This window comes from Vibrio gazogenes (genome assembly GCF_023920225.1).
Classification (GTDB): Bacteria; Pseudomonadota; Gammaproteobacteria; order Enterobacterales; family Vibrionaceae; genus Vibrio; species Vibrio gazogenes.
In genome coordinates, this window is record NZ_CP092587.1 from 3114259 (window position 1) to 3229601 (window position 115343).

Here is a 115343-nt window from a genome sequence, read left to right on the forward strand (position 1 = left end):
CCGGTGCGGCACCATCACCCCTTTGGGTTGTCCGGTTGAGCCGGAGGTATAAATCACATAGGCCAGATGGTCACTACTCAGCGTTGCCACTTCGGGATTGTTCACCGGCTCATCCGCCAGCGACTCACGATTGAGTTCAAGCACCTGTAACTGGGCGGCCTGCTCACCGAATGTCTGCGCAACATCAACGCTGCCGTCGCTAATCAGAACCACCGGACGGCTGTCGGCCACCATGTATTGCAATCGCTCGGACGGGAACAACGGGTCGAGCGGGACGTAGGCACCACCCGCTTTGAGGGTCGCCAGCAAGGTCGTGACCATGGCACAACTGCGCTCAACCATCACGGCGACATAACTGCCCGGTGTGACCCTCAGTGCAATCAGACGATGAGCTAACTGATTGGCTTGCGTATTCAGTGCGGCATAACTCAGCGAGTCATTCCCTGAAACCACAGCGGTGGCATCAGGTGTCTGCGCCGCTTGTGACTCAAATAACTGGTGCAGACATGCTTGCTCGGGATAGAGCATTGCGGTCTGGTTAAAGGTGTCGAGCACGAGATGACGCTCTTCAACAGGCAACAGATCCAATTGGTCAATGGATGTCTCAGGAAGCGATATATCAGACGGTGTCATCAGCGTGTTCACCAACCCATTCAGTGCCGTTACGAGCATTGCGCCAATCCGATCGCCACCGATGCTCCGACTGACATGGATATCTAACGAGAAACCACCGTTGACAATATCGTTAACCGCCACGGTTAATGGGTAATTGGTATTTTCGGCAGCAAAGACCACGGTTCCCAGCGCATCGCTCTCCTCAGTATGCTGTGCGCTGCCACCTTGATAACGATAGTTGAGAAGAGAACTGAATAGCGGTGTCTGATTGCTCAAGCCACTACACTGTTGCGCCAAAGCCAATGACGTATGTTCATGTTCAAGTAACTCACCCAATCGCTGTTGGGTCTGAGCCAGCGCTGATTCTACCGATGCCCCTGCAAAAGAGATCCGTAATGGTAGCGTATTGAGGAACATGCCTAACACGCGATCAGCCCCTTCACCGCCAGCCATCCGGCCGAACAGTACCGTGCCGAAGACGACATCGTCCTGCCCCGTCGCCATGCGCACCACCAGCCCCCAAGCAAGATGGAATAGCGCAGCAGAACTCAAACCTTTCTGACGCGCCAGCACGCGCACCTGATCTGCCAAATGCGGATCAATCGCGACATGTACTCCTTCCGTCAGCTCACTTTGTGTTTGTAGACCGAATGGCACACAAGGCTCATCAAGATCACCCAACAATGCCTGAAAATAGCGCAAATGTTCATCGCGGCCAGATTGGTTCAGAGTGGTTTGCGCGACAAAGTTACGGAACGGTAACGGCTTGGGCAGCATCGCTTCCCGCCCCGTCATGTAAGACTGTACTTCTTCAACCAGTAACTCCAGTGTGGTGTGATCATTACACAGATGATGGAATAAGAAGCATAACAGCCAGCGATCTTGCGCCGGATCTGCGACTTTGTAGATTTCAATCATGGGTGCACGCTGGATATCCATCCGTGTCCGGGCCGGGTCAAAGTGACGACTCAGCGCATCAGCCACATCCCCCGTCGGTTCAACATGCTCAAGTTGCGCTGCCTGAAGTGTTTTCAGCACGACCGGCGCTTCGCGCCACACCACTTGGACGGGGGTCTCCAGTCCATCCCAAACGACGGCAGTCCGTAAAATGTCATGTCGCTGCACCACATGCTGCAGGGCGCTGATAAACGTCTCGATTTCCGTTTCACGTCTGAAACTCTGAATAAATCGGGTAATGTATGGGTCACCTTGTTCGGCCAGTAAGTGGTGGAATAAGATCCCCTCTTGAAGTGGTGCCAGCGGATAAATATCCTGAATATTCGCCGCACCGCCAGCGACGGTCTGACTGATCCGATCAATCTCTGGCTGGCTCAGCGTCACCAACGGTAACATCTCTGGTGTGATATGCTGACAACCTGCGGGAATCAGATTCGGCGGAATTTCGCTTTGTGGGTTCGTGGTATGAGCGACCAAGGTTTCAGCTAATGCTGCCAAAGTTGGCCGGGCGAACAGATCCCGGATCACCATCTGATAGCCCTGTTGACGTAACCGTTCGATCATTTGAACAGCCAGTAACGACTGACCACCGAGCTCAAAGAAGTTATCATCTCGGCCCACTTGTTCAACACCGAGTAACGCAGACCAGATCTCAGCTAAAGTCGATTCAACGACACCTTCTGGTGCAGTAAACGCTTGACGGACAAATGCACTTTCATCCGGCTCCGGCAGCGCCTTGCGGTCAACTTTACCGTTGGCATTCAACGGCATGTGATCCAGTGCAACATAGGCTTTCGGCACCATGTAATCAGGCAATCGCTCAGCTAATCTTGATTTCAGTTCCGCTGCCGTGATCTGCGGATCTTGAGTGGTAAAATAGGCCACTAACCGTTTCGAACCGGCATCTTCACCTTGGGCAAGCACGACCGCACTGTCAGCACCGCTTGAAAGCAATGCCACTTCAATTTCACCCAATTCGATACGAAATCCGCGAATCTTGACCTGAAAATCATTTCTACCGATAAATTCGAGTGTGCCGTCAGGGTGTCTGTAACCCAGATCACCGGTTTTATACATCCGTGCATTCGGCTGTGATGAATACGGGTCAGGAATAAAGCGTTCTGCGGTCAATTCATCTTGGTTGAGATATCCCAACGCGACACCGTCACCACCAATATATAATTCACCGACAACCCCTTGTGGCACCGGTTGTCTCTGATCGTTCAGCAGATATATCTGTGTGTTGCCAATCGGATAGCCAAGCGGAATGTTCACCGCATCCTCATCCACGGCTGTTACTTCATGTGTTGTCGCAAATGTGGTGGTTTCTGTGGGGCCATAACAATGCACCACATGCTGTGGCGCGCCATCGGACAGCATCCGTCGGATCACCATTGGATCAGGCGAATCCCCGCCAAAGAATACATAGCGCAATCCCGGTAACACGGTTTTCAAATCTTGCGCATATTGATTGAATAGACCGATCGTCATCCACAAAACACTGACTCGATGATCAATCAATGCTTGCTCAAGCGCTTGGACGTTCAACAAGGTATCTTGATCAATCACGACCACCGCAGCACCATTGAGCAATGGTGTCCATAATTCAAAGGTGGTTGCATCAAACGCAGGGTTGGCTGAGAACGAAAAACGATCCGCAGGCTGAACGGTTATATAACCATTATTGATCACCAGTCGGGCAATGCCCCGATGAGGGATTACAACGCCTTTCGGCTGACCGGTCGAGCCCGAGGTGTACATCACGTAAGCCGGCGCATCCCCACTGACAGGAACCGACACGGGTTGCTCACGAATCTCATTGACCAATGATGCATCCATCTCCAATACCGTGAGCGTCGGATAATTCGCTGTCGCACCGGGCTCAGCAATCAAAACCGTCGCACCACTATTGTCCAGTATATAATCCAGTCGCTCTGTCGGAGCCGTTGGATCAAGCGGCACATATACCCCGCCGACTTTCAGAATCGCCAGCTCCGCCTGAATCAAAGCTGCTGAGCGCGGCAGCAGAATGGCGACGCGCTGCCCCGGTCGAATACCAAGTGTTTGCAGTCGATAAGCCAGCGCATTGGCGCGCGCCTCCAGTACGGCATAAGTCAGATCACCATCATCAGTCACCACCGCTGTCGCATCGGGCGATGCATTGACCTGCTCAGTAAACAGCGTATGAACGCCCTTATCTGCGGGATAATCATAACGATTCTGATTGTATTGATGGATGACGGTGTGAAATTGCTCGTCATCGAGTATTGGCAATGCCGTCACTGGTAACTCAGGCTGCTCAACCATCCCTTGCAGTAAACGGATCCAATAGCCGAGATAGCGTTCAACCGTCGCTTTTTCAAACAAGGCTGTCGCATAATTCAGATAACCAGACAAAGTGTCGCCCGATTCACTGAGCAGCAGACTCAAATCAAATTTTGCAGTCTTAAATGGTTCTTCTTCCGGAGATAAAGAGATATCGGGGAGACTCAAGGTTGAGTCCGGCAGATTCTGGAGGGCAAAGATCACCTGAAATAACGGTGTATACGCTGGATTACGGTTCGTCAGTACCGCCTCAACCACCTGTTCAAACGGCATATCCTGATTGGACTGCGCAGCCAGTGCCGTGGCTTTTACTTGTGCCAGTAACGCGGACGTATTGGGTTGCTGACTTAAATCAACCCGCAGTGCCTGCGTATTGACAAACATCCCGATCAAACCTTCTAACTCAGCGCGGTTTCGCCCGGCGACAGGGGCACCGATCACCACATCATCCTGACTGGCCAGACGGCTCATTAACGTCGCCCAACTGGCAAACAGGGTCATAAATAGCGTGGTATCATGGCGCTGTCCCAAGGCTTTCAATGCAGCAGTTAACGTCCGGTCCAACGTAAAATTCACACTGGCACCGGCATGGTCCTGCACCGACGGACGTGGAAAATCGGTTTTGAGAGCCAGATACTCCGGTGCATCTTTCAGTTGTCCGACCCAGTAATCCCGTTGACGGGGAATAACGGATTCAGCGAGAGATTGTTGCCAGTGGGCATAATCAGCAAACTGAATCGGTAACGGGGGCAGCGGGTTACTTTGTCCCTGACACAATGCAGCATACAACGTGCCGACTTCGCGGATAAACACACTCATCGACCAACCATCGGCTATGGCATGGTGGAAAGCCACACGTAGCACGAATTCATGGTGTTGAACATGGACCAATTCGGCTCTGACCAATGGCCCTGTCGATAGATCAAAATGAGGCAAATAAGGCTCTGAGAGATCGACTTGATCATAATTGATCTCATCAAGTAAGAACCCTGTATCCGCAGGTATGATCTGCTGAAAAGGTTGCCCATCCCGAGTAATAAAAATGGTTCTGAGGGCTTCATGGCGGGAGACCATGTGATCCAGTGTTTGTCGTAAGATGTCGGTATTCAACTGACCTTTCAGCCGAAATGAACCGTTGATAATATAAGCATCGGATGCACTCTGCTCCATTTCAGACAGAAACCAGATCCGTCGCTGTGCCAGTGCTAAAGGCTCTCCTTCCGGAGAGCGGGCGACAGGTTCAATCGCGGCAGGCTTGTCTTTCTTTTTTCGTTTCAGGCCTCTTGCTTTTGCCAGCTCAAATAATTTGACGACATCATCGCCAGACAAGTTATTCATCGATGCACCCAAATCATCATTTGTACTCATGGTGTATGACTCCCATTATTCTGCTAAATCCATTAAATCGCTGACATCAAACTCAGCAAGACCGATATAAGCCACACGTTGACTGAACGCGGCTAATGTGGGATGAGAGAAAAGCTCGACCAATGGCACTTCCAAATCCAGTTCATTGCGAATTCTTGAAATTAATTGGGCAGCCAGCAATGAATGTCCCCCCAACTCAAAGAAACTGTCCTGACGACCGACGGCTTCTACCGGCAGCAACGCTTGCCAGATCTCAGCAACCATCTCTTCCAGTTCGCCCAGCGGTGCTTCATATTCCCGACGAACCAACGCCGTTTCATCCGGCTCCGGCAGCGCTCTGCGATCAACCTTACCGTTGGCCGTCAACGGCATCTCTGCCAGCGCAACATACGCCGCCGGCACCATGTAACTCGGTAAACATGCCGCCAAACGCGACTTCAGCTCACTCGCGGTCAGTGCTTCATCGCCCTGAGTGAAGTAAGCCACCAGACGTTTTGATGCGGAATCACCCGTAGCGATGACCACCGCTGAAGCCACACCACACGACACTAACGCTGACTCAATCTCGCCCAGCTCGATCCGGAAACCGCGCACCTTGACCTGAAAATCATTGCGACCGACGAACTCAATCGTTCCGTCTGCGCGTAAATACCCCAGGTCTCCCGTCCGGTACATCCGCGCATTCGCTACCGAGGCATACGGATCCGACACAAACCGCTCTGCAGTTAATTCCGCTTGGTTGAGATAACCCAATGCCACCCCGTCACCGCCGATATACAGCTCACCAACCACACCTTGCGGCACCGGCTGACCGTGACTGTTGAGTAAATACACTTGGGTATTGCCAATCGGACGACCCAACGGAATGCTCACTGCATGTTCATCCACCGCGGTGATTTCATGGGTCAGGGCGAATGTCGTGGTTTCCGTCGGGCCGTAACCATTCAGCAGATGCTGCGGGGCACTCTCAGACAGCACCCGACGAATTACCGCCGGGTCAAGCGCATCACCACCGACCAACAGATAACGCAGGTTGGGGAATACCGATTGCAAACCTTGGGCATACTGATTAAACAAGCCGACCGTCAACCACAGAATGCTGACCTGATGCTGTGTTAACGCTTGGGCGAAAGCATGGACGTTCAGGAGCGTTTCTTGCTCAATCACCACCACCGCTGCGCCATTGAGCAGCGGCGCCCACACTTCTAACGTGGTCGCATCAAATGCGGGGTTGGCCGCCAGCGCAATCCGGTCTGAAGGTTGCACCGCCATATAGCCGTTGTTCAGGACTAACCTTGCAATGGCTCGGTGTGGCACGACGACACCTTTTGGCTGACCGGTTGAACCTGAGGTGTACATCACATAGGCAGGAGTATCACCGCTGACCGACACAGAAACCGCTTCATCACGGGTTTCATTGAGCAGCGATGAGGTTATCTCCAAGACTGGCAAAGATGAATCATCATCCGCAGTCCCCGCTTCTGCAAGCATGAGCGTTGCGCCGCTATCGCGTAATACATAATCCAGTCGCTCCGTCGGAGCTGCCGGGTCGAGCGGTACATACACCCCACCACATTTTAAAATCGCCAGCTCTGCCACCACCAACGCGGCTGAACGCGGCAACCGCACTGCAACTCGCTGACCGGGGGTCACACCCAAAGTTTGTAAGCGGTACGCCAGCGCATTGGCACTTCCCTCTAACACGCCATAACACCATTCACTCGCTTCGGTGATGAGCGCGATGGCATCCGGTGAAGTGCTCGCCTGTTGGCTGAACAGCGTATGAACCCCACAATCGGACGGGTAGTTATAGCCGGTTTGATTGAATTGTTGCAGCACATGTTGCTGCTCACTGTCAGTGAGCATCGGCAGTGCACCGACGGGTAACTCAGGCTGACGAACCATCTCTTCTAATACCGTGATCCAATAGCTGAGGTAACGCTGCACGGTTTCCGGCTCAAACAACGCGGTTGCATAATTGAGCGACCCTTCAATGCAATCCGTGGATTCATGGACGATCAAACTTAGATCGAACTGGGCACTACTGGATTCTTCCGCCAATAACGACAAGCTCATCCCATCAAGTTCAATCGTCTCTTCCGGTAAGTTTTGTAATGCAAACAACACCTGAAAAATCGGGCTGTAAGCAAGGCTGCGAGTAGGAGCGACCGCCTCAACCACTTGCTCAAACGGAATATCTTGATGCGCCTGTGCCTGTAACGAAGTCGTTTTGATCTGGTTCAACAGCGCAATACTATTTGGCTGTTCACTCAGGTTGACCCGCAATGCTTGCGTGTTAACAAACATCCCAATCAAGTCTTCCAGTTCGCTTTGCGTTCGTCCGGCGACCGGAGAGCCGATCACAATATCGTCCTGCCCGGAGAGACGCCCCATCACCACGGACCATCCGGCCAACAACGTCATATACAGTGTACTGCGATGCCGCTGGCTGAACTCACGTAAAGACGCAGTGAGTGATGGCGATAAACGAACCGAAACCGCCGCACCGGTGTAATTCTGTGTCGCCGGACGAGGTCGATCCATCGGTAATGTCAGACAATCCGGAATATCACACAGTTGCTCCGTCCAATACTGCTGTTGACGTTGCAACACATCGCCCTGCAAATGTGTCTGCTGCCATGCAGCATAGTCACCGTACTGGATACGCAATGGTGGCAATGGATCAGGTTTCCCCTGACAGAATGCACGATACAACGTCGAGAGTTCACGAGTCAGCACGCCAATTGACCAACCATCAGCAATCATATGGTGCATGGCAATTCGCAACCAATGTTCGTTTTCATGAATGCGGATCAACTGTCCTTGAACCAATGAACCTCGGGTTAACTCGAATTGAGGCTGGAATGGTGACAACTCATCGATTAATGTCTCCCCATCCAGCCAAGACATCGGAAACTCATGCCAAGCTTTACCGACAATCTGAACAGGAACACCGTCGAGATCGACAAAGTGCGTTCGTAACGGTGCATGCCGGGACACAATCTGATTCAGCGCCCGTTGTAATGCATCAATATTTAACTGGCCTTCCAGTCGTAAACCACCGGTAATCACATACGCTGAAACGGCATCAGGATCCATCTGAGATAAGAACCACAACCGTTTTTGTGCCAGAGACAATGGAATAGCTTGCCCTTCTGGCAATGGCGTAATCGCAGGTAAGGTTGAACCTTGTGCATCCTCAAGCAGCGCGGCCACTTCATGTAATATCGAATGAGAGAACAGCGTTGCCAATGATAACTCTCGGCCCAACTGCTCACGCACCCGTGACACCATCCGCACCGCCAGCAAGGAGTGACCGCCCAACTCAAAGAAGTTGTCGGCACGACCCACCTGTTCAACACCCAACAACTCTGACCAAATCGCTGCCAGTTGTTGCTCCGCATCACCCACCGGCGCTTGATATTCATGCCGCACCACCGAGCTGATATCCGGCTCCGGTAATGCCTTACGATTCACTTTACCGTTCGGCGTCAATGGCATCGCATCAATCACCACATACACCGCCGGCACCATGTGCGCCGGTAAGCGCTCAGACAATTCGGCCTTCAGGGCTGCCACATCCGGCACCGCATCTGCCTGTGCCGCCGTGTAGTAACCGACTAACTGTTTATCCGGACTGCCACCAAAGGCTCGCGCAACCACCACGCCATCCTGTACACCGGTACAACCTTGTAGTGCTGAGCTGATTTCACCCAGCTCGATACGGAAACCACGGATTTTGACCTGGTCATCATTACGGCCGCGATACTCAATCGTCCCGTCCGGTAACCAGCAACCCACATCACCGGTACGGTACATCACCGGATAAGCTTCGTTGTATGGGTTGGCAACAAAGCGCTCTGCCGTCAGCTCATCACGGTTGAGATAACCCCGCGCAACCTGAACACCACCAATGTATAACTCCCCTTCAACACCGACCGGTAGCGGATGACCCTCACTGTCGAGCACATACATCTGAGTATTCGCCACCGGACGTCCGATTGAAACCCGGTCACCCGTCAGTTGCCGTGGACAATGCCATGCTGTCACATCCACCGCCGCTTCCGTCGGGCCATACAGGTTATGTAATTCAATCTGGGGTAAACGCGCATAGCTCTTGCGTATCGCTTCCGCCGGTAGCGCTTCACCACTACAGAACACCAAGCGCAGGCTCGGACAATCATTCGGGCTGACCACCTCAAGGAAACTCTGCAACATTGGGGGGACAAAGTGCACAATCGTTACCCCTTGGGTGGTCATGAGGGTTTTTAAGTAATCCGGGTCTTTGTGCCCTTCGGGTTTCGCCATCAGTAATGTCGCCCCCGACCACAGCGGGCAGAAGAATTCCCACACCGACACATCAAAACTGAATGGAGTTTTCTGCAATACCACATCATCCGGACCAAACCCGTAGTCTTGTTGCATCCAGTGCAGACGATTGACGACACCGCGGTGCTCGTTCATCACCCCTTTCGGTAAGCCGGTCGAGCCCGACGTGTAAATGATGTATGCCAGATGACGGTTGGTCAGCGCTGCTACCACCGGATTCGTTTGTGGGCTATCGAGCCATGGTTGCACCGGAGAGGCTAAATCGACCAAACGGGTTGTTGCAGGAATCTCTCCCAGACGTTCAACTAAACTGCCGCAGGTCAACAGGGCCACCGGCGCACTGTCGGATAACATATACGTCAGTCGCTCACTCGGATAACCCGGGTCGAGCGGGACATACGCGCCGCCCGCTTTGAGAATCGCCAGCAGAGATACCACCAGCTCACAGCTTCTTTCCAGACAGACTGCGACCCGGCTATCCGGACGCACGCCTTGTTCAATCAGCCAGTGCGCCAGTTGGTTCGCCTGCGCATTGAGCTCGGCATAACTGAGCGACTGGTCGTCAAACATCACCGCGGTCGCTTCTGGGCTGCGAGCCACCTGTGCTTCAATCAGCGTATGCAGACAGGATTCGTCAGGGAATGACGTTTGGGTCTGGTTAAACTGATTGAGCACAAGGTCGCGTTCACGATCCGCCAAAATGGTGAGTTGGTTTACGGGCGCAGACGGCTGTTCTGAGAGACTGTTCACCAGCCCGGTCAAGGCCGTCATGAACATCTCCCCAAGTCGCTCGCCACTGAGACGCGGATTGACATGGATATCCAATGAAAAACCACCCGTCACAATATCGTTAACAGCGACTGTCAACGGGTAGTTGGTATTTTCTGCGGCAATCTCAAGGGAGCCGAGTATCTCTTGGTCTGCCGAATCGGTCTGAGCACTGCCCCCTTGATAACGATAGTTCAAAAGCGAACTGAACAGTGGGGTGTGATTACTCAAACCGCTGCACTGTTGCGCCAAGGCAAGAGACGTATGTTCATGTTCCAGTAATTCAGCCAAACGCTGTTGAGTCTGTATCAGTGCCGATTCAACCGATGCATCCGTAAAAGAGAGCCGTAATGGTAATGTGTTGAGGAACATCCCCAAGACCCGATCCGCGCCTTCACCACCGGCCATCCGACCAAACAACACCGTACCGAAGACGACATCATCTTGTCCGGTAGCTCGTTGAACAACCACACCCCAAGCAAGATGGAACAATGCTGCAGGACTGATACTGAAATGACGGGACAACTCACGAATCGTTCGTGCGACATCGTCTGTAATCGCCACGTGGGTTGCTTCGACGTGCGCATCGTCACCGGATGCCTGTAACCCGAAGGGATCACAAGGCTCATCGATATCACCAAGCAATTCACGGAAGTAGTGAAGATGTGCATCTTGATTGGCGTTCAACGTTGTTTGTGCGACAAAGTTACGGAACGGTAATGGTCTCGGCAGTGACGCTTCACGACCGGCAATATAGGCCTGTACTTCTTCAATCAGTAACTCCAGCGTGGTGTGATCGTTACACAAATGATGAAGCAGAAAACAAAGTAGCCAGCGCCCTTCCACCGGATCGGCGACTTTATAGGCTTCAATCATCGGTGCCCGCTGGATATCCATCCGAGTATGGGCTGGGTCAAAATGGTGACACAAGCGATCTGCCACACGCTCGACGAGACCATCATCGTCAGAATCAGCATTCTGTAGTTGAGTCGCTTGCAACGTGTGTAAGATAACGGGGGCTTCACGCCACACAACTTGAACGGGAGTATCGAGCCCATCCCAGACAACCGCAGTGCGTAAAATGTCATGCCGTTGCACAACATATTGCAGAGCAGAGATAAAAGTATCGATATCCGCTTCATGTTTAAAGCTTTGAACCACACGCGTCACGTAAGGGTCACCTTGCTGTTCCAACACATGATGGAACAGAATCCCTTCCTGTAGCGGTGCCAGCGGATAGATATCTTGAATATTAGCGGCTCCGCCCTCAACCGTCTGACTGATGACATCGATCGCCTTCTGATCGAGTGTCACCAACGGTAGCATCTCCGGCGTGATATGCTGGCAATTAGCCGGAATGAGATTTGGTGGAATTGCGTTCTCAGAGCTCGCTTCTTGTATTTCTAATGTTTCAGCCAATTCTGCCAGTGTGATACGGGAAAACAGATGACGGATCACTAACTGATAACCGTGTTGTCGCAAACGATCGGCCATCCGCACCGCCAGCAAGGAGTGACCGCCCAACTCAAAGAAGTTGTCGGCACGACCCACCTGTTCAACACCCAACAACTCTGACCAAATCGCTGCCAGTTGTTGCTCCGCATCACCCACCGGCGCTTGATATTCATGCCGTACCACTGAACTGATATCCGGCTCCGGTAATGCCTTACGGTTCACTTTACCGTTCGGCGTCAATGGCATCGCATCAATCAACACATACACCGCCGGCACCATGTGCGCCGGTAAGCGCTCAGACAACTCAGCCTTCAGGGCTGCCACATCCGGCACCGCATCTGCCTGTGCCGCCGTGTAGTAACCGACTAACTGTTTATCAGCGCTGCCACCGAAGGCTCGCGCAACCACCACGCCATCCTGAACACCGGTACAACCTTGTAGCGCTGAGCTGATTTCACCCAGCTCGATACGGAAACCACGGATTTTCACCTGGTCATCATTACGGCCCCGATACTCAATCGTCCCGTCCGGTAACCAGCAACCCACATCGCCGGTACGGTACATCACCGGATAGTGATGCTTGTCGTACGGATTGGCAACAAACCGCTCCGCCGTCAGCTCATCACGGTTGAGATAACCCCGTGCGACCTGAACACCACCAATGTATAACTCCCCTTCTACACCGACCGGTACTGGATGCCCCTCACTATCGAGGACATACATCTGAGTATTGGCAACCGGACGTCCGATTGAAACCCGGTCACCCGTCAGTTGCCGTGGACAATGCCATGCTGTCACATCCACCGCCGCTTCCGTCGGGCCATACAGGTTATGTAATTCAATCTGGGGTAAGCGCGCATAACTCTTGCGTATCGCTTCCGCCGGTAGCGCTTCACCACTACAGAACACCAAGCGCAGGCTCGGACAATCATTCGGGCTGACCACCTCAAGGAAACTCTGCAACATTGGGGGGACAAAGTGCACAATCGTTACCCCTTGGGTGGTCATGAGGGTTTTTAAGTAATCCGGGTCTTTGTGCCCTTCGGGTTTCGCCATCAGTAATGTCGCCCCCGACCACAGCGGGCAGAAGAATTCCCACACCGACACATCAAAACTGAATGGAGTTTTCTGCAATACCACATCATCCGGACCAAACCCGTAGTCTTGTTGCATCCAGTGCAGACGATTGACGACACCGCGGTGCTCGTTCATCACCCCTTTCGGTAAGCCGGTCGAGCCCGACGTGTAAATGATGTATGCCAGATGACGGTTGGTCAGCTCAGCTACCACAGGATTGGTTGTCGGACTATCAAGCCATGGTTGCACCGGAGAGGCCAAATCGACTAAACGGGTTGTCGCCGGAATCTCTCCCAGACGTGCCACTAAACTGTCGCAGGTCAGCAAGGCCACCGGCGCACTGTCGGACAACATATACGTCAGTCGCTCACTCGGATAACCCGGGTCGAGCGGAACATACGCGCCGCCCGCTTTGAGAATCGCCAGCAGAGATACCACCAGCTCACAACTTCTTTCCAGACAAACTGCGACCCGGCTATCCGGACGCACGCCTTGTTCAATCAGCCAGTGCGCCAGTTGGTTTGCCTGCGCATTAAGCTCGGCATAACTGAGCGACTGGTCGTCAAACACCACCGCAGTCGCTTCTGGGCTACGAGCCACCTGCGCTTCAATCAGCGTATGCAGACAGGATGCGTCAGGGAATGACGTTTGCGTCTGGTTGAACTGATTGAGTACGAGGTCGCGTTCCACGTCCGGGAGAATATTCAGTGAGCCAACAGCTTGGGTAGGTACCGAGACCATCTGCTGTAACAAAGCGTGCCAGTATCCGAGATAGCGTTTAACCGTAACAGTATCGAATAATGCAGTGGCGTAGTGTAACGTTGCCTCAAGTTGATCCTCCGACGGATGAACGAAGAGGTTCAAATCAAACTGTACGGTTGAGACTTCAGCTTCAAGCGATGAGATCGACAGTCCCGGTAATTGTAAATCGCCCTCAGGAACATTCTGTAAAGCGAACATCACTTGGAAAATCGGCGAATGAGACATGTTTCTTGTTGGCGCAACCGATTCCACCACCTGCTCAAACGGGATATCCTGATGGGCTTGTGCCGCCAGTGCCGTGTCTTTCACCTGCGCCAGCAGATCAATCGTGTTCGGATTGTCAGATAGATCGACTCGCATCGCCTGCGTATTGACGAACATGCCGATCAAAGGCTCAAGTTCAGTCCGAGTCCGGCCGGCAATCGGCGTGCCAATCACCACATCATCCTGACTGGCAAGGCGTCCCATCAATACCGACCAACTGGCTAATAAGGTCATGTAGAGCGTACAACCATGCGCCCGACTTAATTTTTGCAGCGCTGCGGTTAATTCTTTATCGAGAACAAATTTTATTTCTGATCCGTCAAAAGACTGCTTAGATGGACGGATGCGATCAGAAGGCAATGTCAGACACTCTGGAATGCCGCGTAACTGTTCAGTCCAATATTCACTTTGCTGCTGTAGCAGCGCATCCTGAATATATTGCTGTTGCCATGCTGCAAAATCGCCATACTGAATCGTCAACGGTGACAATGGATTAGGCGTGTTTTCGACCAGAGCACAGTAAAGCTGGCTGACTTCTTTCATCAAGAGATTGATCGACCAACCATCGGTAATGATGTGATGCATTGCCAGACGCAAAATATGTGTTTCTGCATCGATAGCAATCAGTTGTCCCTGAAATAGCGGCCCGGTGGACAAGTCCATATCGGTGGCAAATGAGGCAACCGCTTGAACATCATCGGCATCGATCTGAGTGAGCATCATCCGCTGGCCTTCCGGCAACACTTTCTGCACGGGTTCACCATCGTGGATATCAATGCAAGTCCGTAAGATGTAATGACGGGAGAGCATGTGGTCAAACGCTTGTTGTAAGGCCACGATATCCAATTGACCGCGCAATGTGAAACGCCCGACCATCACGTACGCTGTTGTTGCCACATCATCGATTTGCGATAGCAGCCATAACCGCCGTTGCGCCAAAGATAAAGGCGGCACGACATCAGCGTCTAACGGTTCAATGACTGTTTTCAGTTGCGTCGGTGTGGCTTCATCAATCGCGCTTGCCAGTGCAGATAGCACAGATTGACTGAACACGGTGGCTAATGCCAATTCAACCTGAAATTGTTGACGAATTCGGGAAATCAACTGCATCGCGACCAGCGAATAACCGCCCAGTTCAAAGAAGTCATCATGACGCCCCACCTGACTCACACCCAACAGACCCGACCAAATCTCAGCCAGTTGAACTTCCACATCTCCCTGTGGCGGCTCATAAGCCCGGTGCGGCAAATGACTTGAATCGACCGCCGGTAAAGCCTTCCGGTCAACCTTGCCATTCGGGGTTAACGGGAAAGCATCCAACGCGATATAAATCCCCGGCACCATGTAATCCGGCAAACGACGGCGTAACTCGGCTTTTAATCCTTCCTCAAAACCCTCACCGGATTGTGCAGCGTCTTCCGCCACATAATAACCCACCAGTCGTGGCTCTCCGTCCGCCATCTCAGGTGCTGCAACCACCGCATCTGCAATACCGGCATAACCCTGCATCAGCGACTCGATTTCACCCAACTCGATTCGGAATCCCCGAATCTTGACCTGAAAGTCACTCCGCCCTAAACAGCGAATCCGACCCTCACTATCCCAACGACCCAAGTCACCGGTTTGGTACATCAACGCACCGGATTCAGCAACAAACGGGTCTGCGATAAACCGCTCGGCGGTTAAATCATCGCGGTTGAGATATCCGGCCGTTACCCCGGCTCCGGCAATGTAAATCTCACCACTGGCACCCACCGGAACCGGCTGGTGTCTCTCATCCAGAATATAAATTCGGGTATTCCCAATCGGTTGACCAATCAGGACGCCCGTATCACTGACGCGCAAAGGATGGGTCGCTGACCAGACTGTCGTCTCTGTCGGGCCATACATATTCCACAAACGACCGACGCGACTAAGAATCTCATCCGCCAGCACTTTCGAGAAGGATTCTCCGCCAATCAGTCCGGTTAACCGGGGCGAGCCCTGCCACCCTGCTGCCAGTAAAAGTTTCCATGTCGCCGGGGTTGCCTGAAACAGGGTAATCGCCTGATTATCCAGATAAGCAGCCAATGCTTCACCATCACGAGACAGCGCTTTATCGGCCAAGTGCAGGGCGGCACCACTTAACAGCGGCAGATAAATTTCAAGCACATGAATATCAAAGGATATCGTTGTCACCGCTAATAAACGGTCATCACCACTCACCTGATGTTGCTGCTGCTGACCGGTCAGGAAGTTGACCACCGCCCGGTGCGGCACCATCACCCCTTTGGGTTGTCCGGTTGAGCCGGAGGTATAAATCACATAGGCCAGATGGTCACTACTCAGCGTTGCCACTTCGGGATTGTTCACCGGCTCATCCGCCAGCGACTCACGATTGAGTTCAAGCACCTGTAACTGGGCGGCCTGCTCACCGAATGTCTGCGCAACATCAACGCTGCCGTCGCTAATCAGAACCACCGGACGGCTGTCGGCCACCATGTATTGCAATCGCTCGGACGGGAACAACGGGTCGAGCGGGACGTAGGCACCACCCGCTTTGAGGGTCGCCAGCAAGGTCGTGACCATGGCACAACTGCGCTCAACCATCACGGCGACATAACTGCCCGGTGTGACCCTCAGTGCAATCAGACGATGAGCTAACTGATTGGCTTGCGTATTCAGTGCGGCATAACTCAGCGAATCATCTCCCGAAACCACAGCGGTGGCATCAGGTGTCTGCGCTGCTTGTGACTCAAATAACTGGTGCAGACATGCTTGCTCAGGATAGAGCATTGCGGTCTGGTTAAAGGTGTCGAGCACGAGTTGGCGCTCTTCATGAGACAAAACACTTAAGTGCGCCGGATAAGTCACATCCGATTCAGCACGAACACAGTCTGTCAGAAAGGATTCCAATCGCTTCAAATGACGCTGAATGTCGTGCCTTTCATACAGATCATGGTTGGCATTGAGATAGAGCGTTAATCCCTGCTGCGGCCCGCGGTCATAAAATGTAAACGATAGATCATCAACCGGGCCAATTGCTGTATTGACGACTGTTGCAGAAACATCGCCGAAAAATAGTTCATAATCCGAAGGGACAAAATTAATCACAGTGCTATACCAGACATCTTTCCCAGCTGATCGCGTCGATTCTTGTCGCAGGTCATCACTGTAATAACGAGAATGTCGGGATGTTTTCCCAACATGCAGGGCAACTTGTTCGAGCAGCTCATCGAATGTCATATCCGCATTAATATGAATACCGAGAGGCAAAATATTGACCGCGATACCTGTTGTTTTGCGTAGCGTTCGCCCCATTCGTCCTCGATGGGTAAAACCGAGCATCATTGACGACTCTCCGGTCATCAAATGTAGATAAACCGAAGTCAGCGCGGTAATCAGTGTTGCGAGATTCGTTTTGTAACGCTCGGCTAACTCCAGTAAACGCTGATAAACATCAAGAGGAAGCGGATGCCATTCACTAAGCACTTGAGAACACGCAGCACTTTGCCCAGCCAGACAAACCGGTTGGTACGTTTGCATCTGCGCCATATCGTTCAGCCAGTATTCACGATCACGCACGAAACCCGTAGAATCGCGATAAGCGCTTTCAGCCTCCAACAAGGCTTCAATCCCTAATAATTGACACTCAGGAATCGGCTGATCGGCATGTAATGCAGAATATATTTCGGCAAAACGCGCCAAAACCATCATGAAGCCATATCCGTCAGTTGTAATATGGTCGGCGCTACAGTAGAGATAATATTGTTCGGCATGAACTTTTAGCAAAGCAAACTCGAACAGGAGTGTTCTATCGCCAGCCGAGACAGGATGATCAAGTCGTTTTTCCATCCATGCCATTGCTACCGCATCAGCATCCGTCTCCTGAGATAAATCAATAAAAGGAAACTCCCAATCAACAAAATACTCAACCGTTTGCTGCAATGTCTCTTCGTGGTAACCCGCTTTGATATGAAATGTTTCAGCTTCTCCGACACCTTGTCTCACCGCTGCTTCCATCATTTCAGGGTTAATCTGACCCGGCAGATCCAGATAACCAGCCACTTTGAATACCCGAGGGCCGACATGATTGACGATATGCTGAGCAAACCAGATTCCTTTCTGTGGTGTCGAGAGTGGTAAAGCAGAAGACACATTTGACGGAGTGTGGAGATGCGAATTTTGCTCACTTGCTTCGCGAATATTCGAATTCATATAGCACCAACCTTCATTTGTTACTTTTTTATTATTTGTATTTTACGCATAAGACAAAGAGCATCTGATATGTGTAATACCAGACACAAAAACCTCATATATGTTATGACATGACGCAACCGAAAATGACAATCAATTAATGATAAATGTATTATTATTTATATTTTTTACCCTTAATATTTATATTAAAAAAACCTAACCTAATGGTTAACATTTGCGATCCAAATTACCTCATTCGTTCTCTGACAATCAAGTTATATTATTTTGACATCATCCTGTCACAAGGAAAATTACAGTAGCACCCAAAAAACGAGTAAAATAATAAAATTATAAATATTAAAAACAATTGTAATCATGATTATATAATGACAAACAAATCAAAAATACATCAATTCTCTTAATTTAAACACTCAAAAACTAAATTATTCATAGCGTAATAGTGATAGATTTATATAATAAAATTCAAAAAAAATTTAGCTGAACGCAAGTCACACTTATGGGGTAAAACTTGCACAAAAAATAGAATAATCATTAAAAAACATAGAGATAAATGAAACTAAAAAATGCCAATAACTTGTAAACATAACAGAATCATACTTCAGCTTATGGTCGAACCAGAGAAAAAATAAGAATATTACAAATACAAATCACTTAAAATTAGAATAAAAAACCATTTTAAACCTGAAAATCAATATATTAACCAAACCCATCTCCTTCTTCGTTCTATCTTACATTCTACAATTCTCAACCCAAACCAAGGATATTTTTGAAAAGTTTGATCAAGTTCAACAATAATCATAGAATTTGCACATTTTTTCACAGCAATAAAAAGTTATCGTCTAAATAGAAAACCATCAGTTATATAGGGGTATATTTTCAATTTAAGACATACTTTCATTCATAACATCAAATAAAAATCAGCAATGATAAAAATGACATTAAATAGGTAAAGAACAGAGACACCTCTGTTATTACATTTCTGGGACACATCGATTTCACTCCCCAAAAATTAGTGTAAAAACTCAAATTAACCAACTGAATGAAATTTATCTTATGCGCATTCAGGTAAGAAATTTCACAAAGATTACATATTAGATATGTATAATGATACAAGTGAGGTTATTACCTTATACAATTCAAAAAAATCATCATTAAATTAGAACAAGGTAATAAACAAAAGTTACTTTTATTTAATAGCGAACAATAAAATCCATCCATTCTGAACAGCCCTTATGCTTCATATTCTAGTGATAAACAGATAATGATAAATATTCTCATTTGAGTAATAAAAGACTCAAATCCCTCTCGCAGACCTTGATTCACACATTCACTCAGACATCACTGCACACACAGGGTCTATTGATAATAAGAGAGACTTAAATCACAAATAGGGAGTCTGACACGCCGAATAGCATCAAGGTGGTAACATGATTTTGAAATAAATTGGATCACAAACAAGACTATTGACTGGGATATACGGTATAAAAGAGTGGAGTCAGATAGCTGCGTTTTTCCTCAGGAAGGAAGGGTACATAAAACCATTTGAGAGAATGTTGCTCTACTGACAGGGTGATTGCTGTTACACTAGGAAATATTAGAAAAGTTGAACGATATTACAGCTGAAATAGTATATTATTAAAAAACTCCGGTGGTTATGGTGATGAATTTGGACCACAGTTTAACAAAACAGGTAGAAGAGATATGCGCAGCAAGAGGTGTCAGATTGACTTCTCAACGCAAACAGGTCTTTGAGCTTATCTGTTCCAGTAGGAAAGCATCCAGTGCCTATGAGCTGCTTGAAGCGCTACAGCAAAGCGAACCGCAGGCAAAACCACCAACCGTTTATCGGGCACTCGATTTTCTGATGGGGCAAGGCTTCATTCACCGTGTAGAATCAACAAACAGCTACATTTCATGTTGCTCTTGTAATGCTCATAAACACTTCTCACATCTTTTAATCTGCAAACAGTGCAGTGATGTGACCGAACTTCAGGATGAGACATTAGTCTCATTACTGGAACATAATGCAGAGAAGCACGGATTTAAGATTACAAACCATGTCATTGAATCTCATGGAATTTGCCAAACGTGCTCCTCAGAAACAAAGAGAGATACAGTAAAAGATTATGCGCGCTGAGTTTGTAAATCCGTTTTTAGCGTCCCTGATGAACGTATTAAAAACAATGGCTTCACTTGAATTGAAACCTCAGAAGCCAAGAGTCAAGAAAGATGAAATTGCTCGAGGTGATATTTCGGGTCTGATCGGTATGGTTGGAGATCAAACCCGAGGATCGATGTCGATTACTTTTGATGAGAGTCTCGCATTGGAAATCATGCAGAACATGTTGGGCGAACGCCCGAATGGCTTGAATGAAGAAGTAACCGATATGGTGGGTGAAATCACCAATATGGTAACAGGCGGGGCAAAAAGAATACTTGCTGAGAGTGGCTTTGATTTCAATATGGCAACACCCGTTGTCGTATCTGGCCGCGGCCATACAATTCGCCACAAATGCGAAGGTGCGATCATTATCATGCCTTTTACCTCTACATGGGGAAATGCATTTATCGAAATCTGCTTCGAGTAGCTTTCTGATTTGATTTATACCGATGTAAAAACAGGAGATGGTATTACCATCCCCTGTTTGTTTTTTGCGTTACACTCAATGTTCAGTTTTAACGTAGTGCTTTATACGCATTAATCAGTCCGTTGGTTGAACTGTCATGAGATGTCACTTGCTCATCACTTTCCAGCTCAGGCAAAATCGCATTTGCCAACTGTTTACCCAGCTCAACGCCCCACTGATCAAAAGTGAAAATGTTCCAGATTGCTCCCTGTGTAAAGATTTTATGTTCATAGATCGCAATCAACTGTCCAAGCACCCGCGGTGTAATTTGCTTGACCAAAATTGAGTTGGTCGGACGGTTCCCTTCAAACACTTTAAACGGCACAAGTTCAGCAACTTCCTCTGCTGTTTTACCGGCAGCAATAAACTCAGCTTCTACTTGCTCTTTGGTTTTACCAAACGCTAAAGCTTCTGTCTGTGCAAAGAAGTTGGACAACAGTTTCGGATGATGATCCGATGTCGGATTATGTGAAACCGCCGGCGCAATGAAATCACAAGGAATCATTTTTGTGCCTTGGTGAATCAGCTGATAGAAGGCATGTTGACCATTAGTACCCGGTTCACCCCAGATGATCGGCCCTGTTTGATAATCAACCGGCTGACCATTACGATCAACATACTTACCATTCGATTCCATATTTCCTTGCTGGAAATAAGCCGCAAACCGATGCATGTATTGATCATAAGGCAGGATCGCTTCTGATTCCGCACCATAGAAGTTGTTATACCAAATGCCAATCAAAGCCAACAATACTGGGATATTTTCTTCAAATGGGGTCGAAGCGAACGCCTGATCAACCTCATGAGCACCGGAGAGCAATTCGACAAAATTATCAAAACCAATACCCAAAATGATTGATAGACCGATTGCAGACCACAACGAATAACGGCCACCAACCCAGCTCCAGAATTCAAACATATTATCGGTATCAATACCAAAAGCAGAAACCGCTTCAGCATTGGTTGAAAGCGCTGCAAAATGTTTTGCGACTTGAGATTCATCTTTTGCTTCGGCAAGAAACCAATCGCGCGCAGTATGGGCATTGGTCATTGTTTCCTGCGTGGTAAATGTTTTGGATGCAACGAGGAATAATGTTGTTTCTGGATTAACCTGCTTGAGCACTTCAGCAATATGTGTCCCATCAACATTGGAAACAAAATGCATGTTGAGGTGATTTTTATAAGGCTTCAGAGCTTCCGTCACCATATATGGCCCTAAGTCTGAACCACCGATACCGATATTGACAACGTCAGTGATCGCTTTGCCGGTATACCCTTTCCATTTACCAGAAATGATCCGTTCAGAGAAATCCTTCATTTTCTCCAGTACAGCATTTACCGCTGGCATCACGTCTTCACCATCAGAATAAATCGGTGTATTAGAACGATTCCGCAGCGCCACATGCAAAACAGACCGATCTTCTGTCCGGTTAATTTTTTCACCACTGAACATGGCTTCAATTGCGCTTTTCAGGTCAGTTTCTTCTGCCAGAGCCAACAAGAGTTTCAGTGTCTCTTCATTGATGAGGTTTTTAGAATAATCGACCAGAATATCATCGCCAAAACGTCGAGAAAACGTTTCAAAACGCTGACTGTCTTGACTAAAAAGTGTTTTTAAGTCAACACCTTTCATCGATTCAAAATGAGCAGACAGTGCTTTCCAAGCCTGTGTTTCTGTTGGGTTGATATTTTTTAGCATGGTATCTATCCCGAATTTAATAGGTCCTATTCTGCCGAGCAGCATGAGTGATCGTTACAGAATTCCAGAGACAAAAAAAGCAAATCAATTGCAGCTGATGTACCAATACATCGAACAAGTTCACAGCCATATCCTGATTTGCATCCGATTCGCTGATTATACTTAATTTTCAGAGCGAAATTATGTTTTAGCTCAAATCAAACGAGTCAATTTTTATTTCCATTGGTACAAAAAGTGATTGTACGGTAACTAGAAAGCCTCCACTATACAGACACGAGTGAAATTAACAATCGTTCTAATAGGTGCTTACAATGTGGTCACAAACCATCATCTATCTTCAGGAGAAACAACGCGGATTTCACCTGATCACAGATGAAGTTGTCGAACAACTCCCTCAAATTCAATCGGTTTCCATCGGACTGCTCCATTTATTTATTCAGCATACATCAGCCAGTTTAAGTATAAATGAAAACGCGGACCCGACGGTTCGTCTTGATATGGAGGCTCACTTTAATCGCAGCGTCCCGGAAAAATCGCCCTACTATCAACATACCTACGAAGGTGATGACGATATGCCTGCTCATATTAAATCATCTATGCTTGGGGCAAGCCTATCGATTCCGATTACTCAAGGGAAACTGGCCATGGGAATCTGGCAGGGCATCTATTTGGGGGAACACCGGAATCATGGCGGGCAACGACGGATCGTTGCAACCATTTCAGGAGAGTAACCGCTGACTTTATTTTAACGACAGGTTTGATACGAACAACTAGCTTACTACGAATAACAAGCCTGATGAGTGAAACGATCACTCATCATCAAAATCAAATGCCGGTCCTGCGTAGTTATCAAAACGGGAGTATTGCCCTTGGAACGTTAAGCGCACCGAACCAATCGGACCGTTCCGCTGCTTACCGAGTATAATTTCAGCGGTCCCTTTCATCGCACTATCCGGATGGTAGACTTCATCACGGTAAATAAACATAATCAAATCGGCATCCTGCTCGATAGACCCTGATTCCCTCAGATCCGAGTTAACGGGTCGTTTGTCCGCCCGCTGCTCCAGAGAACGGTTTAACTGAGAAAGGGCAACCACTGGTACATTTAACTCTTTCGCCAACGCCTTCAGGGAGCGCGAAATTTCTGCTATTTCCAGAGTCCGGTTATCGGACAGTGCCGGAACCCGCATTAATTGCAGGTAGTCCACCATGATTAATGATAAACCACCATGCTCTCGGGCAACCCGACGTGCACGTGAGCGAAGTTCTGTGGGTGTCAGCCCCGAGCTGTCATCAATGAACATATTCTTCTTCTCCATGAGAATCCCCATGGTGGAAGAAATTCTGGCCCAATCCTCATCATCCAGATTACCGGTTCGTATTTTGGTTTGATCGACACGAGATAGCGATGCCAGCATCCTCATCATGATCTGCTCAGAAGGCATCTCCAAAGAAAATATCAGCACCGGTTTGTCTTGCTCCATCGCTGCGTTTTCACACAAGTTCATCGCAAACGTCGTTTTCCCCATCGATGGACGAGCAGCAACAATGATTAAGTCTGAAGACTGCAATCCAGCCGTTTTCTTATTCAAATCAGTAAAGCCGGTATTGACCCCAGTGACACCATCCTGAGGACTTTTGTACAAGATTTCGATTCTCTCTAACGTCTTTTCCAAAATCGAATCGACATTTTGTGGACCTTCATTTTCGTTGGTCCGAGACTCAGCAATCGCAAAGACTTTACTTTCCGCAAAGTCCAACAGATCCTCTGAACTGCGCCCCTGCGGATCATAGCCTGCATCGGCAATTTCATTGGCCACACCAATCAGATTACGGACCAAAGCCCGTTCAGCAACAATATCCGCGTAGGCATTGATATTTGCAGCACTTGGCGTATTTTTAGCAAGATCGGTCAGGTAAGCAAAACCACCGACATCATCCAGTTGCTCACGCTGTTCCAGAAACTCAGAAAGTGTAATCAGATCAAGTGGTTTGCCGCCTTCCAGAATTGATTTAATACCATCGAAAATCAAACGGTGTGGTCGGCTGAAAAAATCACTGGTCACAACACGTTCGGCCACGGTGTCCCACCGCTCATTATCCAGCAACAGTCCTCCCAGAACGGATTGCTCCGCTTCTATCGAATGGGGAGGCATTTTAATGCCTTCAACTTGTGCGTCAGTTTGCTTACGATTTCTGTTTTCAAACTTGGGATTAACCATGACTTTTCTCAATAACACGACAAAGTGTGCCCATTATAACGAGAATATCGAATTTGTAATTATCTCATGCAGAATTAACCCAGAACTGACTATTGACGGAGCCATTCACTCTAGTATTGTCTGCAGCTTAATGGTCAGTCTTTAGAGGTTTCGTGTGTTGAGGTGTTGGCTGATGCCCTTCAGTCTTTGTATTATCAGCGTTGTTCATGCAGAAGAAGAATCAACAGAGCAAGAAACGCCTTCTCCGCTTCAGGGTCAGGTCGAACTCGGCTACCAAAGGCATACGGGTAATACAAATACAGAATCGCTCAATGTGAATGTATTGGCTGAATACACCGAAGGAAGGCACCGGACAACAGGCAAGTGGGAATTTTACCGACTAGATAAATATGGTGGTGAATACAAGAGAAAATCGACCTATTCGTTACAGTCCGACTACAAAGTTAGTCCGAAAGGCTATGTGTATGGTAGTTTCAATGGAATTGATTCTAAATATAGCGCTTATTTTAAGGACTATACTTTCTCGGCAGGTTACGGTTATCAATTGACACATACTGATGTGCTCACTATCGAACTTGAACTCGGTCCGGGGTATCGATATCAAAGACCTAACCTCGATGAACTCGACGATGATGATCTGATTTTTCCTGAAACGGTAAGAGAACCGATTGCCCGAGGAAATGCCAGAATCGATTGGAGTCTGACAAAAACAGTAACGCTGGGCGGAGATGTTACCATTGTCTCTGGGGACAGTAACACATTGCTGACCACCAATATCAATCTGACCAATGATATTACTCAAAACCTTGCTTTGAAGCTGGATTACTCTCGTTCATATCACTCACGCGTCCCTGATAGTCTCAAAAAAGCAGACAGTGCCACATCGATCAATGTTGTCTACCATTTCTGAATGCTAAAACAATGTTTTCTATGCTTTGAGGGCATAAAAAAACACCAGCATAAGCTGGTGTTTTTCAATACTGGAGCGGCTGGAAAATTATTCAGCAACAACCTGTAGTTTAACGTCTGCAAACACTTCAGAATGAAGTTGAATGCTGATGTCATACTCACCAACGTTGCGTAGAGCACCTTCAGGAAGACGAACTTCACTTTTGCTCACTTGAACGCCAGCAGCAGTCACTGCATCAGCAATATCGCGAGTACCGATAGAACCGAACAGTTTTCCTTCTTCACCAGCTTTTGAGGCAATCACAACCGCTTCCAGAGCGTTTACTTTATCAGCGCGTGATTGTGCAGCAGCCAGTTGCTCAGCAACTTGAGCTTCTAATTCGGCACGACGGTGCTCAAACATCTCAACGTTTGCTTTAGTTGCCATAACGGCCTTACCTTGAGGGATAAGAAAGTTACGAGCATAACCAGATTTTACGTTGACTGTATCACCAAGACCACCTAGGTTACCGATTTTATCAAGTAGAATAACTTGCATTGTTTAATCCTCTTTCTTAATAAACGGTGCCGATTACTGATGTTTGTCAGTGTATGGCAATAGAGCTAGGTAGCGAGCACGCTTAATAGCACGAGCTAGCTGACGCTGATATTTAGCGCTAGTACCAGTGATACGGCTTGGTACGATTTTACCAGCTTCAGTAATATAGTTTTTAAGAGTTGCTACATCTTTGTAATCAATCTCTTGGACGCCTTCTGCAGTAAAACGGCAGAATTTACGACGACGGAAGAAACGAGCCATGGGCTATCTCCTGATCTAAATTTGAGTAATCTCTTGAGCATGGAGCACCAATTTTCCGACACCATTTCGGTCGGTCTGGTAAGTAACAAAGCCACTTACCTTGATGCTGCTGCCCTGTACTAAGTTGTGAGTGAAAGACTGTGACCGCTGACCACTAACCACGACGGGCATTCGACAATAAACCTGTCTGGATAAATCCGCTTCAACGGCAACCGAACGATGTTCTAACCAAAAGCGACAATGTTCGATACCTGACGGACTCTGGCTTCGAATGGGATGCTTGACAATCGTACCGCTAAGTTCCATCCGATTGGTCATAGAATCAATTACTCAGCAACGTCTGCACTGTTGTTTTCTTCTGATTTCACTTCTTCACGCTTAGTACGCTCTTCACGAGCTTTCAGCATGATTGATGGTTCAGTCACAGCAGACTTAGTACGCATAATCATGTTACGCAGAACTGCATCGTTAAAACGGAAAGCAGTTTCCAGTTCATCAACAACTGACTGCTCAGCTTCTACATTCATCAGAACATAGTGCGCTTTGTGCAGTTTGTTAATTGGGTATGCAAGTTGACGACGTCCCCAATCTTCCAGACGGTGAATAGTACCGCCGGCTTCAGTGATAGAACCAGTGTAACGCTCGATCATGCCAGCAACTTGCTCGCTTTGATCTGGGTGCACCATGAATACGATTTCGTAATGACGCATGTTTGCTCCTTACGGATTATTCAGCTTCCACATTTGGCCCGGTCGTCCAGAGGAAGCAAGGAACGGTAAATAAGTGACCAGGAATTTAAGAGGTCGAATAGTACAGAAAGGAGGCAGTATTAGCAAGAGAAATATGACTGGAGGCACCATAAAATAAAGGACGAACGTCTTGTTCGTCCTTTGTATCAATTACACTAATCTTCATCAACAAATTGAGCCTGAAGATAGTTCTCTAAACCCGTCATTTCAATCAAACCAAGCTGGGTTTCAAGCCAATCTACGTGCTCCTCTTCATCGGCTAAGATGTCTAGAAACAGATCTCTGGAAACATAATCACGAATACCTTCAGCATAGGCAATTGCCTCTTTCAAATCAGGAATGGCAGCCATCTCTAATTTGAGGTCACATTCGAGCATTTCTTTGGTATCTTCACCGATCAAAAGTTTTCCCAAATCCTGCATATTTGGGAGCCCTTCTAAAAACAGTATTCGTTCAATCAAATGGTCAGCGTGTTTCATCTCATCAATTGATTCATGGTACTCTTTGTCCGCCAACTGCTTAAGCCCCCAATCTTTATACATTCGTGCATGTAAAAAATACTGGTTGATTGCAATCAGTTCATTGGCCAGAATTTTGTTCAGATGTTGAATAATTATTGGATCGCCTTTCATGACAAAACCTCCTCTTTGGCTCTATTAACTTTAGAACCCAACAGAGAAGTGTCAAATTTTAATCTGTAAAAACAGATAATTAGTTTCAACTAACTCACTTGTTGATACTGAAATGCAACTGTTTCGTTCAAAATTTCCTTTGCCTGACGGACACACTTTCCGCATTGAGTCCCTAATGCAGTACAGCGCCGAATTCCTTTCATATCGCTGACGCCATCCTCAAGAATGAGCTTACGCAACTTTTTATCAGAAACAGAATGACAGAGACAAACGATCATAATGACTCAATACTATATGACAATACACAATGAAAATATAAACGATAATTGTTATTATTTCTACAATTAAGTATTGCTCTCGTATCACAGTGAGCTAGCCACCTTTGGCAGGATTTGAGGGATGGCAATAAAAAAGGGAAGCCAGTGGCTTCCCTTTTTTTAACTCGTGTTAGCTCAAATCATTATGCAAAGATTTTTGCTACAACACCAGCACCTACTGTACGACCGCCTTCACGGATCGCAAAGCGCAGACCTTCATCCATCGCGATTGGGGCAATCAGCTCGACAATCATTTTCACGTTATCGCCTGGCATCACCATCTCTACGCCTTCTGGAAGCTCGATGCTGCCTGTTACGTCTGTCGTACGGAAGTAGAACTGTGGACGATACCCTTTGAAGAATGGCGTATGACGACCACCTTCATCTTTCGACAACACGTATACTTCTGACTCAAACTTCGTGTGTGGCGTGATTGAACCTGGTTTCGCCAATACTTGACCACGTTCTACTTCATCACGCTTCGTTCCACGCAGCAACACACCTACGTTCTCACCCGCACGACCTTCGTCAAGCAGCTTACGGAACATCTCTACACCTGTACATGTTGTCTTCGTGGTATCTTTTACACCAACGATTTCAACTTCGTCACCAACTCGAATGATGCCTTGCTCTACACGACCTGTAACAACTGTTCCACGGCCCTGGATTGAGAATACGTCTTCGATTGGCAGCAAGAATGCTTGGTCAATCACACGCTCTGGCTCTGGAATGTATTCGTCAAGTGCTGTCGCTAACTCAATGATTTTCTCTTCCCATTGCGCTTCACCGTTCAGTGCACCCAGCGCTGAACCCTGAATCACTGGCAGATCGTCTCCTGGGAAATCGTATTCTGAAAGCAATTCACGAACTTCCATTTCTACCAGCTCAAGCAGCTCTTCATCATCAACCATGTCACATTTGTTCATGAATACGATGATGTAAGGAATACCTACCTGACGGCCTAGCAGGATGTGCTCACGTGTTTGAGGCATTGGACCATCTGTCGCTGCTACAACTAGGATACCACCATCCATCTGCGCCGCACCTGTGATCATGTTTTTAACATAGTCAGCGTGTCCTGGGCAGTCTACGTGTGCGTAGTGACGTGTCGGTGTATCGTACTCTACGTGTGAAGTCGCGATTGTGATACCGCGCTCACGCTCTTCCGGTGCGTTATCGATTGACGCAAAGTCACGTGCTGATCCGCCGTATACTTTAGAAAGTACTGTACAGATTGCTGCTGTTAGTGTTGTTTTACCGTGGTCAACGTGGCCGATAGTACCAACGTTTACGTGCGGTTTCGTACGTTCAAATTTTTCTTTAGACACGATCGTGTTCCTTCCTAGTTATGATTCACTCTAAGTAACGTACACCTAAAGTGCGCCAGAAATTGCTATTTTATGCGTCAACGTTCGTCAACGCAATAGATTCGTTATTAACCAGTACTTGTGTTTTATCAACAAATAAAGGTTAACCACGCTCAGCGACAATTGCATCAGCAATGTTTTTCGGCACTTCTGCGTACTCAGAAAACTCCATTGAATACGAAGCACGGCCTTGCGTCGCAGAACGCAGATCAGTTGCGTAACCAAACATCTCAGAAAGTGGGACTTTAGCATGTATAATCTTCAGCCCTGCCGGACCATCATCCATACCTTCGATAAGGCCGCGGCGACGATTCAAGTCACCCACAACATCACCCATCCAATCTTCCGGAGTAGTTACTTCAACTTTCATCAGCGGTTCAAGAATAACAGGAGTCGCTTGAAGCGCACCTTTCTTGAATGCCATTGAGCCAGCGATCTTAAACGCCATCTCACTTGAATCGACATCGTGGAATGAACCATCAAAGAGTGTCGCCTTGATATCCAAGACAGGATAACCAGCGAGCACACCGTTGTTCATTTGTTCCTCGATACCTTTTGCGACTGGGTTAATGAATTCCTTCGGAATCGTCCCACCCACAATTTCGTCGACAAAAACAAAGCCTTCACCGGGTTCAGAGGGCTCAATTTTTAGCCATACATGACCATATTGACCTCGTCCCCCTGACTGGCGAACAAACTTGCCTTCGACTTCCGCTTGACCACGAATGGTTTCACGATAAGCAACCTGAGGTTTACCCACGTTGCAATCCACGCTAAATTCACGCTTCATCCGATCTACAATGATATCCAAGTGAAGTTCACCCATGCCTGATATCAATGTCTGGCCAGTTTCAGCGTCCGTTTCAACACGGAATGATGGATCTTCAGCTGCCAATTTTCCGAGGGCAATCCCCATTTTTTCCTGATCAGCTTTAGAGCGGGGTTCTACAGCGATTTGAATCACAGGTTGAGGAAACTCCATTCGTTCCAGAATAACCTTATGATTTTGATCGCAAAGCGTGTCCCCAGTTGTCACATCTTTCAAGCCGATCGCAGCAGCGATATCACCGGCACGAACTTCTTTGACTTCTTCACGCTTGTTCGAATGCATCTGAACAATACGTCCGACTCGTTCACGCTTTTCTTTGACCGAGTTATAGACAGCATCCCCGGAGTTTAAAACACCGGAATAGACCCGAACAAAGGTCAGAGTACCAACAAATGGGTCTGTTGCGATCTTAAATGCAAGCGCTGAAAAAGGTTCTGAGTCATCCGCATGACGCTCAACATCATTTTCACGCTCATCAATACCTTTAATCGACGGAACATCGATCGGTGACGGCAAAAATTCAATCACAGCATCCAGTACGGCCTGAACCCCTTTGTTCTTAAATGCACTACCGCAAGTCGCCAGAACAATTTCATTATTCAGAGTGCGAGTTCGCAAACCGAGCTTAATCTCTTCTTCGCTTAATTCACCCTCTTCAAGGTATTTATCCATCAGCTCTTCATTCGCTTCGGCAGCGGATTCCACCATATGGCTACGCCATTCTTCAGCGAGTTCGAGCATATCTGCGGGGATATCTTCATGAGTGAAAGTCATTCCCTGGTCTTCTTCAGTCCAGTTAATTGCTTTCATCTTGAACAGATCAATAACACCTTTAAATTCATCTTCTGCACCGATATTCAATTGAATCGGTACAGGGGTTGCGCCTAGTCGATCTTTAATTTGATTTACCACACGCAAGAAATCTGCACCAGCACGGTCCATCTTATTCACGAAAACGAGTCTCGGAACATGATATTTATCCGCCTGACGCCATACTGTCTCAGACTGAGGTTCAACACCGGAGGAAGCACAAAAAACGACCACTGCACCATCAAGTACACGGAGAGAGCGCTCAACCTCAATGGTGAAGTCAACGTGTCCGGGAGTATCGATAATATTGATACGATGAGCGGGGAATTGCGCCTGCATACCACGCCAGAATGTGGTCGTCGCAGCAGAGGTAATGGTGATACCGCGTTCCTGCTCTTGCTCCATCCAGTCCATGGTTGCTGCACCATCGTGAACTTCGCCAATTTTATGAGACAGGCCGGTGTAGAACAGAATACGCTCAGTAGTGGTTGTCTTTCCTGCGTCTACATGAGCACATATACCGATGTTACGGTAGCGCTCGATAGGAGTTTTACGAGCCACGGTTGTATCCTCTTAACTAAGGTGGACCTTAGAAAATAGAAAAGTACTGCGGGGATACCCGCAGTACAGGAGGTATTACCAACGGTAATGAGCAAACGCTTTGTTTGCATCAGCCATACGGTGAACGTCTTCACGTTTCTTAACCGCAGAGCCTTTGTTTTCAGCAGCATCTAACATTTCAGCAGCCAGACGAGCAGCCATAGATTTCTCACCACGCTTACGCGCAGCTTCAACCAACCAACGCATAGCAAGTGCGTTACGGCGAACCGGACGAACTTCTACAGGAACTTGGTAAGTTGAACCACCCACACGACGAGATTTAACCTCAACCGCTGGGCGAACATTTTCAAGAGCTTCTTCAAATACAGCTAAGTGACCTTTACCAGATTTCTCAGCCATAGTATCTAGTGCAGTATAAACAATCTTTTCTGCAACCGATTTCTTTCCGTCAACCATAAGGATGTTGACGAATTTTGCCAGCAGTTCAGACTTGAACTTTGGATCTGGAAGGATCTTACGCTGACCAATTACGCGACGACGTGGCATGGATATTCTCCGTTGTCTTCTTCAGGTTATCCAAAACTTTTCAGTTTCTTCAAAAATTAATATTTAAATTAGTGTTTGGCCTTACTTAACGCTTATTTCAACAGAGAAACATTAAGATTTAGGACGCTTCACACCGTACTTAGAACGACCTTGTTTACGGTCATTAACACCGGCACAGTCAAGTGCGCCACGAACAGTGTGGTAACGAACACCCGGAAGGTCTTTAACACGACCACCACGGATCAAAACAACACTGTGCTCTTGTAGGTTGTGACCTTCACCACCGATATATGAAGTAACTTCAAAACCGTTAGTTAAACGTACACGACATACTTTACGAAGTGCTGAGTTAGGTTTTTTTGGTGTAGTAGTGTACACACGAGTACATACACCACGTTTTTGTGGGCACGCTTCTAGTGCTGGCACGTTGCTTTTTGCAACTTGCTTCACACGAGGTTTGCGAACCAACTGGTTAATAGTTGCCATTAACTAGCTCCTGATTTACTGAAAGTAAGCTTTGTGAAAAATCTATACCCTATATAAATAGGGACGCAAAATTCTATGCACCGCGGCTAGATGTGTCAAGAAATATACAGTTTTTTTTTAGGGGGGCAGGAAATCTTATTCCCAAGTCATTGTACTGTGGTTGTGTTCCGTCAATTCAACAAACCCCAGATAGTCAGTTATCGTTGTTGAAGGACTGATACGGTGATGAATGCCTCGGGCTTTTGCATCGGCTTCCAAAACAAACACGGTTTTTCCTGCCAACAGTTCAAACGCATAATGTAACGGGTTTGCAGCATAAACCGCGTCTTCGATTAATAAGATGGAATCTTGGTCAGAATAAAAGGGATGAACTCGCTTCAATGCAGCGTCTGTTTTAATTACATGTAGCATAAAATGTCTCAAAAACTCAAAACTTTATCAGCCTGATGCAGAATCTCTATCATGCTTTGATCCTGCACAACGGTCACAGGGATGATCAAATCATCTTGCGTCACTCCCCGCTGCAATAATGCCGTTTGGGAGACAAAAACCTGATCAATATCGTACAGATCGAGTAGTTTAATCATAGGTGCATAATCCTTGCAGAGAATATCGTCTGTTTCTTGCCCCTGCAGGAGTTGTAACACGCCATCCCCCATGAAAACGACCGCAATATTTTCACTATAAGCAGAGGCAGCTAACAGCGCATCAACCCCTTCTCTTCCCGAACTTCGACCGTGAGGTGCGTGATGAAAAACATAAATCAAACGATTCAAAACTGTATGACCCTATCTTGTGTCAACATGGCTTCAGCCAAACTCCCCAGACCTGCCTGCACAAATTCGTCGGCCAGATTATCTTTAAAAACACAATGTTGAGCCGCTTCTTTTTCACTCAAAATCCCTCGTCTCAAAGACGCTGCGACACAAGTTTCAAGACTGACACCATGCTCTTTCGCCAAATTTTGCCAAGCTTTGGCAAGATCGAATTCATCATTGGCAGGTACTGATAATGAAGTCCCATTCGTCACACCGTCCTGATAGAAAAACACACTGACCAGTGTATGACCTTTCTGGAGCAAAGCGCGTGCAAACTGATAAGCACTCCGGGCTGACTGAGTACCGTATAGTGGGCCATTGACCACCAACGTGTAAGTCAGGACACTCATTTTTCATCATCCTCAGTTTTACGCTGACGAATATAAAGATACACCGTATGTTTCGAGATATTCAGACGATCAGCAACGCGATTGATCGCATCTTTAATATCAAAGATGCCTTTATCGAATAACGCCATCACAATCTGTCGGTTCTTCGTATTATTCGATACTGATTTATCTGCATTAATTTCTTCGATGGTTCGCTCGACGGTTTGATCCACTAGCTCTTCAACATCACTGGCAAAATTGACTGATGATGCCGCATCTTGTGCATCTTGATTTGGCATAAATGATTGTAGTATCTGAGAAAATGGTGCATCGAGATTGACATTAATACAGAGTAATCCAATCACCCGATTTTCACCGTTACGGATAGCAATCGTGATGGATTTCATTAATACACCACCTTTTGCTCGGGTAAAATAAGAACGGGAAAAATTCCGTTCAGACCCTTCTATATCTTTCAGCATCTTCAACGCTAAATCCGTAATCGGAGAACCAACCTGGCGCCCGGTATTCTCACCATTGGCAATTCTGATAGCAGAAGTATTCAAGTCTTCCAGTGAATGCAATACGATTTCACAAAAAGGACCGATCAGGCTTGCCAGACCATCTACAATTGCCTCATAAGAACGGAGAATGATTTTATCATGCTCTGTAAACGGTTTTACATGCACAGATTCCATTTCCAGTAACATGTCAGCATTGAGTGTCTCTGTCGTCGCCACGTTGTTCCAGCCTTCGCAAATATCAACAAATGAATGTAAGTTTATCAGAAAATTTTAAAGTATCGCTAAGCTATCGTATCAACAACTGATTTAAAACAAATTTATGACGACAAATAAAAAAAAGAGACCTGATAAATCAGGTCTCTTTTATTACATAGAAATCGCTTGAACGACTATTTCACCGTCACAGCCGATTATTTACTGGTTTTCTTAACCTCATCCGCTTTTTCAACTTTCAACAATTCAACTTCAAATACCAGTGTTGAATCCGCAGGAATTGATGGAGTATCTCTGTCGCCATAAGCCAATTCTGGTGGAATGACAAACTTGTATTTAGCGCCAACTTTCATCAGTTGAACACCCTCTGTCCAACCCGGAATAACACGATCCAGTGGGAATGTCGCAGGTTCACCACGATCATAAGAACTATCGAACTGAGTACCATCGATCAGTGTCCCTTTATAGTGGACTTGAACTGTATCTGTCGCTTTTGGTGACTTGCCAGTTCCTTTCGTGATCACTTGATACAGCAGACCTGACTTCGTTTTCGTCACACCGTCTTGTTTTTCAAACTTGGCACGGAAATCATCACCAGCCTTTTTATTCGCTTCTGCTTTCTCTTTGGCTTTTGTTGTTGCCAATGTATTGAGTCGCTTATCAAAATCTTCCAATGCTTTACGAGCATCTTCATCTGTCATCGCTGATTTATCAGCAAATGCATTTTGAATCCCTTGCAGCACAAGATCTTTGTCCAGCGTAATGCCATACTCTTTTGGTTTTTCAAGACTTGTACTTAGATAATTCGCAAAAGAGACACCAATAGCATAAGCTGCTTTCTCATCATCTGACTTAAACTGAACCGCTGCTGGTTTAGCTGCATCCTGAGTCGCAGCTTGTGTTTCTTGTTTTCCTTCATCTTGACAGCCTGCAGCAAGTAGCACAGCGGCAGCAAGAAACGATACTTTTAACAATGATTTCATTCAATTCTCCAAATACGTGGGCAAACCTTTTGTAATTACTCATAATTTCTTGACTAAAATTGATGAGCAACACATTGTTATACGAATATAACGTGATGTGATCCGAATGTCTTTAACTCTCAATGGAAATTCAGACTGATGCGAATATTTTCCCTTTCTCTATTCATGTTAATTGTCAGTGTGGCGTTAAATGGGTGCTTTTTCTTCACATCTCCTATTCAAAAATGGGAGATCACCCCAGAAGGAGCAACTGCTTTCGGTCTGAGCCGAGACGGTAGATTCGCTCTAACCTATTCTCAAAAAAATCAGCTCCAACTCTGGGATCTTTCTGAAAACAAACGACTCGCACTGCTTGGCTCCCTCGATCAACAAAACAGCACAGTGACCCAAATTAGAATTTCAGACAATGATCGCTATGCCGTGACAGCCGGACAGAATAATTTCGCGGTCTGGGACTTAGCTTGGGCACAGTCGAAAGGGCTCTGGTCTATTTCGGATGGACTCATTAGAGATATTGATCTGTCAAAAGATGGCGAACAAGTTCTTATGGGTCTATCCAACGGTAAAGCGATTTACGTGGACTTAGTCAGCGGAAGACGCATGGAGTTCCTTGCTCATCACGAGAAAGTTAACTCTGTAGCATTATCGCCCAATGGTCGCTTTGCCCTAACCGGTGGCAATGATTACCAGGCCTATCTATGGGACACAAAATCCGGCCAAATACTGAGAAAATTTGAACATGAACAACGCGTTGTTCGGGTGGCATTGCAGAGGGACGGAAATTTTGCATTTACATCTGATGGCGGAAATGAAGCCAGAGTTTGGGATTTACATTCCGGTCAGGAAGTATCCCACCTCCACAGCTTTGCCAGACAACTCATTTTTTCTGCAGTCCGATTTTCTGATGACGGGACGCAACTCATTACCGGAACCCCTTCCGGCTATGTTGCGGTCTGGGATACACAAAGCGGCAAGCAACTTGCTAAATTTTCAACAGAGCCTCCAAAAGTGGATCCACCACCACGTTCTGTCGTGTATGATGTTGCCTTTGATCAACAACATCATGTTATATCAGCAAACTCTGCTGGTATTGCAGAAGCTTGGGAATTGGATGAGTAATAAAATGGCCGCAGAAGAAGTAGAACGATTAGAAACTCGAATCAATGATTTGGAGTGCCAATTAGCATTTCAGGAAGATACCATCGAAGTGCTCAATCAAGCTCTCAGCCAACAACAGCAGACCATTTCCCGGATGCAGGACCAGATGAAGTTCATTGCAGGGAAGCTCAAGAACGTGAACGAGTCACCGATGGCAGATCAATCTCAAGAAACACCACCGCCTCATTATTGATGTGACCAAGAATAAGTCAGGATCTCATCAATCTAATACAGATAAAAATAGACAATCACAATACCGGCAACAACTAAACAGCCACCGATACGTCTTAGCAGAGAATTCGGTTGCTGGCTTAACTGGGAAAGCATTCGACGCCAGCCATTGGGTGTAAGTAATGGGCCAAGTCCTTCAGCAATCAGCAATAAACCGATTGCCAACCATATTGAATGAGACATAAAATTTAATTCCAAAAATAAAGGCTCCGAAAGGAGCCTTTATACTATGCTTGGTACTTATTTAGTACTTTTACCCTTTGAGTTCTTCATATAACGGAAAAACTCGCTGTCCGGATCTAGAACCAAAATATCACTTTTCTGACCGAAAGACTCTTCATAAGCCTTTAAAGAACGCAGGAAAGTAAAGAATTCAGGTGCTTTACTGTATGAGTCCGCATAAATTTTAGCGGCTTTCGCATCTGCTTCACCACGCGTTACACGAGCTGTTTTATCAGCTTCTGCAAGAATCGTGGCCACTTCAAGCTCAGCCTGAGCCTTAATGATTTCAGCCTTCTCACGACCTTGTGAACGGTGTTTACGCGCGACAGACTCACGTTCCGCTCTCATCCGCTTGTAAATCGACTCACTAATCTCATCCGGTAAATTGATTTTTTTCATCCGAAAATCAACAACATAGACACCCAAATCTTTCATTGCACTTTCACGGGTACTTAACAAAACTTCTTCCATAATCTGGTCTCGCTGACCATCTATTTTCAAAGCTTCCTTTGCCGCTTCCGTGGTCACGACTTCCGCATCTTCGCTATCAGGCAGAACATTATCATTCAATGGACCAGATACGATCTGTTTAATCTCCCGAGAACCGATTTCAGAACGTAATACGTCAGTTACCTTTCTTTCCAACAGCGCTTGAGCTGTTAAAGCACTCCCGCCCCCTGTTGCCAAATAATAGGTACCAAAATTCTGAATCCGCCACTTCACATAAGAATCGATGATGACATCTTTTTTCTCTGCGGTCACAAATCGGTCGGAACGACCATCCATTGTCTGGATTCGGGCTTCAAGCACTTTGACTCGGTCAAATAACGGCATTTTAAAATGCAGTCCCGGTTCATAGACACGTGCAATTTCGCCGTCTTTTAAAATTCGTCCAAAACGAACAACGATGCCGCGCTCTCCTTCATGAATGACAAATACAGACATGAGAAAAACAATCAGAAATAGCACCAATACAGGGATTATTAACTTACGCATTCTTAGTATCTCCCTTGTCGTGAACCAGTGCGTGGCTGTGATTCATCTTGCTTACCACTTTTCTGTGATTCAAGTTCGATATGATCATAGAGCGGAGATGATTTCAAATCTCTCTTGGTCTGCGTATCTCCTTGCCCTGATAATTTATCAATTGGCAAATAGAGCAAGTTACCACTCGATTTCGAATCAATCAGAATTTTCGATGAATGAGTATAAACAGCTTGCATCGTATCAAGGTACAAACGGTTTCTTGTCACTTCCGGAGCCGCTTTATATTCAGGAAGCAGTTTGTCAAACTGAGCAACCCGACCGGTGGCTTCATTTAACACCCGTTCACTATACCCTTGAGCTTCTTTTTTCACACGCTCTGCACGTCCAGTCGCTTTAGGAATCACCTCATTTTTATAGGCTTCAGCTTCACGAATGAAGCGTTCTTCATCCTCTCGGGCTGCAATTGCATCATCAAACGCATCTTTAACCTGTTCCGGAGGACGCGCTGACTGGAAGTTCACATCAACAATCATTAAGCCCATATCATATTTCTTAATGATGTCATTCAATGTGTCTTGCGTCGTTTCGCGAATCTTCTGACGGCCACTGGTCAAAATGCTATCCATCAATGAGTCACCAATGACGGCGCGTAATGCAGAGTCAGTCGCTTGACGTAAACTATCATCAGCACTCGTGACTTGATAAAGATACTTATATGGATCCGCCACCCGATACTGAATATCCATACCGACGGTGACCACATTCTCATCTTTTGTCAGCATCAACCCCTGCGCCCGTAATGAACGGATGGCCTGCACATTGACAGGTTCAACTTCATCGATAAAGCGAGCTCGCCAGTTCAGACCTGGATTAACAATGTGATCGAACTTACCCAATCTCAGTAATACGCCTCGCTCAGCTTCACCGATGGTATAAAATCCGGAGAAAAACCAAACTGCAACGGCGATAACAGCAATGATTCCAAATCCAATAGAACCACCACCGGGAAAAGAGGATCCTTTATTACCTCCTCCTTTCTTACCAAATTTACCGCTAATTTTTTGGCTCAGTTTATTGAAGACTTCGTCCAGATCCGGCGGCCCCTGATCACGTCCACCACGGTCACCATGGTCCTTATTGCCCCACGGATCTTTATCACGGTCATTATTATCATTACCGTTGTTATTACCAGGCTCATTCCACGCCATTAGTAATCTCCATCATTTGATATGACGTTATACTGTAGCAGTCCTTTAAGTAACTATAAAGTCACATAAAACTGCGTGTTCTCTTTTTTCTAGTCTAGACCAATCCGTCTGTTGCATACGAATAGAAATTAATAAATTCCCTTGTTGATCATATGATTCCTGCAAAATTGATCGATTCTTGAAGAAGAAGCTGCGCATACGGCCCTGATGTTCAGGTGGAATACACAGTTGATATTGAACGATTTGTCCGGCTAAACGTTCTGTCAGCGCTTGGAAAAGTAGCTCAATACCGAGTCCTTCCATTGCTGAAACCCAAACGATTCGAGGGACACCTTCGTCATCTCGTTCAATTCTGGGTTGCTGACTTTCCATATTGTCGATCTTGTTCATTACCAGCAGAACCGGAACTTCATCTGCTTCAATTTCAGCAAGCACATCATCGACAGCTCTTATATTGTCACGAAAACGCTCATCACTTGCATCTACAACATGTAACAAAATGTCAGCTTCTTGAGTTTCTTGTAATGTTGCCTTAAAAGCCGCCACCAAATCGTGGGGCAAATGACGAATAAATCCCACCGTATCGGCCAAAATTGCATTGCCCACATCTTCGAGTCGAATTCTTCTCAATGTAGGATCTAGTGTTGCAAATAGCTGATCGGCAGCATAAACACCAGCCTCGGTAATGCAGTTAAATAGTGTTGATTTACCAGCATTTGTATAACCAACGAGTGATATCGTCGGTACTTCAGCACGGTTTCGAGCTCTACGCCCTTGTTCTCGTTGTTTCGCAACTTTGTCTAAGCGACGCAGTATCGCTTTAATCCGTTCACGCAATAGACGTCGGTCTGTTTCTAGCTGTGTTTCTCCGGGCCCCCGAAGACCAATCCCGCCTTTCTGGCGTTCAAGGTGTGTCCAACCCCGAACCAATCGAGTTGACAAATGGCGAAGCTGGGCAAGTTCGACTTGTAGCTTCCCTTCATGGGTTCGTGCTCGCTGAGCAAAGATATCAAGGATCAAACCAGTACGATCAATCACTCGACATTGACACAACTTTTCAAGGTTGCGCTCTTGGGCAGGAGAAAGGGCATGATTGAAGATCACGATTTCAGCTTCAGTTTGCATCACAGCGTGTGCGATTTCCTGAGCTTTACCCTCACCGACGTAGTATTTGGGGTGCGGAGCCTGACGACTACCTGTTATCACTTGTAGTGTCGTGACTCCAGCGGAACTAACCAGCATTTCACATTCGCTGAGATCTTCCCACTCCCCTTCTTGCGTAAAGTTGATATGAACAAGTACGGCTCGCTCACCGGCTTCATAACGGTCAAACAAGCTATCAACTCCTTATAAGATATTGTATATGATTAATCGTCTGATTTATCTGATGAACGCTCGTTAGCAGGACGATCACCATGATGGCTTACCGCACGGGCTGGAACAACAGTTGAAATAGCGTGCTTATATACCATCTGATTCACTGTATTTTTCAACAGAATAACAAACTGATCAAACGATTCGATCTGTCCCTGCAATTTAATACCATTGACCAAATAAATGGATACAGGAATACGCTCGCGACGTAATGCATTTAAGAATGGGTCTTGTAGAGATTGCCCCTTAGCCATTTTATTTTCCTTATTTTCTATTTGTATTAATTATTTAGCTAGTGGTACACCAAGCTTTGTGCAGCCTTTGCATCCGAGCTAAACGAATAAAGTAACATCCTGAGACACTCAAGTTATGGCGCTTCTGAACCAAAATTTCAAGTGACATGTCCATAAAGGATGTACGACACAAAAACGATCACATTATACACAGCGTATTCGATAAGAAGCTATCGAATTCGATATAATTTCATACGCTTGGTCAATATTATCGCTATCCAGCCAAGTCAGATCATTCCAGCTACGGAGCCATGTGATCTGGCGTTTGGCTAATTGACGAGTGGCACAAATACCACGATAAATTGCTTCATCAAGCGAACAATTCCCGTCTAAATACTCCCACATCTGTCGGTAACCGACACAACGAATAGAAGGCAAATCAGCATGAAGCTCTTGACGAGCATATAACGCTTTGACCTCATCTTCAAATCCGGCTTTGATCATCTGGTTAAAGCGAATTTCAATTCGCCGGTGAAGCTCGGATCGTTCCTGAGGCGCAATCGCGAACTGTACCACATCAAATGGTAGCACTTCTCCCTTTGTTCGCGTCAATTCCGTCAAAGTTTTTCCAGAAATTCGATAAACTTCTAATGCTCTGGATAACCTTTGCGGATCATTCGGGTGGATCCGCTCCGCCGATTCTGGATCAATCTCAGCAAGTTGTTGGTGAAGAGCCGACCATCCTGAATCGGCAGCTTCTTGTTCAATCTGTTGTCGAATCTCAGCGTTGGCTGCCGGTAAAGGGGACAACCCTTCGAGTAAGGCTTTAAAATACAGCATCGTGCCACCAACCAAGAGTGGAATCTTACCGTTCTGCACAATGTCTTGCATATGTTGAAGCGCATCCCGACGAAAATCAGCCGCTGAATAGGCCATTTCCGGTTCCAGAATATCAATCAACCGATGAGGCGCCTGTGCCAGCTCCGCTGCCGTCGGTTTGGCGGTGCCGATATTCATGCCTCGGTAAATCAATGCTGAATCGACACTAATGATTTCAATAGGAAAATGCTGACAGAGTCGGATTGCTAAATCAGTTTTTCCTGACGCGGTTGGCCCCATTAAAAATAGGGCCAGAGGTCGTTGTTGGCTCATGAGTTAAATGCTGTAATCGTTGCCGAAAAATCCACCGGACGAACAAACGCCCTATCCTCTAAAGGCAGCTGTTCAAAATAAAGCTGCTCAACTTCAGCGATGAGTTGAATCGCTTGTGACAAAGTGTAGTCACTCTGTTCGGTGTTCGCATAATCGGCCAGCCATTCTGTCACACAGGCCAGCACTGCGGATGGATCGTTCAGGTTTAAAGAAGAGACGTAAGATACCAGATCTGGAATTAATTTCTGCAAATTCTGCTGTCGGAGCGGTTGCGGAACACTCATCACCATTAAGGTATCGGAGGAACGCTTTTTCAGCTCAATGCCGAGTCGTAAGAAAACGTCCTGATACGATATCGCGCAAGATAGCAGCTCACGAGCCACCTTCAAAGACAGAGGAACTAAAAGCGGCTGCCCTTTGCGGGATTGTGAGGAGGCATCAAGCTGCCTTTGCAACCGCAAGTGATTGGCTCTCACAAGCGCAACCATACAACAGGAAGTCCCGGAGCTCATTAATAGAAACCTCCCTTGAATCACAGCAACAGCTTTGCCCAGAACCCTGACTTCATCCGTTTCAATGCGATCAAACTCGTTTTGGGTATGGTGTTCATCCGCTATAGATGACGGCTGATCAGGTGAATCATGGGGGACGCTCATTAATTGCTGATAAATTTTTGCTTCTTTCAGGGACGTCGCTTTGCCTTGACTCCGGTTCCCTGGACTGCCTCCACCAGCCGAAGAAGGCGAGCGACTAGGTTGTGACAGCCAAGGCTGGGAAAGCCCGCTTTCCCGGACACCATCACGGGAATCCTCTGAACTCACTCTTCCCGGATAAGATGGCGTTTTATCAATTGCATCGAGTAATTGCGATGAAAGTTTGGTCGGCTCTGACTGATCATTGGTCTCATCTGTCGTCTGATGATGAAATGCGGAACGGCTGACTTCCGGCTCATCAATATGTTGCCCTTGTGCAAGCGCGCTGCTGATGGCCTGATAGATAAAATCGTGAACCAAACGAGCCTGATGAAAACGCACTTCATGTTTCGCCGGATGAACATTGACATCAACCTGTCTCGGATCTAACTCAATATACAGCACATAAGCCGCATACTGGTCAGGACTTAGACTCCTTTCGTAACTCTGACGAATGGCATGATTGATCAGTTTATCTTTCATCATACGGCCGTTGACATAACAATATTGCAAGTCACTTTGTTGTCTCGCCCCTTCGGGAGTCGAGATCCATCCATGCAATATCAGCCCTTGATGCTCAAGTTCAACCTTCAACATATGTCGGACAAATGGCTGGCCACAGACGGCAGCAATGCGTTTTTCTTTTTGCGGTTCAGTCTGCGCTGCACGATACTGACGTACCATTTTGCCATTATGTTTAAGGAAAATTGTGACATCAAAGCGACTCAATGCAATCCGTTTGAGCACTTCTTCGATATGGGTAAATTCAGTTTTCTCTGTCCGTAAAAATTTTCTTCTGGCTGGTGTATTAAAAAACAGATCCAACACTTCAACCGTGGTGCCCACTGGATGAGCGGCTGGCTGGAGTTGCACGGCCATATCTCGGCCTTCACTATAAGCCAGCCATGCTTCATCCTGCGTTGCCGGACGCGATGTTAACGAAAGACGAGAAACAGAACTGATACTTGCCAGTGCTTCCCCGCGAAACCCCAGACTGATAATCGCTTCCAGATCATCGAGAGAATGAATTTTTGAGGTCGCGTGACGACTGAGGGCAAGCGTGAGCTCATCTTTTTCAATCCCATGCCCATTATCTCTGACACGGATCAGCTTCGCGCCCCCTTTCTCAATATCAATATCGATTCGGGTTGCACCGGAATCCAGACTATTTTCAACCAACTCTTTTACGACAGAGGCCGGTCTTTCAACAACTTCTCCGGCCGCAATCTGGTTTGCCAACCGAGCAGGTAAAATTTTTATCGTCATAGGATTTATCTATTGGGAATAATAAGTATCTGTTTAATCGCTAACTGATCTGAATGTAGCTGGTTTGCCTGACGGATACTGTCGATACTTACACCATAGTCTTTTGCAATCTTGCTTAAATATTCACCACGTTTGACTTGGTGTTTTCGTAAGGGCTTATCTTTTAGGCTCACGGTAATTTTCAGCTTCTGCCCGACACGCAGAACAGATGATCGAAGTCGATTTTCTTTACGTATCGCACCAACACTCACTTTATACTTACTGGCAATGGCCCCCAAGTATTCACCGGGTTTAACCGTATGCGTAATCACTTCGGTTTCGACCGGATTTTTGATTTCAGGCACCACAATCGGGTTCGAATGACTGCTTGGAATGATGAGAGCCTGTCCAACCTTCAACATCGATGATTTCAAATGATTCTCACGTATTAATGTCGCAGTGGTCACACCATATCTCTGGGCAATCACAGACAAAGATTCACCAGACTGAACCACATGTTTTCTGGCTTTTTTACGGCTGGCAAACAATGTCCCTTCAGGCGGCCGATCTTCAAAGTAGTTCACAACTGCCTTTGCTATCGCTTTCGAGAGCTTATTCTGATGGCTACTCTGAAATAACAAACGCTCTTCTGTCGGGTTAGAAATAAACCCGGTTTCAACCAGAACAGATGGAATATCCGGAGATTTCAATACTGCAAGACTCGCATTAACCGGTGTTTTTTTATGTAGTCGGGCCACCTTCCCTAACTCTTTCAAGATATCTCTGGCGACTGTATAGCCTTCTTTCTGAGAATGGCTAAATTGTAAATCTAATAAAGTCTGACTAATATTTTTGTCATTATTTCTTTTCGCCAAAACCTGACCGGCCCCACCAAGCAACTCAGATTGTCGTTCATGATCTTCAACCCACTTTGCAATTTCGGTATTGGCACGACGGGTATTCAGCACAAACACAGACGCGCCTCTGGGTTGTGGAGACGTAAACGCATCCGCATGAATGGAGATCAACAGATGCGCTTTATTTTTTCTGGCAATTTCAGAACGTCGGTTGAGATTAACAAAATAATCACCTTTACGAGTCAGTACCGCTTTCATTCCGGGAACAGCATTGAGTTGGGCGGCAAGCTTTTTCGCCACACTTAAGGTTACATTTTTCTCGTATTTGCCCTTTGGCCCGATAGAGCCGGGATCTTCTCCACCGTGTCCAGCATCAATCGCGACGACAATATCGGCATTCCCTTGATACTGAGAGGCATCTTTCGCGACCTGAGCCGCTGAAGAAGAGGAAGCACCAGAATTTGAACTCGATTCATCGTGAGGCAAATCAATTACAAGACGATGCCCATATTCCTGTTTTGGTGTGGGAGCCAGTTTAAATATTTGTGGCGATACCTTTTTCTTGAGTTCGAATACCAGACGATAGGTACCTGACTTTGGGGGAGAACTCTTTCTGATTTTTTTCAGCACATCACTATCGTTGACCGAGATCGGTAGCTTGGTCCGAATACCAGTATCCACCAAATCAATCACCAGTCGATTAGGGTGACTCAACGTAAAATAACTATAATTAGCTTCTTCACTCAGATCGATGACAACACGTGTTTCATCCGGAGAGGGCCAAACTCGAATACCTTGAATCGAATTCGCCTGCGCAAATTGGCTGACAGATAAGGTAATAAACCCCAAAAAAACAAAAATGAAAGAATAAAGGTACTTAACGTTTCTCATAACTCCAACTGACTCAGTAACGTTCGTCCGTATTCACAGTTTGCAGACAGAACAACAATCCGGCTCTCTCCGTCATAGCGAATATCTATTTCTATATCAGCCGAGGGCAATAGACCTGCACCTTTTTCCGGCCACTCAACCAAACAGATTGCATCAGGGGAAAAATAATCTCGGATGCCCATAAACTCGAGCTCTTCTGGATCGGCCAACCGATAGAGGTCAAAATGATAGACTTGCCATTGCTCCAACTGATAAGGCTCGACCAAAGTGTAAGTCGGGCTTTTCACATTCCCCTGATGTCCTAAGGCTTGAATAAAGCCTCGGCACAATGTTGTTTTTCCTGCCCCTAAATCGCCATGCAAGTAGAACGTTGTTTGACGAGAACATATCAAAGCAAGACGACTGCCTAATCTTACGGTTTCAGTCTCATCCTTTAATAACAGCTTCTTCGTCTCCATCAATCCGATCTCTTATATTGTTAACAAATTCATTTACGGACTCCGATAGTAAACTGGGTTGGAATCAAGAGACAAGTATTCTTCTGTAAGGGATTGGAAAAAACATTCCTGACATACCCACCATTCCCTAAGATCACTCACTGGATCTACCCATATGGATCCGTTAAGATCCTTGTCCCATTTTACCGAGTGAGCACCATGGACTATCAAGCATTAGCAGATAAAATCAAAATTTGGGCTCAAGCGCTTGGATTTGAGAAAGTCGGTATCTGTGATGTTGATCTCACCGAACATGAGGCTGAGCTGCAACGCTGGCTAGATGCCGGGTATCACGGTGATATGGACTGGATGGCACGTCACGGTATGTTGCGGGCAAGACCGCAAGAACTTCATTCGGGCACAATACGCGTTATCAGCGTTCGCATGAATTACTTACCGCCACAAGCCCACTTTGCCAGTAATCTGGATACCCCCACTCATGCCTATATTAGTCGCTATGCATTAGGGCGTGATTACCATAAGCTGGTAAGGAAACAGCTGAAAAAACTCGGGGATAAAATCAGACAAGAAGTCGGAGAACTCAATGATCGGCCTTTTGTTGATTCAGCTCCGATTCTAGAACGCCCCCTTGCTCAAAAAGCCGGGCTGGGCTGGACGGGGAAGCATTCACTGATTCTGGATCAAGACGCGGGTTCATGGTTTTTTCTCGGCGAGTTATTGGTCGATATCCCACTGCCGGTTGATCAGCCCAGCCAGAACCAATGTGGCCATTGTCGAGCGTGCGTCACCTCTTGTCCTACCGGTGCAATTGTCGCTGACGGCGTCGTAGATGCGAGACGCTGCATTTCCTATCTCACCATTGAATTTTCGGGAGTCATCCCACTTGAGTTTCGCAAAGCGATTGGCAACCGCATTTATGGATGTGATGATTGTCAGTTGGTTTGCCCGTGGAATCGCTCAGCGTCCCTCACCGAGCAATCGGACTTTCATCGTAGAGATGTTTTTGCTCACCCAGATCTAGTCGAGCTATTTGCGTGGGAGGAAGAAACTTTCTTACAAAACACCGAAGGTTCAGCGATTCGACGTATCGGCCACCAGCAATGGTTAAGAAATATTGCGATCGCCATGGGAAATGCCCCTTATTCAGAACGGATTGTGCTAGCCTTAGAAAAGCGACTGGGAGAAACAGAATTACTGGATGTTCATATCCGTTGGTCGTTAGAGCAGCATCAACAAAAACAGCAGCAAGAACAAAATCGGAAGCATGAGCGGCTGATTCGTATTATTCAGAAAGGATTGCCCAGAGACGCATAGCACGCAATCCCGTCAAGCAAGCAACTCAAGCAAAATTACAACTTATTTTGACATGATGCCCAAATATTTTGATGTGGAAAAAACTTTCACTTTCACTTTTTTTGTTTGTTATCGGAAGAGTTAATCACATGACAAAGATATGACAAGGATCAATGCATATAACACAAATGATCAACCCCAAATACTGATCATCACAACAAAGAATAACCAAATTCATTTAAAAACATATAGTTAATGGAAATAAGCATATCCAACTATAACTCGGTTATTTTACAAGATCTTTTGCTATCCCCTTTTCCCATCTCACCAAAAATAGATTACCCACCGACTTATCCACAAATCAGATTCTGTGGATAACTCTGTTAGCGAAAATTAGACATCGCATGTACAACACTGATTTCATCAGGGTTCGTCAGTGTACAGATTGGATAGAAACAGGAGTATATTGGTCGGCCTGTTTGACTGGATATTTTTGTAAGGAGTTTATGCTTCACAGCATGAAGAAAGAGCGTGACAAAACTTAGTTTTAATATTGAACTGGAGCGACACACGGGGTTCGAACCCGTGACCTCAACCTTGGCAAGGTTGCGCTCTACCAACTGAGCTAGTGTCGCGTGTCATTAAACTAAATTAAAATTGGTTGCGGGAGCCGGATTTGAACCGACGACCTTCGGGTTATGAGCCCGACGAGCTACCAAACTGCTCCATCCCGCGTCCATGATATTATCGCTTAAGCGCTAATATGAAACTTGGAGCGACACACGGGGTTCGAACCCGTGACCTCAACCTTGGCAAGGTTGCGCTCTACCAACTGAGCTAGTGTCGCATGTCATTAACTAAAATTAAAATTGGTTGCGGGAGCCGGATTTGAACCGACGACCTTCGGGTTATGAGCCCGACGAGCTACCAAACTGCTCCATCCCGCGTCCATTCACATTACTACTCAAGTAGCAATATGTATTCTGGAGCGACACACGGGGTTCGAACCCGTGACCTCAACCTTGGCAAGGTTGCGCTCTACCAACTGAGCTAGTGTCGCACAAAACAACGCTTTACGTCGTTTAGGGCTGCGAATTATAAGAGCATTTTTTTCTGATGCAAGCTTTTCATTTAAAAAAACCGAGTTTTTTTTTAGATTGCAGAAAAAGCGAACAATATCGCATTGTAATGCTCTCAAATCATTCAAATCGTCAATATTGTTTTTCGATAATATTGCAGTTCAGCAATCGATTCCCGAATGTCATCCAGTGCTAAATGGCTTCCCTTCTTATGAAATCCATCCAAAATCTCTGGCTGCCAACGTTTTGTCAGTTCTTTCAACGTACTCACATCCAGATATCGATAATGGAAATAAGCTTCCAACGCCGGCATATACTTCACCAGAAAACGACGATCCTGACCAATACTGTTCCCGCAGATTGGTGATTTCCCGTTGGGGACCCACTGCTCTAAAAACTTGATTGTCAATCGGACAGCTTCTGCTTCAGTCACCGCACTTTGCCGCACCCGTTCCACCAAACCACTTTGGGTATGCGTCGTTACACACCATTCATCCATCTTAGCCAACTCTTGCTCTGACTGATGAATCGCGAGTACCGGGCCTTCAGCCAGAATGTTTAATTCGCTATCTGTCACAATCGTGGCAATTTCAATAATCTTGTGTACTTCCGGATCGAGACCTGTCATCTCTAAATCAATCCAAATCAGATTTTGATCATTTAAAGCCATTACACTTACCTGTATAGGTTTGATAATAAAAAATGTACTATACCCAAATTATACGCGGTGAGATAGTTTGAACCGATGAATGCTGTCAGCGACATCAATGGTTCATACCACTCAGCTTTAACACAGTGAAAGTAATATTGTGGGTAAAAAGAAAAAATTAACCAAAGGACAAGTCCGTCGTGTCCGGCATAACCAGACAAAACGCTTGAAACAAGAAACCACGGTAGAATGGGATGAGTCGATGCTGGGTTCAACCAAACCTGGGTTGGTTATCAGTCGTTTTGGTCAACATGCTGATATTGAAGATTTACAAACTCGGGAAATTCATCGCTGTAACCTGCGCCGAGGCATTGAAACATTAGTTTCTGGCGACCGGGTTATCTGGCGTTCAGGGCTAGATATAATGGCCGGTATTTCCGGTGTTGTTGAAGCGGTTGAACCAAGACATTCGATTCTGACGCGCCCTGATTACTACGATGGTTTAAAACCTGTTGCTGCCAATATTGATCAAGTCATTATTGTCTCTTCCGTTCTTCCTGAACTGTCGCTGAATATCATTGATCGCTACTTGATCGTCGCGGAGACACTGAACATTCAACCACTTTTGGTGTTGAATAAGGTCGATTTACTCAGCACAGAGCAGAAGTTGGAGTTCCAAGAGTGGATGACAACTTATGAAGAACTAGGTTACCCGTCTCTTTTCGTCAGCCGAAAAACCGGGGAAGGCCTCGAACAACTTGAGTCCTACTTACAAGATAAAATCAATGTTTTCGTCGGTCAGTCCGGTGTCGGTAAATCCAGTCTGATCAATGCCATTTTGCCAAATCTGGAAACGGTCATTGAAGAAGGGGATGTTTCTGCCAACTCAGGCTTGGGACAACATACCACCACAGCTGCGAGGCTCTATCATATTCCGACAGGCGGTGACTTGATCGATTCTCCCGGGGTCAGAGAGTTCGGATTATGGCATTTGACACCGGAAGAAATTACGCAAGCTTATGTTGAATTTCGCCCCTATTTAGGCGGCTGCAAATTCCGAGACTGTAAACATGATGATGATCCCGGTTGTATCATTCGAGAAGCGGTAGAAAACGGTGACATCAGTGAAATCAGATACGAAAACTATCACCGAATTCTGGAAAGCATGAACGAAAATAAAGCCAATCGGCAGTATTCAAGAAATAAAAAAGCAGATCTGTAAAATTGTGGCTACTGACATCCTGAAGGATATTCAGTAACATTCCGCCGTTTAACTGATATGGAGTCGATGAGACTGAATGAAAACCATGGATAAATTTAAAATTGGATTACAATACTGGTTACCTCAACATGCGCTAACACGACTGATGGGGAAACTTGCTGCCGCAAAAGCCGGGATTCTGACGACTTCGGTTATCCGCTGGTTTATCAAACACTATCAAGTCAACATGCATGAGGCCTTGCATACGGATCCGACTCATTTTAAAACCTTCAATGATTTCTTTGTTCGTGTACTCAAACCGGACGCCAGACCGATAGCAGAAGGAGACGATGTCTTAGTCTACCCTGCTGATGCTTGTATCAGTCAGTTTGGCCCGATCATGGACGGACAACTCATTCAGGCAAAAGGCCATACTTATTCCACACTGGAACTACTTGGCGGAGATCCTGAACTAGCAGAGCAGTTTGCAGGCGGTGGATTCGCAACATTGTATTTATCACCACGAGATTATCACCGCGTTCATATGCCTTGTGATGGTGTCTTGCGACAAATGATTTACATCCCTGGCGATTTATTTTCGGTCAATCCACTCACCGCTGAAAATGTACCAAATCTATTTGCCCGGAATGAACGTGTCGTCTGTATATTTGATACGCCATTCGGTCCTTTGGCTCAGGTTCTGGTTGGTGCAACCATCGTCGGCAGTATTGAGTGTGTCTGGGATGGTTGTATTACACCGCCACGAGGCAATTCGATTTATCGTTGGGATTATCCATCGGAAGGAGATAAAGCGGTTCATCTGAAGAAAGGCCAAGAAATGGGACGCTTCAAACTCGGCTCTACTGTGATTAACTTATTTGCAAAAGATCAAATCCGTTTTGATGATGCAATGGATATAACACTGCCCACGTTAATGGGCGATGTATATGCCCATCGGAAATAGTAATCCCCAGGGTTGCGACATCAATCGCGAGCGCAACCCTCCCCCCAGACATCATTTTTCTCATACCTATGCTCAAAAACATTAACTCTCTCTAAGACCGATTCCCGTCTATAAATTATCCTAATACGTAGATTCTAAATATGGGTGTCGTTTATGAAAAAAATCGATCTCAACCAACTCACCAAACTGCTTTTCTGCTTTCTGCCGCCACTCATTTTGCTCTGGATACCGATTGATGCGATACCCATTCCGGAAATGACGCTGATCCAGCATCGACTACTGGCTATTTTCTTACTGGCAGCCCTCTTGTGGATACTGGAGCCTGTCCCTGTATTCGCAACCTCGATTCTGATCATCACGCTTGAACTGATTATGATTTCAAATAAGGGCTTACATTGGTTTCGCAAGCCACCGGAAGGCCATACATTTGGCGAACTGATCCCTTACACCGACATATTCAGTGCTTTTTCTTCACCGATCATCATATTATTCATGGGAGGGTTTGCACTGGCGATTGCTGCCTCTAAGTATGAGCTAGACAATAACCTGGCACGCGTGCTGCTAAAACCATTCGGAACACAGCCTAAATTCATCATGCTCGGGCTGATGCTCATTACCGCCTGTTTCTCGATGTTTATGTCCAACACAGCGACAACGGTCATGATGCTTGCACTACTGGGACCAATTGTTGCGTCCGCCCAACCGGGAGATAAAGGCATCAAAGCGTTGGTACTCTGTATTCCGATAGCCGCCAATACGGGGGGGATCGCCACACCGATCGGTACACCACCCAACGCAATCGCACTCCAATACCTGACCGGAGAAAATAGCATTAGCTTTCTGTCTTGGCTGCTCATGGGACTACCATTCGTACTGATACAGATGACAATTGCATGGTTTTTACTACAAAAGTTTTTTCCATCTTCTCAAAGCCATCTGACACTGAATCTAGAGGGACGATTTAAAACAACATGGCGTGCAATGACTGTTTATATTACTTTCGCTGTCACCATTCTATTGTGGATGACGACATCACTACACGGCATGAACACCTATGTCGTCGCAATTATCCCACTGGCGGTTTTCACCCTAACCGGAATCATGGGCAAGGAAGAGCTAAAGCAAATTAACTGGGATGTGCTCTGGCTGGTCGCAGGGGGGATCGCGATTGGCATCGGGTTGGAAGAAACAGGACTTGCCAAAGCATTAGCTCACTCAATCAATTATCAAAGTCTATCTCCAATGTCAGTGGTCATTTCGTTATCTCTGGTTTGCTGGCTGATGGCAAACTTCATGTCGAATACCGCGACAGCCAACTTATTAATGCCAATCGCCGCAGCTATCGGTAGTTCAATGACCAGCCTGCAAGCAATCGGTGGATTACAAGGACTGCTCGTGGTGGTTGCATTCTCCGCCTCATTAGGGATGATCCTGCCGGTTTCTACACCACCCAATTCACTGGCTTACTCCACAGGTTTAATCGAAAGTAAAGACATGGCGAAAATCGGAGCACTCATTGGTATCATTGGTTTGCTCATCGTCTATACCACGACTTGGATACTCACCTGACATACAATACGCCCTATTTGGGTATATGATAGTTCTCCTCAGAAACGTGTTACTTTTGCTTGTGAGTAACACGTCAACTGAGTGATGCACCACTATCTCAAGCTCCTTAAAAACGCTTTGAAATAAACCTTATAAACTACTTTGTTTTCATATCCGCTTCAGGCATATTGATGCGCTGTTTTTGCGACTTTCGATATAGAGATACATCTATGGGTTACGAGTGGTTAGCACTTGCTGCAGCTTTTTTATGGGCTATCGCCAGTATATTGTCTGTGACTCCGGCACGACACCTGGGCACATTTTCCTATAGTCGTTGGCGCATGGGTTGTACATCCCTCATGTTGGGATTGTTTGCTTGGTTCACCCAAGGGTGGGCCACGGTCGAATCCATACACATCATCCCGATGATGTTATCCGGGTTAATCGGTATCTTCATCGGCGATACTGCGCTGTTCGCTTGCATGAACCGCATGGGCCCGAGGCAAGCAGGGCTACTCTTCTCTTGCCATGCGGTGTTCTCTGCCATTCTCGGCTATTTCCTGTTTCAGGAAACTATGACCACCGGAGAGTTTCTTGGTTCAGTGCTCGTCTTTAGTGGTGTTGTAATCGCCATATTTTTCCGTAAAGCTCAACCCGGCACACTTGAAATGATTCATGGCAAGGTATGGATTGCAATCGCATTGGGACTACTCGCAGCACTGTGTCAGGCTCTCGGCGGTATTTTAGCCAAACCGGTAATGCAGACATCGGTTGATCCAATTGCCGCTTCTGCACTACGTATGATTTCAGCCTTTATTGCACACAGTGTTTTATTTCTATCCGGTGCCCGGATCGCAAGACCAACTCAGGCGATGAATCGTAAAATATTTTCTACAACTTTACTCAATGCTTTCCTTGCGATGGCGCTGGGAATGACACTGATTTTATACGCGCTCCGAGACGGAAACGTGGGCATGGTTGCATTACTTTCATCAACCACTCCGATTATGTTGCTACCGATCTTATGGTTTTATACCAAACAACGCCCGAACCGATTTGCTTGGGGTGGCGCCATCATTGCCGTTCTCGGAACGGGTATGTTGGTGTACTAATTCTGGTGCACTCAGGCGGTACAAAGACAGCAAAATAAAATAGTGTGATTTATTATCTGTAAGGTACTATGGATGGAATTGATAGGGAGAATCATTGATCTTAACCCTCATCACACCGTGTAAAATGTAGTAAAATTACGTTAGTTTTTCATTTAGATATTTGAATTTGACGAGGTATCACTATGTCATCAAAGCAGCCAATGGCTCTGGTCATTCTTGACGGTTGGGGTTACCGTGAAGACAACGCAAGTAACGCTATCAACAACGCGAAAACCCCTGTACTGGATAATCTGGTTGCCAACAATCCTCATACATTAATCTCGGCTTCCGGTCTGGATGTGGGCCTGCCCGATGGTCAAATGGGGAATTCAGAAGTTGGTCATACCAATATTGGTGCCGGACGGGTTGTTTACCAAGATTTGACTCGGATTACTAAAGCGATTGCCGACGGTGAATTCCAAACCAATGAAACATTAGTTGCTGCAATTGATAAAGCCGTTGCGGCAGGAAAAGCAGTTCATCTGATGGGATTGATGTCTCCGGGTGGTGTTCACTCTCACGAAGATCATATCTATGCTGCTGTTGAACTGGCAGCGGAACGCGGTGCAGAAAAAATCTATCTGCACTGTTTCCTCGATGGACGAGATACACCGCCACGCAGTGCTGAAGATTCACTAAAACGTTTTGACGAACTATTCGCGAAGCTCGGTAAAGGCCGGATCGCTTCCTTAGTCGGACGCTATTATGCAATGGATCGTGACAACAACTGGGATCGAGTACAAAAAGCCTATGACCTGCTAACGCAGGCAAAAAGCGAGTTCACTTACGACAGCGCAGTGGCTGGTCTCGAAGCTGCCTATGCCCGTGAAGAAAATGATGAGTTTGTTCAGGCAACGGTCATTCAAGCTGACGGAGAAGCATCGGCTGCAGTCGAAGACGGTGACACGATTATCTTTATGAACTATCGCGCTGACCGTGCCCGTGAAATCACACGGACGTTTGTTGCTGACTTCGCCGGTTTTGAACGGGAAAAATTCCCGGCGGCTGAGCTTGTGATGCTGACACAATACGCAGCGGATATCCCGCTCAACTGTGCTTATCCACCAGAGTCGTTGAACAATACCTACGGTGAGTGGCTGTCGAAATCAGGAAAAACTCAACTCCGGATTTCTGAAACAGAGAAATACGCACACGTGACCTTCTTCTTCAATGGTGGTATCGAAAACGAATTTGAAGGTGAAGAGCGTCAACTCGTTGCCTCACCAAAAGTTGCGACTTACGATCTACAGCCAGAAATGAGTTCTGAAGAGCTAACCGACAAGCTGGTTGCAGCAATCCGCTCTGGTAAATATGACGCCATTATTTGTAATTATCCGAACGGCGATATGGTTGGTCATACCGGCGTTTACGATGCAGCAGTTCAAGCTTGTGAAGCTGTCGATAAATGTATCGGTCGTGTTGTTGAAGCGATCAAAGAAGTCAATGGCCAACTGCTTATTACTGCAGACCATGGTAATGCTGAGATGATGGTTAACCCAGAAACCGGTGGGACACATACAGCACATACCAACCTGCCTGTACCGCTGATCTATGTGGGTAATCAGGCAATCCAATTCAAAGACGACGGCAAACTTTCTGATCTGGCACCAACCATGCTTGCTCTGACAGAGATGGAAATTCCTGACGAAATGTCCGGAAAAGTCTTGTTTTAAGATTTGACGATCTGATTACTCAAATCAAACATAATAAAAACAGCAGCCCTATATACAACATATAGGGCTGTTTATTTTTAGAGCCAGAGAAAGTTTTTTACATTTCAGTGTCGAGGCACTTCATTGTTTCTGTATACTGAGAGGCATCTTCTTCAATTAAGCATGATACAAGAGCATGGTGCCGTTTTTGACGATTCGATCTTTCACACTTTCGCGTTATTTAAAACCGCGTCATATTAGTATTTTACTCCTTACCCTGTTATTCCACCTTGACAGTTATGCAGCATCGAAACAAGAGTTGCAGGGAGTTAAGAATGAAATATCTCGCCAGCAACAGTCGCTTGATTCTCAAACAAAACAGCTGGATAACTTACAAAACACGCTCAAGAGCCAAGAACTGGAGATAAGTTCATTAGAGAAACAAATCTCCCAGACCCAAAGTCAGCTCAATCGTTCAACTCACAACCTGTCCCAGTTAAAAGAACGCATCAAAGCACTGGCACAACAAAAAGAAGATCAGTCAGAACGATTAAAGCGGCTGCTACATACCTATTACATCACGCGACAATCGAATCATTTGTCCGGTCTCCTGAAAGATGATGCCGATGAAGATCGTATCAGCCAATATTATCAGCATCTAGCACAAGCACGTTCAGAGACAATTAATGAACTAGAGCAAACAAAGCAGCAGTTAGCTCAACATGAACGACAACTCACGCAAGAACAGGAACAGATCCAATCTCTCCTTTCCCAGCAGACCCAAAAGCGTAATCAGCTTCAGCAAACCCAGCGAAAGCGCAAAAATACAGTCAATAAAATCCGCTCTCAAATATCCGGTGATAAAAATTACCTGGCAGAATTACAGCGCAATGAATCAAGGCTCAAAGCAGAAATTGCTAAAGCCGCGAAGCGCAGCCAAGTACCGATGGATGGTTTTGCCCGACAAAGAGGAAAACTCCCTTGGCCAATCAAAGGGAAATTATTACACCGTTTCGGCACACACCAAACAGGCCAGATTAAGTGGAAAGGGATTGTCATCAATGCTGCATACGGGCAACCCGTCAAAGCAGTTTACTCCGGGAGTGTCGTTTTCTCTGATTATCTACGTGGGTATGGGCTCGTCGTCTTAATCGACCACGGTAAAGGCGATATGACATTGTATGGTTTCAACCAAACGCTACTCAAAAAAGAAGGCGATAAAGTGAGAGCCGGAGAAACCATCGCCCTAGCAGGCGATACGGGGGGCCAACCGGTTTCCTCACTCTACTTTGAAGTCCGTAGAAATAGTAAGGCTTCGAATCCACTCCGCTGGTTGCAATAGAACACGTTTGCCACACAATAAAAAATCCCCGGCACTGACTTTTGCACCAATGCTGGGGATTCTAAACTATCAGATGATATTTATTCAGGATGCATCGCTCTGACGCCTTCTTCTAGTATCTGCAACTGTTCTGCACCACCGATTGTCGCTCTCGGCTTAACGACAGCAATCACATGTAACATGCCTTGATGAATGACTTCTTCAGTCACCTGAGCTTTTTGTGACATCGCGGCACGATAACTCAACCAATTCGCTGTAATCATATGGAGCGTCGTGACAAAAGATTCCATCTCAGACTCCGGTATCTCAATCAACTCGATCTCGATGAACCGACTGACAATACTCACCAAATTATGTCTTAGTTTTTCCTGAACACGAATATAAGAACTATGTAATACCTCATCTCTTTGGAGAATTTCCGGTAAATTCGCGTAAAAAAAACGGTATTTCCACATCAGTGTGAAAATGGAATCTAAATAATGTTTCAGAAGCGACAGACTCTCTTTATGCCCATGAGGCGGCGCAAAGCGTTCGAGCAATTCACTGGAGTAAAGCTCAAAAATTGCTCTGATAATCTCTTGCTTATTCCGAAAATGATAATATAAATTCCCTGGGCTGATTTGGATATGAGCGGAAATATGGTTTGTTGTAACCGTACGTTCCCCCCGTTCGTTAAAAAGCTCCAGCGCTGCAAAAATAATTCGATCTTTCGTTTTCATATCAGGCATTATCTGACCAAGTTCTACACGTTTTTATCATGGTCTCAAAAGAAGCAGACCCATAATGAGTTGAGACTATTTGTGGTAAGGGGCTGACAACTCATGAACGGCATTCACAAAAACATCAACATTGTCAGGCGGCACATCTAAGTGAATACCATGCCCCAAATTGAAGACATGTCCACTTCCCTCACCAAATCCTGCCAGTATTTGTGCAACTTCATCACGAATTTGCGGTGCTGGCGCATACAACATTGAAGGATCCATATTGCCCTGTAAAGCAACTTGCCCACCGACACGGGCTTTTGCATCTTCAATATTGATTGTCCAATCAAGTCCAATCGCATCACAACCAGTTGCAGCAATCTGTTCCAACCACATGCCACCATTTTTGGTGAACAGCGTGACCGGTACTTTATAACCATCATGTTCTTTGATCAAACCATCGACAATTTTATGCATATATTGAAGCGAAAAATCACGATAATCCCGTGGCGTCAGTACGCCTCCCCACGTATCAAACACCATCACTGACTGAGCACCTGCTTTAATTTGGGCGTTCAGATATAAAATAACGCTGTCAGCAAGTTTATCGAGTAGCGCATGTAACGTCTCTGGCTCTGCGTACATCATCTTCTTAATTTTGGTAAACGCCTTCGAACTACCGCCTTCTACCATATAAGTCGCGAGGGTCCACGGGCTACCGGAGAAGCCGATTAACGGAACTGAGCCTTGTAAATCATGGCGAATTTGTCGCACAGCATTCATTACATACTGTAATTCACTCTCTGGATCAGGAATGCCGATTTTATTCACGTCAGCCCGAGATTGGATTGGATGGGTAAATTTGGGACCTTCTCCCGCTTCAAAATAGAGCCCGAGTCCCATTGCATCAGGAATTGTCAAAATATCAGAAAACAGAATCGCGGCATCAAGAGGAAAGCGACGTAGCGGTTGCAACGTGACTTCTGAAGCCAATTCAGGATTTTTACATAAAGTCATAAAATCCCCGGCCTGAGCTCTCACTTCACGGTACTCCGGGAGATAACGCCCTGCCTGGCGCATCATCCATATCGGCGTTCTATCAACAGATTGCTTCAACAGCGCACGCAGATAACGATCATTCTTTAATTCAGTCATTTTTTATCTTCCAAATCAGGGCTTTTATCACTGCTTATATCAGTGCAATTTTTTAATTCTTTGCAAGCGAGATCATGTTCCAGACGAAAAGAAAATCAGATTGTTTGCAACAACTCAGCTTAAGTGTTAAAAATTTGTTCAATAATGAAAATTATTAATAATAATAAACAGAGTACTTGCTACTCAACATCTCATAACGACATCTTACTTACCCCTCCGTTTATGCGGAGGTTTTTTTTATCATAGTGACAAAACACTGCCCGTACGAATATCCGCTAACGTCTGCTCTATCAATGCTCTGGCAATCGTCCCTTCCGGCGCAACCTCCGGCATATTTTGCGGAGAAAACCAGCTCGCATGACTGATTTCATGTTCATCGATCAAGATATCTCCTGATGCATAATCAGCTAGAAAAGCGACCATCATACTTGAAGGGAAAGCCCAGGGTTGACTACCGAAATATCGGATATTCTTTACTTGGATACCCGTCTCTTCAAAAATTTCCCGAGCCACGGTCTGCTCCAATGTTTCTCCGGCCTCAACAAATCCGGCGATGACAGTATACATCCCCCCCTGATGACGGGCATGTTGTGCCAAAAGAATTTCATTATCACGACGTACAGCAACAATAATACAAGGAAAGATACGGGGATAATGAATTGTCCGGCACTCATGGCACTGCATTGCTAGCTCGCGATGATGAAAATAATTCCGCCCGCCACATTGTGCGCAGAAACGCTGTGTCTGAGTCATATGACCATACTGGACAGCCTTACTTGCAGCAAGGAACAGTGATTCAGAAACATTCAGCAATGTTCTCAGTGATGACATTGGCAGACGTTGGTCCAAATCTGCTTCATTCAACCAAAAAACTGGGTGTCCGTCACATTCTGCTATCTTGACTGCTTTATCTTCAGGAAGAGACCAATGCTCTGCCGTTCCAAAGGGGAGCATATGATTCACAGTCCAGAGTTCACTTCCGGAAACAACACACCAGTAAGCGTTTCTGACTTCACTATTTTCTAACATGATCGCTCCTATATCCTTGCAGTCTGACGATTTTACTGGCAATCTAGTTTCATACCAGAGTGGGAAGTGTACCATGTTATAACCCTCTCGTATGAATAAGATATTGTGTCTCTAGACACAACTGCCAAAGCAGGATCTCCCTATGGGGAGCAGATCATGAGGGCATGACCATGCTTAAAAAATTCAAGAGAATACAAGAGCAATGGGGAGGTTCCAGTGATGTCATTGATCAATGGTTAGACTCCCGACAAACTTTATTGGTTAAATATTGTAAACTTGCCTCATTGCAGCCCTGTACTTCCAAAGCGGCTCTCAGTGAACTCCCATCAGCCAATGATATTCATGAGTTTTGCCAAAAACTGGTCGATTACATTTCCACAGGGCACTTCAAGATCTACGATACAGTTAAAGCCAAATGGGAATCAACCGGATTTACTGCTACGGACGAGATCAACCAAACTTATTTTTCAATTGTTGAGACAACCGATCCCCTACTCAACTTTGCAGATAAATACCTGGATATCAGAGATGATGAACACTTGGAAAGTTTTGACCGAGATTTATCTCACTTGGGGGAAACATTAGAGGCACGATTTGAACTTGAAGATGAACTGATACAAATGATTGCTGACAGTTTATCTGTCCCTCCTGGTGCATAAGTTCTCACTCAATTGTATTGTTCATCTCAAAGCACATGAAATGAGATCAGACGGATATATAAAAAAGGCGCCCTACGGCGCCTTTTTACATATTTAGCAATGATTACTCATCAGACGAAAAACCAGCATTCAGCAATGCAGCCAAGTTGTCCGTTGCCTGTTCAGCGGATGGACCTTCTTTCTGCGAATCACGTCTTGCATGACGTTCTTGATGGTAGGCAAAACCAGTACCAGCAGGAATCAATCGACCAACGATAACGTTCTCTTTCAGGCCACGTAAGTCATCACGCTTACCAGAAACCGCAGCTTCTGTCAGTACGCGAGTCGTTTCCTGGAACGATGCAGCAGAGATGAATGATTCTGTTGCCAAAGATGCTTTAGTAATACCTAACAGTTCACGTTCGTAACGTGCAGGTTCTTTGCCTTCAGCAACCAATTGGCGGTTGGCAATTTTCACCTGAGAATATTCTACCTGCTCACCTGCTAGGAACTCAGAGTCACCAGCAAAAGTAATGGTACACTTACGTAACATCTGACGAACAATCGTCTCAATGTGCTTATCATTAATCTTAACGCCTTGTAAGCGATAAACATCCTGAACTTCATTCGCAATGTACTGTGTAACCGCATGGATACCACGCAGACGCAAGATATCGTGCGGAGACTCTGGACCGTCGGCAATCACGTCACCACGCTCGACTTTCTCACCTTCAAACACGTTTAACTGACGATGCTTAGGAATCATTTCCTCATAAGTATCACCACCTTCACGCGAGATAATCAAACGGCGCTTACCTTTCGTTTCTTTACCGAATGACACTGTACCAGTATGCTCAGCCAGAATCGCAGGTTCTTTCGGTTTACGTGCTTCAAACAGATCCGCAACGCGAGGCAGACCACCGGTAATGTCCCGGTTACCGCCAGATTTCTGAGGAATACGAGCCAGCGTATCACCGACACCAACTTCCGCACCATCTTCCAAGTTCACAATTGCTTTACCCGGTAAGAAGTACTGTGCTGGCATATCGGTACCAGGAATCATCACATCACGGCCTTGCTCATCAACCAGCTTGATAGCAGGACGCATATCTTTACCGGCAGAAGGACGCGCCGCAGCTTCTGTTACTTCACTTGAAGACAGGCCGGTTAAGTCATCCATTTGACGAGAAACCGTCACGCCATCAATCATGTCAACATATTGAACACGACCTGATACTTCAGTAATGATTGGCAGGGTGTGCGCTTCCCAGTTCGCAACAACTTCACCAGTGTCAACTAAGTCACCGTCAGCTTTGCTCAACAAGGAACCATAAGGCAATTTGTGTTTCTCTTTCGTCCGACCGAACTCATCGATGATCGTCAGTTCAGTTGCACGAGAGGTAATGACAAGCTTACCGTTCTTATTGGTTACGAATTTCGCATTATTCAGTTTCACAGAACCTTTGTTCTTCGCCTGAATACTGTTCTCTGCCGCTGCTGTCGATGCTGCACCACCGATGTGGAACGTACGCATCGTTAACTGAGTACCCGGTTCACCGATAGATTGTGCTGCGATAACCCCAACAGATTCACCTTGGTTCACCAGATGACCACGCGCTAGATCACGACCATAACATTGAGCACAACAGCCGAAGTCAGCATCACAGGTTACAACGGAACGAACTCTCAATTGGTCAACTGAGTTTTCATCGATGATCTGACACCATTTCTCGTCGATCAATGTGTTACGAGGAATCAGAATTTCTTCAGTTCCAGGCTTGAGAATATCGTCTGCAACCACACGACCCAAAGCAAGTTCAGTCAAAGCAACTTTAACATCACCACCTTCGATATGCGGCATCATTTCGACACCTTCGTGCGTACCACAGTCATGCTCAGTGACAACAACGTCTTGTGCAACGTCAACCAGACGACGAGTCAGATAACCTGAGTTCGCAGTTTTCAGTGCCGTATCCGCCAGACCCTTACGAGCACCGTGCGTTGAAATAAAGTACTGAAGAACGTTCAGGCCTTCTTTAAAGTTCGCTGTGATCGGTGTTTCGATGATCGAACCATCCGGACGAGCCATCAGACCACGCATACCGGCCAACTGACGAATCTGAGCTGCAGAACCCCGAGCACCGGAGTCAGCCATCATGTAAATACTATTGAATGACTCTTGCTTCTCTTCATCACCCTGACGGTTGATAACAATTTCAGAAGACAGGTTTTCCATCATGGCTTTAGCAACACGATCATTGGTTGAAGCCCAGATATCAATTACCTTGTTATAACGTTCACCTGCAGTCACAAGACCAGATTGGAATTGCTCCTGAATTTCGCGAACTTCTTCTTCTGCTTCAGAGATCTCCGTATATTTCGCTGGCGGTACAACCATATCGTCGATACCGACAGAAACGCCAGACAATGCTGCATAAGCAAAACCTGTATACATGATCTGGTCAGCGAAGATAACAGTGTCTTTCAAACCCAGTTTACGATAAGCCTCGTTTAACAGATTAGAAATCTGCTTCTTACCCAGCTTTTGGTTGACCAGGCTATACGGCAGACCTCTCGGCACGATTTGCCACAACATTGCACGACCGACGGTTGTATCAACCATTTTCGTTTCTGTTGTTTCACGGCCATCTTCATCACGAATGGTTTCAGTGATGCGGACTTTCACACGTGCATGGAGTGAAGCAGACTTAGTACGATATGCTTTCTCTGCTTCCTCAGGACCAGCAAGGTACATTCCCTCGCCCGGTGCATTAATCTTTTCACGTGTCATATAGTAGAGACCCAAAACAACGTCCTGTGACGGTACGATGATTGGATCACCAGATGCTGGCGACAGAATATTGTTGGTTGACATCATCAGCGTACGCGCTTCAAGCTGTGCTTCGAGTGTCAACGGTACGTGAACCGCCATTTGGTCACCATCGAAGTCCGCGTTATAAGCCGCACACACAAGTGGGTGTAGCTGAATCGCTTTACCTTCGATCAAAACAGGTTCAAAAGCCTGAATCCCCAAACGGTGCAGTGTTGGCGCACGGTTCAGCAGCACAGGGTGTTCACGAATGACTTCATCCAGAATATCCCATACGACCGGCTCTTCACGCTCAACCATTTTCTTCGCAGCTTTGATCGTTGTCGCCAGACCACGAGTTTCTAACTTGCTGTAGATAAATGGTTTAAACAGTTCCAAAGCCATTTTCTTTGGCAGACCACACTGATGTAAACGCAGGTATGGACCTACGGTGATAACAGAACGACCGGAGTAGTCAACACGTTTACCCAGCAGGTTTTGACGGAAACGACCTTGTTTACCTTTGATCATATCCGCAAGTGATTTCAGTGGGCGCTTGTTCGAGCCAGTAATCGCACGTCCACGACGTCCGTTATCCAACAATGCATCAACTGATTCCTGTAGCATCCGTTTTTCGTTACGGACAATAATATCCGGAGCAGCAAGCTCAAGCAGACGCTTCAAACGGTTGTTACGGTTAATCACACGACGATATAAATCATTCAGATCAGAGGTCGCAAAACGACCGCCATCCAAAGGCACCAAAGGACGCAAATCCGGTGGCAAAACAGGAAGCACGGTTAGAATCATCCACTCAGGGTTGTTTCCTGAAGCAAGAAAGGCTTCAACCAGCTTCAAACGCTTCGTCACTTTTTTACGCTTTGTTTCAGAGTTTGTTGTATTTAACTCTTCACGCATGACTTCAGTTTCATGGTGCATATCCATTGAACCCAACAGGTCCTTAATGGCTTCTGCGCCCATTTTCGCTGTAAATTCGTCGCCCCATTCTTCCAGACGATCCAGATATTCTTCTTCAGTCAGCAGTTGACCTTTTTCCAGATCGGTCATCCCTGGTTCGGTAACGACATACATTTCGAAATAAAGCACACGCTCAATATCACGTAGCGGCATATCCATTAACAGGCCGATACGAGACGGAAGCGATTTCAGAAACCAGATGTGAGCAACTGGAGACGCCAGCTCAATGTGTCCCATACGGTCACGGCGAACTTTAGTCTGAGTGACTTCAACGCCACATTTTTCACAAATCACACCACGGTGTTTCAAACGCTTGTACTTTCCGCAAAGACACTCATAGTCTTTTACCGGACCAAAAATACGCGCACAAAACAAACCGTCACGCTCCGGTTTGAACGTCCGGTAGTTGATAGTTTCAGGTTTTTTCACTTCACCAAATGACCATGAACGGATCATATCAGGTGAAGAAAGGCCGATTTTGATTGCATCAAATTCTTCGGTCTTGTGCTGTGCTTTCAGAAAGTTTAATAAGTCTTTCACAATCAGCTCCTGTAAGGAGTTAAAAGGCGCGAGGTCGCGCCTTTCCACCAGATAACCCTATTCTATAACTCAAGAATAGGATTACTCTTCGTCTTCTAGCTCAATGTTGATACCCAGTGAGCGAATCTCTTTCAACAACACGTTGAACGATTCAGGCATACCCGGTTCCATGCTGTGATTGCCGTCTACGATGTTTTTATACATCTTCGTACGACCATTCACGTCATCCGATTTCACCGTCAGCATTTCTTGAAGTGTATAAGCAGCACCATAAGCTTCAAGTGCCCACACTTCCATCTCACCGAATCGCTGGCCACCGAACTGAGCTTTACCACCAAGTGGTTGCTGAGTTACAAGGCTATAAGATCCCGTAGAACGAGCATGCATCTTATCGTCAACCAAGTGGTTCAGTTTCAGCATATACATGTAGCCAACAGTAACCGGACGCTCAAAAGCATCACCGGTACGGCCATCAAACAATGTCAACTGACCGGATTCAGGCAGATCTGCTAATTTCAGCAGTTGCTTGATTTCAGGCTCTGTTGCACCGTCGAATACAGGCGTAGCGACTGGAAGACCGTTGCGTAAGTTATTCGCTAGCGTACGAATATCTTCATCTGAAAGGGCAGAAATATCCACTTTCTGACGAATGTCATTACCCAACGAATAAACTTCCTGCAAGAATTCACGTAGTTTCGCAATTTCTTGCTGCTCTTTAACCATCTGGTTGACTTTGTCACCAATCCCCTTCGCAGCTGCACCTAAGTGAACTTCAAGGATCTGACCGATGTTCATCCGTGATGGTACACCCAGTGGGTTAAGTACGATATCAACAGGACGACCGTTTTCGTCATATGGCATATCTTCTACAGGGTTAATCTTGGAGATAACACCTTTGTTACCATGACGACCGGCCATTTTATCACCCGGCTGGATACGACGTTTGACAGCTAAATAAACTTTGACGATTTTCAGAACACCTGGGGCAAGGTCATCACCTTGAGTGATCTTACGGCGCTTCGCTTCAAATTTCTTATCGAAATCGGCTTTCAGTTCATCCCATTGCTCAGCAAGCTGCTCAAGTTGTGACTGAAGCTCATCATCTTCCAGCGTTTGTTCTAGCCATTTCTTGCGTTCAATCGAATGAAGTTTCGCTTCAGAATAACCGCCAGACAGCAGTACCGCTTTCACACGAGCAAGCAAACCACCTTCCAGAATTTGGAACTCTTCTGTCAGGTCTTTTTTCGCTTCTTTTAACTGCATCTGTTCGATTTCAAGTGCACGTTTATCTTTCTCGACGCCATCACGCGTGAAGACTTGAACATCGATAATCGTTCCTGAAACTGAATTTGGTACGCGCAGTGAGGTATCTTTAACGTCTGAAGCTTTCTCACCAAAGATCGCTCGGAGTAGTTTTTCTTCCGGTGTCAGTTGTGTTTCGCCTTTTGGCGTTACTTTACCAACCAGAATGTCGCCACCTTTAACTTCAGCACCAATGTAGACAATTCCAGACTCATCCAATTTGGACAGAGCGGCTTCACCAACATTTGGAATATCCGCAGTGATCTCTTCAGCACCTAGCTTGGTATCACGAGCAACACAAGAAAGCTCCTGAATGTGAATGGTGGTAAACCGATCTTCCTGAACAACACGCTCAGAAACAAGGATCGAGTCCTCGAAGTTATAACCATTCCAAGGCATGAATGCGATACGCATGTTCTGCCCAAGCGCAAGTTCACCTAAATCTGTTGAAGGACCATCAGCAAGCACATCACCACGCGCAACGGGTTCACCAGGCATCACGCAAGGACGCTGGTTAATACATGTGTTTTGGTTAGAACGCGTGTATTTGGTGAGGTTATAGATATCAATCCCTGCTTCACCCGGAATCAACTCATCTTCATTGACTTTGATAACAATGCGAGAAGCATCTACAGACTGAACATGACCACCACGTTTAGCAACCGCAGTTACACCCGAGTCGACAGCAACATTACGTTCAATACCGGTACCGACCAACGGCTTATCAGCACGAAGGGTTGGTACAGCCTGACGTTGCATGTTCGCCCCCATCAAGGCACGGTTCGCATCATCGTGCTCAAGGAATGGGATTAACGATGCTGCAATTGATACAACTTGGTTTGTCGCAACGTCCATATAGTTGACGTGTTCACGAGGGTGCAGACCTGATTCACCTTTCTGACGAGCAGTGATCAATTCATCGGCAAAAGTCCCTTCGTCAGTCAGTTTAGCGTTTGCCTGAGCAATAACGAACTGGCCTTCTTCGATCGCAGATAAGTATTCCACGTCATCTGTAACAATCCCATCAACAACACGACGGTATGGTGTTTCAAGGAAACCATATTCATTACAACGTGCAAATGCAGACAAAGAGTTGATCAGACCGATGTTTGGTCCTTCAGGTGTTTCAATCGGACATAAACGTCCATAGTGAGTCACGTGAACGTCACGGACCTCAAAACCTGCACGCTCACGCGTCAGACCACCAGGACCTAAAGCAGAAATACGACGCTTATGCGTTACTTCTGACAGTGGGTTGTTCTGGTCCATAAACTGAGATAGCTGAGAAGAACCGAAGAACTCTTTCACTGCTGCCGAAATTGGCTTGGCATTGATCAGATCTTGTGGCATCACGTTGTCCAGATCACCCAGACTTAAACGTTCTTTTACCGCACGCTCAACACGAACAAGACCAACACGGAATTGGTTTTCAGCCATTTCACCGACGCTACGAATACGACGGTTACCCAAGTGGTCTATATCATCAACTTCACCGATACCATTACGGATCGCGATCAGTTTTCTCATTACCTCGATGATATCGAATTCATCAAGTGTCCCGAGATTTTCAGCATCATTCCGCTCAATAGAACTATTGAACTTCATCCGTCCAACGGTTGAAAGATCATAACGATCTTCAGAGAAGAACAGACTGTCAAACAGTGTTTCTGCAGCTTCTTTTGTTGGTGGCTCACCAGGGCGCATCATTCGATAGATTTCAACCAGTGCTGAAATACGATCAGTCGTGCTGTCGATACGCAATGTATCTGACATAAATGAACCATGATCAAGGTCATTGGTATATAGAACCTCAATCTTCTTGTAACCCGCTTGAGAAAGATTTGCTAGCGCTTCAAGACTCAGCTCTTGGTTTGCTGCAATAATCAGCTCTCCCGTCGCTTCATTCACGTAATCTTTCGCTGTGACCTTGCCGACAATATATTCGACGGGTACTTCGATAAATTCAACGGCGTCTTTTTCCAACTGACGAATGTGACGAGCAGTAACGCGACGTCCTTTTTCGATATAAACCTTTCCGTTTGCTTCAATATCGAAGCTGGCAGTTTCGCCACGTAAACGTTCAGGAATCAAAGCCATCATCAGCGTTTGATCTTTCACTTCGAAATGTATTTTTTCGAAGAAAATATCCAAAATTTCTTCTGTTGTTTTTCCTAACGCACGCAGAATAATAGAAGCTGGTAGTTTGCGACGACGGTCGATACGAACATACAAGTTATCTTTCGGATCGAATTCGAAATCAAGCCACGAACCACGGTAAGGAATGATACGTGCGTTATAAAGGACTTTTCCAGATGAGTGGGTCTTACCCTTATCGCTATCGAAGAATACGCCGGGGCTTCGGTGCAGCTGGGATACGATAACCCTCTCAGTACCATTAATTACAAAAGTACCATTATCTGTCATGAGTGGGATTTCACCCATGTAGACTTCTTGTTCTTTAATATCTTTGACAGTACCCGCTGGTGCGTCTTTATCAAAAATAACCAAGCGTAGTTTTACACGCAGAGGTTTTGAATAAGTTACACCACGAATTTGACATTCTTTAACATCAAAAACTGGCTCACCAAGACGGTAGCTAACGTATTGCAGCTCAGAGTTGCCATTATAGCTCTGGATAGGAAACACAGAACGAAAAGCAGCCTCTAGACCATATTGTCCTTCAGGATCCTGTTCGATAAATTTGTCGAACGAATCGAGCTGGATCGATAGCAGGTATGGAATGTCCAACACTTGTGGACGAGTACCAAAGTCCTTGCGGATGCGCTTTTTCTCGGTATAGGAGTAAACCATGGGGTTCCTCAGCTCGCTGATAAGTGACCCAAACTGCCCACCTTTGCATTAAAGGGGAAACGGCAGTGACTAACTAACTGTTTACTGTAGTGACGTTTAACCACGTTGAGATAAACGTTTTTTGCACGGATGTCGAATGACTAAACAGTAGGAAAATTCATCGACACCCTACAGCGCAAAAAGGCCGGTGGTCAATAAACCACCAGCCATTAGCCTTTCGGCTAAGCGATTAAGTAAGAATTACTTAAGCTCAACAGTTGCACCAGCTTCTTCAAGTTGTGCTTTAAGAGCTTCAGCTTCTGCTTTCTCAATACCTTCTTTGATCGCTGCTGGAGCGCCGTCAACAAGAGCTTTCGCTTCTTTCAGACCCAGACCTGTAGCGCCACGAACTGCTTTAATTACAGAAACTTTGTTCGCGCCAGCAGAAGCTAGGACAACGTCAAATTCAGTTTGTTCAGCAGCAGCTTCACCACCAGCAGCAGCGCCACCAGCAACAACAGCAGCGGCAGCAGAAACACCAAATTTCTCTTCCATTGCTTCGATCAGTTCAACAACTTGCATTACAGACATTTCTGCAATAGCGTCTAGGATTTGCTCGTTAGTAATAGACATAACAATTCTCTTCTAAGTCAACAATTAGTTTAATAAGCAACCAGTAAAAAGCAAGCCTTATGCAGCTTCTTGTTTTTGGTCGCGGATAGCAGCGATAGTACGTGCCAACTTGCCAGCAGAAGCTTCTTTCATACACATCATCAGACGTGCAATAGCTTCGTCGTAAGTTGGTAGAGTTGCTAGTACTTCGACATCAGCGATAGAACCTTCGAATGCAGCTGCTTTGATCTCAAAATCTTTATTCTCTTTCGCAAAGTCTTTAAAAAGACGCGCTGCAGCACCTGGGTGCTCATTAGAGAAACCAATCAAAGTAGGACCTACGAATACCTCTTTCAGACATTCGTAGTCTGTGCCTTCAACTGCGCGGCGTGCTAGTGTGTTACGAACCACTCTCACGTAAACACCAGCTTCACGAGCCTGTTTACGCAAAGAAGTCATCGCACTTACTTCAACACCACGAGAATCAGCAACAACTGCAGAAAGTGCACCACTGGCTGCTTCGTTGACTTCAGCAACAATTGCTTTTTTGTCTTGAAGATTTAAAGCCATCTTGGATTTACTCCTGGTTGTCGTTACACCACTCACTATTTTCATCAACAGTGAGAGCTTTTTAGGTGCAGTCCCAGAAGAAAGTTATAAAAATAGAGCTTTCGTCAGTTCGGGCACCATCTACGTAGGTTTGATTAAGCCGTCAGAGACGACGCCTACGGTCTTGGACGGAGACTGGATTATAGTTCAAAGAACCAAGGTTCAGCCCCAACCACAAATATTAGGCGCAAAATTATACATAAATTTCACGCCTAAGCAAATAAATTAAGCTTGAGTGCTTAAAGTTGCCTGATCAATTGCAACACCAGCGCCCATCGTTGTAGAAAGACTTACTTTCTTCACATAAGCCCCTTTCGATGTAGATGGTTTTGCTTTTTTCAGTGCAACAAGCAGTGCTTCTAAGTTTTCTTTCAACTGTTCAACATCGAAAGAAACTTTACCGATTGTTGTATGGATGATCCCATTTTTGTCATTACGGTAACGAACCTGACCAGCCTTCGCGTTCTTAACCGCTTCAGCAACGTTTGGTGTTACAGTACCAACTTTAGGGTTTGGCATCAGACCACGAGGACCAAGGATAGTACCTAACTGACCAACAACACGCATTGCATCTGGAGATGCAACAACAACGTCAAAGTTCAGTTCGCCTTTCTTCACTTGCTCAGCAAGATCTTCCATACCAACTAGGTCAGCACCAGCTTCTTTTGCTGCATCAGCGTTTGCACCCTGAGTGAAAACAGCAACACGGACTTCACGACCAGTACCATGAGGCAGTACAGTTGCACCACGAACGTTCTGATCAGATTTACGTGCATCAATACCTAAGTTCACAGCAACATCAACAGATTCAACAAATTTTGCAGTTGCCAGCTCTTTCAGCAATGCAACAGCTTCGTTGATCTCATACTCTTTAGTAACATCCACTTTTTCGCGGATAGTACGCATACGCTTAGTTAGTTTTGCCATGATATTAACCCTCTACCACTAGACCCATTGAACGAGCAGTACCCGCGATAGAACGCTTCATTGCTTCGATATCTGCACCAGTCATATCTGCAGCTTTAGTTTCTGCGATTTCCTGAATTTGCGCGTCAGTTACTGTACCCACTTTTTCTGTATTAGGACGACCAGAGCCAGATTTGACGCCTGCAGCTTTCTTCAGAAGCACAGCCGCTGGTGGTGTCTTAGTTTCAAAAGTGAAAGAACGGTCACTGTATACAGTGATAACAACTGGAATCGGAAGACCTTTCTCTACAGATTCTGTTTTTGCGTTAAACGCTTTACAGAATTCCATGATGTTAACACCACGCTGACCCAGTGCTGGACCAACTGGTGGACTTGGGTTTGCCATACCTGCTGCAACTTGCAGCTTGATATAAGCTTCAACTTTCTTAGCCATGATATTTCCTACATAATGGGTACTAACGCTAATCCACTGATCAGCTCCCCGTTTCTAGTGAAGACCTGTAAAAAGGCGCGAAATTATAGTCAAATTTCGCGCCTTAAACAAGTCTAAAAAGATGATTTTTTAATCTAGTTTTTCAACCTGACCAAATTCAAGCTCGACTGGTGTTGCACGACCAAATATTGAGACAGAGACTTTTAAACGACTCTTCTCGTAATCAACCTCTTCAACAGTACCGTTGAAGTCAGCAAATGGTCCATCGTTAACCCGAACGACTTCACCAGCTTCAAACATCGTTTTCGGCCGCGGAGCTTCGCTCGCTTTCTCCAGCCGATTCAATATTGCATCGGCTTCTTTATCGGTAATCGGTGCCGGACGATCAGATGTCCCACCGATAAATCCCATCACTCGGGGAACACTACGCACCAAATGCCAAGATTCATCATTCATGATCATCTGGACGAGTACATAGCCAGGGAAGAATTTTCTTTCACTTTTACGGCGTTGCCCGGCACGCATTTCAACAACTTCTTCCGTTGGTACTAATACTTCACCAAACAACTCTTCCATTCCATGCATTTTGATATGTTCACGTAGTGACTGCGCCACTCGACCTTCGAATCCAGAGAAGGCTTGAACAACATACCAGCGTTTTTTGGGAGCTTCACTCATGAATTAAACCCTCTATACTCCAGTCGCAAATGCAACAAGGCGAACCATAATACCGTCAATACCCCATAATGCCAGAGCCATCACAACACAGACGGCCAGAACAATTAATGTGGTTTGCACAGTTTCCTGACGTGTAGGCCATATTACTTTACGAATTTCCATACGCGCTTCTCGCGCGAAGCTCACCGCTTCTTTACCTTTCACAGTAATTGCTGCAAGACCTAATGCGGCGGCAATTAACACAATAACACCAGCAGAACGAATAACGACAGAAACCGTTTCACCATAAAAGGAGTTACCCACAACAGCGGCAGCCAATAGAACAATAGCAATCAACCACTTCAGTTTATCTGCTGCATTTGAGCTCTCAGGAGTTTCAGCATGATTTGCTTTCATAACCCAACCTGTCACAAATCTAAATATAGACGACAATAAACCCCACTGTTGCAGGGCAAACTAACAAAAATAAGCGTTCGATGCTCATTTTCAGAAACAAAGATACCTTCTCTGTCTCAAACCTTTTACTTTTGACTAACAAATCGTCAAAATAAATCTTCAACGCAGAAAAAGGGCATCAAATGATGCCCTTTTTACTAGTGCTGAGTCAAATCATTATGCAAAGATTTTTGCTACAACACCAGCACCTACTGTACGACCGCCTTCACGGATCGCAAAGCGCAGACCTTCATCCATCGCGATTGGGGCAATCAGCTCGACAATCATTTTCACGTTATCGCCTGGCATCACCATCTCTACGCCTTCTGGAAGCTCGATGCTGCCTGTTACGTCTGTTGTACGGAAGTAGAACTGTGGACGATACCCTTTGAAGAATGGTGTGTGACGACCACCTTCATCTTTCGACAACACGTATACTTCTGACTCAAACTTCGTGTGTGGCGTGATTGAACCTGGTTTCGCCAAGACTTGACCACGTTCTACTTCATCACGCTTCGTTCCACGCAGCAACACACCTACGTTCTCACCCGCACGACCTTCGTCAAGCAGCTTACGGAACATCTCTACACCTGTACATGTTGTCTTCGTGGTATCTTTTACACCAACGATTTCAACTTCGTCGCCAACTCGAATGATGCCTTGCTCTACACGACCTGTAACAACTGTTCCACGGCCCTGAATTGAAAATACGTCTTCGATTGGCAGCAAGAATGCCTGGTCAATCACACGCTCTGGCTCTGGAATGTATTCGTCAAGTGCTGTCGCTAACTCAATGATTTTCTCTTCCCATTGCGCTTCACCGTTCAGTGCGCCCAGCGCTGAACCCTGAATCACTGGCAGATCGTCTCCTGGGAAATCGTATTCTGAAAGCAATTCACGAACTTCCATTTCTACCAGCTCAAGCAGCTCTTCATCATCAACCATGTCACATTTGTTCATGAATACGATGATGTAAGGAATACCTACCTGACGGCCTAGCAGGATGTGCTCACGTGTTTGAGGCATTGGACCATCTGTCGCTGCTACAACTAGGATACCACCATCCATCTGCGCCGCACCTGTGATCATGTTTTTAACATAGTCAGCGTGTCCTGGGCAGTCTACGTGTGCGTAGTGACGTGTCGGTGTATCGTACTCTACGTGTGAAGTCGCGATTGTGATACCGCGCTCACGCTCTTCCGGTGCGTTATCGATTGACGCAAAGTCACGTGCTGATCCGCCGTATACTTTAGAAAGCACTGTACAGATCGCTGCTGTTAGTGTTGTTTTACCGTGGTCAACGTGGCCGATAGTACCAACGTTTACGTGCGGTTTCGTACGTTCAAATTTTTCTTTAGACATCAGTTGTCCCTCTAGGTACGGATTAAGGTGGCTTTCATGACCACGCAACCAAAATTTACTGGTAGTAAAGTATATAACAAAAGGAAATATTTGCTTAGAGTGGTGCTGATACCCAGATTTGAACTGGGGACCTCACCCTTACCAAGGGTGCGCTCTACCGACTGAGCTATATCAGCACTCGGAAAGGTTGGAGCGGGCAGCGGGAATCGAACCCGCATCATCAGCTTGGAAGGCTGAGGTAATAGCCATTATACGATGCCCGCACACGTATTTAATCCTAAGAGCTATTTCCTTAAGAATATGGTGGAGGGGGACGGATTCGAACCATCGAAGGCAGTGCCGGCAGATTTACAGTCTGCTCCCTTTGGCCACTCGGGAACCCCTCCAAATTTTTAAATTTTCTCTTTATATAACAAAGAGAAAATGGTGCCGACTGCCGGAATCGAACTGGCGACCTACTGATTACAAGTCAGTTGCTCTACCTACTGAGCTAAGTCGGCGCATAAGTGGGGCGAATTCTATTGAATGATTTCTTTGCTTGCAAGTGTTTCAAGGAAAAAAAATACAATTTTATTTTGTTTTTATCTATTTGTTGTTTTTTCAAACAGTTTTCGTAGGAACTGATGAAATATATAGCCATTCTTTGTTGCTTTATCTTCTTCTTGAGGTATGTTGCTCTTTTATCCGATTTCTACCGTTGGAAAGATTATGGATCCTTATCTCTCATTCGACAGACGCCAGTGGTCGGATCTTCGTAATTCCGTTCCCATGACTTTGTCAGAAGATGATTTAGTTGAACTACAAGGCATCAACGAATCACTAAGTATGAAAGAAGCTGTTGAAATCTACTTACCATTAGCGCGGCTACTGAACCTGTATGTCGCAGCCAGACAGAGCCGTAATACCGTCTTAAACCAATTTCTCGGCCATGCCAACATCGCCCCTCCCTTTATTATTGGTATATCAGGTAGTGTCGCGGTCGGGAAAAGCACAACAGCAAGGCTGCTCAAAGCATTATTGTCTCGCTGGGACAACCACCCCAAAGTTGAACTGATTACCACGGACGGATTTCTTTATCCCAATGAAGTGCTGTTAGAAAAAGGCATCATGCAGAAAAAAGGATTTCCAGAATCGTACGATATTAAACGTCTGGTACAGTTTGTTTCTGATGTCAAAGCAGGAAAGAAAAACATCTCTGCCCCCATTTATTCTCATCTGACTTATGACATTACCGATGAAGTAAAAATGGTTCATGCACCCGATATTTTGTTGATTGAAGGGCTTAACGTCTTACAAAGTGGAATGGATTATCCCCATGCCCCACACCGCGTTTTCATTTCAGATTTTCTGGATTTTTCCATCTATGTCGATGCTGAATCGTCTCTCATTGAAAAGTGGTATATCGAACGTTTTATGAAGTTCCGCCATAGTGCCTTTAAAAGGCCGGGATCCTATTTTAGTCACTACACGAAACTAAGTGAGTCGGAAGCTTCCTCTATCGCGAGGAATATCTGGAAAGCGATCAATGGGAAAAACTTGCAGGAAAATATTTTACCAACGCGGGAAAGAGCGCAGCTGATACTTCGTAAGGGCGTCAACCACACTGTTGAAGAAATTTTGCTACGGCAGTAGTTTTACTGCAAACATAGTTTTATTGAGAACACAGTTTTGAATGGGGCTCACACGTCACCCTGAGTCAACCGATGCCCCATTCCTCAATCATCTCAATCTCTACATAACTCAAGACGCTGCAGGATCATGACCTCGCAGAGAAATCTCCCCGCCGACATAACTTTCAATCCCCCGCTCGGTTTCCAATAACACCGCACCGTGAGCATCGATACCCCGTTCAATTCCCGTGATCACACGCTCCCCCATTAATAACTTAACGGGACGATCAATGAAGTTATCGACTTTGTTCCATCTTTCGACAAAGTTCTTCATTCCTTCTCTTTCGTATGTTTCCATCGTCCGGGACCAAGATTGAATCAAGGCCACGGCAAGTGTATTACGATCAATGTTATCTTTGCCGATCACCTGAGCCAGACTACTCCAAGGTTGATCAATCTGTTGCGTCTGCGGTGCCATCGATAAATTCATACCCATACCAATAACGAGATGCGCAGCTTCACCGGCTTGCCCTGACATTTCAACTAAAATACCGGCCAATTTCTTATCTTGATAGTACAAATCATTGGGCCATTTCAGTTTAATTTCATCAACACCGAGCGTCTTCAGGGCATCAACAACAGCAACACCAACGACTAAACTCAGCCCCATGGCCGCTGCCATGCCTGCATCCAATCGCCAGTACATTGAGAAATATAAGTTTGCTCCAAATGGTGAAACCCAGTGCCTCCCCCGCCGTCCCCGACCTTTTTGCTGATATTCAGCAAGACAAACGGTCCCGGAGGTTAATGAACCGACACGATCCAATAAATACTGATTGGTCGAATCAATGATCGGGTGCAAATAAACAGGCGTCGATACTTGATGCTGAATATAATCTTGATCCAATAACCGCATAGGCTGAGCCAGTTGATATCCCTTCCCTTGCACGCGAAAGATATCAACGCCCCAATCCTGAATTCCCCGGATATGTTTACTGATAGCCGCTCTGGAGATCCCTAAAGCGGCCCCCAATGCTTCACCGGAATGAAAACCACCATCGGCTAAGGTCGACAGAATCGTCAGCTTGGCATGATGTTCTTTCATGATCGTTGCTCCTTCAGCCACATATCCAAATAAACTTCGCTACTGCGACCGATAAATCTCACTTCGTGTTCCAAAGCCACACCATATTTTTCGTAGACACAGCGATATACATGAGCGGCAAGCTGAATCACATCCGATGCCGTCGCGTGCTGATGATTAATCAGAACTAACGCCTGTTGCTCGTGAATGGCTGCACCACCGATTTGAAACCCTTTCAAACCACATTGATCGATTAGCCAGCCGGCTGCGACTTTCATTCCCGATGGCGCCGGATAACTGACAACCTCCGGATAATTCATCGCCAAAGACTGAAACTGCGCCTCAGTTAAAACAGGATTCTTAAAAAAGCTACCGGCGTTACCGATGACTGTCGGATCTGGCAGTTTACGGGTACGGATATCACAGATACAGTCAAATACTTCAGCGGGTGAGCAATTGCTCGCTAACTGCTGCAATGGCCCATACTTCAGACGAGGTTGCCATACTTTAGCAAGCTTAAGTCCGACACCGACAACAACTGCCTGCTGGTAAAGCCGATGCTTGAAAATCGAATCACGATATCCAAATAAGCATTCCGCACGATTCAAACGAACGACTTGAAACGTCTTAAGGCAGAGATAATCAACATAGTCACATATATCCTGAAATTCGAGACCATAAGCACCGATATTCTGGATTGGCGCACTGCCGGCACATCCGGGAATCATGGCTAAATTCTCCAATCCGGGAATCTGCTGCGATACACTCCACCTCACCAATTCAGGCCAATCTTCACCGCCCTGAACATGAAGAAAATAGTGACTTTCATCTTCCTGAACATCAATCCCCTGCAATTGATTAATAATCACGACCCCTTCATAGAACTCGGTAAACAACACATTACTGCCTTTGCCGAGCACTATTTTTGGCAACGATTGCCATTCCGGGTGACGATAAACATCAATTAATTCTGCAACAGTATTGACGGTCACCAACACCCGACAAGACTGCTCAATACCGAACGTATGATAAGCACTGAGATTTTCGTTGAGATATATTTGCATGGTTTTCTTTAAATCACATAGACTACGGCTATTCTATATCAGATGAGGCCCATTCAGACATCCTATGGATCATTTATCTTTCGAAATGTTAGATCCACTCAAACTTCCTTTGGTGCAACGCTTTTATAAACAGCACTACCCGACAGCAAAACCGAAACGCAATGAACGCATTTATACTGCGAGCGCTGCCAATCAACTCTGTGCCGTGGTTCGCTTTCGCCATATTGGTACTTCTCATCTGCTTCTAACGGGAATGGCCGTCGCCAAAGAATTACGCACTCAAGGCATTGGTCATCAACTACTGAATTACTGTGAAACACATGTTCTCAATCAGCATGTCTTTTGTTTTTCTTATCGTCATTTAGAGAACTTTTATCATCAACATCATTTTGCAGTTCAGTCACCACAAGCACTGCCGGCAGAAATTAACCATCTCTATCAACGTTATCGTCATCAAGGCAAAGATATCATTCCGATGCAATATTCCCCGCCACTTCAAGATTAGAACGCCGTCATTTTCTGTCCATTTTTTGCTGACAAACGGAAATGATCGATCTGAAGTGACTTAGATATAGCAATTCATTCATCGAATTTGATAGTATCGGGGCTTTGCTATATCGCATCCACTTGAATTGAAGGTACCGCATCCACGATGATTGCTCGTAGAAATCTATTCGAACAGCTACCCACTATTGCGTTAGAGCCAAAAGATTTTCAAGTCCTGTACTCCGCAGAACAATTTCGGCATCACTTGATTCAGGCAATTAGACAAGCCAATCACAGAATTTATATTGTTGCACTCTACCTCGAAGCTGATGATGCCGGTCAGGAAATTCTGTCTGAACTTTATGCAGCGAAACAAAGAAATCCCCAACTGGATATTGTGATCTGTGTGGACTGGCACCGCGCTCAACGAGGCCTGATCGGTGCGAAACAGTCTCAGGGTAATGCTGTGATGTATGAATCATTTGCCCAAGACAATGAACACCCCATCGCGGTTTATGGTATCCCCGTCCGAGGGCGGGAAGTCTTCGGGGTGCTACATCTTAAAGGTTTCATTGTCGATGATGAAGTGATCTACAGTGGTGCCAGCCTGAATAACATCTATCTGCATTATCAGAATCGTTACCGTTTTGACCGCTATCATTCATTTCACAACCGCGATCTTGCCAACTCGATGGGCGAATTTATTCGTGAGCACTTATTGTCTCATCCGGCTGTCAACAATCTGGCCAATCCCTCACGTCCTGCAACGAAGGATTTAAAAACCATTATTCGCCAGTTCCGGACCCAGTTGGCACAAGCAACCTATCAGGTGCCTGATCAGCCAGTCTCGCAGGACCAAATCGGTCTGACGCCATTAGTGGGCGTTGGTAAGCGAGGTAATCGGCTGAATCAATATATCAGTTACCTGATTGCTCAAGCGAAAGAAGAAATTATTATTTGTACGCCTTATTTTAATTTCCCGAATAATATTGCCAGTCAGGTCAAAAAAGCCCTCAAGCGCGGCGTAAAGATTCATATTATTGTGGGCGATAAAACCGCGAATGATTTTTATATTCCACCGGAAGAAACATTTAAAACTATCGGTGGGTTACCTTATTTGTATGAATTAAATCTGCGTCGTTTTGCTAAATCGAATGAAGCCAGAATTGCCAGCCGGCAATTATCAATTCATCTGTGGAAGCACGATGACAACAGTTTTCACTTAAAAGGGGTGTGGATTGATAAACGTTATATGCTTATCACCGGCAATAACCTCAATCCCAGAGCATGGAAACTTGATCTGGAAAATGGCATTTTAATTCAGGATGACCATGCTCATCTTCAGACTCAATTTGAACAAGAATTTGACAACATTCTTCAGCACACACAGTTAGTCTGTACTTATAAACAGTTAGATGATTTCGAAAATTATCCGGCCGAGGTTCAGCGCTTACTGAAAAGGATTCGTCGGGTAAAAGCTGACCGGATTTTAAAACAAATACTTTAGATGGTTCCAAACAGCTATTTCACGCATTAAAAAAGCCTCCGATCGGAGGCTTTTTCGTGTATATCATGACAGTTCGAATCAAATAAATGCAAATGCATCACCATAAATACGTTCACTTCTCGCGTGCTTATTTTGAGTAAACTGTTCCCGAGCGGCTCCTGCCATATCAAATCGACCCGCAATATAGATATCAAATTCTTCCAACGATTCAAAATCAGCACAGACTGCTTGCAACACATTGCCTACTTTGCCGTCCCAAAGCGGATCGGTTGATATCTCTACAACTGGTGTAAATGTGAGTCTGGCATGTTGAGCCGCTAAATCACGTAATTCGTTAAATGCATAGAGCTGGAGCACATCTTTTGCTCCCCAATAAAGAAAGATATCACGTTGAATATTCTGGTTCAGGCAATGATCCAGAATCGAGCGTACATAACTGAATCCCGTACCTCCGGCAATCAGTAATAAAGGACGCGCCGTATCTTCTTTCAGCCAAGCATTCCCATGCGGAGCATCAATGGTGATCTCACCATCGTGCTGCAATGCTGTATTCATAGCATCAACAACTTCACCGGCATAGGCATTATGTTCAGCAGCACCAATATGTAATTCAAGTTCGCCACCTTGCCGACATGGGCTACTGGCAATCGAAAACGGACGTTTATCTCCCTCTGCCATCACCACCAACAGGTACTGACCCGCATGGAAATCAACGGGTGATTCAGGTTGAAGAAGAATACGGTATGTATTGCTGGCTAAAGGCCGAACTGAGTTTACTTTACATGTTATGATCATTCTGATTCCTCTTCCTTACTCATCCCAAGTAAGGACTAAATGAGTTTGAGCATAGGCCTGACAGGAAAATATCCATCCCTGAGACTGCTCTTCTTCCGTCAGCATTGGTTCTAGTTGATAGGAAACTTCTCCCGAAAGCTTTTTGCACAAACACATCCCACACGCACCGACCCGGCAACGGTGTGGGAAAGGGATTTGCTGACGAATTGCCGCATCTAACACGGTTTGCCCGCGTTCTACGGTGAATTCAATATTTTCGGGCAGCAAGCGTACCGTAAAGGTCATAAGATGCCTAACTCATCCCAGATCGCATCGATCTTGCGCACAACTTCCGGATCTTTACGGATCTCCTTACCCCACTCTCTAGCGGTCTCGCCTTCCCATTTATTGGTTGCATCCAGTCCCATTTTAGAGCCAAGCCCCGAAACCGGTGATGCAAAATCCAGAGAATCGATTGGCGTATTTTCAACCATCGTCGTATCCCGGGCAGGATCCATCCGCGTAGTAATCGCCCAGATAACATCTTTCCAATCTCGAGCATTGATATCATCATCACAGACAATCACAAACTTGGTATACATAAATTGACGTAAGAAAGACCAAACTCCCATCATGACTCGCTTGGCATGACCGGGATATTGCTTCTTGATCGTGACGACAGCCATCCGATAGGAACATCCTTCGGGAGGAAGATAAAAGTCGACAATTTCCGGAAATTGCTTTTGTAAAATAGGGACAAAAACTTCATTCAATGCTTCCCCGAGAACAGCTGGCTCATCCGGTGGCCTTCCCGTATAGGTACTATGATAAATCGGCTGCTTTCTCATTGTCACATGAGTCACAGTAAAGACATGATGACGCTCAACTTCATTAAAATAGCCGGTATGATCGCCATAAGGTCCTTCGTCTGCATACTCATTCGGATCAATATACCCTTCGAGCACAATTTCTGCGCTGGCCGGCACTTCCAGATCATTACTGATTGATTGGACAACTTCGGTCTTACTGCCTCTCAATAATCCGGCAAATGCATATTCAGAAAGTGTATCCGGCACTGGCGTCACGGCCCCCAAAATTGTGGCCGGGTCAGCGCCGAAAGCCACAGAAACCGGAAAAGGTTCCCCAGGATGCTCAACCTGCCAATCCCTGAAATCTAATGCTCCGCCACGATGTTGAAACCAACGCATGATGACTTTGTTTTTACTGAGTTTTTGTTGTCGGTAGATCCCTAAATTTTGTCGTTTTTTCGTCGGTCCCTTGGTGATTGTCAGCCCCCAAGTCAACAGCGGAGCTACATCACCCGGCCAACAACGCATCACCGGTATTCTATCTAAATCAACATCATCGCCTTGCCAGATAATGTCCTGACAAGGTGCTTTTTTCAAACGTTTCACCGGCATATTTAAGACCTGCTTAAAGACCGGGAGTTTATCGATTGCATCCTTAAAGCCTTTGGGCGGCTCAGGTTCTTTAAGGTAAGCAAGCAACTGACCGATTTCACGAAGCTCACTGACATCCACTCGACCCATCCCCATCGCGACGCGTTGCGGCGTACCAAATAGATTTGCCAGTACCGGTATGTCATAACCAACTGGATTTTCAAATAAAAGTGCAGGCCCGCCCGCTCTTAAGGTCCGATCACAGATCTCAGTCATTTCATATTGAGGGTCAATCGGATGCTGAATGCGTTTCAATTGACCATGCTTTTCCAAATAATCGATAAAATCGCGTAAATCCTTAAAAATCATAAGACTTCTGCCTGAATGTGATATCGAAGGCAGTATAACAAAAACGAAACAACTCTGAATTTTCTTTTTTCTATTGTGTTAGCGTTCCTGAACTCTTCAATGGTGCTGCCATAAAGGAGCAAATAAAACAGTGGTAATACACAGAGTGTGACTATCTCAATACCTGACTCAGTACACGAAGCTTCATTTGACGGTTTGCTTTTAGCAATTCATCCAACCAATTCCCGTATCCGGCATTCACCAATACCTGAGCAACATAGGGAGCCTCTTCCTGACTCAGCTCCTGAACCAAATACGTTTTGACCGGTTCAGGCATTGGATTAAGTTGAACTAAAGCTTCAATCGCCTGTGCTCTCAAACTCGGGTTTTTGCTCGCCGCCATCACTTGCTGCACCGAAAAATCGTCTGTCAAACCAGACAGCCGAGTCAATTCAGCGACAGAGTGATCATCTGATTTCATCAACCACAATAACCGGTAAACATCTTGATTCTGACTTGTCCGAGCCAATGCAACCATGACTCGTGTCGAAGGTAACCAGCTACGAATACTGGCATCAATCACCTGCTTTGCCAAATAATCCAATCCCGACTCCGATAAGCTGTCCAACTCCTGAATCAACAAAGATTCCCGAGCATGGCTCTGACGTTTATCTTCGGATAACCATTGTTGTAACGACAATTCATGCTGTTCAACTTTTAACACAAAATCGAGGATACTTTTCTCCTGTTGCCAGGTTTTGACTAAGCGATTGGCAACCGCAGGGTAATCAAATGCTGGCGTGGAAAATTCGAATCCTTCAGCCTGATTGGTGAGATAATAAACCGGTGAAATCAAGCGCTGTTGTTCGATAAAGCGCTCCGCTTGTGCAGAAAAGATGGTCTTTTCTTGTTCAAGAGCCCGGAGTAGTAAAAAACGAACAGCCTCTTGCTGAGGTAAGGCCAACCGCTGTAAGGCAAAAGTTAAAGAATCAATTTTATCATCAGCAATCAGCTGTTTGAACGCTTCAACTTGGTGCTGAATGGTGGGGGCTTGTAACAGTTGATTACGGCTTTGTGCGTCCAATGATTGCGCAGCAGCCGAAAAGCAAATGAAACAAAAACAGAGCAGGAGTTGCGATACCCACGTTCCTTGTGGCATGTGTTAACCTCCATGTAACATCTAATTTTTATTTTCGGTGCATCTTTTATGAAATGCAAGAAAAAGCGCCACCGTTTCCGGTGGCGCTTTCATGATTAGAACCATCTAGATTTTACTGGCGTCTCATCGCATCAAAGAACTCATCATTCGTCTTTGTCATCGCCAGTTTATCAATGAGGAATTCCATCGCATCGCTTTCTCCCATCGGGTGAACGATTTTGCGCAAAATCCACATTTTCTGTAACTCGTCGGTTTTGGTCAGTAACTCTTCACGACGCGTGCCTGAACGGTTGAAGTCGATCGCAGGGAATACACGTTTTTCCGCAATCTTACGGTTCAGGTGTAATTCCATATTCCCTGTCCCTTTAAACTCTTCGTAGATAACTTCGTCCATCTTCGAACCGGTATCAACCAAGGCTGTCGCGATAATCGTCAAACTACCGCCTTCTTCAACATTACGAGCAGCTCCGAAGAAACGCTTAGGTCGATGGAGCGCATTCGCGTCCACACCACCAGTCAGGACTTTGCCCGAAGAAGGAACAACCGTGTTATATGCACGCGCCAAACGTGTAATTGAATCCAATAAGATCACAACATCTTTCTTGTGTTCAACCAGACGTTTCGCCTTCTCAATGACCATCTCGGCCACTTGAACGTGCCGAGATGCCGGTTCATCAAAGGTAGAAGCAATGACTTCACCTTTAACCAAACGTTGCATTTCTGTCACTTCTTCCGGACGTTCGTCAATCAGCAGCACCATCAAAATACACTCGGGATGATTGTGAGCAATGCTCTGAGCGATATTTTGCAACAGCATTGTTTTACCAGCCTTCGGTGGTGCAACAATCAAGCCACGCTGACCTTTTCCGATTGGTGATGCTAAATCCAAAACGCGAGCAGTAATATCTTCAGTCGAACCGTTGCCGCGTTCCATCACCATCCGTTCATTGGCATGTAGCGGTGTCAGGTTTTCAAACAAAATCTTATTTCTGGCGTTATCCGGTTTATCAGCATTGACTGTATTGACTTTCAGTAACGCAAAGTAGCGTTCACCTTCTTTTGGTGGCCGAATCTTTCCAGCAATCGAATCACCTGTACGCAGGTTGAAACGACGAATCTGGCTCGGTGACACATAAATATCGTCAGGTCCAGCCAGATAAGAGCTGTCTGCACTACGCAAAAAACCAAAGCCGTCCTGGAGAATTTCTAATACGCCATCACCAAAGATGTCTTCACCACTTTTTGCGTGAGCTTTTAAAATAGAGAAGATAATGTCTTGTTTTCTTAACCGCGCGAGGTTTTCAAGCCCCAGGCTCTCACCCAGCTGCACGAGCTCAGACACAGGTTTGTTCTTTAATTCTGTTAAATTCATTGTGGTGGATACTTGTTTAGTCAAAATTAGGATCTGTTTAGTAGTGTTAAGATGGATTTGGCCTCAGGATTGACCAAGAAGTGAACATATGATTCATTAGTGTGCAATAACCTAGCACTATTTATTAGCCTAGTCTAGATTTTGTTTTATTTCTATGTGCAAAACCGTACATATCTCTATGTACGGTTTTCAGCCATCATAAATTGGCGTCTAAAAACTCTTTAAGCTGAGTCTTTGACAACGCACCAACTTTTGTTGCTGCAACACTACCATTTTTAAATAAAAGTAATGTTGGAATACCACGAATACCGAATTTCGGTGGTGTAGCCGCGTTTTGATCGATATTTAATTTACCGATCGTGATTTTACCTTCGTACTCATTCGCAATTTCATCTAAAATTGGTGCAATCATTTTGCATGGACCACACCATTCTGCCCAGAAATCAACAAGTACAGGGACTTTAGCATCGGTTACACTACTTTCAAACGTGTCATCGGTGAGCTGCAAAATCTTATCACTCATCTTTAACTCCAATGTATTTTCTTGGACCAGTTGCATAACAACCAGTAATTTGATGCTCTATTGGAATGTATTTACTTCCGTATTGCAAGCTTAAGCTGATATTCTATAGTGATGAAAAAGACGCATATCACAGAGCAAAAATTCGCCGACTTGGGATTAGACCCTCAAGTTACAGCAGGTTTGGAACAAAAAGGGTTTGCTTATTGCACCCCAATCCAAGCCTTGGCGCTGCCGGTAGTGCTCTCCGGCCATGACATTGCAGGCCAGGCCCAAACTGGGACTGGTAAAACGCTTGCGTTTCTTGCTGCAACCTTTAATCATCTGCTAACGACACCTGCTCAAGAAGAGCGGGAGCCAACTCAGCCACGAGCAATCATTATGGCACCAACTCGTGAGTTAGCGATACAAATTTTTAACGATGCAGAACCACTGGTTCAAAGTACCGGCTTAAAAGTCGCACTGGCTTATGGTGGTGAAAGTTACGATAAACAGCAGTCCAAGTTACAGCAAGGTGTTGATATTCTTATCGGAACAACCGGTCGGATTATCGATTTCTATAAACAAAAAGTCTTCAATCTGAACCATATTCAGGTGGTCGTTCTCGATGAAGCAGACCGAATGTTTGATCTCGGTTTTATCAAAGATATTCGTTTTCTGTTCCGCCGGATGCCGCCACCGAAGAATCGGCTGAACATGTTATTCTCCGCCACCCTCTCTTATCGGGTTCAGGAATTAGCATTTGAGCACATGAACAGCCCGGAGCATGTCGTCGTCGAACCGGCGCAAAAAACCGGACATCGAATTAAGGAAGAACTGTTTTACCCATCGAATGAACACAAAATGGCTTTGTTGCAAACCCTCATTGAAGAAGAGTGGCCGGACAGAGCAATCATATTTGCCAATACCAAACATAAGTGTGAACGAGTCTGGGGGCATCTGGCTGCCGATGGTCATCGTGTCGGACTGCTGACCGGTGATGTGCCGCAGAAAAAACGGGAACGCATTCTGGAACAATTTACTCAGGGTCAGTTGGATATTTTAGTCGCGACCGATGTTGCTGCACGAGGACTACATATCCCTCAGGTCACTCACGTCTTTAACTACGATTTACCAGATGACAGTGAAGACTACGTACACCGGATTGGTCGGACGGGCAGAGCCGGAGAAAGTGGTCATTCGATTAGCTTCGCCTGCGAAGAATACGCTATCAATGTGCCGGGAATAGAAACGTATATCGAACATTCAATTCCGGTTTCTGATTATGATCCATCAGCCCTATTAACTGACTTACCCAGTCCGTTAAAGCTTGCTTCATCAAAAACATCAAGAAGAACCAATACTGGTGGTTCTCGATCTGGACGTCAGAATGGACGTGGTAATAATTCATCCAGAAAACGTCCGCGACCAAACAACCACCAGAATAAAAATAGCTGAGTGAATCTATGAGCCAAGCCGTATCTTCACCCCTCTATGCTGCCATCGACCTGGGTTCAAACAGCTTTCATATGCTGATTGTTCGTCATGTTGAAGGCAGTATACAGACGATGGCCAAAATTAAACGTAAAGTGAGACTTGCAGCCGGACTGGATGAGAACAATGCACTCAGTCAGGAGGCGATGCAGCGGGGTTGGGATTGTCTGAGTCTGTTTGCAGAACGATTACAGGATATTCCCAAGGAAAATATCCGCATCGTCGGAACCGCAACCCTTCGAACGGCCATCAATGTCGATGTATTTTTGCGTCAGGCCAATCAGATACTCGGACATCCCATCGAAACCATTCCAGGTGAAGAAGAAGCGGCGACCATTTATAAAGGGGTTGCCCATACCTCCGGTGGCAGCGGACGTCGGTTCGTCGTTGACATCGGTGGCGCAAGTACCGAACTGATTATTGGTGAAGGTTTCGAGGCCAAAGCCTTAACCAGTTTAAAAATGGGCTGTGTCACTTGGCTCGAAAAACACTTCAGAGATCGTCAGCTCTCTCAAGAAAACTTCGAACATGCGATCGAAGACGCGAAAAAGATGCTAACGCCGATTCTGCAACAATATCGCACAATCGGCTGGGACATCTGTGTCGGTGCCAGCGGTACAGTTCAAGCGTTACAGGAAATCATGCTGGCTCAGGGGATGGACGAAGTCATTACGCTGAGCAAGCTGAAACGCCTTCAAAATCAGGCAATGCGAGCCGATCATCTCGAAGAGCTCGAAATCGAAGGACTAACGTTGGAAAGAGCGCTGGTTTTCCCAAGCGGTCTGTCGATCCTGATTGCCATATTTGAGGAATTCCAGATCGAAGCCATGACACTGGCAGGCGGAGCTCTTCGGGAAGGTCTGGTTTATGAAATGATTGAAGGATTACGTCAGGATAACATCCGAGAGCGAACCATCCACAGTATCCAGAGTCGCTATCAAATCGATACGGTATACGCGGGTCAGGTCTCAGACCTCGCTAGTAAACTGTTTAACCAGTGCGGTGGCACAGCATGGATCGTCGAACCACAGGCAGAAATGCTGCTCAGAGCAGCCGCACAGTTACACGAAATCGGTTTAGCTGTGGATTATAAAAAAGGCGGGGAGCACAGTGCTTATTTGATCCAGCATTCGGAATTGCCCGGTTTTACCCGCGCACAGCGTTATTGTCTTGGTGAATTGGTCCGTCGCTATCGCGATAATATCACTTCCATGCCAGAACAATACGCCCTTTCAGGCGCCAGTAGTAAACGCTTACTCAGGCTCTTACGTCTTGCGGTATTACTAAGCCACCGGCGCAATTCAGCACTCGAACCTCATGTGAAACTGGATTGCTCGGAAGACACGCTCCAATTATCGCTGAATGCCCAGTGGCTCGATGCGAACCCATTAACCAAAGCTGAACTGGAAATTGAAGCCAACCGACAAACCGATATGGGATGGCCATTGGAAGTCATTGCCCAACCCTAACCCATCAGTTGGTTAGAGCGCTCGCTGAATGACCCGACCAAATCGGTCGGGTTACTTCTGCGCCACACTCATCGACACAAAATCTGACATGCAACATCAACCGTCCGTCTGCGTCCTCAATCCTCGTTTGTCGTATCGTAACCTTGACGAGCACGGGTTTGCTGTCGCACACGATTGAGTACCGCTCGTAATTTCAAAGGCTTGACCGGTTTCGGTAAAAAACTAAATCCGTTTGATTGAATCGCATCCATCATCTCTTGCGTCCGATCGGCACTGATAATAATCCCTTCAAACTGATTTCCCAGACGTAAACGGCACTGTTGCAAAACTTCCAGTCCTGTCCGCCCCAGCTCTAACCGATAATCGGACAAAATGACATCCGGTATCCACCCACCATCCAGTGCTCTCAAGCTCTCGACCAGATTAGTTGAGGTGCGAATATCACACCCCCAACGCGATAACAGATCAGACATCCCAATCAAAATATCGACTTCATTATCCACACATAGCACTTTAATTTGCGACAAATCCGTCACGTCATTCACGGCTGGAGCAACTTTATCGGCAACGTCCCGGGGATGAGAACGTTGTAGTGATAACGAAAACACACTGCCATGACCGGGCCAGGAACGCATTGAGATTTCATGCTCCAACACATAGGCAATCCCTTTTGATATGGCCAACCCAAGCCCAAGCCCCTGCTCAGAACGAACTTGCCCGCCACGATTAAACTCTTCAAAAATTTCATGCTGCTTATCTGGCTCAATCCCGATCCCGTTGTCCCAGACTTCAATCCGGATTTGCGCGCCAACATGACGAATACCAAGCACGACTTTCCCATGAGGGGCATAGCGAAACGCATTGGTCAGGAAATTCTGAACAATCCGTCGGAGTAACTTCGGATCTGACTTGACCACCACCGACGAAGGCACCAGCGTAAAATCGATCCCTTGTTGTTTGGCAATTGCATGAAATTCAGCATTCAAATTCACCAACACATCATGAATGGCGAAGCTGTGGATATTGATATCCAACTTCCCGGATTCGAGTCGGGAAATATCCAGCAAATCCCCGATCAATTCCTCTGCTGCCCCCAATGCGCTTTCTATATGTGCAGAGAGGCGTTGCACTTCCGCTTCTTGGGCGATTTCCGACAGCGATGACGCAAATAGCCGAGCGGCATTGAGCGGCTGCATCAAATCATGGCTCACCGCTGCCAGAAAACGAGATTTTGAACGGGATTCCCGTTCCGCCCGTTGCGTCTCCTGTACCAACTGACGATTGAGTTTTTCCAACTCCTGAGTTCGTTGATGCACTCGCTCTTCCAGCGACTCATTGGCCTGTTTGAGCGCATCTTCAGCCTTACGGAACGCGGTGATATCGGTAAAACTCATGACAAACCCACCACCGGGCATCGGATTACCTTGAACTTCAATCACTCTCCCGTCCGGTCGGACGCGCGAGGAGGTGTGCCGGGTGCCCTTCTCTAAATGATCGACCCGCTTGCGAACATGTGTTTCAACATCACCCGGCCCACACAACCCCTGTCGTGCATTATGGCGAATAATATCGGCAATCGGTCGACCAACCTGAATCAACCCCGAAGGGTAAGAGAACAGCTCCAGATAACGTTGATTCCAAGCCACCAAACGCAACTGTCTATCAACCACCGTCAATCCTTGCCCGATGTGTTCGATGGCCCCCTGAAGCAGGCTCCGGCTGAAGTCATACAGTTCTGATGCTTCATCCACAATTGCAGCGACTTCTTCAAGGTGCATATTTTTACCCTGCAATGCAGAAGCAAGTACTAACTTCGCTGAAGATGCACCAAAAACACCAGCCAATACCCGCTCTGAATGACGGATCAGTACCGCTGGGGCCTGCTGATTAGGTAAATAGCGCTTCTGCTGCTGCGCCCAGAATTGCTCGAACGCCGCCTTCATTCTGCCTCGCCCGACAAAACGGGCGACCAGCATTTCCAGTTCCGCAACAGACACCCGACTCTGGTATAGCGTCATATTTTCGTTATCAGGGAATGGCGTGCCGACGAATGTGGCTGACTGTAAGCGCTCACTCAGGCTCGGACGAGTAATGATGGAAACATTCCAATAACAGAACGTATTGAGCACAACACTGAGGATCATCCCCCAGTCAGACCTTGATATGCCTAAACCGGCAATCGCTTCCGGAGGGCTAATCAGCCAAATGAGCGGGTTAGACTGCGCATCTCCGGCCAATAAGTGCGTCTGAACCATTAAGGTAATCAACCAAAGTGAAAACCCAACCGCCAAACCGACATAAACACCTTTTTTATTGCCGTCACGCCAGTAAATCCCGCCAATCAATGCAGGTGCAAACTGGGCAATCGCCGCGAAAGAGAGAAAACCAATCGCAGAAAGCGACGGCACCGCATCCAGTACGCGATAGAATCCCCAAGCACAAGCCAGTAACACTAAGATCAATCCGCGGCGGATTCTGAGTAACAAGCGGGAAAAGTGACGATGCCCCTGATGAGAAAAGCGCATCCGGCGGAGTAAGAAAGGCACCACCAGATCATTGGAAACCATAATGGTTAGCGCAATCGTCGAAACAATGACCATCCCGGTCGCAGCCGACGTTCCTCCCAGAAACGCAATCATCGCTATTACATCCGCGTCAACGGCCTTGGGGATACTAATCACGAAAGTTTCTGACAAACTGGCATCCATCATCCCCGAACCGACCCATGATATCGGCAGAACAAACAGCCCCATCAGAATCAGGTAAACCGGAAATATCCGACGGGCAATATGGAGATCCTGTGGTTTTTCATTCTCGACAACCATGGTATGAAACTGACGAGGCAGACAAATAATGGCCAGAATGGTCAACACGAGGTGAATGAACAGTGTCGGCCAATGCGGTGCCACCATCGATTCACGCACAACATCTCCCAGATCGAATGATGTCTGATGCCAACCGATATAGACGATGAACAGACCGACCCATAGAAAAGCCACCAGCTTAACCAAAGACTCAAAAGCAATCGCCATCATCATACCGCGGTGATGCTCAGTATTATCGATATGCCGGGTGCCAAATAAAATGGTAAACACGGCGAGCGCCAACACGACAACCCAAGAAATGTGACTTTCGGTCAACTGCTCAGGGAAAGGAAAATCTGACGTCACGACATGGATGCCCATCGTCACACCGCGAAGTTGCAAGGCGATATAAGGCAGAATACCAACGACCGCAATCAGCGTTGCAACCACAGCAAGTCCTTGAGATTTGCCATAACGTGCTGCGATAAAATCAGCAATAGATGTAATATGTTCGCGCTTCGCAATGAGCATCAGACGGGCTAATATCCGCCAGCCAAAGACAAAGACAAGTATCGGTGCGAGATAAATCGGTAAGAATGACCAAGCATGATTGGTGGCCTGTCCAACCGTGCCGTAAAACGTCCACGAAGTACAATACACACCGATAGATAAGCTATAAATCCAAGGCCGGAAGCGTGCCAGCCAATTCAGGTTTTTGTCACCGTACCAAGCAATAAAGAACAGCAGCCCTAAATAAAGAAACAGAACCGGAATGACAATCCATGACGGCATGAAGTGCTCCTTATCGCCAAGACAGAAAATAAGTCAGAAAAGAAGACAGAAAGTAAAGAATAGATGGCTTCATTGTCTGACTCACTGAAATCAAAACAATTTTATATCGAAAATGATTCACATTGCAGTGCAGCGGTAAGCCAATGAGATCCCATACGCATAGATTTGTTGCTCACCGGGTTCTCCGGAAATAATAGGTGGACTGATAATGGTGAATATTTTCAGTCGTAATGGAAAAGTCGAGTATGGTTCCGTCAGGCGCATTACTGATTGAAGTGACTTGCATTGTCGGCGTGCCTTCTTCGACCTTCAGGTAAGCGGCAATCGAGGCCGGTGTTAAAATCGGCAAAAAGGTAAAATAGTTCCCCTCAATGATGAATCCTGCCTCTTTCTCAATATAATCGAATTTTGATTTTTCCAGATGAGCAACAGACAAGGTGGGATAGAGCTTAACCGGGAGATAAGACTCTTCATAATGCACCGGCCGCTCATCAAGATAACGGACACGAATAATGTAATAGACCAATTCACCATGTTGAATCTTGAGTCGCTGAGCGACGCTTACCGGAGCCGGAGTCATCGAAAAGCTGAGTACCTGACTCGCTATCGATTTATTATTTTTCTGACTCAGTTCAGTCAGGCTGTTCAGCCCTTTATTCTCATGAGCGATCTCTTTATCAATGACAAAATTTCCGCTACCGTGACGGCGCTCAATCAATCCATCCTCAACCAAACAATCAATTGCACGCCGGAGTGTCATCCGGGAAACCTGATATTCTTCGGCCAGCATCACTTCTCTCGGTAATGGCTGATTCAAACAAAATTCATCAGAATTAATTCGTTTCCTCAAGTCATTGGCGATTAATATATAGATCACTTTTATACCTATTATTGTTTGGTTGTCTATTTCACAGAAACAAATAAAAATATTATATATCAATAAATTAAAATAAATTTCCTATTTTAAAAATAAGTAAAAACTAAATAGGTCTAATAAATAGAGTTTACTTATACAAAACATCCACAGACTTATAAGTGATAAATATCACATTCCAATTCTCTGAACAGATAATTCTCAACTATTAATTTCTATTCTGAACTCGCCGGCAAACAAAAAACAATCTAAATCAACGTGAAAATATATTCCCGGAACATTGATGTTTCAGCGGGATGACCAACCAGTCTCCCGATGCACATCGCTTCACCACTCGTTCGGTGAAGACTGAAACTTCAAATTCAGAGGATATAAAGGGAACCAATACTTCACTTTACAGCGATAGCATACTGGAAGGGTAAACCATGTTAAGTCAAATACAGCGATTCGGTGGAGCGATGTTTACACCGGTCCTCCTCTTCCCTTTTGCAGGGATTATTGTGGGGCTGTCCATCGTACTCAAAAATCCTGATTTTATGGGATCACTTGCCGATACCAACAGCACTTTTTTTCAATTGATGAACATACTGGAAGAAGGTGGATGGACCATCTTCCGTAACATGCCACTGATTTTTGCCATTGCCCTGCCGATAGGTCTGGCGCAAAAAGCCCATGCCCGGGCCTGCCTCGTGGTATTTCTCTCCTATCTGACCTACAACTACTTTATTGCAGCCATGGCAGCGGTTTGGGGCAGTTACTTTGGTGTTGATTTTTCTCAGGCTCCCGGAGGGGTCAGCGGCCTGACCCTGATCGGCGGCATCAAAACACTCGATACCAGTATTGTCGGTGCCATATTTATCGCCGGTCTGGTGACATATCTGCATAACCGTTTCTTTGACACTCAGTTGCCGGATTATCTCGGTATTTTTCAAGGAACCGCATTCATTGCCATTCTTGCGTTCTTTACCATGCTCCCCTGTGCGTGGGCCACATTAATCATCTGGCCAAAAATTCAGGCAGCTATCAGTTCTCTGCAAGGACTGATGCTGGCATCCGGTACACTGGGCGTCTGGCTATATACATTTTTAGAACGTCTCCTGATCCCGACCGGATTACACCACTTTATCTACGGTCCGTTCATCTTCGGCCCGGTTGCCGTAGAAAACGGTATCATGATGAACTGGGCACAACACATTCAGGAATTCAGCCAATCAACATTACCGTTGAAAACGCTATTCCCCGCCGGTGGTTTTGCTCTGCACGGTAATTCAAAACTGTTCGGTTCAATCGGGATTGCCCTTGCCATTTACATGACGGCCGATGCAAAGAATAAAAGCAAAATCGCCGGATTACTGATTCCTGCCACCTTAACATCCATTCTGGTCGGTATTACCGAACCGCTTGAGTTTACTTTCCTATTCATTGCGCCGTTTCTGTTCGTCATTCATGCCATTCTGGCCGCCACCATGTCAGCCATCATGTACAGCCTCGGTGTTGTCGGCAATATGAGCGGCGGGCTGATCGAAATCGTCTCACAAAATTGGCTCCCGATGTACAACCATCATGCTTACGTCATGTTGACCCAGATATCGGTCGGGCTCTGTTTTACCGTTATCTATTTCTTCCTGTTCAAAATGCTGATCATCCGGTTCGACCTGAAAACGCCCGGCAGAAACAGTGAAGTGAAGCTGTACAAAAAATCGGATTACAAAGCGAAAACCAGTGGCGAAACACATCCGGCCGACAGCCTTGCCAGTCGCCTTATCGAGGCACTGGGCGGGCAAACAAATATCGAACAACTCAATAACTGTGCCACACGTCTGCGGGTGACGGTCATCGATCCGATGCGGCTTGTCGACGATCAAATCTTCAAAGATATGGGAGCACACGGTGTCGTCCGCAACGGCAAAGCCATACAAATTATTATCGGGCTCAGCGTGCCCCAAGTCAGAGAAGAGTGTGAGGGGCTACTTCATATCTGAAACACGCAGCTTGCAAAAATCGCCGCTTCAACAAGACATGAACAAACACATTTAAAGCCCATAAAAATATGACCCAAAGGAGATCAACATGAAACAGTTTTCAATCGTCATTGCCGGTGGCGGAAGCACCTTTACTCCCGGCATCGTACTGATGCTTCTGGAGAACATCGACCGCTTCCCGATTCGTCGTCTGGCCTTTTATGACAATGACGGAGCCCGACAAGAAGCCGTTGCTGAAGCCTGTAAAATTTTATTGAAAGAGAAAGCACCGCAAATCGACTTTTCCTATACCACAGATCCACAAACCGCATTTACCGACGTTGACTTTGTCATGGCACATATTCGCGTCGGCAAATATCCGATGCGTGAACTGGATGAGAAAATTCCGCTGCGACATGGCGTACTCGGTCAAGAGACCTGCGGACCGGGTGGCATCGCTTATGGCATGCGTTCTATCGGGGGCGTGCTCGAACTGGTCAAATATATGGAACAATACTCACCGGATGCATGGATGCTGAACTACTCCAATCCGGCGGCGATTGTGGCGGAAGCAACCCGGGCACTCTGCCCTCAGAGTAAAATTCTTAATATCTGTGATATGCCGATCGGCATCGAGAATCGGATGGCCAATATTCTGGGTTACTCGTCCCGTAAAGATTTCGATGTGATGTACTACGGGCTCAATCACTTCGGCTGGTGGAAAACGATTACCAATAAGCAAGGGGAAGACTTAATGCCGCAGCTCAAAGCTTATGTCGCCCAGCATGGTTATGTGCCACCGACACCGGAGGCCGGTCAACATGTTGAAGCCAGTTGGAATGATACCTTTGCCAAGGCCAAAGATGTGTATGCACTCGACACGGAAACGTTGCCGAACACTTACCTGAAATATTATCTATTCCCGGATGAGGTTGTTGCTCATTCCGATCCAACACACACCCGGGCCAATGAAGTGATGGAAGGCAGAGAAAAACATGTCTTCGGCGAATGTCGTAAGGTGATTGAGCAAAAAACTGGCGCAGGATGTGCGTTAGAAGTCGATGAGCACGCATCTTATATTGTTGACTTGGCAAGGGCGATAGCCTTTAACACCAAAGAACGGATGTTATTGATCGTCGAAAACCAAGGTTCAATTGAAAACTTCAATACCGATGCGATGGTTGAAATTCCTTGTCTGGTCGGCAGTAACGGACCGGAACCGTTGCGGGTCGGGGCAATACCAACATTCCAACACGGCATGATGAGCCAACAGGTTGCCGTCGAAAAACTGGTCGTTGAAGCTTGGATCGAAAAATCCTATCAGAAACTGTGGCAAGCCATTACGCTCTCGAAAACCGTCCCGAGTGCTTCCGTTGCCAAGGCCATTTTAGACGACCTGATTGAAGCCAATAAAAACTTCTGGCCGACACTAAAATAACCCCGGTGCAACGTGGTGAATGGCTTTTTAGGTTAGAAATTCTCTAGGCTAGAACTATGCCAGAACGTTGCCCGTCTCACGGGCAGTTCAAAGTCTCTTTACATGACGTAAAGAGACTTTCCTTACCCCTGCCCGGGCGCAGAATTTAAATGATGCTCCCGCACAGAATAACGTGGCTCCAGCCGCACAAAAAGCGCCGCAACGCCCATCAGCGCCATTCCCCAGAAAATGTTAGCGCCCCAGCTTTCAAATCCCCAGCCACTGATTGCCGTCATCGTTGCAATCACCGCCCCCAGAGGAATTGCATTGTACAGTGACTGTAATGCAACCATTCTCTCCGGTACAGCTTGTTGGATATAACGAATGGTCGCCAGATGTGCGACCGCAAATGTCAGGCTGTGGAGTAATTGAATAAATACCAATGCGGCAAGCTCAGTGGTGAAAGCCGTCAAACTCCAACGCACCACAACCGCACAGGAAGAAAGCAAAAACATCCCCCGGATCGACCACGAACCGAACAGGCGGCGACTGAGCGCAAAAATACAGATCTCCGCAATGACACCCAAACTCCACAGATAACCAATGATTTCTTCTGAATGTCCGACCGATTTCCAATACACGGAACTGAAACTGTAATAAGCCGCGTGACTCCCCTGAATCAGAGAAACCAGCACTAAAAACTTAATCACTTGCTTGTCTTTCAGCATGTCGATCAGTTTAGGGCGCACCACTTGTGTTTCGGTGTGCGTCACCGGATTGGGATTTGGCGCGCGCAGACTGATTAAAAATGTCACACTCATGCCCAATAACGCTGTATACAGAATCCAGTCATTCCCCCAATGCGCAACAATCCAGCCAACTACCAGCGAACCGACAATGAATGCAACCGACCCCCACAACCGAGTCCGGCCGTAATCGAGCATTTTCATCTTGGTGTAGTAGTTTGCCAGCGTGTCCGAAAGCGGAATAATCGGCCCAAAGCAGGAATTAAACAGGATGGTTGCCAGCGCAATCCAGATCAGATGCGCCACGGCAAAAATATGCACGGCAATGAACCCAATCGCCAGCAGAGTCAACACTCTCAGCATCGGCACATACCATTCAGCGCGGTGGACTCTCGGCGTCACCAGTAAATTCGCCAGACAGCGGGTACCGAACGCGAGTCCCATAATCAGTCCGATATCGGTTGATGCGACGCCTTCACTTTTGAGCCACAACGCCCAAAATGGCGTATAGATGCCATAGACAAAGAAAAAACCGAAATAATACTGAGAGATCCAACGGAACGGAGAAATACTGAGCATAACAACCTACTGATGCAAAAAGCGACGGATGACGGATGTATTATGCTTTGAATGCCATATCAGGAAAAGGGAATATTACTCAACACAATGTTTCCTCTATCTCTTATGTTTTCCCGATAATGACTCATCCTGACACTGATGCGTTGCAAACGTTATATTTCTTCTCTTTGAATTCATACCACTTGAGCCATCGTTGCTGGCATTAGACCAAAGTCGTCTGGAGGCAAATCAGATTTCAGCCAAAATTAAATCAGATGCCCTCGACCAGAAAGGTTGCTATGCCAGATAAATTCAATCTTCAGTCACCCCCATTTGATCGCCTGACCGCAGCACAACAGCAGCAGCTTCTCTCCGCGCTGGATGTCGCTTATTTTCGGTCGAGGGACACATTGTTGCATCGCGGTGAGAGTGGACAATATCTGCACATTCTCATCAAAGGTGTGGTTGAAGAACGCTCAGAAGATGGTCAGGAAGTCTTTGCTCACTATGCGAGCGAAGATATTTTCGATGTTCGTTCCCTGCTTGACGGAACGGTCAAACATCAATATGTCGCACTGGAAGATACGCTGGCCTATCAATTGCCCAAATCGGTTTTTCTGGATTTTTATCATCAGAACGGACAATTTGCGGCTTATTTTGATAGTAACCTCGCCACCCGTCAGGCGCTGCTCGAAAATGCACAACAGCAGCAGAACCTCGCAGAGTTCATTCTGACCAAAGTGGATCGGGAGATTTATCATCCACCAATCATCGTCACCCCGGAGCAAACTATCGCGGATGTCACAGGGTTGCTGAAAGACAACAACTGCGATGCCGCATTGGTACAGTTATCGGCAAACGACGCACGATTCACGCAGACAACGCATCCGTATGCCATTGTTACCCGAACGGACATGCTCCATGCTTTGGCATTAGATATGCGACCGGTCAACACACCGGTCGGTCAAATCGCCACCTTCCCGGTCTTTCAGGTGAATGATGGTGAGTTTCTATTTAATGCGATGGTGATGATGATCCGTAACCGGATCAAACGGATCATGGTATGTGACGGCAACCAAGCCGTTGGCATGTTGGATATGACCCAAATTCTCAGTACCTTTTCCACCCACTCCCACGTACTGACACTGAGCATTGCCAGAGCATCCAGCATTGAAGAGCTGACCATTGCTTCCAATCAACAACACAAATTAGTCGAAAACCTCGTCGGCAACGGCATCAGAACCCGTTTTATGATGGAGCTGATTGCCGCAGTCAATGAACAGATCATCGAGAAAGCCTTTGAACTCATCGTACCGCCGGTGATGCAACAGCAATGCTGCCTGCTGGTCTTAGGCTCAGAAGGACGCGGAGAACAAATTCTCAAAACGGATCAGGACAATGCATTAATCATCAAAGATGGGACAGCCTGGCCGGATTGCCAGCATGTGATGGATAAACTGACACATACCCTGATACAACTCGGTTATCCGGTCTGCCCGGGCAAAGTGATGGTCAACAATCCACACTGGGTGAGATCCCAGCGAAACTGGCAAACAACACTCTCACAATGGGTCGAGCAAGCCAAACCAGAACAAATCATGAATATCGCCATTATGGCGGATGCTCACGCCGTCGCTGGTAATCGGTCGCTGTTATATTCCGTGCGAGACCACCTCTCCGGGCTGATGGCTGATCAAGAGTTGATCCTGTCAGCTTTCACTCGCCCTGCACTGAATTTCTCCCTGCCGCTGACATTATTCGGTAATGTGAAATCCTCCAAATCAGGGCTGGATATCAAACAAGGCGGTATTTTCCCGATTGTCCATGGTATCCGGGCGCTGAGTCTGGAATACCGGATAACAGAACAAAACACGTTCAAGCGTATCGAAGCACTCACTCAAAAACGCGTGCTGGAACAACAAACCGCAGACAATCTGAGTGAAGCGCTCAAACTCTTCTTTAAGCTCCGGCTCATACAACAGCTGCAACAACCGGAACGCCATAATCATTTGGACATTAAATTACTCGACAGCACGGAACGGGACTTATTGCGTCATAGCTTGCATATCGTCAAAAAATTCAAGCAATGGTTATCATATCACTACCAGATTAGAGACTAAGCCCATGAACCGAATCTCACGCCGATACTGGTACTACAAACTCAAAGATTCCGCTTATCGGTGCCTGTTCTTACCACCGGAGCATCAGGAAGTCGTCTCACTGGATTGCGAAACAACCAGCCTCAATCCGCAACAGGCAGAGCTGGTTTCAATTGCCGCCACAAAAATTATCGGCAATCGGATTCTGACCAGTCAGTCATTTGAAGTGAAGCTGTGCGCCCCCAGAACATTGAATGCAGATTCAGTTCGCATTCACCAGATCCGCCATCAGGATCTCAGTGATGGCCTCACTGAAGCCGAAGCTCTGATCCAGTTATTGGATTTTATCGGTAACCGGCCGCTGGTGGGTTATCACATTCGCTATGATAAAACCATTCTCGATATCGCCTGCCGTAAACATCTGGGCTTTCCGCTACCGAACCGCCTGATTGAAGTGAGCCAACTCTACCATGAACAACTGGAAAGAATGCTACCGAATGCCTATTGCGATCTCAGTCTGGAAGCCATTTGCCGTCATTTGGATCTGCCGTTGCAAAACAAACATGATGCTTTACAAGATGCGCTCTCTGCGGCGTTGGTATTTGTGCGTTTGACTCAAGGCGATCTGCCCACCTTCTCTTCAGCTTGAACGCGGTCATTTTCTGCGAGGAACCACTCACAACAAACCGTGTTCCCGACACTTGTGACACCTTGAATCACAATGATTTTTTTACTCACAGATCTCATTTAGCCTAAAGTCTAATTGTGCAATTCCCCTATCTGAACAAGAGTTATTACACCTAGGTAACCTCAAAGCACGCCAATCGGGTGAGTTCGAGTTCATTTGGGTACAAGAATTTCAGATCCTCCGGAAATATTTATTACAAGTCCAAATCAATCATGATGAACCGGAGCGGTCCCTGCATTCAAAAGGAGAAGAAGCTATGAGTGATGTTCATGTTTATCCGGTTAAGAACAATATTAAAGAACATACCCACGCGGATAACGACACTTACTTATCAATGTACCAACGCTCAGTTAGCGACCCAGAGGGATTTTGGAAAGAACACGGGCAAATCGTCGACTGGATAACCCCTTACACCAAAGTAAAGCAAACCTCATTTGATACCGGCCACGTGGACATCCGCTGGTTTGAAGATGGGACGCTGAACGTTTCTGCCAACTGTATTGACCGCCACCTCGCGGCGCACGGTGATGACGTGGCAATTATCTGGGAAGGTGATAACCCGAATGAAGATAAAACGTTAACCTTCAACCAACTCCATCAAGACGTCTGCCGCTTTGCCAATGTTCTGAAAGATCAGGGGGTGCGGAAGGGCGACGTTGTTTGTCTTTATATGCCAATGGTGCCGGAAGCCGCGGTTGCCATGCTGGCTTGTACCCGGATCGGTGCAGTCCATACCGTGGTTTTCGGGGGTTTCTCCCCGGAAGCACTCGCAGGACGCATCATCGACTCCGACGCCAAAATAGTCATTACCGCAGATGAGGGTGTCCGGGGCGGACGAGCAGTACCACTGAAGAAAAATGTCGATGAAGCCCTGACCAATCCTGAAATCAAAACTATCAGTAAAGTGGTAGTACTAAAACGCACGGGTGGCAGTATCGACTGGCATGATCACCGGGATGTCTGGTGGCACGAGTCGACGTCTAAAGCATCGGATCACTGCCCGGCAGAACCTATGAAAGCAGAAGATCCACTGTTCATCCTGTACACGTCCGGTTCCACAGGTAAACCCAAAGGTGTTTTACATACAACCGGGGGTTATCTGGTTTATGCCGCCATGACCTTCAAGTATGTTTTCGACTACCAGCCCGGAGAAGTCTTCTGGTGTACCGCGGATGTCGGCTGGATCACCGGTCACACCTATCTGGTTTACAGCCCGCTTGCCAATGGCGCGAAAACCATTCTGTTTGAAGGTGTCCCGAACTATCCGAATACCAACCGAATGAGTCAGGTAGTCGATAAGCATCAAGTGAATATTCTCTATACTGCACCGACGGCAATCCGGGCACTGATGGCAAAAGGCAATGAAGCCATCGACGGTACCTCACGAGACAGTTTACGCATCATGGGATCGGTCGGTGAACCGATCAATCCGGAAGCGTGGGAATGGTATTACCGGACGATTGGTAATGAAAAATCCCCGATTGTCGATACATGGTGGCAAACAGAAACGGGCGGTATTCTGATCACACCGCTTCCCGGAGCAACTGCGTTGAAACCCGGCTCAGCCACGCGGCCATTCTTCGGTGTCCAACCCGCCTTGGTCGATAACGTGGGCAATCTCATTGACGGGGCAGCAGAAGGGAATCTGGTGATTCTCGACTCTTGGCCCGGCCAAATGCGTACGGTATACGGAGATCATGAACGGTTTGAACAGACCTATTTCTCCACTTTCAAAGGCATGTACTTTACCGGTGACGGTGCCCGCCGCGATGAAGACGACTATTACTGGATTACCGGTCGTGTCGATGACGTCCTCAATGTTTCCGGTCACCGTATGGGAACCGCAGAAGTCGAATCCGCGCTGGTGGCATTCGATAAGATTGCAGAAGCCGCTGTCGTCGGGATTCCACACGATATAAAAGGTCAGGCAATTTATGCCTACATCACTCTTAATGATGGTATCTATCCATCTTCTGAACTGCATAAAGAAGTCAAAGAGTGGGTGCGTAAAGAGATTGGCCCAATCGCCACACCGGATGTATTGCACTGGACCGATGCGCTGCCTAAAACTCGCTCCGGAAAAATCATGCGCCGAATTCTGCGCAAGATTGCCAACGGAGACACCAGCAATCTGGGCGATACATCAACACTCGCAGACCCAAGTGTGGTTGATAAGCTGATCGCAGAGAAAGCAGCTCTCAGTTAAAACGACCTGAAATTCAAATAAATGATCCTGAACTGTGAAGCCATCTCTCCGATGGCTTCATTTTTTAAGGCCAACTCAAACAGTACAGATCGGGTTGCACTATATTCTTCCCAGTCTTGTTCTACCCTGCTTTGCTCTTTCCCCCAGTCTCACTTATTTGAACGAATGTCACAATTTCTGAATTCAACACCTTTTTGCCGTCAAATCACCATTCCGTCTGCATTGAAAATCAAGTGGGATAGCTTCTTCTAACGGTCATCCCTTTCTGTACTGCGCTTCGCTGGACCATACCGCTGGACCAAGTTTATTGTGATTTCCACAAAACCATTTCTGATCTTTATGGTCATAAGACGATAAAGATATAGTTATCAATTTTCCGCAGAGCACGTAGAACTTGGGATCCCCTCCCTCTCTCATTACCCGAAATGGTGATTAGACCAGTAATTTGCTGCCATTTGTGTTGAATTAGCTATAATCAGGAGCAATTCACCGTTTTTTGATTTTCTTGAAAAAAAATTGTGTGAAAAAACCTAAAATATGGGAACATGTAAACAAGACCTCATTATTGAGTAAGATGACGACACAATGACGACAAAATTACGTATTCTTGTGCTAAACGGTCCTAACCTGAATTTACTGGGCCTACGTGAACCGGCACATTACGGATCTCAAACGCTCCCCCAGATTATTGACCGACTCCGTTACCAAGCCGATCAAGCTGGTGTTGAGCTAGAGCATCTGCAATCGAATCGTGAGTATGAACTGATCGAAGCGATTCATCAGGCATACGAAAACATTGACTTCATCATTATCAACCCTGCCGCATTTACCCATACCAGTGTTGCACTGCGGGATGCGCTTTTGGGGGTCAATATTCCTTTTATTGAGGTACACCTTTCTAATGTTCATGCCCGAGAACCTTTCCGCCACCATTCTTATTTATCAGATAAGGCACACGGTGTTATTTGCGGTTTAGGTGCTCAGGGCTATGAATTTGCGTTGTCGGCAGCCATTACCAAACTGCAGGCAAAATAACACTCGACATCCCGCAGCTGTTGTTCGGGTTGTCTTATTCACAAGATCAAAGAGAAAAGACAATGGATATTCGTAAAATAAAAAAACTTATCGAATTAGTTGAAGAGTCGGGCATTGCTGAGTTGGAAATTTCTGAAGGTGAAGAGTCAGTACGCATCAACCGTTACGGCGCGCCAGCTTCATCACCCATCCAGTATGCGCCAGCCCAATATGCACCTGCGCCAGTCGCAGCCCCTGCGGCACCCGCAGCAGAAGCTGTCAGCGCACCGGCAGAAGCACCACAACCAACCGGTCATCAAGTGCTTTCTCCAATGGTCGGTACTTTCTATAGCTCTCCGAGCCCAGATGCAGCACCATTCGTAAAAGTTGGTCAGAAAGTGAGTGTCGGCGATCCACTATGTATTGTTGAAGCCATGAAAATGATGAACCAAATCGAATCTGACAAATCAGGTGTCGTCAAAGCAATTCTCGCTGAAAACGGTCAGCCAGTTGAGTTCGATCAGCCTCTTGTTATCATCGAATAATTGAGGTCAAATTGATGCTAGATAAAATTGTCATCGCGAACCGGGGTGAAATTGCACTCCGTATTCTTCGCGCCTGTAAAGAGCTAGGGATCAAAACGGTCGCTGTCCATTCCACAGCAGACCGAGACCTCAAACATGTCTTACTTGCTGATGAATCCATCTGTATTGGACCTGCACGTAGTATTGATAGCTACTTAAATATTCCACGCATTATCTCAGCAGCAGAAATCACGGGAGCAGTTGCGATTCACCCGGGCTACGGCTTCCTGTCTGAAAATGCAGATTTTGCTGAGCAAGTTGAAAAATCAGGCTTCATTTTCGTCGGTCCGAAAGCAGAAACCATCCGCCTGATGGGGGATAAAGTTTCCGCGATCGCCTCGATGAAGAAAGCTGGCGTGCCTTGTGTACCGGGTTCAGACGGCCCGCTCGGAGACGATGTCGAGAAAAATAAATCTATCGCGAAGCGTATCGGTTATCCGGTAATTATTAAGGCATCCGGTGGCGGTGGCGGTCGTGGTATGCGTGTAGTTCGCAGTGAAGCAGAACTCATTCAGTCCATCATCATGACTCGTACCGAATCCAAAGCAGCATTCAACAACGATATGGTTTACATGGAGAAATTCCTGGAGAACCCACGTCACGTTGAAGTTCAGGTTATTGCCGACGGTCAGGGTGGTGCGATCCACTTGGGCGAGCGTGACTGTTCAATGCAACGTCGTCACCAGAAAGTTGTTGAAGAAGCACCGGCACCGGGTATTACCGAAGAAATGCGTAAATACATCGGTGAACGCTGTACACGCGCCTGTGTTGAAATCGGCTACCGGGGTGCGGGTACATTTGAATTCCTCTATGAAAACGGCGAGTTCTATTTCATTGAAATGAACACCCGGATTCAGGTCGAACACCCGGTTACAGAAATGGTCACCGGTGTGGATCTGATCAAAGAGCAACTTCGCGTTGCGGCAGGTCAGCCGCTGTCATTCACACAGGATGATATCAAACTGCGCGGCCATGCGATTGAGTGTCGTATCAATGCCGAGGATCCGGAGCGTTTTCTCCCGTCACCGGGTAAAATTGAACGCTTCCACGCTGCCGGTGGGATGGGCATTCGTTGGGAATCTCATATCTACTCCGGTTATACCGTGCCAGCGTACTATGATTCGATGATTGGTAAACTGATCGCCTACGGTGAAAACCGTGATGTTGCAATCGCGCGGATGAAGAATGCCCTCAACGAAATGATTGTTGAAGGGATCAAAACCAACATCCCGCTCCAGTTGAAAATCATGAACGATGAAAACTTCCAGCATGGTGGTGCCAACATCCACTATCTGGAGAAAAAACTCGGTATCGACCAATAATCCGCAGTAGCTGAACAAAATGTTAAGCCTCCCTTCGGGGAGGTTTTTTTGTTCAACTTTTTTGTTCAAGACAAGCCCTATTCAAAAAATGAATATCTGCTACACTCTCGGCCATTCAACCCACGGAAAGAGTCAATCACATGCCTTGGATTCAAATTAAACTCAATGCCAACAACGATAATGCCGAAACAATCGGTGATATGTTGATGGAAGACACAGGCGCGTTATCCGTCACATTTCTTGACGCGAAAGACACACCAGTCTTTGAACCCCTTCCGGGAGAAACTCGCCTTTGGGGAGATACCGATGTGCTCGCGTTATATGACGCAGAAGCAGATACCGATACCATCGTTGCACAAATCAAGGCCAGCCAACTTCTGCCTGCGGACTTCTCTTATAAAGTCGAACAGATTGAAGATAAAGACTGGGAACGGGAATGGATGGATAATTTCCACCCGATGAAATTTGGCAATCGCCTGTGGATTTGTCCTAGCTGGAAAGAGATTCCCGACCCGGACGCTGTCAATGTGATGCTGGATCCCGGCTTGGCATTCGGCACCGGCACACATCCGACAACAGCCTTATGTTTAGAATGGCTCGAAGGGCTGGATCTCAGCGGCAAAACCGTAATTGATTTCGGGTGCGGCTCTGGCATTCTGGCGATTGCAGCAATTAAGTTGGGTGCCAAGCAAGTGATTGGTGTCGATATTGATCCACAAGCCTTACTCGCTTCCAAAGACAACGCCCAGCGCAATGGCGTAGAAAACCAGCTCGCGGTTTACCTGCCGCAAAATCAGCCCGACAACCTCAGTGCCGATATTGTAGTGGCAAACATTCTGGCCGGCCCGCTCAAAGAGCTTGCTCCGGTCATTCAGTCTCTGGTTCGTCCCGGTGGACAACTGGCAATGTCAGGCGTGTTAGAGACCCAGGCTGAAGAAGTTGCCAGTTTCTATCGCAACCAGTTTGATATCGAGCCCATTATTGAAAACAACGAATGGTGTCGGATTTCTGGTCAAAAGAAATAACCACAACGAATGTGACTGACTAATTGACTGAAAAATCGGCAATTTATAAAAACAAATTGTAAATGCTCAAATATTAGTCTTTTCACACCGCGAAAAAATGCGTAAAATGCGCGCCCTTGCTGCCTTATAACTGTAATGACGTGTTAAAAATCGGAAACCACCAACTCAAGAACAGTCTGATCGTTGCCCCGATGGCTGGTGTCACCGACAGACCTTTTCGTGAGTTATGTCTTCGCTATGGTGCTGGCATGGCTGTCAGTGAAATGATGTCATCCAATCCGGCATTGTGGAAAACGTCAAAGTCGAAACAGCGGATGGTCCATGAGGGCGAGTCAGGGATTCGTTCGGTTCAGATCGCAGGTTCCGATCCGCAGTTAATGGCAGAAGCTGCGCAATTCAGCGTTGAGAACGGTGCGCAAATCATCGATATCAACATGGGTTGCCCGGCAAAGAAAGTGAATAAGAAGTTGGCAGGTTCCGCCCTGTTACGCTACCCAGATCTCATTGAGGATATCCTCACAACGGTAGTTCAGGCTGTTCGTGTGCCTGTGACGCTAAAAACACGAACCGGTTGGGATACAGCGCATAAGAACTGTATTCACATCGCAAAGCTGGCCGAAGACTGCGGCATTCAGGCACTCGCGCTTCACGGAAGAACCAGAGCCTGCCTTTATCGCGGTATGGCAGAATATGACAGCATTAGAGCGGTCAAACAGGCCATCTCGATTCCGGTGATTGCCAATGGTGACATCGATAGTCCGGAAAAGGCCAAATATGTACTGGAATACACCGGCGCTGACGCATTAATGATTGGTCGCCCGGCACAAGGACGACCATGGATTTTTCAGGAAATCCAACATTTTTTGGAAACCGGCACAACAATGCCCGCGCTTCCGGTTCAGGAAGTCAAAAGCATTTTGCTTGGTCATGTACAAGCGCTCCATCAATTTTACGGAGCGTATCTGGGGCCACGTATCGCACGTAAACATGTGGGGTGGTATCTCAAAGAACATGAACAGGCAAGTGGGTTTCGACGGACCTTCAATGCCATAGAAGCAGCCCCGCTGCAACTGGAAGCACTCGAAGGTTATTTTGATAACGTTGCATCATAAAATTAAGAGAAGAGCTAGACCGAATATGTTCGAACAAAATCTGACTTCAGAAGCTTTAACCGTTACTACCGTTACTTCACAAGACCAAATCACCCAGAAGCCTCTGCGTGATTCCGTTAAAGCATCTCTTAAAAACTATCTTTCCCAGTTAAATGGCCAAGAAGTAAGTGAATTATACGAATTAGTTCTAGCTGAAGTTGAGCAGCCGCTGCTCGATACGATCATGCAGTACACTCGCGGTAACCAAACTCGCGCAGCAACCATGATGGGTATCAACCGCGGAACACTTCGCAAGAAACTGAAAAAGTACGGCATGAACTAATAGCTCTCATATAAGCTATTGAATTTAAAAGCCTAAACAATAAAAATTGCTTAGGCTTTTTTCTTTTTTGCTACACACAATCATTTTTATCTTTTCTCCTGTAGATATGAGAAGTCATATTGTGTTATAGCTACAAGTGCACTAGTAAATTAACAGCTAAAATAACATAGAGTATTAAATCGGGTTCGTTATGAGACTCAAAGACGCAGCAAGAATTTTTAGTAGTGGTTATCTTCGCAAACTAGCTGACGGAGATTACTCATTAATTTGCAGAGTAATCGATGAATTAGATTTACCTAATAACTCACTTACAACTTTAAAAGACGTCTATGAGAATGTTTATCAACTGTTAAACTTGCATTATCGCTTTGAATACTATTACAAAAATACCATTGTTAACAAAGTATTATTAGGTCGTCACTCTTTAAATACTGCTGTTATGTTATCTGAACTTCGAATTGGTCGAAACATTGCTGATTGTGTAATTTTAAACGGTCAATCTACTTGTTATGAAATAAAAACAGAGTATGACTCTTTAGATAGATTGTCCGAACAGCTATCCTCTTATTACTCAATATTTGATAACGTGTACGTTGTATGCGGTGAAAAACATTTAGACAAAATACTAAAACAATCTCCAGATGAAGTAGGTGTAATTCAACTAACAAAACGAAATACACTATCTACAGTAAGACAAGCTAAAGATCTTAGTAAAAATGATATAGATAAGAATCTTATGCTAAATACTTTAAGATCAGAAGAATATAAACACCTCGCCAAATTAATATCAGGATCTATTCCTTCTGTTAGCAACATAAAAATGTATTCAGCATGTTTTGATATTATATCAACTACTGATGCTAAAATTCTGAGAGAACATTTTAAAACAGTTCTCAAATACCATAGAAAAAATAATGGGAATTTTATCAGGTCGCTACCTAAATCCTTAAAAAATGCAGGAGTAAGCTATAAGTTACCTATTAGAACACAACAACAACTTGTTGATATTCTTAATAGTAACTTGAGTAAGGATAACATATGTATTACCCCGTACTCCGAGGCAAACAGTTTGAACTGATATGTTTAAGAGAATTAAGTCCCATTATCAAATGTGACCTTTGGTGTCCAATCATCGAACCAGTAAGACAAAAGCTACAAGGATTGACAAAAACGATTGAATACTTAAATCAGAATCAAATCACACCTATTGTTATTACCAACCCTAGTTTAGGTGATTTTGATGGAAATTTACACTCTATCGAAGAAAAGTTACTAGAAATCAACACGGAACTACAATTCAAGCCTTGTTTTTCAACAAAGAACCGATCATCTAACGAACTCAAAGAATTTACCGAGTCACACCAAAACACAGAATTTGCCATTTTTATCGAAGATGGTGTCAATAAAAACTCTATACATCTTATTGAAAAAGCATCTTTAGTTATTTCAAAAAAATACCAAAGGGGTGCTTTTCGTAATCTATCTAATGTCGTAATTGTTGAAGATAACTTTCCAGTAGTAAAAAATAACTCATCATATCCTGATAAATCATATTTTTCAGATAGGCATACCGACTACAAAGAAGGAACAAATGTCGTTGGATATGGTGATTACACAATTACAGGTAGTGACTATCTAGAAAGTGGTGGCCCTGCATATGTAGTAGCAATACATCTCTCATACATAGATCCAGATGAATACCATTCTATGTTCATTAAACATTTTAAATCTTACGATGATAACTCTCCAACTAGGCCGGGTGAAAAATTTGGAGATGCATTACAAAAATTAATTCAATTTTGTGATGCACACCCAATGCTAGTACAAGAAACTCTTGGACTAAAAGGCTTTAGAGAATTAAAAACTAGGGACCACTTTCCGGGACTAGGGCAAGCTAAAAAACTGTCAATACAACACCACATCCATACGTTATGTATGTATGGAGAAAAGTAGATGGCTAACTGTTGTATAAATTGTTTCAACGATAGGGAGCTGAAAACATTCATCCATACAAATGGAGAGTTAGGACGGTGCCCTCGTTGTGGTTCTTCAGAAGTACCGATCTGCGATGGGAGCTTATTGTATGTAATGTTTGAGTTTTTAACGTATGTCTTAGAAGAAGATGAAAATGGGGATTATGCATACAAAATCATAGATGACACATTTCAGCTTTTTAATAATGATATTACGAATAAGCAAGCACTTTTCGAAGAGGTAACTAAAGAAAGTTTCAATGGTAAAAAATATAAATTGGCAATTTCTTTTGACCACTACAAAGAAAGCTGGAAAGAGTTATGCGAAGAACTTAAACACTCAAACCGTTTTTTCCCAACAGGTGTCATATATTCAAAAATATTCAAGCAAAGCAACGATAAAGATTTACCTGTATTCTCATCAATATTAGAGCAATTGGAATCAACCGCTTACATAACAGACTGCTTTTACAGGGCTAGAATTAGCGATGAACCATTAACAGCTAATGACATGGGAGCACCACCTCAAGATAAAACTTCAGCAGGTAGAGCCAACCCCAAAGGCATTGCATATATGTATTTAGCCGACAATATAGATACCTGTGTTTCTGAGGTTCGACCATACAATGGAGCAGAAATTTATGTTTCTGAGTTTAAATTAAAGCAAACAAAGACTCTCATCGATCTAACTGATCCAAGGAAAAAATTTTCAATCATCCCTTTTCAAGAGTCGGACTACGGGGAATCTTTAGCCATAATTGAACTTCTCGAAGCATTTGCATTAGCCTTATCTATACCAGTAAAACCTCATCTATCAGAGCTAGATTATATTCCAACTCAATTTCTATGTGAGTATTTCAAATCATTAGGGCCTTATGATGGTATCATTTTTAATAGTTCATTTAGTAAAGGTAAAAATTATGTGTTTTTTAATACCGATGAGTTCAATATCGATGAACCCGCACCATTCAGGCTAAACTCTATTAACTTTGAATATTCATAAAATACTCTGATTCACAAAACTCCAAGTTAAAAGAAGGCGCTAAGCCGGACTCTATCCGCCACGCAAATACACGGGTGATTAATTCACGTCCGGCAGTCATCACCCCTTTTAAAGCCCTGACCAGTTCGTTGTCACAGTATAGGCTGGTTTTCACCGCACCGGTGTCTTGGTCGATGGAAAGCTCATAGTAAGGTTTGAATACCTGAGCTTGGCTCTTTCCGGTAAATCCATGATGTCTTTTAATCTGCGCAACTCTCGCCAGACCGTGACCGAACAGCCGCCAGTTGCTGAAACTGATAAATACCCCAACAAGCCGCCCAAGCAAATACGCATGCAAATGCTCTGGTTACCATCGCAGAAGAAGCGCGAGATAAAGCGATACGCAGGGCTAATGCGGCAGAAGCAGAGTTACAACAACGACGAAATAGTACTGACAGATAATTGAAACAATGGAATAGGCGGGTATCGAGGCGTTCTCTACAGAATGAATCGTTGAAGTATTCGGTAGCGAAATAACGTCACTCATCTCAACAGGGTTTCAACTCAAAGCCACCTTGATGGTTTGTTCATTAGTAAAAGGGAACGGGCCATCATCTCAACCGTCCATTATTTCAGATTATAAAAACCTTGAGTGATGGTGATCATCTTGCTCTTCAGAGCATAATCCAATATCTTTTTTAAGATGATCATTCATAGCGATAATTTTATGGCTATCCTTATCAGGAAAAATATCAAAATATATAAATTTCAATATTTTAATAATAAATTTTTTATTATAAGGTGCTGTTAATCGCATCGTATTACTCTTGATTACTGATTAGATGCAGCTATTATCGATGTAAATAACTTCCCCTACGAACAACGATTCATTACAGGAACTATAAGTACAACTTATGGACAATCGACTACGTTATCTTTCAGCGCTGCGTTTTTTCGAATCGGCTTCTCGTCTTAAAAGTTATAGTAAAGCGGCTGAAGAACTGTGTGTCACTCAGGCAGCCATAAGCCAAAAGCTACGACAACTTGAAGATCGTTTGGGATGTAAATTATTTATCCGTCGTGGACGTGAAATGCATCTGACAGATAAGGGACAGATACTTCACAAGCATGTCAATGACGGTTTTAAACACATCATCACTGGATTAAACAGAATTCAGAATGAGCCACTCGAAGGAATGCTGAACGTCAGTGCCCCTCGTTCATTCTCCACACGTTGGTTAATGCCTAGACTGTGGAAGTTCACGATGGCGTACCCACATGTCCCGATTCGGGTACAGACGGTGAAGGAGATCGATATTCGCCATACCGAAACTGATGTATTGATCTGGCAAGGCAATGACAGCGTAAAACATCTGGATTTAGATCAAGAGACACTATTTGAAGAAGACATCTATCCTTATTGCTCTCCGCAACTCGCGAAATCAATGAAGTTCGATAGTCCAGAGCAACTCCTGAACTGTTGGTTAATTGATTTTCACACAGCGTCTTTTAGTTGGGAGCAATGGTTTCGCAGTGCAAATGTCAGTGCCAAAAGAGGAGGTATTCAATGGATGGAAGTAAGTAGCTTTGATATGGCGATCAATGCAGTAGTCGCCGGACATGGCGCATGTCTGGCGACTGAAAGTATTTCGGCAGACTTTGTTGAACGAGGTCTGTTAGTTAAGCCATTCAATATCGGACTCACCCCCGGAATTCGCTATTCTGTCATTAGTGACCCTTCTTCTTCACGGGTTCTAAGAGTCAATGTATTTAAATCGTGGTTACAAAAAGAACTAAACGTCCAATCGGGAAGTTAACACTGAGTCAGTTGCGCCACGTATCAAACAATGTGACGAACGATGTGATACGGTTTGGGAAATTACAGCGCGCTATCGGTCCAATCACCCAAAAGGAATTAACCAAGCAACTGAGGTCGTTTGAAAAGCGAGGGCTGGTGATGAGAACTGTCTATCCGGAAATGCCCCCCAGAGTCGAATATTGTGTTACCGACTTGGGAAGAACCCTGAAGCCAACTTTAGATTCCTTAGCGCACTGGATGACCGAACATCGAGAACAACTGATTCAAGAATCAACGTCATCAACTGAGTCGGCTGAGTCTTCGCTTAAAATGATATCAGCATCAGGCAGCCGCACGCTCACCGGAAACGACAAATAAGAATCTCTGTGTTCATGTCCGGTCTCTCACCGTCCACACCCCATTATCGAAGAAAGCGAGTTGGTGTTGCTCAAACCGGGCAAGATAAAGCCACTGATTATCGACCAACTGTTTGACCATCGAATGGCGGCTCATCACCGACTCAATTGCAGCCTCAGGCGCATCAATGACCACCGTTAGGCGCAGTGGTTCGTGCCGCCATTGCTGACCATCGTGCAGCGACTGACGGGAAAGCCCGATACGCAAGTCACCCCCGTTACCTTCAAACACACCCAGTCGCCCACCAACAACGTTATGCAAGGTTTTATTGCCGGAACCATAGCGATGATGATCAACCGTCGAGGCGTAATACTGCATGTTAATCCAGTTGGTGACGATCATCGGTGCAGTCATGATTTTTGCTAACCCACTGGCATCGACATCTTGCTCATGTCGGTATTCGTGGAGGAAGGTTCGACCGTCCAGCTTGAGACCGCGAGTTCTTGCTCTTGGCGCAATAATAAAAGCCGCGTTATTGACCAGCCCCCACTCCGGACGAGTTTGCGCCCAATCGTGGGCGCGGTGTTTGATTCGCTTTTGAACGGAATGCTGCGATTGATGGGTCAGCCCTAATTGTGGTGCACGTTCCATCCGCGCCCCAAGAGATGCCGCATCCAGTTGAGCACGCCATGCATTCAGTGAGTGCTGGATTGGCTCATCCAAATCATCCGTGTCGTACAGTGACAACGCTTCTGTGGTGGTATTGTGCAATCCGGCAACAAAATATGTGGTATCAGGGATTTGAATATCACGTTGCGCTAAACCTTCCCGGACGACAGGTCGATTGAGCAGTTGTGCCAAAGCCCGGACATTCACTTCTCCGCTTTGACCACAACAAGCACCGCAATCCAGACCGGCACGATGGGGGTTATTGGCACTCTCGCTGCCATGACCGATGAGTAGCACAAACGGTGCAAATTCGTGAGTCAGCCCCATCCCTTTCAGGACATTTTCAGCCAACGTCACTTGCTGTTCTGCATCAGTGCGTAGTGTCGGACGAAGCCGCTGAGCACTCGCAGCCGACAACCCCGGAGCTTGGGTTGAATGCCCATTAAGCGGTAAAACCCGTTTGATCAACTTTCCGACGTAGCTTAACCCCAATGCTTCGACCAGCGTAAAGGTTGACGCAGGCATGGTATTGAACCATGACCATCCCGACTCGCGCTGCAATGCTGCCTGCCTTTTCTTCGCCAGCGCTGCATCGTGTTCGTGGCAACCGACGCTATCACACACCGTGAGTGATGGTGCCAACAGCCCGGGAAGCTGTGGGCGCTGAATCTGCGTACCGAGCGGCGTATAACTGACCGGCAGACCGAAAAACCCAGCGAACCCAAGGGTGTGAATCTCATCCCCTTGCGCTTCAAGATGGCGTCGGATCACTTCAGAACGGACATCAATACAAAATGCAGCCTGAATTTTCGGGGCGTGTTGAATATCCGGCACTGGCTGGGCTAACACTTGACTGAGTTGACGCTGATAACTGATTTCATGGGCGCGTTGCCAGATCAAGCGCATGTTGATCGTCTGCGGCCGATACTCAAGGAAATGTTGCTGCCAGCGATGTTGCCAGCGCTGCCAGACAGATCCGGAATGACGATTCTGGTCATCCACCAGCCACTCCCAACTGAGGCGAATTGCCAGTAAATCAATCAACGTCTCGTCATCTTGTTGCGATAACTCCGCCTGCCACTTGAGATAAGCGCCCCATGCAGCCCAACCACTGATCCGATAAATCACCGCTTGCAGGTAGTCTTGCCAATGCTCGGGAGCGATGTCCAATCGGTTTAACACCTGCCTGATCTGCTCACGCGGCGTCATTGCCATCTCCGTCGCCCGCCGCGGAATATGTGCGGCTTTCATTAGTAAGGCAACGCTGTGATCGTGGCACATCGCGTTACGCCAGCTTTGATACAAACGCACGTCACTGTACGGATGCCAGTCCGCCTGATCCTGATCGAAATAGGCGGCGCAAAACTGGGCAATTTGATGGGTGATGGTATCGCACCACGCAGGATCTTGATTCAGATGACGCTGACTATCAAGCATATCGCACAACAAAGGCGCCGGTGTCGGGGAAACATCATCTTCTTGCAATGCAGCGATGACAGCCGCAATCTCCGGCGCTTCTGCCATAGGTAATCGTGTCAGCGCTTGCGCCAGATCGGCCTCGGTTATTGTGCTGTTTTCCCAACGTTCACGGTAATAATCCAGCGGCATTGCCATCGGCGAACCCGCAAACTGAGCGAGCTGATGCGCGA

90 protein-coding genes and 9 tRNA genes (2 of these 99 only partly in view) are annotated in these 115343 nt (G+C 46.1%); 35 read left to right on the plus strand and 64 right to left on the minus strand.

The genetic code is table 11. The features are described 5' to 3' along the window. Both MKS89_RS13850 and MKS89_RS13855 read right to left on the minus strand, forming a co-directional pair. Window positions 1-5265 carry the 5' end (the start) of a non-ribosomal peptide synthetase gene (locus tag MKS89_RS13850; RefSeq protein ID WP_252518333.1) on the minus strand. Its footprint begins 7608 nt before the window's first position, so only the first 5265 of its 12873 coding nucleotides appear in the window; it begins with the start codon at window positions 5263-5265; its stop codon lies beyond the left edge, outside the window. 15 nt (window positions 5266-5280) lie between these two features. After that, window positions 5281-18117 carry a non-ribosomal peptide synthetase gene (locus tag MKS89_RS13855; RefSeq protein WP_252518334.1) on the minus strand — a complete coding sequence of 4279 codons (12837 nt, stop codon included), beginning with the start codon at window positions 18115-18117 and terminating at the stop codon, window positions 5281-5283. A 1654-nt stretch (window positions 18118-19771) separates the two neighbouring features. On the opposite strand from MKS89_RS13855, the gene zur reads away from it, so the two are divergent. Together zur and MKS89_RS13865 are read left to right on the plus strand one after the other, a co-directional pair. Continuing rightward, on the plus strand, window positions 19772-20254 hold the full coding sequence (zur, locus tag MKS89_RS13860; protein WP_106407006.1) for a zinc uptake transcriptional repressor Zur: 483 nt from the start codon (window positions 19772-19774) through the stop codon (window positions 20252-20254). Then, on the plus strand, window positions 20244-20705 hold the full coding sequence (locus MKS89_RS13865; protein ID WP_038186035.1) for a chemotaxis protein CheX: 462 nt from the start codon (window positions 20244-20246) through the stop codon (window positions 20703-20705). The genes zur and MKS89_RS13865 overlap by 11 nt, the downstream gene beginning before the upstream one ends. Before the next feature lie 88 nt (window positions 20706-20793). Here MKS89_RS13865 and pgi read toward each other — a convergent pair whose 3' ends face one another. Continuing rightward, entirely contained in the window at window positions 20794-22443 is a 1650-nt protein-coding gene (pgi, locus tag MKS89_RS13870; protein ID WP_072963734.1) for a glucose-6-phosphate isomerase, read from the minus strand. A gap of 311 nt (window positions 22444-22754) precedes the next feature. Here pgi and MKS89_RS13875 point away from each other — a divergent pair, with 311 nt between their 5' ends. Then, on the plus strand, window positions 22755-23174 hold the full coding sequence (locus MKS89_RS13875) for a secondary thiamine-phosphate synthase enzyme YjbQ (RefSeq protein ID WP_072963732.1): 420 nt from the start codon (window positions 22755-22757) through the stop codon (window positions 23172-23174). 78 nt (window positions 23175-23252) lie between these two features. Here the strand turns inward: MKS89_RS13875 and MKS89_RS13880 are convergent, their stop codons facing one another. Then, window positions 23253-24665 carry a replicative DNA helicase gene (locus tag MKS89_RS13880; protein ID WP_072963730.1) on the minus strand — a complete coding sequence of 471 codons (1413 nt, stop codon included), beginning with the start codon at window positions 24663-24665 and terminating at the stop codon, window positions 23253-23255. 172 nt (window positions 24666-24837) lie between these two features. On the opposite strand from MKS89_RS13880, the gene MKS89_RS13885 reads away from it, so the two are divergent. Then, a complete protein-coding gene (locus tag MKS89_RS13885) occupies window positions 24838-25575 on the plus strand; it encodes a DUF481 domain-containing protein (RefSeq protein WP_072963727.1) in 738 nt (245 codons plus the stop codon). Between the two features lie 87 nt (window positions 25576-25662). Here MKS89_RS13885 and rplI read toward each other — a convergent pair whose 3' ends face one another. From rplI to fkpA, 15 genes are all read right to left on the minus strand, one after another. Then, entirely contained in the window at window positions 25663-26112 is a 450-nt protein-coding gene (rplI, locus tag MKS89_RS13890) for a 50S ribosomal protein L9 (protein ID WP_072963724.1), read from the minus strand. A 33-nt stretch (window positions 26113-26145) separates the two neighbouring features. Next, window positions 26146-26373, minus strand: coding sequence for a 30S ribosomal protein S18 (gene rpsR, locus MKS89_RS13895; protein WP_000090471.1), 228 nt, complete (start codon window positions 26371-26373; stop codon window positions 26146-26148). Window positions 26374-26388: 15 nt separating this feature from the next. Next, window positions 26389-26691, minus strand: a complete 303-nt coding sequence (priB, locus tag MKS89_RS13900) for a primosomal replication protein N (RefSeq protein ID WP_072963721.1) — start codon at window positions 26689-26691, stop codon at window positions 26389-26391. 8 nt (window positions 26692-26699) lie between these two features. After that, entirely contained in the window at window positions 26700-27083 is a 384-nt protein-coding gene (gene rpsF / locus MKS89_RS13905) for a 30S ribosomal protein S6 (protein ID WP_072963718.1), read from the minus strand. Window positions 27084-27277: 194 nt separating this feature from the next. Continuing rightward, window positions 27278-27754, minus strand: coding sequence for a bacterioferritin (gene bfr / locus MKS89_RS13910; protein WP_072963715.1), 477 nt, complete (start codon window positions 27752-27754; stop codon window positions 27278-27280). Between the two features lie 89 nt (window positions 27755-27843). Then, window positions 27844-28032, minus strand: a complete 189-nt coding sequence (locus MKS89_RS13915) for a (2Fe-2S)-binding protein (RefSeq protein ID WP_072963712.1) — start codon at window positions 28030-28032, stop codon at window positions 27844-27846. Window positions 28033-28214: 182 nt separating this feature from the next. Next, window positions 28215-29399 (minus strand): elongation factor Tu, encoded by a 1185-nt coding sequence (tuf, locus tag MKS89_RS13920; protein ID WP_252518335.1) that lies wholly within the window; start codon window positions 29397-29399, stop codon window positions 28215-28217. Window positions 29400-29541: 142 nt separating this feature from the next. Then, on the minus strand, window positions 29542-31638 hold the full coding sequence (gene fusA, locus MKS89_RS13925) for an elongation factor G (protein WP_072963324.1): 2097 nt from the start codon (window positions 31636-31638) through the stop codon (window positions 29542-29544). A 75-nt stretch (window positions 31639-31713) separates the two neighbouring features. Beyond that, window positions 31714-32184, minus strand: a complete 471-nt coding sequence (gene rpsG, locus MKS89_RS13930; RefSeq protein ID WP_072963327.1) for a 30S ribosomal protein S7 — start codon at window positions 32182-32184, stop codon at window positions 31714-31716. Window positions 32185-32295: 111 nt separating this feature from the next. Further along, a complete protein-coding gene (gene rpsL / locus MKS89_RS13935) occupies window positions 32296-32670 on the minus strand; it encodes a 30S ribosomal protein S12 (RefSeq protein ID WP_038181303.1) in 375 nt (124 codons plus the stop codon). 135 nt (window positions 32671-32805) lie between these two features. Next, window positions 32806-33081: a sulfurtransferase complex subunit TusB gene (gene tusB / locus MKS89_RS13940; protein WP_072963329.1), complete on the minus strand. Its 276-nt coding sequence runs from the start codon at window positions 33079-33081 to the stop codon at window positions 32806-32808. 8 nt (window positions 33082-33089) lie between these two features. After that, window positions 33090-33446 (minus strand): sulfurtransferase complex subunit TusC, encoded by a 357-nt coding sequence (tusC, locus tag MKS89_RS13945; protein ID WP_072963331.1) that lies wholly within the window; start codon window positions 33444-33446, stop codon window positions 33090-33092. Continuing rightward, window positions 33443-33838: a sulfurtransferase complex subunit TusD gene (tusD, locus tag MKS89_RS13950; RefSeq protein WP_072963334.1), complete on the minus strand. Its 396-nt coding sequence runs from the start codon at window positions 33836-33838 to the stop codon at window positions 33443-33445. Before tusD ends, tusC begins: the two co-directional genes overlap by 4 nt. Next, entirely contained in the window at window positions 33835-34557 is a 723-nt protein-coding gene (locus tag MKS89_RS13955; RefSeq protein ID WP_072963337.1) for a helix-turn-helix transcriptional regulator, read from the minus strand. Before MKS89_RS13955 ends, tusD begins: the two co-directional genes overlap by 4 nt. A 194-nt stretch (window positions 34558-34751) precedes the next feature. Beyond that, window positions 34752-35537 carry an FKBP-type peptidyl-prolyl cis-trans isomerase gene (gene fkpA, locus MKS89_RS13960; RefSeq protein WP_072963339.1) on the minus strand — a complete coding sequence of 262 codons (786 nt, stop codon included), beginning with the start codon at window positions 35535-35537 and terminating at the stop codon, window positions 34752-34754. 138 nt (window positions 35538-35675) lie between these two features. Between fkpA and MKS89_RS13965 the strand changes: the two genes are divergently transcribed. Together MKS89_RS13965 and MKS89_RS13970 are read left to right on the plus strand one after the other, a co-directional pair. After that, on the plus strand, window positions 35676-36656 hold the full coding sequence (locus MKS89_RS13965; RefSeq protein ID WP_072963341.1) for a WD40 repeat domain-containing protein: 981 nt from the start codon (window positions 35676-35678) through the stop codon (window positions 36654-36656). A gap of 4 nt (window positions 36657-36660) precedes the next feature. Beyond that, on the plus strand, window positions 36661-36888 hold the full coding sequence (locus MKS89_RS13970) for a SlyX family protein (RefSeq protein ID WP_072963344.1): 228 nt from the start codon (window positions 36661-36663) through the stop codon (window positions 36886-36888). 32 nt (window positions 36889-36920) lie between these two features. On the opposite strand, the gene MKS89_RS13975 is transcribed toward MKS89_RS13970, so the two are convergent. From MKS89_RS13975 to tsaE, 9 genes are all read right to left on the minus strand, one after another. Beyond that, window positions 36921-37109 carry a DUF2065 domain-containing protein gene (locus tag MKS89_RS13975; protein WP_072963347.1) on the minus strand — a complete coding sequence of 63 codons (189 nt, stop codon included), beginning with the start codon at window positions 37107-37109 and terminating at the stop codon, window positions 36921-36923. Window positions 37110-37166: 57 nt separating this feature from the next. Next, the gene (gene hflC, locus MKS89_RS13980; protein ID WP_072963348.1) at window positions 37167-38144 is read right to left on the minus strand and encodes a protease modulator HflC; all 978 of its coding nucleotides are present in this window, start codon (window positions 38142-38144) and stop codon (window positions 37167-37169) included. 2 nt (window positions 38145-38146) lie between these two features. Continuing rightward, window positions 38147-39343 (minus strand): FtsH protease activity modulator HflK, encoded by a 1197-nt coding sequence (gene hflK, locus MKS89_RS13985; RefSeq protein ID WP_072963351.1) that lies wholly within the window; start codon window positions 39341-39343, stop codon window positions 38147-38149. A 45-nt stretch (window positions 39344-39388) separates the two neighbouring features. Then, window positions 39389-40678, minus strand: coding sequence for a ribosome rescue GTPase HflX (gene hflX / locus MKS89_RS13990; RefSeq protein WP_072963353.1), 1290 nt, complete (start codon window positions 40676-40678; stop codon window positions 39389-39391). Between the two features lie 32 nt (window positions 40679-40710). Further along, the gene (gene hfq, locus MKS89_RS13995; RefSeq protein WP_021021730.1) at window positions 40711-40971 is read right to left on the minus strand and encodes an RNA chaperone Hfq; all 261 of its coding nucleotides are present in this window, start codon (window positions 40969-40971) and stop codon (window positions 40711-40713) included. Between the two features lie 183 nt (window positions 40972-41154). Further along, window positions 41155-42102, minus strand: coding sequence for a tRNA (adenosine(37)-N6)-dimethylallyltransferase MiaA (gene miaA, locus MKS89_RS14000; protein ID WP_072963356.1), 948 nt, complete (start codon window positions 42100-42102; stop codon window positions 41155-41157). Continuing rightward, window positions 42099-44060: a DNA mismatch repair endonuclease MutL gene (mutL, locus tag MKS89_RS14005; RefSeq protein ID WP_072963359.1), complete on the minus strand. Its 1962-nt coding sequence runs from the start codon at window positions 44058-44060 to the stop codon at window positions 42099-42101. Before mutL ends, miaA begins: the two co-directional genes overlap by 4 nt. Before the next feature lie 5 nt (window positions 44061-44065). Next, window positions 44066-45787: an N-acetylmuramoyl-L-alanine amidase gene (locus MKS89_RS14010; RefSeq protein WP_072963362.1), complete on the minus strand. Its 1722-nt coding sequence runs from the start codon at window positions 45785-45787 to the stop codon at window positions 44066-44068. Then, complete coding sequence (gene tsaE / locus MKS89_RS14015; protein ID WP_072963363.1) at window positions 45784-46245, minus strand: tRNA (adenosine(37)-N6)-threonylcarbamoyltransferase complex ATPase subunit type 1 TsaE; 462 nt, start codon at window positions 46243-46245, stop codon at window positions 45784-45786. The genes MKS89_RS14010 and tsaE overlap by 4 nt, the downstream gene beginning before the upstream one ends. A gap of 198 nt (window positions 46246-46443) precedes the next feature. On the opposite strand from tsaE, the gene queG reads away from it, so the two are divergent. Further along, window positions 46444-47559 (plus strand): tRNA epoxyqueuosine(34) reductase QueG, encoded by a 1116-nt coding sequence (gene queG, locus MKS89_RS14020; protein WP_072963366.1) that lies wholly within the window; start codon window positions 46444-46446, stop codon window positions 47557-47559. Between the two features lie 538 nt (window positions 47560-48097). Here queG and MKS89_RS14025 read toward each other — a convergent pair. The 6 genes from MKS89_RS14025 to orn form a co-directional block, all read right to left on the minus strand. Next, window positions 48098-48173, minus strand: a tRNA-Gly gene (locus tag MKS89_RS14025). A 23-nt stretch (window positions 48174-48196) separates the two neighbouring features. Then, window positions 48197-48273: transfer RNA gene (locus MKS89_RS14030), tRNA-Met, on the minus strand. Between the two features lie 36 nt (window positions 48274-48309). Beyond that, window positions 48310-48385, minus strand: a tRNA-Gly gene (locus tag MKS89_RS14035). A 23-nt stretch (window positions 48386-48408) separates the two neighbouring features. Next, a tRNA-Met gene (locus MKS89_RS14040) sits at window positions 48409-48485 on the minus strand. A gap of 37 nt (window positions 48486-48522) precedes the next feature. After that, window positions 48523-48598: transfer RNA gene (locus MKS89_RS14045), tRNA-Gly, on the minus strand. A 143-nt stretch (window positions 48599-48741) separates the two neighbouring features. Continuing rightward, window positions 48742-49287, minus strand: coding sequence for an oligoribonuclease (gene orn, locus MKS89_RS14050; RefSeq protein ID WP_072963369.1), 546 nt, complete (start codon window positions 49285-49287; stop codon window positions 48742-48744). A 139-nt stretch (window positions 49288-49426) separates the two neighbouring features. Between orn and rsgA the strand changes: the two genes are divergently transcribed. The 6 genes from rsgA (at window position 49427) to MKS89_RS14080 (ending at window position 57124) form a co-directional block, all read left to right on the plus strand. Further along, on the plus strand, window positions 49427-50488 hold the full coding sequence (rsgA, locus tag MKS89_RS14055) for a small ribosomal subunit biogenesis GTPase RsgA (RefSeq protein ID WP_072963372.1): 1062 nt from the start codon (window positions 49427-49429) through the stop codon (window positions 50486-50488). Window positions 50489-50573: 85 nt separating this feature from the next. Continuing rightward, window positions 50574-51431, plus strand: coding sequence for an archaetidylserine decarboxylase (asd, locus tag MKS89_RS14060; RefSeq protein WP_072963405.1), 858 nt, complete (start codon window positions 50574-50576; stop codon window positions 51429-51431). 153 nt (window positions 51432-51584) lie between these two features. Beyond that, window positions 51585-53000 (plus strand): SLC13 family permease, encoded by a 1416-nt coding sequence (locus tag MKS89_RS14065; RefSeq protein ID WP_072963375.1) that lies wholly within the window; start codon window positions 51585-51587, stop codon window positions 52998-53000. A 209-nt stretch (window positions 53001-53209) separates the two neighbouring features. Next, window positions 53210-54091, plus strand: a complete 882-nt coding sequence (locus MKS89_RS14070) for a DMT family transporter (RefSeq protein WP_072963378.1) — start codon at window positions 53210-53212, stop codon at window positions 54089-54091. Window positions 54092-54273: 182 nt separating this feature from the next. Beyond that, window positions 54274-55803 (plus strand): 2,3-bisphosphoglycerate-independent phosphoglycerate mutase, encoded by a 1530-nt coding sequence (gene gpmM, locus MKS89_RS14075; protein WP_072963380.1) that lies wholly within the window; start codon window positions 54274-54276, stop codon window positions 55801-55803. Between the two features lie 175 nt (window positions 55804-55978). Continuing rightward, a complete protein-coding gene (locus MKS89_RS14080; RefSeq protein ID WP_083571276.1) occupies window positions 55979-57124 on the plus strand; it encodes a murein hydrolase activator EnvC family protein in 1146 nt (381 codons plus the stop codon). A gap of 80 nt (window positions 57125-57204) precedes the next feature. On the opposite strand, the gene MKS89_RS14085 is transcribed toward MKS89_RS14080, so the two are convergent. The 3 genes from MKS89_RS14085 to nudC all read right to left on the minus strand — a co-directional run bounded on the left by MKS89_RS14085 (window position 57205) and on the right by nudC (window position 60012). Then, window positions 57205-57843 (minus strand): TetR/AcrR family transcriptional regulator, encoded by a 639-nt coding sequence (locus MKS89_RS14085; protein WP_072963411.1) that lies wholly within the window; start codon window positions 57841-57843, stop codon window positions 57205-57207. Window positions 57844-57918: 75 nt separating this feature from the next. Further along, a complete protein-coding gene (gene hemE, locus MKS89_RS14090) occupies window positions 57919-58983 on the minus strand; it encodes a uroporphyrinogen decarboxylase (RefSeq protein WP_072963383.1) in 1065 nt (354 codons plus the stop codon). Between the two features lie 240 nt (window positions 58984-59223). Further along, entirely contained in the window at window positions 59224-60012 is a 789-nt protein-coding gene (gene nudC / locus MKS89_RS14095; RefSeq protein WP_072963386.1) for an NAD(+) diphosphatase, read from the minus strand. 164 nt (window positions 60013-60176) lie between these two features. On the opposite strand from nudC, the gene MKS89_RS14100 reads away from it, so the two are divergent. After that, window positions 60177-60671, plus strand: coding sequence for an Rsd/AlgQ family anti-sigma factor (locus MKS89_RS14100; RefSeq protein WP_072963388.1), 495 nt, complete (start codon window positions 60177-60179; stop codon window positions 60669-60671). A 103-nt stretch (window positions 60672-60774) separates the two neighbouring features. On the opposite strand, the gene rpoC is transcribed toward MKS89_RS14100, so the two are convergent. From rpoC to MKS89_RS14165, 13 genes are all read right to left on the minus strand, one after another. After that, on the minus strand, window positions 60775-64977 hold the full coding sequence (gene rpoC / locus MKS89_RS14105) for a DNA-directed RNA polymerase subunit beta' (RefSeq protein WP_072963391.1): 4203 nt from the start codon (window positions 64975-64977) through the stop codon (window positions 60775-60777). 81 nt (window positions 64978-65058) lie between these two features. Continuing rightward, entirely contained in the window at window positions 65059-69090 is a 4032-nt protein-coding gene (gene rpoB, locus MKS89_RS14110; RefSeq protein WP_072963394.1) for a DNA-directed RNA polymerase subunit beta, read from the minus strand. Between the two features lie 240 nt (window positions 69091-69330). Beyond that, window positions 69331-69702, minus strand: a complete 372-nt coding sequence (rplL, locus tag MKS89_RS14115; protein WP_021021751.1) for a 50S ribosomal protein L7/L12 — start codon at window positions 69700-69702, stop codon at window positions 69331-69333. Window positions 69703-69759: 57 nt separating this feature from the next. After that, window positions 69760-70251, minus strand: a complete 492-nt coding sequence (gene rplJ, locus MKS89_RS14120) for a 50S ribosomal protein L10 (RefSeq protein ID WP_021021752.1) — start codon at window positions 70249-70251, stop codon at window positions 69760-69762. A 264-nt stretch (window positions 70252-70515) separates the two neighbouring features. After that, on the minus strand, window positions 70516-71217 hold the full coding sequence (rplA, locus tag MKS89_RS14125; RefSeq protein ID WP_072963399.1) for a 50S ribosomal protein L1: 702 nt from the start codon (window positions 71215-71217) through the stop codon (window positions 70516-70518). 4 nt (window positions 71218-71221) lie between these two features. Beyond that, window positions 71222-71650, minus strand: coding sequence for a 50S ribosomal protein L11 (gene rplK, locus MKS89_RS14130; RefSeq protein WP_021021755.1), 429 nt, complete (start codon window positions 71648-71650; stop codon window positions 71222-71224). 129 nt (window positions 71651-71779) lie between these two features. Then, window positions 71780-72328 (minus strand): transcription termination/antitermination protein NusG, encoded by a 549-nt coding sequence (gene nusG / locus MKS89_RS14135; RefSeq protein WP_001287510.1) that lies wholly within the window; start codon window positions 72326-72328, stop codon window positions 71780-71782. Between the two features lie 12 nt (window positions 72329-72340). Next, complete coding sequence (secE, locus tag MKS89_RS14140) at window positions 72341-72724, minus strand: preprotein translocase subunit SecE (protein WP_072963402.1); 384 nt, start codon at window positions 72722-72724, stop codon at window positions 72341-72343. A gap of 216 nt (window positions 72725-72940) precedes the next feature. Next, the gene (tuf, locus tag MKS89_RS14145; RefSeq protein WP_252518335.1) at window positions 72941-74125 is read right to left on the minus strand and encodes an elongation factor Tu; all 1185 of its coding nucleotides are present in this window, start codon (window positions 74123-74125) and stop codon (window positions 72941-72943) included. A gap of 100 nt (window positions 74126-74225) precedes the next feature. Next, window positions 74226-74301: transfer RNA gene (locus MKS89_RS14150), tRNA-Thr, on the minus strand. Between the two features lie 12 nt (window positions 74302-74313). After that, window positions 74314-74388 (minus strand) — tRNA-Gly (locus tag MKS89_RS14155). A 38-nt stretch (window positions 74389-74426) separates the two neighbouring features. After that, a tRNA-Tyr gene (locus MKS89_RS14160) sits at window positions 74427-74511 on the minus strand. A gap of 38 nt (window positions 74512-74549) precedes the next feature. Next, window positions 74550-74625, minus strand: a tRNA-Thr gene (locus MKS89_RS14165). Window positions 74626-74833: 208 nt separating this feature from the next. Between MKS89_RS14165 and coaA the strand changes: the two genes are divergently transcribed. After that, window positions 74834-75757 carry a type I pantothenate kinase gene (gene coaA, locus MKS89_RS14170; RefSeq protein ID WP_072962435.1) on the plus strand — a complete coding sequence of 308 codons (924 nt, stop codon included), beginning with the start codon at window positions 74834-74836 and terminating at the stop codon, window positions 75755-75757. 108 nt (window positions 75758-75865) lie between these two features. Here coaA and birA read toward each other — a convergent pair whose 3' ends face one another. Then, window positions 75866-76840, minus strand: coding sequence for a bifunctional biotin--[acetyl-CoA-carboxylase] ligase/biotin operon repressor BirA (gene birA / locus MKS89_RS14175; protein WP_072962433.1), 975 nt, complete (start codon window positions 76838-76840; stop codon window positions 75866-75868). Next, the gene (murB, locus tag MKS89_RS14180) at window positions 76837-77883 is read right to left on the minus strand and encodes a UDP-N-acetylmuramate dehydrogenase (RefSeq protein ID WP_072962430.1); all 1047 of its coding nucleotides are present in this window, start codon (window positions 77881-77883) and stop codon (window positions 76837-76839) included. The genes birA and murB overlap by 4 nt, the downstream gene beginning before the upstream one ends. A 64-nt stretch (window positions 77884-77947) precedes the next feature. Between murB and MKS89_RS14185 the strand changes: the two genes are divergently transcribed. Together MKS89_RS14185 and pssA are read left to right on the plus strand one after the other, a co-directional pair. Next, on the plus strand, window positions 77948-78388 hold the full coding sequence (locus MKS89_RS14185) for a GNAT family N-acetyltransferase (protein WP_072962429.1): 441 nt from the start codon (window positions 77948-77950) through the stop codon (window positions 78386-78388). Window positions 78389-78535: 147 nt separating this feature from the next. Continuing rightward, the gene (pssA, locus tag MKS89_RS14190) at window positions 78536-79876 is read left to right on the plus strand and encodes a CDP-diacylglycerol--serine O-phosphatidyltransferase (protein WP_072962426.1); all 1341 of its coding nucleotides are present in this window, start codon (window positions 78536-78538) and stop codon (window positions 79874-79876) included. Between the two features lie 78 nt (window positions 79877-79954). On the opposite strand, the gene fre is transcribed toward pssA, so the two are convergent. The 6 genes from fre to trxA form a co-directional block, all read right to left on the minus strand. Next, on the minus strand, window positions 79955-80671 hold the full coding sequence (gene fre, locus MKS89_RS14195) for an NAD(P)H-flavin reductase (protein WP_072962424.1): 717 nt from the start codon (window positions 80669-80671) through the stop codon (window positions 79955-79957). A 15-nt stretch (window positions 80672-80686) separates the two neighbouring features. Further along, complete coding sequence (locus MKS89_RS14200) at window positions 80687-80956, minus strand: 2Fe-2S iron-sulfur cluster-binding protein (protein ID WP_072962422.1); 270 nt, start codon at window positions 80954-80956, stop codon at window positions 80687-80689. After that, window positions 80953-82419, minus strand: a complete 1467-nt coding sequence (gene ubiD / locus MKS89_RS14205; protein WP_072962420.1) for a 4-hydroxy-3-polyprenylbenzoate decarboxylase — start codon at window positions 82417-82419, stop codon at window positions 80953-80955. The genes MKS89_RS14200 and ubiD overlap by 4 nt, the downstream gene beginning before the upstream one ends. 151 nt (window positions 82420-82570) lie before the next feature. After that, the gene (locus MKS89_RS14210) at window positions 82571-83557 is read right to left on the minus strand and encodes a hypothetical protein (RefSeq protein WP_072962417.1); all 987 of its coding nucleotides are present in this window, start codon (window positions 83555-83557) and stop codon (window positions 82571-82573) included. A gap of 112 nt (window positions 83558-83669) precedes the next feature. Next, window positions 83670-84929: a transcription termination factor Rho gene (gene rho / locus MKS89_RS14215; RefSeq protein ID WP_072962415.1), complete on the minus strand. Its 1260-nt coding sequence runs from the start codon at window positions 84927-84929 to the stop codon at window positions 83670-83672. Between the two features lie 196 nt (window positions 84930-85125). Continuing rightward, on the minus strand, window positions 85126-85452 hold the full coding sequence (gene trxA, locus MKS89_RS14220; protein WP_072962444.1) for a thioredoxin TrxA: 327 nt from the start codon (window positions 85450-85452) through the stop codon (window positions 85126-85128). 111 nt (window positions 85453-85563) lie between these two features. Between trxA and rhlB the strand changes: the two genes are divergently transcribed. Together rhlB and gppA are read left to right on the plus strand one after the other, a co-directional pair. Continuing rightward, window positions 85564-86886 carry an ATP-dependent RNA helicase RhlB gene (gene rhlB / locus MKS89_RS14225; RefSeq protein WP_072962414.1) on the plus strand — a complete coding sequence of 441 codons (1323 nt, stop codon included), beginning with the start codon at window positions 85564-85566 and terminating at the stop codon, window positions 86884-86886. A gap of 8 nt (window positions 86887-86894) precedes the next feature. Beyond that, entirely contained in the window at window positions 86895-88391 is a 1497-nt protein-coding gene (gene gppA / locus MKS89_RS14230; RefSeq protein WP_072962412.1) for a guanosine-5'-triphosphate,3'-diphosphate diphosphatase, read from the plus strand. A 116-nt stretch (window positions 88392-88507) separates the two neighbouring features. Here the strand turns inward: gppA and MKS89_RS14235 are convergent, their stop codons facing one another. Together MKS89_RS14235 and MKS89_RS14240 are read right to left on the minus strand one after the other, a co-directional pair. Then, window positions 88508-91987: a PAS-domain containing protein gene (locus MKS89_RS14235; protein ID WP_072962410.1), complete on the minus strand. Its 3480-nt coding sequence runs from the start codon at window positions 91985-91987 to the stop codon at window positions 88508-88510. Window positions 91988-92159: 172 nt separating this feature from the next. Continuing rightward, the gene (locus tag MKS89_RS14240) at window positions 92160-92804 is read right to left on the minus strand and encodes a GntR family transcriptional regulator (protein ID WP_131814941.1); all 645 of its coding nucleotides are present in this window, start codon (window positions 92802-92804) and stop codon (window positions 92160-92162) included. Between the two features lie 482 nt (window positions 92805-93286). Between MKS89_RS14240 and MKS89_RS14245 the strand changes: the two genes are divergently transcribed. Continuing rightward, on the plus strand, window positions 93287-94843 hold the full coding sequence (locus MKS89_RS14245) for an alpha-glucoside-specific PTS transporter subunit IIBC (RefSeq protein ID WP_072962405.1): 1557 nt from the start codon (window positions 93287-93289) through the stop codon (window positions 94841-94843). A gap of 88 nt (window positions 94844-94931) precedes the next feature. Beyond that, window positions 94932-96260: a 6-phospho-alpha-glucosidase gene (locus MKS89_RS14250; RefSeq protein ID WP_072962403.1), complete on the plus strand. Its 1329-nt coding sequence runs from the start codon at window positions 94932-94934 to the stop codon at window positions 96258-96260. Between the two features lie 122 nt (window positions 96261-96382). Here MKS89_RS14250 and MKS89_RS14255 read toward each other — a convergent pair whose 3' ends face one another. Continuing rightward, window positions 96383-97564, minus strand: coding sequence for a 3-phenylpropionate MFS transporter (locus MKS89_RS14255; protein ID WP_072962401.1), 1182 nt, complete (start codon window positions 97562-97564; stop codon window positions 96383-96385). Window positions 97565-97842: 278 nt separating this feature from the next. Between MKS89_RS14255 and MKS89_RS14260 the strand changes: the two genes are divergently transcribed. The 12 genes from MKS89_RS14260 (at window position 97843) to MKS89_RS14315 (ending at window position 110891) form a co-directional block, all read left to right on the plus strand. Then, complete coding sequence (locus tag MKS89_RS14260; protein ID WP_072962398.1) at window positions 97843-99663, plus strand: DUF294 nucleotidyltransferase-like domain-containing protein; 1821 nt, start codon at window positions 97843-97845, stop codon at window positions 99661-99663. 4 nt (window positions 99664-99667) lie between these two features. Next, complete coding sequence (locus tag MKS89_RS14265) at window positions 99668-100291, plus strand: 3'-5' exonuclease (protein ID WP_072962396.1); 624 nt, start codon at window positions 99668-99670, stop codon at window positions 100289-100291. Window positions 100292-100586: 295 nt separating this feature from the next. Then, window positions 100587-102536, plus strand: a complete 1950-nt coding sequence (gene acs / locus MKS89_RS14270; RefSeq protein ID WP_072962394.1) for an acetate--CoA ligase — start codon at window positions 100587-100589, stop codon at window positions 102534-102536. Window positions 102537-103121: 585 nt separating this feature from the next. Then, on the plus strand, window positions 103122-103571 hold the full coding sequence (gene aroQ, locus MKS89_RS14275) for a type II 3-dehydroquinate dehydratase (RefSeq protein ID WP_072962392.1): 450 nt from the start codon (window positions 103122-103124) through the stop codon (window positions 103569-103571). A 62-nt stretch (window positions 103572-103633) separates the two neighbouring features. Continuing rightward, a complete protein-coding gene (gene accB / locus MKS89_RS14280; RefSeq protein WP_072962390.1) occupies window positions 103634-104095 on the plus strand; it encodes an acetyl-CoA carboxylase biotin carboxyl carrier protein in 462 nt (153 codons plus the stop codon). A 14-nt stretch (window positions 104096-104109) separates the two neighbouring features. Beyond that, entirely contained in the window at window positions 104110-105456 is a 1347-nt protein-coding gene (gene accC, locus MKS89_RS14285; RefSeq protein ID WP_072962387.1) for an acetyl-CoA carboxylase biotin carboxylase subunit, read from the plus strand. 140 nt (window positions 105457-105596) lie between these two features. Further along, complete coding sequence (prmA, locus tag MKS89_RS14290; RefSeq protein ID WP_072962386.1) at window positions 105597-106481, plus strand: 50S ribosomal protein L11 methyltransferase; 885 nt, start codon at window positions 105597-105599, stop codon at window positions 106479-106481. Between the two features lie 191 nt (window positions 106482-106672). Continuing rightward, on the plus strand, window positions 106673-107593 hold the full coding sequence (gene dusB, locus MKS89_RS14295; protein WP_205409116.1) for a tRNA dihydrouridine synthase DusB: 921 nt from the start codon (window positions 106673-106675) through the stop codon (window positions 107591-107593). A gap of 25 nt (window positions 107594-107618) precedes the next feature. After that, window positions 107619-107915 carry a DNA-binding transcriptional regulator Fis gene (fis, locus tag MKS89_RS14300; protein ID WP_021021668.1) on the plus strand — a complete coding sequence of 99 codons (297 nt, stop codon included), beginning with the start codon at window positions 107619-107621 and terminating at the stop codon, window positions 107913-107915. A 190-nt stretch (window positions 107916-108105) separates the two neighbouring features. Next, entirely contained in the window at window positions 108106-108993 is an 888-nt protein-coding gene (locus MKS89_RS14305; RefSeq protein ID WP_072962382.1) for a sce7726 family protein, read from the plus strand. Continuing rightward, window positions 108954-109868 carry a sce7725 family protein gene (locus MKS89_RS14310; protein ID WP_072962380.1) on the plus strand — a complete coding sequence of 305 codons (915 nt, stop codon included), beginning with the start codon at window positions 108954-108956 and terminating at the stop codon, window positions 109866-109868. The genes MKS89_RS14305 and MKS89_RS14310 overlap by 40 nt, the downstream gene beginning before the upstream one ends. A 135-nt stretch (window positions 109869-110003) precedes the next feature. Beyond that, window positions 110004-110891 carry an RES family NAD+ phosphorylase gene (locus tag MKS89_RS14315; protein WP_235862473.1) on the plus strand — a complete coding sequence of 296 codons (888 nt, stop codon included), beginning with the start codon at window positions 110004-110006 and terminating at the stop codon, window positions 110889-110891. Here the strand turns inward: MKS89_RS14315 and MKS89_RS14320 are convergent. Both MKS89_RS14320 and MKS89_RS14325 read right to left on the minus strand, forming a co-directional pair. After that, the gene (locus tag MKS89_RS14320) at window positions 110872-111228 is read right to left on the minus strand and encodes a hypothetical protein (protein WP_072962375.1); all 357 of its coding nucleotides are present in this window, start codon (window positions 111226-111228) and stop codon (window positions 110872-110874) included. The genes MKS89_RS14315 and MKS89_RS14320 overlap by 20 nt on opposite strands. A gap of 279 nt (window positions 111229-111507) precedes the next feature. Then, window positions 111508-111687 carry a hypothetical protein gene (locus MKS89_RS14325; RefSeq protein ID WP_072962373.1) on the minus strand — a complete coding sequence of 60 codons (180 nt, stop codon included), beginning with the start codon at window positions 111685-111687 and terminating at the stop codon, window positions 111508-111510. A gap of 97 nt (window positions 111688-111784) precedes the next feature. Between MKS89_RS14325 and MKS89_RS14330 the strand changes: the two genes are divergently transcribed. Together MKS89_RS14330 and MKS89_RS14335 are read left to right on the plus strand one after the other, a co-directional pair. Continuing rightward, on the plus strand, window positions 111785-112687 hold the full coding sequence (locus tag MKS89_RS14330; protein WP_072962371.1) for a LysR substrate-binding domain-containing protein: 903 nt from the start codon (window positions 111785-111787) through the stop codon (window positions 112685-112687). 44 nt (window positions 112688-112731) lie between these two features. Beyond that, entirely contained in the window at window positions 112732-113046 is a 315-nt protein-coding gene (locus tag MKS89_RS14335; protein ID WP_252518341.1) for a winged helix-turn-helix transcriptional regulator, read from the plus strand. Window positions 113047-113058: 12 nt separating this feature from the next. On the opposite strand, the gene MKS89_RS14340 is transcribed toward MKS89_RS14335, so the two are convergent. Beyond that, window positions 113059-115343, minus strand: the 3' portion of a protein-coding gene (locus tag MKS89_RS14340; RefSeq protein ID WP_072962368.1) for a YbcC family protein. The gene runs 154 nt beyond the window's last position; the window shows 2285 of its 2439 coding nt (coding positions 155-2439); the start codon falls outside the window, past its right edge; it ends in the stop codon at window positions 113059-113061.

Excerpts from the sequence above, each read along its gene's own strand:
- tusD (WP_072963334.1), bottom strand. The coding sequence starts at position 33,838 with ATGAGTGTCCTGACTTACACGTTGGTGGTCAATGGCCCACTATACGGT.
- hflC (WP_072963348.1), bottom strand. The coding sequence starts at position 38,144 with ATGCGTAAGTTAATAATCCCTGTATTGGTGCTATTTCTGATTGTTTTT.
- MKS89_RS13875 (WP_072963732.1), top strand. The coding sequence starts at position 22,755 with ATGTGGTCACAAACCATCATCTATCTTCAGGAGAAACAACGCGGATTT.
- MKS89_RS14100 (WP_072963388.1), top strand. The coding sequence starts at position 60,177 with ATGACCATGCTTAAAAAATTCAAGAGAATACAAGAGCAATGGGGAGGT.
- MKS89_RS14260 (WP_072962398.1), top strand. The coding sequence starts at position 97,843 with ATGCCAGATAAATTCAATCTTCAGTCACCCCCATTTGATCGCCTGACC.
- MKS89_RS14250 (WP_072962403.1), top strand. The coding sequence starts at position 94,932 with ATGAAACAGTTTTCAATCGTCATTGCCGGTGGCGGAAGCACCTTTACT.
- MKS89_RS14085 (WP_072963411.1), bottom strand. The coding sequence starts at position 57,843 with ATGAAAACGAAAGATCGAATTATTTTTGCAGCGCTGGAGCTTTTTAAC.
- MKS89_RS13915 (WP_072963712.1), bottom strand. The coding sequence starts at position 28,032 with ATGATCGTTTGTCTCTGTCATTCTGTTTCTGATAAAAAGTTGCGTAAG.
- MKS89_RS14010 (WP_072963362.1), bottom strand. The coding sequence starts at position 45,787 with ATGAGAAACGTTAAGTACCTTTATTCTTTCATTTTTGTTTTTTTGGGG.
- secE (WP_072963402.1), bottom strand. The coding sequence starts at position 72,724 with ATGAAAGCAAATCATGCTGAAACTCCTGAGAGCTCAAATGCAGCAGAT.
- MKS89_RS14315 (WP_235862473.1), top strand. The coding sequence starts at position 110,004 with ATGTTTGAGTTTTTAACGTATGTCTTAGAAGAAGATGAAAATGGGGAT.
- rplA (WP_072963399.1), bottom strand. The coding sequence starts at position 71,217 with ATGGCAAAACTAACTAAGCGTATGCGTACTATCCGCGAAAAAGTGGAT.
- MKS89_RS14325 (WP_072962373.1), bottom strand. The coding sequence starts at position 111,687 with ATGCGATTAACAGCACCTTATAATAAAAAATTTATTATTAAAATATTG.
- acs (WP_072962394.1), top strand. The coding sequence starts at position 100,587 with ATGAGTGATGTTCATGTTTATCCGGTTAAGAACAATATTAAAGAACAT.
- MKS89_RS14210 (WP_072962417.1), bottom strand. The coding sequence starts at position 83,557 with ATGCCACAAGGAACGTGGGTATCGCAACTCCTGCTCTGTTTTTGTTTC.
- bfr (WP_072963715.1), bottom strand. The coding sequence starts at position 27,754 with ATGAAAGGCGATCCAATAATTATTCAACATCTGAACAAAATTCTGGCC.
- rplK (WP_021021755.1), bottom strand. The coding sequence starts at position 71,650 with ATGGCTAAGAAAGTTGAAGCTTATATCAAGCTGCAAGTTGCAGCAGGT.
- MKS89_RS14070 (WP_072963378.1), top strand. The coding sequence starts at position 53,210 with ATGGGTTACGAGTGGTTAGCACTTGCTGCAGCTTTTTTATGGGCTATC.
- fkpA (WP_072963339.1), bottom strand. The coding sequence starts at position 35,537 with ATGAAATCATTGTTAAAAGTATCGTTTCTTGCTGCCGCTGTGCTACTT.
- murB (WP_072962430.1), bottom strand. The coding sequence starts at position 77,883 with ATGCAAATATATCTCAACGAAAATCTCAGTGCTTATCATACGTTCGGT.
- orn (WP_072963369.1), bottom strand. The coding sequence starts at position 49,287 with ATGGCTTTAAATGATCAAAATCTGATTTGGATTGATTTAGAGATGACA.
- MKS89_RS14255 (WP_072962401.1), bottom strand. The coding sequence starts at position 97,564 with ATGCTCAGTATTTCTCCGTTCCGTTGGATCTCTCAGTATTATTTCGGT.
- nusG (WP_001287510.1), bottom strand. The coding sequence starts at position 72,328 with ATGAGTGAAGCTCCCAAAAAACGCTGGTATGTTGTTCAAGCCTTCTCT.
- rho (WP_072962415.1), bottom strand. The coding sequence starts at position 84,929 with ATGAATTTAACAGAATTAAAGAACAAACCTGTGTCTGAGCTCGTGCAG.
- MKS89_RS14245 (WP_072962405.1), top strand. The coding sequence starts at position 93,287 with ATGTTAAGTCAAATACAGCGATTCGGTGGAGCGATGTTTACACCGGTC.
- dusB (WP_205409116.1), top strand. The coding sequence starts at position 106,673 with ATGGCTGGTGTCACCGACAGACCTTTTCGTGAGTTATGTCTTCGCTAT.
- prmA (WP_072962386.1), top strand. The coding sequence starts at position 105,597 with ATGCCTTGGATTCAAATTAAACTCAATGCCAACAACGATAATGCCGAA.
- MKS89_RS14185 (WP_072962429.1), top strand. The coding sequence starts at position 77,948 with ATGGATCATTTATCTTTCGAAATGTTAGATCCACTCAAACTTCCTTTG.
- MKS89_RS14080 (WP_083571276.1), top strand. The coding sequence starts at position 55,979 with ATGGTGCCGTTTTTGACGATTCGATCTTTCACACTTTCGCGTTATTTA.
- rpsR (WP_000090471.1), bottom strand. The coding sequence starts at position 26,373 with ATGGCTCGTTTCTTCCGTCGTCGTAAATTCTGCCGTTTTACTGCAGAA.
- rpsL (WP_038181303.1), bottom strand. The coding sequence starts at position 32,670 with ATGGCAACTATTAACCAGTTGGTTCGCAAACCTCGTGTGAAGCAAGTT.
- rplL (WP_021021751.1), bottom strand. The coding sequence starts at position 69,702 with ATGTCTATTACTAACGAGCAAATCCTAGACGCTATTGCAGAAATGTCT.
- birA (WP_072962433.1), bottom strand. The coding sequence starts at position 76,840 with ATGAAAGAACATCATGCCAAGCTGACGATTCTGTCGACCTTAGCCGAT.
- MKS89_RS13865 (WP_038186035.1), top strand. The coding sequence starts at position 20,244 with ATGCGCGCTGAGTTTGTAAATCCGTTTTTAGCGTCCCTGATGAACGTA.
- queG (WP_072963366.1), top strand. The coding sequence starts at position 46,444 with ATGGACTATCAAGCATTAGCAGATAAAATCAAAATTTGGGCTCAAGCG.
- miaA (WP_072963356.1), bottom strand. The coding sequence starts at position 42,102 with ATGAGCCAACAACGACCTCTGGCCCTATTTTTAATGGGGCCAACCGCG.
- asd (WP_072963405.1), top strand. The coding sequence starts at position 50,574 with ATGGATAAATTTAAAATTGGATTACAATACTGGTTACCTCAACATGCG.
- tuf (WP_252518335.1), bottom strand. The coding sequence starts at position 74,125 with ATGTCTAAAGAAAAATTTGAACGTACGAAACCGCACGTAAACGTTGGT.
- zur (WP_106407006.1), top strand. The coding sequence starts at position 19,772 with ATGGTGATGAATTTGGACCACAGTTTAACAAAACAGGTAGAAGAGATA.
- mutL (WP_072963359.1), bottom strand. The coding sequence starts at position 44,060 with ATGACGATAAAAATTTTACCTGCTCGGTTGGCAAACCAGATTGCGGCC.
- hfq (WP_021021730.1), bottom strand. The coding sequence starts at position 40,971 with ATGGCTAAGGGGCAATCTCTACAAGACCCATTCTTAAATGCATTACGT.
- rpsG (WP_072963327.1), bottom strand. The coding sequence starts at position 32,184 with ATGCCACGTCGTCGCGTAATTGGTCAGCGTAAGATCCTTCCAGATCCA.
- MKS89_RS14200 (WP_072962422.1), bottom strand. The coding sequence starts at position 80,956 with ATGACCTTTACGGTACGCTTGCTGCCCGAAAATATTGAATTCACCGTA.
- hflK (WP_072963351.1), bottom strand. The coding sequence starts at position 39,343 with ATGGCGTGGAATGAGCCTGGTAATAACAACGGTAATGATAATAATGAC.
- MKS89_RS14065 (WP_072963375.1), top strand. The coding sequence starts at position 51,585 with ATGAAAAAAATCGATCTCAACCAACTCACCAAACTGCTTTTCTGCTTT.
- rplI (WP_072963724.1), bottom strand. The coding sequence starts at position 26,112 with ATGCAAGTTATTCTACTTGATAAAATCGGTAACCTAGGTGGTCTTGGT.
- aroQ (WP_072962392.1), top strand. The coding sequence starts at position 103,122 with ATGACGACAAAATTACGTATTCTTGTGCTAAACGGTCCTAACCTGAAT.
- rplJ (WP_021021752.1), bottom strand. The coding sequence starts at position 70,251 with ATGGCTTTAAATCTTCAAGACAAAAAAGCAATTGTTGCTGAAGTCAAC.
- trxA (WP_072962444.1), bottom strand. The coding sequence starts at position 85,452 with ATGAGTGATAAGATTTTGCAGCTCACCGATGACACGTTTGAAAGTAGT.
- gppA (WP_072962412.1), top strand. The coding sequence starts at position 86,895 with ATGAGCCAAGCCGTATCTTCACCCCTCTATGCTGCCATCGACCTGGGT.
- MKS89_RS14265 (WP_072962396.1), top strand. The coding sequence starts at position 99,668 with ATGAACCGAATCTCACGCCGATACTGGTACTACAAACTCAAAGATTCC.
- priB (WP_072963721.1), bottom strand. The coding sequence starts at position 26,691 with ATGACCAATCGGATGGAACTTAGCGGTACGATTGTCAAGCATCCCATT.
- MKS89_RS13880 (WP_072963730.1), bottom strand. The coding sequence starts at position 24,665 with ATGGTTAATCCCAAGTTTGAAAACAGAAATCGTAAGCAAACTGACGCA.
- tsaE (WP_072963363.1), bottom strand. The coding sequence starts at position 46,245 with ATGGAGACGAAGAAGCTGTTATTAAAGGATGAGACTGAAACCGTAAGA.
- tusB (WP_072963329.1), bottom strand. The coding sequence starts at position 33,081 with ATGCTACATGTAATTAAAACAGACGCTGCATTGAAGCGAGTTCATCCC.
- MKS89_RS13965 (WP_072963341.1), top strand. The coding sequence starts at position 35,676 with ATGCGAATATTTTCCCTTTCTCTATTCATGTTAATTGTCAGTGTGGCG.
- hemE (WP_072963383.1), bottom strand. The coding sequence starts at position 58,983 with ATGACTGAATTAAAGAATGATCGTTATCTGCGTGCGCTGTTGAAGCAA.
- fis (WP_021021668.1), top strand. The coding sequence starts at position 107,619 with ATGTTCGAACAAAATCTGACTTCAGAAGCTTTAACCGTTACTACCGTT.
- rhlB (WP_072962414.1), top strand. The coding sequence starts at position 85,564 with ATGAAAAAGACGCATATCACAGAGCAAAAATTCGCCGACTTGGGATTA.
- ubiD (WP_072962420.1), bottom strand. The coding sequence starts at position 82,419 with ATGATTTTTAAGGATTTACGCGATTTTATCGATTATTTGGAAAAGCAT.
- MKS89_RS14305 (WP_072962382.1), top strand. The coding sequence starts at position 108,106 with ATGAGACTCAAAGACGCAGCAAGAATTTTTAGTAGTGGTTATCTTCGC.
- gpmM (WP_072963380.1), top strand. The coding sequence starts at position 54,274 with ATGTCATCAAAGCAGCCAATGGCTCTGGTCATTCTTGACGGTTGGGGT.
- MKS89_RS13855 (WP_252518334.1), bottom strand. The coding sequence starts at position 18,117 with ATGAATTCGAATATTCGCGAAGCAAGTGAGCAAAATTCGCATCTCCAC.
- accC (WP_072962387.1), top strand. The coding sequence starts at position 104,110 with ATGCTAGATAAAATTGTCATCGCGAACCGGGGTGAAATTGCACTCCGT.
- MKS89_RS13885 (WP_072963727.1), top strand. The coding sequence starts at position 24,838 with ATGCCCTTCAGTCTTTGTATTATCAGCGTTGTTCATGCAGAAGAAGAA.
- pgi (WP_072963734.1), bottom strand. The coding sequence starts at position 22,443 with ATGCTAAAAAATATCAACCCAACAGAAACACAGGCTTGGAAAGCACTG.
- MKS89_RS14235 (WP_072962410.1), bottom strand. The coding sequence starts at position 91,987 with ATGCCGTCATGGATTGTCATTCCGGTTCTGTTTCTTTATTTAGGGCTG.
- coaA (WP_072962435.1), top strand. The coding sequence starts at position 74,834 with ATGGATCCTTATCTCTCATTCGACAGACGCCAGTGGTCGGATCTTCGT.
- MKS89_RS13975 (WP_072963347.1), bottom strand. The coding sequence starts at position 37,109 with ATGTCTCATTCAATATGGTTGGCAATCGGTTTATTGCTGATTGCTGAA.
- MKS89_RS13970 (WP_072963344.1), top strand. The coding sequence starts at position 36,661 with ATGGCCGCAGAAGAAGTAGAACGATTAGAAACTCGAATCAATGATTTG.
- nudC (WP_072963386.1), bottom strand. The coding sequence starts at position 60,012 with ATGTTAGAAAATAGTGAAGTCAGAAACGCTTACTGGTGTGTTGTTTCC.
- MKS89_RS14310 (WP_072962380.1), top strand. The coding sequence starts at position 108,954 with ATGTATTACCCCGTACTCCGAGGCAAACAGTTTGAACTGATATGTTTA.
- fre (WP_072962424.1), bottom strand. The coding sequence starts at position 80,671 with ATGATCATAACATGTAAAGTAAACTCAGTTCGGCCTTTAGCCAGCAAT.
- rpoB (WP_072963394.1), bottom strand. The coding sequence starts at position 69,090 with ATGGTTTACTCCTATACCGAGAAAAAGCGCATCCGCAAGGACTTTGGT.
- rpsF (WP_072963718.1), bottom strand. The coding sequence starts at position 27,083 with ATGCGTCATTACGAAATCGTATTCATGGTGCACCCAGATCAAAGCGAG.
- MKS89_RS14330 (WP_072962371.1), top strand. The coding sequence starts at position 111,785 with ATGGACAATCGACTACGTTATCTTTCAGCGCTGCGTTTTTTCGAATCG.
- accB (WP_072962390.1), top strand. The coding sequence starts at position 103,634 with ATGGATATTCGTAAAATAAAAAAACTTATCGAATTAGTTGAAGAGTCG.
- pssA (WP_072962426.1), top strand. The coding sequence starts at position 78,536 with ATGATTGCTCGTAGAAATCTATTCGAACAGCTACCCACTATTGCGTTA.